93 protein-coding genes, 7 tRNA genes and 1 pseudogene (2 of these 101 cut by a window edge) are annotated in these 115,343 nt (G+C 64.3%); 65 read left to right on the plus strand and 36 right to left on the minus strand.

Going from position 1 to position 115,343, the window contains the following annotated elements:
• On the plus strand, positions 1-237 hold the 3' portion of the coding sequence (locus O0880_RS07635) for an acyl-CoA thioesterase (RefSeq protein ID WP_071326331.1). 222 nt of this gene lie to the left of the window's left edge; the window shows 237 of its 459 coding nt (coding positions 223-459); its start codon lies off the left edge, out of view; the stop codon is at positions 235-237.
• Positions 238-338: 101 nt separating this feature from the next.
• On the opposite strand, the gene O0880_RS07640 is transcribed toward O0880_RS07635, so the two are convergent.
• The 3 genes from O0880_RS07640 to O0880_RS07650 form a co-directional block, all read right to left on the minus strand.
• Positions 339-1,745, minus strand: a complete 1,407-nt coding sequence (locus O0880_RS07640) for a DEAD/DEAH box helicase (protein WP_071322891.1) — start codon at positions 1,743-1,745, stop codon at positions 339-341.
• 497 nt (positions 1,746-2,242) lie between these two features.
• Positions 2,243-3,031 (minus strand): enoyl-ACP reductase FabI, encoded by a 789-nt coding sequence (gene fabI, locus O0880_RS07645; RefSeq protein WP_289885866.1) that lies wholly within the window; start codon positions 3,029-3,031, stop codon positions 2,243-2,245.
• Positions 3,032-3,142: 111 nt separating this feature from the next.
• Entirely contained in the window at positions 3,143-4,555 is a 1,413-nt protein-coding gene (locus tag O0880_RS07650; protein ID WP_071322893.1) for a transglycosylase SLT domain-containing protein, read from the minus strand.
• A gap of 327 nt (positions 4,556-4,882) precedes the next feature.
• Here O0880_RS07650 and O0880_RS07655 point away from each other — a divergent pair, with 327 nt between their 5' ends.
• A complete protein-coding gene (locus tag O0880_RS07655; RefSeq protein WP_071326332.1) occupies positions 4,883-5,455 on the plus strand; it encodes a DUF1415 domain-containing protein in 573 nt (190 codons plus the stop codon).
• Positions 5,455-5,649, plus strand: coding sequence for a DUF1289 domain-containing protein (locus O0880_RS07660; RefSeq protein WP_071322894.1), 195 nt, complete (start codon positions 5,455-5,457; stop codon positions 5,647-5,649). Before O0880_RS07655 ends, O0880_RS07660 begins: the two co-directional genes overlap by 1 nt.
• 82 nt (positions 5,650-5,731) lie before the next feature.
• Here O0880_RS07660 and O0880_RS07665 read toward each other — a convergent pair whose 3' ends face one another.
• Positions 5,732-6,238 carry a DUF1993 domain-containing protein gene (locus tag O0880_RS07665; protein ID WP_071322895.1) on the minus strand — a complete coding sequence of 169 codons (507 nt, stop codon included), beginning with the start codon at positions 6,236-6,238 and terminating at the stop codon, positions 5,732-5,734.
• 261 nt (positions 6,239-6,499) lie between these two features.
• On the opposite strand from O0880_RS07665, the gene O0880_RS07670 reads away from it, so the two are divergent.
• Entirely contained in the window at positions 6,500-9,616 is a 3,117-nt protein-coding gene (locus O0880_RS07670) for an EAL domain-containing protein (protein ID WP_289885867.1), read from the plus strand.
• A gap of 23 nt (positions 9,617-9,639) precedes the next feature.
• Positions 9,640-11,913 carry a xanthine dehydrogenase family protein molybdopterin-binding subunit gene (locus O0880_RS07675; RefSeq protein ID WP_289885868.1) on the plus strand — a complete coding sequence of 758 codons (2,274 nt, stop codon included), beginning with the start codon at positions 9,640-9,642 and terminating at the stop codon, positions 11,911-11,913.
• Positions 11,914-11,919: 6 nt separating this feature from the next.
• Here the strand turns inward: O0880_RS07675 and O0880_RS07680 are convergent, their stop codons facing one another.
• Entirely contained in the window at positions 11,920-12,348 is a 429-nt protein-coding gene (locus O0880_RS07680) for a thioredoxin family protein (protein ID WP_071322898.1), read from the minus strand.
• 272 nt (positions 12,349-12,620) lie between these two features.
• On the opposite strand from O0880_RS07680, the gene rlmJ reads away from it, so the two are divergent.
• Positions 12,621-13,538, plus strand: coding sequence for a 23S rRNA (adenine(2030)-N(6))-methyltransferase RlmJ (rlmJ, locus tag O0880_RS07685; protein ID WP_071322899.1), 918 nt, complete (start codon positions 12,621-12,623; stop codon positions 13,536-13,538).
• A gap of 242 nt (positions 13,539-13,780) precedes the next feature.
• Positions 13,781-15,061 (plus strand): EAL domain-containing protein, encoded by a 1,281-nt coding sequence (locus O0880_RS07690; protein ID WP_289885869.1) that lies wholly within the window; start codon positions 13,781-13,783, stop codon positions 15,059-15,061.
• Positions 15,062-15,070: 9 nt separating this feature from the next.
• Here O0880_RS07690 and O0880_RS07695 read toward each other — a convergent pair whose 3' ends face one another.
• A complete protein-coding gene (locus O0880_RS07695; protein WP_289885870.1) occupies positions 15,071-15,823 on the minus strand; it encodes an SAM-dependent methyltransferase in 753 nt (250 codons plus the stop codon).
• Positions 15,824-15,841: 18 nt separating this feature from the next.
• Complete coding sequence (locus tag O0880_RS07700) at positions 15,842-16,450, minus strand: Maf-like protein (protein ID WP_289887315.1); 609 nt, start codon at positions 16,448-16,450, stop codon at positions 15,842-15,844.
• A gap of 211 nt (positions 16,451-16,661) precedes the next feature.
• On the opposite strand from O0880_RS07700, the gene O0880_RS07705 reads away from it, so the two are divergent.
• The 28 genes from O0880_RS07705 (at position 16,662) to O0880_RS07840 (ending at position 37,740) form a co-directional block, all read left to right on the plus strand.
• Entirely contained in the window at positions 16,662-17,159 is a 498-nt protein-coding gene (locus tag O0880_RS07705; RefSeq protein ID WP_071322902.1) for a DUF177 domain-containing protein, read from the plus strand.
• A gap of 313 nt (positions 17,160-17,472) precedes the next feature.
• Positions 17,473-17,655 (plus strand): 50S ribosomal protein L32, encoded by a 183-nt coding sequence (gene rpmF / locus O0880_RS07710; RefSeq protein WP_034749653.1) that lies wholly within the window; start codon positions 17,473-17,475, stop codon positions 17,653-17,655.
• Between the two features lie 209 nt (positions 17,656-17,864).
• Positions 17,865-18,932 carry a phosphate acyltransferase PlsX gene (gene plsX / locus O0880_RS07715; protein WP_071322903.1) on the plus strand — a complete coding sequence of 356 codons (1,068 nt, stop codon included), beginning with the start codon at positions 17,865-17,867 and terminating at the stop codon, positions 18,930-18,932.
• Positions 18,933-18,947: 15 nt separating this feature from the next.
• Complete coding sequence (locus tag O0880_RS07720; protein ID WP_289885871.1) at positions 18,948-19,946, plus strand: beta-ketoacyl-ACP synthase III; 999 nt, start codon at positions 18,948-18,950, stop codon at positions 19,944-19,946.
• A gap of 32 nt (positions 19,947-19,978) precedes the next feature.
• Complete coding sequence (gene fabD, locus O0880_RS07725) at positions 19,979-20,920, plus strand: ACP S-malonyltransferase (RefSeq protein WP_071322905.1); 942 nt, start codon at positions 19,979-19,981, stop codon at positions 20,918-20,920.
• Between the two features lie 49 nt (positions 20,921-20,969).
• Positions 20,970-21,713, plus strand: coding sequence for a 3-oxoacyl-ACP reductase FabG (fabG, locus tag O0880_RS07730; protein WP_166448064.1), 744 nt, complete (start codon positions 20,970-20,972; stop codon positions 21,711-21,713).
• Between the two features lie 178 nt (positions 21,714-21,891).
• Complete coding sequence (acpP, locus tag O0880_RS07735; protein WP_008449912.1) at positions 21,892-22,131, plus strand: acyl carrier protein; 240 nt, start codon at positions 21,892-21,894, stop codon at positions 22,129-22,131.
• A gap of 29 nt (positions 22,132-22,160) precedes the next feature.
• Complete coding sequence (gene fabF, locus O0880_RS07740) at positions 22,161-23,411, plus strand: beta-ketoacyl-ACP synthase II (RefSeq protein WP_071322906.1); 1,251 nt, start codon at positions 22,161-22,163, stop codon at positions 23,409-23,411.
• Positions 23,412-23,698: 287 nt separating this feature from the next.
• Positions 23,699-24,061, plus strand: a complete 363-nt coding sequence (locus O0880_RS07745) for a hypothetical protein (RefSeq protein WP_289885883.1) — start codon at positions 23,699-23,701, stop codon at positions 24,059-24,061.
• 66 nt (positions 24,062-24,127) lie between these two features.
• Entirely contained in the window at positions 24,128-24,751 is a 624-nt protein-coding gene (gene rpoE, locus O0880_RS07750) for an RNA polymerase sigma factor RpoE (protein ID WP_071322908.1), read from the plus strand.
• Positions 24,752-24,817: 66 nt separating this feature from the next.
• Positions 24,818-25,138 (plus strand): sigma-E factor negative regulatory protein, encoded by a 321-nt coding sequence (locus O0880_RS07755; RefSeq protein WP_289885884.1) that lies wholly within the window; start codon positions 24,818-24,820, stop codon positions 25,136-25,138.
• A gap of 229 nt (positions 25,139-25,367) precedes the next feature.
• Positions 25,368-26,864, plus strand: coding sequence for a DegQ family serine endoprotease (locus O0880_RS07760; RefSeq protein ID WP_071322910.1), 1,497 nt, complete (start codon positions 25,368-25,370; stop codon positions 26,862-26,864).
• Positions 26,865-26,919: 55 nt separating this feature from the next.
• Positions 26,920-27,174, plus strand: a complete 255-nt coding sequence (locus tag O0880_RS07765) for a glutaredoxin family protein (protein WP_289885886.1) — start codon at positions 26,920-26,922, stop codon at positions 27,172-27,174.
• 305 nt (positions 27,175-27,479) lie between these two features.
• Positions 27,480-29,273: a translation elongation factor 4 gene (gene lepA / locus O0880_RS07770; protein ID WP_071322912.1), complete on the plus strand. Its 1,794-nt coding sequence runs from the start codon at positions 27,480-27,482 to the stop codon at positions 29,271-29,273.
• Positions 29,270-30,187, plus strand: coding sequence for a signal peptidase I (lepB, locus tag O0880_RS07775; protein WP_071322913.1), 918 nt, complete (start codon positions 29,270-29,272; stop codon positions 30,185-30,187). Before lepA ends, lepB begins: the two co-directional genes overlap by 4 nt.
• A gap of 100 nt (positions 30,188-30,287) precedes the next feature.
• Positions 30,288-31,103 (plus strand): ribonuclease III, encoded by an 816-nt coding sequence (gene rnc, locus O0880_RS07780; RefSeq protein ID WP_071322914.1) that lies wholly within the window; start codon positions 30,288-30,290, stop codon positions 31,101-31,103.
• Between the two features lies 1 nt (position 31,104).
• Complete coding sequence (era, locus tag O0880_RS07785) at positions 31,105-32,007, plus strand: GTPase Era (RefSeq protein WP_034749612.1); 903 nt, start codon at positions 31,105-31,107, stop codon at positions 32,005-32,007.
• A gap of 28 nt (positions 32,008-32,035) precedes the next feature.
• Positions 32,036-32,875 carry a DNA repair protein RecO gene (gene recO / locus O0880_RS07790; RefSeq protein ID WP_071322915.1) on the plus strand — a complete coding sequence of 280 codons (840 nt, stop codon included), beginning with the start codon at positions 32,036-32,038 and terminating at the stop codon, positions 32,873-32,875.
• Between the two features lie 39 nt (positions 32,876-32,914).
• Entirely contained in the window at positions 32,915-33,676 is a 762-nt protein-coding gene (gene pdxJ, locus O0880_RS07795) for a pyridoxine 5'-phosphate synthase (RefSeq protein ID WP_071322916.1), read from the plus strand.
• A 22-nt stretch (positions 33,677-33,698) separates the two neighbouring features.
• Positions 33,699-34,094 carry a holo-ACP synthase gene (gene acpS, locus O0880_RS07800; protein ID WP_071322917.1) on the plus strand — a complete coding sequence of 132 codons (396 nt, stop codon included), beginning with the start codon at positions 33,699-33,701 and terminating at the stop codon, positions 34,092-34,094.
• A 13-nt stretch (positions 34,095-34,107) separates the two neighbouring features.
• On the plus strand, positions 34,108-36,012 hold the full coding sequence (gene uvrC, locus O0880_RS07805; protein WP_289885892.1) for an excinuclease ABC subunit UvrC: 1,905 nt from the start codon (positions 34,108-34,110) through the stop codon (positions 36,010-36,012).
• Between the two features lie 127 nt (positions 36,013-36,139).
• On the plus strand, positions 36,140-36,724 hold the full coding sequence (gene pgsA, locus O0880_RS07810; protein ID WP_071322919.1) for a CDP-diacylglycerol--glycerol-3-phosphate 3-phosphatidyltransferase: 585 nt from the start codon (positions 36,140-36,142) through the stop codon (positions 36,722-36,724).
• A 225-nt stretch (positions 36,725-36,949) separates the two neighbouring features.
• A tRNA-Gly gene (locus tag O0880_RS07815) sits at positions 36,950-37,025 on the plus strand.
• Between the two features lie 92 nt (positions 37,026-37,117).
• Positions 37,118-37,193: transfer RNA gene (locus O0880_RS07820), tRNA-Gly, on the plus strand.
• Between the two features lie 71 nt (positions 37,194-37,264).
• Positions 37,265-37,340, plus strand: a tRNA-Gly gene (locus tag O0880_RS07825).
• A gap of 49 nt (positions 37,341-37,389) precedes the next feature.
• Positions 37,390-37,465: transfer RNA gene (locus tag O0880_RS07830), tRNA-Gly, on the plus strand.
• 83 nt (positions 37,466-37,548) lie between these two features.
• Positions 37,549-37,624 (plus strand) — tRNA-Gly (locus O0880_RS07835).
• Positions 37,625-37,666: 42 nt separating this feature from the next.
• A tRNA-Cys gene (locus O0880_RS07840) sits at positions 37,667-37,740 on the plus strand.
• Positions 37,741-37,954: 214 nt separating this feature from the next.
• Here the strand turns inward: O0880_RS07840 and O0880_RS07845 are convergent.
• Positions 37,955-38,509 (minus strand): inclusion body family protein, encoded by a 555-nt coding sequence (locus tag O0880_RS07845; protein ID WP_071322920.1) that lies wholly within the window; start codon positions 38,507-38,509, stop codon positions 37,955-37,957.
• A gap of 602 nt (positions 38,510-39,111) precedes the next feature.
• On the opposite strand from O0880_RS07845, the gene O0880_RS07850 reads away from it, so the two are divergent.
• Positions 39,112-40,548 (plus strand): SulP family inorganic anion transporter, encoded by a 1,437-nt coding sequence (locus O0880_RS07850; protein ID WP_289885898.1) that lies wholly within the window; start codon positions 39,112-39,114, stop codon positions 40,546-40,548.
• Positions 40,549-40,598: 50 nt separating this feature from the next.
• Positions 40,599-41,066, plus strand: coding sequence for a hypothetical protein (locus O0880_RS07855; RefSeq protein ID WP_156894733.1), 468 nt, complete (start codon positions 40,599-40,601; stop codon positions 41,064-41,066).
• A 59-nt stretch (positions 41,067-41,125) separates the two neighbouring features.
• Here the strand turns inward: O0880_RS07855 and O0880_RS07860 are convergent, their stop codons facing one another.
• Positions 41,126-42,829 (minus strand): methyl-accepting chemotaxis protein, encoded by a 1,704-nt coding sequence (locus O0880_RS07860; protein ID WP_289885899.1) that lies wholly within the window; start codon positions 42,827-42,829, stop codon positions 41,126-41,128.
• A gap of 381 nt (positions 42,830-43,210) precedes the next feature.
• Between O0880_RS07860 and O0880_RS07865 the strand changes: the two genes are divergently transcribed.
• The 9 genes from O0880_RS07865 (at position 43,211) to O0880_RS07905 (ending at position 55,941) form a co-directional block, all read left to right on the plus strand.
• Positions 43,211-45,361, plus strand: coding sequence for a TonB-dependent siderophore receptor (locus O0880_RS07865; RefSeq protein WP_289885900.1), 2,151 nt, complete (start codon positions 43,211-43,213; stop codon positions 45,359-45,361).
• 383 nt (positions 45,362-45,744) lie between these two features.
• Complete coding sequence (gene fdnG / locus O0880_RS07870; protein ID WP_289885901.1) at positions 45,745-48,816, plus strand: formate dehydrogenase-N subunit alpha; 3,072 nt, start codon at positions 45,745-45,747, stop codon at positions 48,814-48,816.
• A gap of 13 nt (positions 48,817-48,829) precedes the next feature.
• Positions 48,830-49,753 carry a formate dehydrogenase subunit beta gene (gene fdxH, locus O0880_RS07875; protein WP_071322926.1) on the plus strand — a complete coding sequence of 308 codons (924 nt, stop codon included), beginning with the start codon at positions 48,830-48,832 and terminating at the stop codon, positions 49,751-49,753.
• Entirely contained in the window at positions 49,740-50,423 is a 684-nt protein-coding gene (locus O0880_RS07880) for a formate dehydrogenase subunit gamma (RefSeq protein ID WP_289885902.1), read from the plus strand. The genes fdxH and O0880_RS07880 overlap by 14 nt, the downstream gene beginning before the upstream one ends.
• A gap of 140 nt (positions 50,424-50,563) precedes the next feature.
• On the plus strand, positions 50,564-51,601 hold the full coding sequence (gene fdhE, locus O0880_RS07885; RefSeq protein ID WP_071322927.1) for a formate dehydrogenase accessory protein FdhE: 1,038 nt from the start codon (positions 50,564-50,566) through the stop codon (positions 51,599-51,601).
• Positions 51,601-53,010, plus strand: coding sequence for an L-seryl-tRNA(Sec) selenium transferase (gene selA / locus O0880_RS07890; protein ID WP_289885903.1), 1,410 nt, complete (start codon positions 51,601-51,603; stop codon positions 53,008-53,010). Before fdhE ends, selA begins: the two co-directional genes overlap by 1 nt.
• Positions 53,007-54,956 (plus strand): selenocysteine-specific translation elongation factor, encoded by a 1,950-nt coding sequence (gene selB, locus O0880_RS07895; RefSeq protein ID WP_289885904.1) that lies wholly within the window; start codon positions 53,007-53,009, stop codon positions 54,954-54,956. Before selA ends, selB begins: the two co-directional genes overlap by 4 nt.
• Before the next feature lie 12 nt (positions 54,957-54,968).
• Positions 54,969-55,064: transfer RNA gene (locus O0880_RS07900), tRNA-Sec, on the plus strand.
• Between the two features lie 154 nt (positions 55,065-55,218).
• On the plus strand, positions 55,219-55,941 hold the full coding sequence (locus tag O0880_RS07905) for a transporter substrate-binding domain-containing protein (protein ID WP_289885905.1): 723 nt from the start codon (positions 55,219-55,221) through the stop codon (positions 55,939-55,941).
• A gap of 10 nt (positions 55,942-55,951) precedes the next feature.
• Here O0880_RS07905 and O0880_RS07910 read toward each other — a convergent pair whose 3' ends face one another.
• The 7 genes from O0880_RS07910 to fur form a co-directional block, all read right to left on the minus strand.
• Positions 55,952-56,692: a GGDEF domain-containing protein gene (locus O0880_RS07910; protein WP_071322931.1), complete on the minus strand. Its 741-nt coding sequence runs from the start codon at positions 56,690-56,692 to the stop codon at positions 55,952-55,954.
• Positions 56,693-56,695: 3 nt separating this feature from the next.
• Positions 56,696-57,094 (minus strand): DUF1987 domain-containing protein, encoded by a 399-nt coding sequence (locus tag O0880_RS07915; protein WP_071322932.1) that lies wholly within the window; start codon positions 57,092-57,094, stop codon positions 56,696-56,698.
• 22 nt (positions 57,095-57,116) lie between these two features.
• The gene (locus O0880_RS07920; RefSeq protein WP_071322933.1) at positions 57,117-57,674 is read right to left on the minus strand and encodes a SiaB family protein kinase; all 558 of its coding nucleotides are present in this window, start codon (positions 57,672-57,674) and stop codon (positions 57,117-57,119) included.
• A 74-nt stretch (positions 57,675-57,748) separates the two neighbouring features.
• The gene (locus O0880_RS07925) at positions 57,749-58,897 is read right to left on the minus strand and encodes a SpoIIE family protein phosphatase (protein ID WP_289887317.1); all 1,149 of its coding nucleotides are present in this window, start codon (positions 58,895-58,897) and stop codon (positions 57,749-57,751) included.
• Between the two features lie 244 nt (positions 58,898-59,141).
• Positions 59,142-59,732 (minus strand): NAD(P)H-dependent oxidoreductase, encoded by a 591-nt coding sequence (locus O0880_RS07930; protein ID WP_289885906.1) that lies wholly within the window; start codon positions 59,730-59,732, stop codon positions 59,142-59,144.
• Between the two features lie 84 nt (positions 59,733-59,816).
• A complete protein-coding gene (locus O0880_RS07935; protein ID WP_289885907.1) occupies positions 59,817-60,179 on the minus strand; it encodes a MerR family transcriptional regulator in 363 nt (120 codons plus the stop codon).
• Between the two features lie 74 nt (positions 60,180-60,253).
• Positions 60,254-60,694 carry a ferric iron uptake transcriptional regulator gene (gene fur / locus O0880_RS07940; RefSeq protein ID WP_035820181.1) on the minus strand — a complete coding sequence of 147 codons (441 nt, stop codon included), beginning with the start codon at positions 60,692-60,694 and terminating at the stop codon, positions 60,254-60,256.
• 273 nt (positions 60,695-60,967) lie between these two features.
• Here fur and O0880_RS07945 point away from each other — a divergent pair, with 273 nt between their 5' ends.
• Both O0880_RS07945 and O0880_RS07950 read left to right on the plus strand, forming a co-directional pair.
• On the plus strand, positions 60,968-61,864 hold the full coding sequence (locus O0880_RS07945; RefSeq protein WP_289885908.1) for a LysR family transcriptional regulator: 897 nt from the start codon (positions 60,968-60,970) through the stop codon (positions 61,862-61,864).
• A gap of 156 nt (positions 61,865-62,020) precedes the next feature.
• Positions 62,021-62,638, plus strand: coding sequence for an OmpW family outer membrane protein (locus O0880_RS07950; protein WP_071322938.1), 618 nt, complete (start codon positions 62,021-62,023; stop codon positions 62,636-62,638).
• A 213-nt stretch (positions 62,639-62,851) separates the two neighbouring features.
• Here the strand turns inward: O0880_RS07950 and O0880_RS07955 are convergent, their stop codons facing one another.
• From O0880_RS07955 to O0880_RS07995, 9 genes and pseudogenes are all read right to left on the minus strand, one after another.
• The gene (locus tag O0880_RS07955; RefSeq protein ID WP_071322939.1) at positions 62,852-63,679 is read right to left on the minus strand and encodes a MetQ/NlpA family ABC transporter substrate-binding protein; all 828 of its coding nucleotides are present in this window, start codon (positions 63,677-63,679) and stop codon (positions 62,852-62,854) included.
• A 24-nt stretch (positions 63,680-63,703) separates the two neighbouring features.
• Positions 63,704-64,378, minus strand: a complete 675-nt coding sequence (locus O0880_RS07960) for a methionine ABC transporter permease (RefSeq protein ID WP_071322940.1) — start codon at positions 64,376-64,378, stop codon at positions 63,704-63,706.
• On the minus strand, positions 64,371-65,180 hold the full coding sequence (locus O0880_RS07965) for a methionine ABC transporter ATP-binding protein (protein WP_289885909.1): 810 nt from the start codon (positions 65,178-65,180) through the stop codon (positions 64,371-64,373). The genes O0880_RS07960 and O0880_RS07965 overlap by 8 nt, the downstream gene beginning before the upstream one ends.
• A gap of 195 nt (positions 65,181-65,375) precedes the next feature.
• A complete protein-coding gene (locus O0880_RS28100) occupies positions 65,376-66,047 on the minus strand; it encodes a TonB family protein (RefSeq protein ID WP_354669889.1) in 672 nt (223 codons plus the stop codon).
• Between the two features lie 120 nt (positions 66,048-66,167).
• A pseudogene (locus O0880_RS07975) lies at positions 66,168-66,578 on the minus strand (YbaN family protein); the annotation flags it as partial.
• Positions 66,578-67,207, minus strand: coding sequence for a biliverdin-producing heme oxygenase (locus O0880_RS07980; protein WP_198043886.1), 630 nt, complete (start codon positions 67,205-67,207; stop codon positions 66,578-66,580). The gene O0880_RS07980 and the pseudogene O0880_RS07975, both read right to left, overlap by 1 nt.
• Before the next feature lie 35 nt (positions 67,208-67,242).
• Positions 67,243-70,167 carry a TonB-dependent receptor gene (locus O0880_RS07985; RefSeq protein ID WP_289885910.1) on the minus strand — a complete coding sequence of 975 codons (2,925 nt, stop codon included), beginning with the start codon at positions 70,165-70,167 and terminating at the stop codon, positions 67,243-67,245.
• Positions 70,168-70,267: 100 nt separating this feature from the next.
• The gene (locus tag O0880_RS07990; protein ID WP_289885911.1) at positions 70,268-71,272 is read right to left on the minus strand and encodes a FecR domain-containing protein; all 1,005 of its coding nucleotides are present in this window, start codon (positions 71,270-71,272) and stop codon (positions 70,268-70,270) included.
• Positions 71,269-71,796, minus strand: coding sequence for a sigma-70 family RNA polymerase sigma factor (locus O0880_RS07995; protein WP_083412113.1), 528 nt, complete (start codon positions 71,794-71,796; stop codon positions 71,269-71,271). Before O0880_RS07995 ends, O0880_RS07990 begins: the two co-directional genes overlap by 4 nt.
• 321 nt (positions 71,797-72,117) lie before the next feature.
• Between O0880_RS07995 and O0880_RS08000 the strand changes: the two genes are divergently transcribed.
• Positions 72,118-72,684, plus strand: coding sequence for a YceI family protein (locus O0880_RS08000; protein WP_071322945.1), 567 nt, complete (start codon positions 72,118-72,120; stop codon positions 72,682-72,684).
• 427 nt (positions 72,685-73,111) lie between these two features.
• Here the strand turns inward: O0880_RS08000 and O0880_RS08005 are convergent, their stop codons facing one another.
• Positions 73,112-74,920: an NAD(P)/FAD-dependent oxidoreductase gene (locus tag O0880_RS08005; protein WP_289885913.1), complete on the minus strand. Its 1,809-nt coding sequence runs from the start codon at positions 74,918-74,920 to the stop codon at positions 73,112-73,114.
• Between the two features lie 144 nt (positions 74,921-75,064).
• The gene (locus O0880_RS08010; RefSeq protein WP_289885914.1) at positions 75,065-76,207 is read right to left on the minus strand and encodes a GAF domain-containing protein; all 1,143 of its coding nucleotides are present in this window, start codon (positions 76,205-76,207) and stop codon (positions 75,065-75,067) included.
• 214 nt (positions 76,208-76,421) lie between these two features.
• Here O0880_RS08010 and O0880_RS08015 point away from each other — a divergent pair, with 214 nt between their 5' ends.
• The 4 genes from O0880_RS08015 (at position 76,422) to O0880_RS08030 (ending at position 81,438) form a co-directional block, all read left to right on the plus strand.
• Positions 76,422-77,918: an alginate export family protein gene (locus tag O0880_RS08015; protein WP_289885915.1), complete on the plus strand. Its 1,497-nt coding sequence runs from the start codon at positions 76,422-76,424 to the stop codon at positions 77,916-77,918.
• 26 nt (positions 77,919-77,944) lie between these two features.
• Positions 77,945-79,276: a serine hydrolase gene (locus O0880_RS08020; protein ID WP_289885916.1), complete on the plus strand. Its 1,332-nt coding sequence runs from the start codon at positions 77,945-77,947 to the stop codon at positions 79,274-79,276.
• Between the two features lie 157 nt (positions 79,277-79,433).
• Positions 79,434-80,975 (plus strand): CHASE2 domain-containing protein, encoded by a 1,542-nt coding sequence (locus tag O0880_RS08025; RefSeq protein WP_289885917.1) that lies wholly within the window; start codon positions 79,434-79,436, stop codon positions 80,973-80,975.
• 64 nt (positions 80,976-81,039) lie between these two features.
• Positions 81,040-81,438, plus strand: coding sequence for a GFA family protein (locus O0880_RS08030; RefSeq protein WP_289885918.1), 399 nt, complete (start codon positions 81,040-81,042; stop codon positions 81,436-81,438).
• Positions 81,439-81,473: 35 nt separating this feature from the next.
• On the opposite strand, the gene O0880_RS08035 is transcribed toward O0880_RS08030, so the two are convergent.
• From O0880_RS08035 to O0880_RS08045, 3 genes are read right to left on the minus strand one after another with little or no spacing between them, the layout of a single operon-like run.
• Entirely contained in the window at positions 81,474-84,248 is a 2,775-nt protein-coding gene (locus O0880_RS08035) for an Hsp70 family protein (protein ID WP_289885919.1), read from the minus strand.
• Positions 84,249-84,253: 5 nt separating this feature from the next.
• Positions 84,254-86,122, minus strand: a complete 1,869-nt coding sequence (locus O0880_RS08040) for an Hsp70 family protein (RefSeq protein ID WP_289885920.1) — start codon at positions 86,120-86,122, stop codon at positions 84,254-84,256.
• Positions 86,119-86,706: a DUF2760 domain-containing protein gene (locus O0880_RS08045; RefSeq protein WP_289885921.1), complete on the minus strand. Its 588-nt coding sequence runs from the start codon at positions 86,704-86,706 to the stop codon at positions 86,119-86,121. Before O0880_RS08045 ends, O0880_RS08040 begins: the two co-directional genes overlap by 4 nt.
• A gap of 270 nt (positions 86,707-86,976) precedes the next feature.
• Here O0880_RS08045 and O0880_RS08050 point away from each other — a divergent pair, with 270 nt between their 5' ends.
• From O0880_RS08050 to urtE, 7 genes are all read left to right on the plus strand, one after another.
• The gene (locus tag O0880_RS08050; protein WP_289885922.1) at positions 86,977-87,570 is read left to right on the plus strand and encodes a transglutaminase family protein; all 594 of its coding nucleotides are present in this window, start codon (positions 86,977-86,979) and stop codon (positions 87,568-87,570) included.
• 33 nt (positions 87,571-87,603) lie between these two features.
• Positions 87,604-88,392 (plus strand): DUF4349 domain-containing protein, encoded by a 789-nt coding sequence (locus tag O0880_RS08055; RefSeq protein ID WP_289885923.1) that lies wholly within the window; start codon positions 87,604-87,606, stop codon positions 88,390-88,392.
• A 207-nt stretch (positions 88,393-88,599) separates the two neighbouring features.
• Positions 88,600-89,853, plus strand: coding sequence for an urea ABC transporter substrate-binding protein (gene urtA, locus O0880_RS08060; protein WP_289885924.1), 1,254 nt, complete (start codon positions 88,600-88,602; stop codon positions 89,851-89,853).
• Positions 89,854-89,962: 109 nt separating this feature from the next.
• Positions 89,963-91,564, plus strand: coding sequence for an urea ABC transporter permease subunit UrtB (gene urtB / locus O0880_RS08065; RefSeq protein WP_289885925.1), 1,602 nt, complete (start codon positions 89,963-89,965; stop codon positions 91,562-91,564).
• Positions 91,565-91,605: 41 nt separating this feature from the next.
• Positions 91,606-92,682, plus strand: a complete 1,077-nt coding sequence (gene urtC / locus O0880_RS08070) for an urea ABC transporter permease subunit UrtC (RefSeq protein WP_289887319.1) — start codon at positions 91,606-91,608, stop codon at positions 92,680-92,682.
• A gap of 20 nt (positions 92,683-92,702) precedes the next feature.
• Positions 92,703-93,509 carry an urea ABC transporter ATP-binding protein UrtD gene (urtD, locus tag O0880_RS08075; protein ID WP_289887320.1) on the plus strand — a complete coding sequence of 269 codons (807 nt, stop codon included), beginning with the start codon at positions 92,703-92,705 and terminating at the stop codon, positions 93,507-93,509.
• A gap of 3 nt (positions 93,510-93,512) precedes the next feature.
• Positions 93,513-94,211 carry an urea ABC transporter ATP-binding subunit UrtE gene (gene urtE, locus O0880_RS08080; RefSeq protein ID WP_289885926.1) on the plus strand — a complete coding sequence of 233 codons (699 nt, stop codon included), beginning with the start codon at positions 93,513-93,515 and terminating at the stop codon, positions 94,209-94,211.
• 2 nt (positions 94,212-94,213) lie between these two features.
• Here the strand turns inward: urtE and O0880_RS08085 are convergent, their stop codons facing one another.
• Both O0880_RS08085 and O0880_RS08090 read right to left on the minus strand, forming a co-directional pair.
• On the minus strand, positions 94,214-94,798 hold the full coding sequence (locus O0880_RS08085) for a chromate transporter (protein WP_289885927.1): 585 nt from the start codon (positions 94,796-94,798) through the stop codon (positions 94,214-94,216).
• Positions 94,795-95,382: a chromate transporter gene (locus tag O0880_RS08090; RefSeq protein ID WP_289885928.1), complete on the minus strand. Its 588-nt coding sequence runs from the start codon at positions 95,380-95,382 to the stop codon at positions 94,795-94,797. Before O0880_RS08090 ends, O0880_RS08085 begins: the two co-directional genes overlap by 4 nt.
• 223 nt (positions 95,383-95,605) lie before the next feature.
• Between O0880_RS08090 and O0880_RS08095 the strand changes: the two genes are divergently transcribed.
• Positions 95,606-95,827, plus strand: coding sequence for a hypothetical protein (locus O0880_RS08095; protein ID WP_071322961.1), 222 nt, complete (start codon positions 95,606-95,608; stop codon positions 95,825-95,827).
• A 417-nt stretch (positions 95,828-96,244) separates the two neighbouring features.
• Here the strand turns inward: O0880_RS08095 and O0880_RS08100 are convergent, their stop codons facing one another.
• Both O0880_RS08100 and O0880_RS08105 read right to left on the minus strand, forming a co-directional pair.
• Positions 96,245-96,835 (minus strand): response regulator, encoded by a 591-nt coding sequence (locus O0880_RS08100; RefSeq protein WP_232251165.1) that lies wholly within the window; start codon positions 96,833-96,835, stop codon positions 96,245-96,247.
• A 353-nt stretch (positions 96,836-97,188) separates the two neighbouring features.
• Positions 97,189-97,758, minus strand: a complete 570-nt coding sequence (locus O0880_RS08105; RefSeq protein ID WP_289885929.1) for a phosphohydrolase — start codon at positions 97,756-97,758, stop codon at positions 97,189-97,191.
• A gap of 233 nt (positions 97,759-97,991) precedes the next feature.
• Here O0880_RS08105 and O0880_RS08110 point away from each other — a divergent pair, with 233 nt between their 5' ends.
• Both O0880_RS08110 and O0880_RS08115 read left to right on the plus strand, forming a co-directional pair.
• Positions 97,992-101,075: an NAD(P)-binding protein gene (locus tag O0880_RS08110; RefSeq protein WP_289885930.1), complete on the plus strand. Its 3,084-nt coding sequence runs from the start codon at positions 97,992-97,994 to the stop codon at positions 101,073-101,075.
• A 44-nt stretch (positions 101,076-101,119) separates the two neighbouring features.
• Positions 101,120-102,019 (plus strand): alpha/beta hydrolase, encoded by a 900-nt coding sequence (locus tag O0880_RS08115; protein WP_289885931.1) that lies wholly within the window; start codon positions 101,120-101,122, stop codon positions 102,017-102,019.
• On the opposite strand, the gene O0880_RS08120 is transcribed toward O0880_RS08115, so the two are convergent.
• On the minus strand, positions 102,016-104,841 hold the full coding sequence (locus O0880_RS08120) for a hybrid sensor histidine kinase/response regulator (RefSeq protein WP_289885932.1): 2,826 nt from the start codon (positions 104,839-104,841) through the stop codon (positions 102,016-102,018). The genes O0880_RS08115 and O0880_RS08120 overlap by 4 nt on opposite strands.
• A gap of 250 nt (positions 104,842-105,091) precedes the next feature.
• On the opposite strand from O0880_RS08120, the gene O0880_RS08125 reads away from it, so the two are divergent.
• Complete coding sequence (locus O0880_RS08125) at positions 105,092-105,721, plus strand: LysE family translocator (RefSeq protein WP_198043890.1); 630 nt, start codon at positions 105,092-105,094, stop codon at positions 105,719-105,721.
• Here O0880_RS08125 and O0880_RS08130 read toward each other — a convergent pair.
• A complete protein-coding gene (locus tag O0880_RS08130) occupies positions 105,684-106,433 on the minus strand; it encodes a YceI family protein (RefSeq protein ID WP_289885933.1) in 750 nt (249 codons plus the stop codon). The two genes, O0880_RS08125 and O0880_RS08130, sit on opposite strands and share 38 nt — an antisense overlap.
• Before the next feature lie 588 nt (positions 106,434-107,021).
• Between O0880_RS08130 and O0880_RS08135 the strand changes: the two genes are divergently transcribed.
• On the plus strand, positions 107,022-115,343 hold the 5' portion of the coding sequence (locus O0880_RS08135; RefSeq protein ID WP_289885934.1) for a hypothetical protein. It continues 3,327 nt past the right edge of the window; only the first 8,322 of its 11,649 coding nucleotides appear in the window; its start codon is at positions 107,022-107,024; the stop codon falls past the right edge of the window.

Below are 115,343 nucleotides of genomic sequence, written 5' to 3' on the forward strand. Positions count from 1 at the left end.
TCGATCAATTACACGGGCACGACTTCGATGGAAGTGGGTATCCGCGTGGTGACGGAAAATATCCAGCAGCGCCTGGTGCGCCATGCCAACAGCTGCTATTTCACCATGGTGGCCGTGGACGCCAACCGCAAGCCCGTGGCCGTGCCGCCGCTGGCGCTGGAGACGCCGGAGCAGCAGGTGCGCTTCGAGCAGGCCAAGCTGCGCAAGCTGTCGCGCCAGAAGGTGTCGAAGAAATAGGCATCGCAGCATCAAGCTGTTGCAGATGCAAAAACGGCCACCAGAGCGATCTGGTGGCCGTTTTTTATTGCCTGCCGCCGGGTGGCGGCATGGCGCCGTGATTAACGGTCGCCGTAGCTGCGGCGTGCGCCGTCGGTGCTGCGCGGGTTGGAACCCTTGTAGCCGCCGCCGGTGCTCGGTGCGCCGTCTTTACGCGGTGCGCCCGGCTTGCTGAACGTGCGTTGGCCTGGTTTTGCGCCGCCGCGGTTGTCGCCTGGTTTCCAGCCGCCTGGACGGGCGCTCGAACGTGGTGCCGACGCCGTTTTCTTTGGCTCGAAACCTTCGATGACATTGACCGGGATCAATTGCTTGGTGAAGCGTTCGATGCGCTTGACGTTCATGCCTTCAGCGTGGTTCACCAGCGAGATGGCCAGGCCATTGCGGCCAGCGCGGCCGGTACGGCCGATGCGGTGGACGTAGTCTTCCGGGAACTTCGGCAGGTCGTAGTTGAACACGTGGGTGATCGTTGGCACGTCGATACCGCGGGCGGCAACGTCGGTGGCAACCAGCACCTTGACCTGGCCGCGGCGCATGCCGTCCAGGGTGCGGTTGCGCGCGCCCTGATGCATGTCGCCGTGCAAGGCGGCAGCCGAGAAACCGGCGATGTTCAGACGGTCGGCGATGGTGTCGGCGTCACGCTTGGTGGCGGTAAACACAACAGCCTGGTCCAGCGTTTCGTCGCGCAGCAGGTGGTCCAGCAGGCGATTCTTGTGCGACAGGTCGTCGACGAAGTGCACGCGCTGGGTGATGTTTTCATGCTTGTTGCTCGAGCTTGCCACCTGGATGACCAGCGGGTTTTTCGTGATGCGGCGCGCCATGTTGCCGACGACGCCATCGAGCGTGGCCGAGAACAGCATGGTTTGACGGCCTTCCGGCGTCGCTTCGACGATCTTTTCGATGTCGTCGATGAAACCCATGTCCAGCATGCGGTCGGCTTCGTCCAGCACCAGGATTTCCAGTTGCGAGAAGTCGATCTTGCCCGAATCCATGTGGTCGATCAAACGGCCAGGAGTGGCGACCAGAATCTCGGGATTCTTGGCCAGCAATTGCATCTGTTTAGGATAAGGCATGCCGCCCAGGATCGACACAGCCTTGATGCGGCGGATGCCGGTGCTGTACTTGTCGGTATTGGTCGTCACTTGCAGGGCCAGTTCGCGGGTCGGGGTCAGCACCAGCATTTTTGGCTGGGCAGCCTTGAAGCGTGGACGCTCGCCGCGGGCGCGCGATGCTTGCATTTCCTGGTTTGGCGTCTTGCCGGCGGCGCTTTGTTCGGCGCTGGCCAGTTTGTGCAGCGACGGCAGCATGAATGCCGCGGTCTTGCCCGAACCGGTCTGCGACGAGACCAGCAGGTCACGGCCTTCGATCGCGGCTGGAATCGCTTGCGACTGTACCGCGGTTGGCGCGGTGTAGCCCGATTCGGTCAGAGCGGCGAGGATGGACGGATGCAGGCCTAAGGATTCAAATGTCATTCTTTTTCTTTCGTGAAAATCAGCGTTCTTGCAAAAAGCAGAACGCAAAATAGCAACGCCAACCAAAACGAAATGACTCAACTAGAAAGAAATTTCGGCACAAAAGCTTTGCGCCGGGACGGTGTCAGGTGCGACACACAAGGCGGGAGGGCTTTATAAGCGGCATCCTGTGGATGCGCTAAGGCTTGCGAAGCTGCTAAGTTTGTAGTGCATGTAACTGCGGTGTTGCCATCGCTTCAAGGGAACATATTGCAGCGCACAACGACACTATACCGTATTTGCCGCCGTTTTGCACTGCCTAAATGGGAAGAAGCGCGAGTCCTACCACGTTTTTCGCATGTTTCCTATGTGAAATCAGTAGAAATACGTAGTTTTTGGCGGATGGGCGGCGCAGGGCCGCGAAGCTGGCGGGCCCGACCTCGCCATGCCCCGTCCGGTCGGGCCTGATGGGGGGGCGGCTGGCGCCGGGCAGGCCAGGCCCGTCCGCCCCTGCCGCATCACTCCACTTCCGGATTGACCGCCATCACTTGCGAAAAGCCGCCATCAACGTAGGTAATCTCGCCCGTGATGCCCGAGGCCAGGTCGGACAGCAGGAAAGCGGCTGTATTGCCGACTTCCTCGATGGTGACGTTGCGGCGCAGCGGGGCGTGCTCGGCGACAAAGCCCAGCAGCTTGCTGAAGTCCTTGATGCCGGTCGCGGCCAGGGTCTTGATGGGGCCGGCCGAGATGCCGTTGGCGCGGATGCCGCGCGGGCCCAGCGATTCGGCCAGGTAGCGCACGGACGCTTCCAGCGACGCCTTGGCCAGGCCCATGGTGTTGTAGTAGGGCACGGCGCGCACGGCGCCCAGGTAGGTTAAGGTCAATACCGAGGCGCCCGGATGCAGCAGGGGCAGGGCGGCCTTGGCCATGGCGGGGAAGCTGTAGGCGGAAATGTCGTGTGCGATGCGGAAGCTGTCGCGCGACAGGCCGTCGAGGAAGTCGCCGGCGATGGCTTCGCGCGGGGCGAAGCCGATGGCGTGCACCAGGCCGTCCAGCCGCTCCCAGTGACGGGCCAAGTCGTGGAACACGGCGCCGATCTGCTCGTCGCTGGACACGTCGCAGTCGAACACCAGTTCGCTGCCGAATTCCGCGGCAAATTCCGTGATGCGCTCCTTGAAGCGCTCGCCCACATAGGTGAAGGCGAGGGTCGCGCCTTCGCGGTGGCAAGCCTTGGCGATGCCATAGGCAATCGAGCGGTTCGACAGCAGGCCCGTGATGAGAATTTTTTTGCCTTGCAAGAAAGCCATGACGACTCCTGTCTGGGTGGTGGGCCGGTAGGGCGGATGTGCCACCGGCCGCGACAGCTAAGCTGTGGCGGCCGGTGGCGTGTTTCCAGTACCAATCAGGCGTAGCGCTGCTTAGTGGCGCGCTTTTGCGCGGCTATTGCCGCCGCCGCGCTGGATGCGCGGTTTCACCAGAGAAATAGGCGCAGCCTGCACCTTGCCGCCCTTGGCGACGCGGCGCACGGCCTTGGCGGCGCGTTCCGGACGGTCCGCTTCCAGCAGCATGGTGGCGCTGTCGGCGATTTCCTGCGTGATGTCCTTATTCATCGTGGCCGAGGTTTTCGGCACGAGGATGGTGGAGCCGGCGCGCAGGCGGGTGCGCTGGGGAATGTTGTTGGCCTGGCGCAGGACGTCGGCCGTGGTGCCGAATTTCGATGCCAGCGTTTCGATGCGTTCGCGCGCATTGGTGATCTTGTGCGTGGTCCAGCTCGACAAGGCGTGGCCCCATTGCGCCAGGTTGGTGGTGAACTTGGCGGCGTTTTCCTGCGGCAACAGAATCTTGGTCTTTTCGCCGCCGATGATGACGGGGCGGTTAAATTGCGGATTCAAGGCCTTGAATTCATCCATCGACAGCTCGGCCAGCTGGGCGGCCACGGTGATGTCGATGTCGCTGGTCTTGTCGATGGCCGTGAAGTACGGCTGGTTGTCGACGACGGGCAGGGTCAGGCCGAACTGGGCCGGATTGGCGATGATGTTTTTCACCGCCTGCAGCTTGGGCACGTAGTTGCGCGTTTCGGCCGGCATCAGGTCGGCCAGGCTTTCGAAGTCGGTGGGCTTGCCCAGTGCCTGGTTTTTCTTGATGGCACGCTGCACCGAGCCTTCGCCCCAGTTATAGGCGGCCAGGGCCAGCTGCCAGTCGCCAAACATGTCATACAGGCGCTGCAGGTAGGTCAGGGCCGCATCGGTCGAGGCCAGCACGCCGCGGCGCTCGTCCTTGAACATGTTTTGCTTGAGGTTGAAGTCGCGTCCGGTGGCGGGCACGAATTGCCACATGCCGGCCGCATTGGCGCTCGAGAACGCCTGCGGGTTGAAGGCGGATTCGATAAACGGCAGCAAGGCCAGTTCCGTCGGCATGCCGCGCTTTTCCAGTTCCTGCACCACGTGGAAGATGTAGCGCGAGGCGCGCGCCGTCGTGCGGGCGATGTAGTCGGGGCGCGTGGCATACCAGTTGACGTGGTTGGCCACCAGCTGGTTGTTAATGTCGGGAATCGCATAGCCGCTGCGGATGCGGCCCCAGACGTCGGCTTCGCGCAGCGGATCGGAACTGTCGCTGAGGTTTTTCAGCAGGCGGTCGGTCTTTTGCAGGCGGTTGTCGAGGGTGGGGAGTTTCGCCGTGACCTGGGCGGTCATCGGGATCAGGGCGGGTGTGGTGGCGGCGACTGGCGCGTTATCGCTCTCAACACCGGCTTCGTACGCCTGGCTGAGGGCGGGCGCAAGCGCCAGGGCCAACGCCGCCAGGACGGTAGATTTAAAGGAGTTTTCGTGCATAGTGTTCCATTGTTGTCGTCGGAGAAACATCGGACAGACCCATGATTAAGCAGCGAGTGTACGTATATCCCCATGCCGGAGTCAAGAATTATGTCAGCATGATGACAGCACATACGGGGAAATAGCTAAGTTTCCATTCGCTAATAATGCAATTATTGCAAATTTAATTTGCCATTTGCGTGATTCGGCCGCTGTTATAGCATACATGGGCACGGGCGCGGCGCAAGCCTGGACGGCGCCGGGTATGAGGCTGCGCAAAAGTGCGTACAATTTGGCTTTGGCCGGCCATTCAGCCGCCGGCCGCCTTATTGATAGAGAGTCATGCATATGAACACCCCGCCGCGCCACGACGACGACAACGCCGTCATCATCGCCAATACCGTCGCCTGGCTGGAAAAGGCCGTGATCGGCCTGAACCTGTGCCCGTTCGCCAAGGCCGTGCACGTCAAGAAACAGATCCGCTACGTGGTGTGCGAGTCGGAAAATCCGGAAGATTTGCTGGCGCTGCTGATGGACGAGCTGCAAATCCTGGCCGACACGGACCCCGAGCAGATCGACACGACCCTGCTGATCCACCCGTACACGCTCAACGATTTCCTCGACTACAACGAATTCCTCGATGTGGCCGATGCGGCCGTGGAAGACATGCACCTGGCTGGCGAGCTGCAGGTGGCCAGTTTCCACCCGCACTACCAGTTCGCGGAAACGTTCGAGGACGATATCAGCAACTACACCAACCGCTCGCCGTATCCGACCCTGCACCTGCTGCGCGAAGACAGCATCGAGCGGGCCGTCGAGGCCTTCCCGGAAGCGTCCGAGATTTTCGACAAGAATATCGCCACCCTGGAAAAGCTGGGCATCGAAGGCTGGGAGCAACTCGGCTTGCCGAAGGTGTCCTGATGGCCGACAAGGACTTGCCGCTCCGCCCCGACACGCCGTGCGTGGCCGTGTGCTCGACGACGTTCGATGAAATCTGCCGCGGCTGCGGCCGCAGCGTGGTGGAAGTGGCCCACTGGGTGTCGATGACGGATGAAGAGAAGGAAGTGGTGTGGGTGCGCATCCTGGCGCAAGGCTATCCGCGCCGGAATACTTGAACAGCGACGCAACAGGGAAGTATCCCTATTGCGTCGGCGCTTGAGCAAATCGTCGCCGCTCGCGACGATTTGCTTGGGCGTCTCAGAAACTGCCGATGAAGTCTTTCTTGCCGACTTCGATGCCGTTATGGCGCAGGATGTCGTACGCCGTCGTCGCGTGGAAGAAGAAGTGCGGCAGCGCGTAGTGGAACAGATACGTCTGGCCCGTGAAATGCTTGGTCTTTTCGCCGCTGCCGGTGGTGATGGCGCGCGTTTCGCTGCCGTCGATGTCCGCTTGCGGCAGGCTTTCCAGGAAGGCGATGGTTTTCACGATGCGCGCCTTCAGTTCCGCAAAACTCTGTTCGCTGTCTTCATACGGCGGCACGGCCACGCCGGCCAGGCGCGCGCCGCAGCCCTTGGCGAAGTCGGTGGCGATCTGGATCTGGCGCACGAACGGCAGCATGTCCGGGAACAAACGGAATTGCAGCAGGGCGTTCGGGTCGATTTTCTTGTCTTGCGCGTGCGTTTCCGCCTTGTCGAGGATGGCGGCCAGGCTGCCCAGGATCTGTTTGAAGACGGGAATCGATGCGGAATAGATGGAGAAGGTCATGGTGGTTCCTCTAGGTGAAGTGGCGCGATGATAGCAAGCCGCGCGCTTTTCTGCTGGCGCCCGCTCTGCGCGCTGGCCGGCGTGTGGTTTTTCAGTCCTGTCTATATGGCATGACGTCACTGCCTGCGCGTGTTTATTGGTGACTTTTCCCGCTTTTTCCATGCATAATTGCTTCTGAAAAAGTTTCTTCCCGCCCTATCACCCACGCTCCCCTGTAAAGTTCGATGATCGCTCGCCTGATCCCTGTTGCCCTGTTCCTGCATGTCTAATTCTCCCTATCAACGCCTGCGTTCCAGCCTGAGCGCCCTGTACGGCTCGTCGATCTATGGCGCCCTGCTGCTGGTGGTGTTTGGCGGCCTCGTGCTGCCCGCCATCATCGGCAGCTACCTGCTGGTGGGCGTGCACGAGCGCCAGTCGGCGCGCACCAGCCTGAACGAGGCGCTGCAGCGCAATGCCGACATCCTCGCGCTGGGCATGCAGGAGTCCCTGTGGAACATGAACGCGGAATCGGCCCACTCGCTGGTCGAGTCGGTGATGCGCGACCGCGCCGTGCTGCTGGTGAAGGTGGTGGGGCAGGGCGATACGGAATTCATCCGCCTGCAGGCGCCGCAGCGCCCCGTCGGCAATCTGTACCGGGCCGAGCGCGACATCCTCGTGCGCGGCGAGCGCATCGGACACGTGGTGGTCGAGATGGACGATGCGCGCAGCCAGCAGGAACTGCGCGAAAAGCAGATGTCGTATATTTTCGTGCTCGGCGCGCAGCTGGCCATCTCGATGGCGCTGATCGTGCTGTTCCTGAACCGCCGGCTGCTGAAGCCGCTGCGCCGCCTGATGCGTTTTTCCGACCGCCTGTCGCATGGCGATTTCGACACGCGCCTGGCGTCGGGCAGCAATGACGAGCTGGGACGCCTGATGGCCCAGCTCGAGCAGATGCGCGCGGCCATCCGCCAGCTGTTCGAGGACGTGGGCCAGCGCGAAGAGCGTTTCCGCACCATCGTCACGCAGGTGCCGGGCGCCGTCTTCCGCTACCGTCCCGACGGCCCCATCGACTTCGTCAGCGACGCCATCGAGGAAATCGCCGGCTATTCGGCGCGCCAGTTCATGCGCGGCAGCACGCATGCCTGGGCCGACCTGATCTGTCCGGAAGACCGCCGCGAACACCGCCGCGCCGTCAGGCAGGCCATCGCCGAAGGCCAGCCGTATGCGCTCGAATACCGCATCGTCGACGCCTACGGCACCGAGCGCTGGGTGGCCGAGAATGGCCAGCCGCAGGCGGGCGAGCCGGGCGTGACCTGGGTCGACGGCATCATCGCCGACATCAGCCAGCGCAAGCATCACGAGATGCGCATCGAGGCCCTGCTGACGGAGCAGAGCGCCATTCTCGATAACGTGATGTTCGGCGTGATGTTCGTGCGCCACCGCCGCATCATCTCCGTCAACCGCCGCTGCGAGGAGCTGTTTGGCTATGATGCCGGTCAAATGACGGGCAATTCGACGGCCATCGTGTTCGCCACCACCTACGACTTCGAGGAGGCGGGCGAGCGCCAGTACCCGGCGCTGGCGGCCGGCGGCGACTTCAGCGAGGAGCGCCAGTACCAGCGCCGCGACGGCAGCCTGTTCTGGGCGCTGGTGAGCGGCTGCGCGCTCGACCCGCTGCGGCCCACCGAAGGCAGCATCTGGGTGTATGCCGACATCACGGCGCGCAAGGAGGCGGAGGAAAAGCTGCGCCTGTCGGCCACCGTGCTCGAGCACATCGCCGACGGCGTGATGGTGGTCGATGCCAGCGGCATCATCGTCACCGTCAACCCCGCCTTCACGCAGATCACCGGTTACAGCGAAGCCGAGGCGCTGGGCCGGCACTCGTCGCTGAACCGCTCGGCGCGCCACGACGCGGGCTTTTACGAAGCCATGTGGAACGAGCTGAAGGCCAGCGGTTTCTGGCGCGGCGAAATCTGGCACCAGCGCAAGAACGGCGAGGTGTACCTGGAGTGGCTGACCATCAGCGCCGTGCGCGACACGCGCGCGGCCACCACCCATTACGTGGGCGTGTTCAGCGACATCACCCTGATCAAGGAGTCGCAGGAAAAGCTCGACCACATGGCGCACCACGACCCGCTGACGGCGCTGCCGAACCGCCTGCTGTTCCACGACCGCCTGCAGCACGCGCTGCTGCGCGCCGCGCGCGACCAGGAGCAGCTGGCCATCCTGTTCATTGACCTGGACCGCTTCAAGAATGTCAATGACACCCTGGGCCACCATGTGGGCGACGAATTGCTGCAAAAGGTGGCCGGCCAGCTGTCGAAACGCCTGCGCGAAGGCGATACGCTGGCGCGCCTGGGCGGCGACGAATTCATCGTGTTGCTCGAACGCATAGATGGCGAATATGGCGCCACGCAGGTGGCGGAAAAGCTGATGACCATGTTCGAGCAGCCGTTCACGGTGGCCGGCCACGAATTATTCGTCACCTGCAGCGTGGGCATCAGCCTGTATCCGGACGATGCGCTGGACTTGAACATGCTGATCCGTAACGCCGACGTGGCCATGTACCAGGCCAAGGCGCGCGGGCGCAACGGCTACCGCTTCTATGCGCCGTCGATGACGGGCGAGGGCGTCGAGCGCCTGCGCCTGGAAACCTTCTTGCGCCGCTCGCTCGACAAGAACGAGATGTTCCTCAATTACCAGCCGCAGGTGGAAATCGACACGGGCCGCCTGGTCGGCGTCGAAGCGCTGGTGCGCTGGAACCATCCGGAGCTGGGCCTGGTGCCGCCGGCCCGCTTCATTCCGCTGGCCGAGGACAGCGGCTTCATCAACCAGCTGGGCAAATGGGTGCTCGACGAGGCGTGCCGCCAGATGATGCGCTGGCAGGCGCAGGGCTTGCGCGTGCCGAAGATGGCCGTGAACCTGTCGGTAAAACAGTTCGAGCGGGGCAGCATCGCCGGCATGGTCGCCGATATCCTCAAGGAAACGGGCCTCGAGCCGCAGCGGCTGCAGCTGGAAGTGACGGAATCCGTGATCATGAACACGGGCGACGCGCTGGGCTTCATCAACGACTTGCACGCCATCGGCGTGGGCCTGGCCATCGACGATTTCGGCACCGGCTATTCCTCGCTGGCGTACTTGAAACAGCTGCCCGTGCAAACCCTGAAGATCGACCGCTCCTTCATCAAGGATATCTCGACGGACGTGAACGACGAAGCCATCGCCATCGCCATCATCCAGCTGGGCAAGAGCATGCAGTTGTCCGTGATCGCCGAAGGCGTGGAGACGGAAGAGCAGGCGGCGTTCCTGCTGCGCCACGGCTGCAAGCTGGCGCAAGGTTATTTTTATAGCCGCCCGGTGCTGGCACAGGATATGCTGGAGCGCTGGCGTGATGATTAACTAATTCGATAGAGAGAGATCCCATGAGCAGAGAAAAAGCCACGTCGCGCCGCCGTTTTCTGCTTGGCGGCCTGGGATTGGGCGTGGCCGGCGTCGGCGCCCTGGTGCTGGGCTGGGGCGTGCTGCCGCCGCGCCAGCGCCTGAACGGCAGCGCGCCGCTGCCGGTGCAGGATGGCGCCGTGGCCCTGAACGGCTGGCTGGCCATCCAGACGGACGGCACGGTGATCCTGGCCATGCCGCGCAGCGAAATGGGGCAGGGCGTGCACACGGCCCTGCCCATGCTGGTGGCCGAGGAACTCGACGTGCCCTTGTCCAGCATCAGGCTGATCCAGGCGCCTATGGATAAAATCTTCGGCAATGTCGCCATGCTCACGGATGGCTTACCGTTTCACCCGGACGACCGGGGGCGCCTGAAGGCGCTGGCGCAGTGGACGGTGGCCAAGGCCGCGCGCGAACTGGGCGTGATCGTCACGGGCGGCTCGTCGAGCGTGAAGGATGGCTGGGGCCCCATGCGCGAGGCGGGCGCGGCGGCGCGCGCCATGCTAGTTGGCGCTGCCGCGGCGCTGTGGCAGGTGCCGGCCGCGCAATGCCGCACGCAGAACGGTGAAGTGCTGCACCCGGATGGCCGGCGCGCCAGCTACGCCAGCCTGGCGCGGCATGCCGCCAGCATCGATCCGGGCACGCCCGCCTTGAAGCTGCCCGCGGATTTCAAGCTGATCGGCCAGCCCGCGCCGCGCCGCGACACGCCGTCGAAAGTCAATGGCAGCGCGCGTTTCGGCATCGATGCGCGCCCGCCCGGCATGCTGTATGCGGCCCTGCAGCTGCCGCCGCGCCTCGGCGATACGCTCGCATCGTTCGACGCGGCGCCCGTGCTGGCGCTGCCCGGCGTCAGGAAGGTGGCGGACTTGACGGCGGCGCTGGGCCGGCGTGGCGTGTCCTGCGTGGCCGTCGTGGCCGACACCTACTGGCGCGCGAAGACGGCCGCCGCCGCCTTGCCCGTGCGCTGGGCGGCCGGGCCGCAGGCGGGCTTGTCCAGCGAAAGCGTGTTGGCCGACTTTGGCCGCCTGCTCGATAGTGAAGCGGGCTTTGCGTATTACAGCAGCGGCGAGGTCGAGGGCAAGGCCGTGCAGGCCATGCGCCAGGTCAGCGCCGAGTACCGCGCGCCGTTCCTCGCCCACGCGGCCATGGAGCCCGTCAACTGCACCGCCCAGGTGAAAAATGGCAAGGTGACCTTGTGGGTCTCGACGCAGGCGCCCGGCATCGCCGTCGACGTGGCGGCGAAAGTTGCCGGCGTCGACGCAAAAGACGTGGCGATCGAGGTGCTGCTGCTCGGCGGCGGTTTCGGCCGCCGGCTGGAAGTGGACATGGTGGCGCAAGCCGTGGCCATCGCGATGCAGTGCGATGGCGCGCCCGTGCAGCTGGTGTGGACGCGCGAACAGGATACGCAGCACGATATGTACCGTCCCGCCGCGCTGGCGCGCTTTACGGCCCGCCTCGACGAGCACGGCCGCATCGCGTCCTGGGACAACAAATCCGTCAGCGGCTCCATCACGCACCAGTTTTTGCAGCGCAATTTCGGCTTGCCGGGCGCGGGACCGGACAAGACCACGGCCGAAGGCGAATTCGACATGCCGTATGAAATCGCCAACCAGCGCATCGCCCACGTGATTGCCGACAGTCCCGTGCCGATCGGCTACTGGCGCTCGGTCGGGCACTCGCACAACGCCTTCTTCAAGGAAAGTTTTATCGACGAACTGGCCCATGCGGCGGGGCAGGATGGCGTCGCCTTCCGCCGCGCCATGCTGGTCCGGCATCCGCGCCACCTGGCCGTGCTCGATGCCGCCGTGGCGAAGGCGGGCAGTCCGCCACCGGGCCATGCGCATGGCGTGGCCCTGCACCAGTCGTTCGGCAGCATCGTCGCGCAAGTGGCGCAGGTGTCCGTGGAAAATGGCGACATCCGCGTGCAGCGCGTCGTCTGCGCCATCGATTGCGGCATCGCCGTCAATCCGAACATCATCGCCCAGCAGATGGAATCGGCCGTGCTGTTCGGCCTGTCGGCGGCCTTGGGCGGCGAGATCACGTTCAAGGCGGGGACCGTGCAGCAAAGCAATTTCCACGACTATCCCGTGCTGCGCATGGGCCAGACGCCGGAAGTGGAAACCATCATCATCGCCAGCGCCGAGCCGCCCGAAGGCGTGGGCGAGCCGGGCACGCCGCCGATCGCGCCGGCCGTGGCCAACGCCGTGTTCAGCCTGACGGGGAAACGGCTGCGCAGCCTGCCGCTGCGCCTCGCTTGATGGCTGTCAGGCCAGGGTGGCGGCCAGCAGCGTGCGCAGATTGCAGTCGCGCTGCCAGTCGCGCCGCTCCTGCGTGCTGGCCGCCAGCGCCGCCAGCTCGGTAGCGCTGAGCGCCTGCTGCGCCTGCACCATGCGGTGCGCCAGGCCGCCGTCGGGCAGCACGGTGCCGAAGAAGGCCACGTTGTCCTCGTGCTGGATCAGCAGGGTGGGGAAGTTTTCGATGTCGAGATCGCCTACGACGTCGGCCTGGTCTTCGATGTCGATCCAGACGAAGACCTTGTCCGGGTGGCGCGCGGCCAGTTCCTCGAACGTGGCGCGGTAGGTGCCGCACGTCCCGCACCATAGCGCGCACAGGCAGGCCACGGTCCAGCGCGGGCCGGCCAGGGCTGCCGCGACGTCGCCGCGGTTATCGGTAGTGAGGGTCAGGCTGTGCATGGCTTGTCTGCTTAATTAGTGGGGCGGGAGCGAATCCGCGTATTCTACCGCGCCCGGCCACGCCAGTCCCGGGAATGCATGAGCTTGTTTATCGGCGTTTTTTGATGCAAGACACCTTTCTAGTGGATAATGCTGGTAATTGCGCGCTGATTACGCTGGTCCATGCTGTTCCTGGCCCCGCAGCCTGACTCCTCCAGTCTGTTCTCAATGCCCTGCCCGGTGTCAGCGCAGCCCCGCCTTTGTTTATATTTTATTATGGAATTAGCCAGCTTATGTTGAGTTACCGCCACGCCTTTCACGCGGGTAATCACGCCGATGTGTTGAAGCATTATGTGCAGATTCAGTTGTTGCAATACCTGAATCAAAAAGATACCGCCTATAGTTATATCGATACCCACTCCGGCGCGGGCGTGTATGCGCTCGACGGCGGCTATGCCTCGAAAAATGCCGAGTACGAAACGGGCATCGCCCCGCTGTGGGACCGCACGGACTTGCCGGCCTCGCTGGCCGAGTACATGAAGCTGATCAAGGAAATGAATCCGAGCGGCAAGATGCGCTACTACCCGGGGTCGCCGTACTGCGCCGACAAGGTCGGCCGTGAGCAAGACCGTCTGCGCCTGTTCGAACTGCATCCTGCCGATGCGAAAATTCTGGCCGACAACTTCCGCAAGGTCGAGGCGCATGCGCTGGCCCAGGGCGAGCGTCCTACCGTGCGCGGCAAGCGCGTCATCATCACCAAGGCCGACGGCTTCCAGAGCCTGAAGGCGCTGCTGCCGCCGCCATCGCGCCGCGCGCTGGTGCTGATCGACCCGCCGTATGAAGACAAGATGGATTACCGCAAGGTCAAGGATACCCTGGCCGACGCCCTCGTGCGCTTCCCGTCGGGCATCTACGCCGTCTGGTATCCGGTGCTGCAGCGCATGGAATCGCGCCAGTTCGCCGACAAGCTCAAGCAATTGCCATGCTCGGACTGGCTGCATGTGACCCTGACGGTGAACACGCCGTCGCCCGATGGTTTTGGCTTGCACAGCAGCGGCATGTTCATTTTGAACCCGCCGTACACGCTCGAACCGATGTTGCGCGAAGTCATGCCTTACCTGGTCAAGGTGCTGGGCCGCGACGATGGCGCCAAGTTTGTCCTGGAAACGGGCAAGGGCGGCATGAAAAACACGGGCACCCGCCGCGTGTAAACGCGCGTCCTGCCTGTCCATCGGCGCGGCGCCCTGCCGCGCGGTGGTCGTGCCGCCTTTCCTGCGGCACAGCCGGCACCCCGCTTATGGGGGCGCTGGCGCTGGCGCCAGCGGCGCACGCTGCAAAACACGGCCCCAAAAGAGATGGCGTTATACTGCTTGCCAAGTGCCGGATTTACCCGGCGCCAGGCCCGCCGCGGCCCCAGTGCGGCACCGCTGTCTCCTTGAATGTGCTTATTCGTATGAATATGTCGCCGCTATCCCCTGTTTCTCCGCAGCACGATTTTTTCCTGGTCCGCCAGCCCATCCTGAACCGCGAGCAGCGCCTGGTCGCCTATGAGCTATTGCTGCGCGGTACGGCGCAGCAGCAGGCGGCGGCCGACGGCGACGCCGTGGCCGCCACGGCCAGCGTGATCGCCCACGCATCCGATGTGGGTATGGAGCAGGTGGTGGGCTTGCAGCTGGCCTTCATCGGCGTCGATGCGGTGGCGTTGATGAGCGACTTCATCCGTTTCCTGCCGCACCACCGCGTGGTGCTGGAAATCCTCAGCACGGTGCGCGCCACGCCGGCCTTGCTGGCGCGCATCAGCGCGCTGCGTCAGGAAGGTTTTCGTTTTGCCCTCGACAATGTGGCCTGCGACACGCCGGACGTGCAGCCCTTGCTGCCCTTGATCGACGTCATCAAGGTCGATATTTCCCTGCTGGCCGCGGAAGCGTTGCCGGGCCTGGCGCAGATGCTGGCCGTCTCGCGCAAGAAGTTGCTTGCGGGAAAGGTGGAGACGCCGGCCCAGTTCGAGCAATGCCTGGCGCTGGGCTTTGATTTTTTCCAGGGCTATTACTTTGCGCGGCCGATCATCCTCAGTGGCAAGAAAATGTCGGTCTCCGAGCTGGCCATCCTGCATTTGCTCGAGTTGATCCAGGGCGAGGCCGATAACCGCGAGATCGAGCACCGGATCAAGCATGACGCGATGCTGGGCCTGAACCTCTTGCGCTTGGTCAATACACCCGCCATCGGCACCGGCGCGCGCGTGGAAACGCTGGGGCAGGCCCTGCTGGTGCTGGGGCGACGCCAGCTGCGGCGCTGGCTGCAGATCTTGTTGTATGTCAAGCCGGGTGCGGGCGCGCAAGGCACGTCGCCGCTGTTGCAGCTGGCCACCACGCGCGGCAAGCTGCTCGAGCTGATGGTGGAAAGGCTGCGCCCCGGCCAGCAGCACGAGGCCGATATCGGCTTTACGGTCGGCATCATGTCGCTGATGGATGTGCTGTTTTCCATGCGGATGAGCGAAGTCATCAGCAGCGTGCGCGTCAGTAGCAAGGTCGGCGACGCGCTGCTGCTGCGCCATGGCGAACTGGGCCAGATGCTGGCGCTCGTGGAGCGGCTCGAGCAGGCCGACGACGGTCCCGCCACGCATGCCATGCTGGCGCAGCTGCGGCTATCCGATGCCGAGCTGCGCGCGATCCAGCTTGAGGCCTACGAATGGGTCAACGGCTATGTGCAGGGGCTGTCGCACGCCGCCCATTGACGCGCGCGCTTACTGGCCCAGCAGCAGGAAAACGGTCGGCTTCTTGTGGAAGTCCGGTGTCTTGCCTGCCGCCAATTGTTTCTTCCACTGTCCGCCATTCCATGTTTGCACGCTTTCCGTGTCCAGGCTCAGGTCGGTGGCGACGCAGATCAGCGTCGATGGCGCGCATTGGGACACCAGCGCCTCGAGCATGGCGGCGTTGCGGTACGGCGTCTCGATAAACAGCTGGGTTTGCTTTTCATGGCGCGAACGGCTTTCCAGCTCCTTGATGCGCTTGGCGCGCAGGGCGGCGTCGGTGGGCAGGTAGCCATTGAAGGCAAAGCTCTGGCCATTCAGGCCGCTGGCCATCACGGCCAGCAGGATCGACGACGGCCCCACCAGCGGGCGCACCTTGATGCCGTGCTGGTGCGCCAGGCGCACCAGGTCGGCGCCGGGATCGGCCACGGCCGGCACGCCCGCTTCCGACACGAGGCCCGCGTCGCGCCCCGCCAGCAGCGGCGCCAGCAAGCCGGCCAGCGCCTGCGCCGGGGTATTCACGTTGAGCTCGGAAATGGTGATTTCCTGCAGCGGCCTGGCCAGCGGATGCTCGATGCCGATCAGTTTCAGGAAGGCGCGCGCCGTCTTGGCGTTTTCCGCGACGAAATAATCAAGCTGCGAGGTGATCTGGCGCACCTGGCTTGGAATGATGTGGGCCAGCGCATCGGCCGCACTGTTGTCGGACAGGCCGAGGTGGTTGGGGATCAGGTACAGGGTGCCGGTCATATTCTTGTTGTCGATGTATTAAAGGGTGAAGAACGCCACGCCGGCGCGGCGCAGCATGCCCGTCAGGGCGATCAGCGGCAAGCCGGTGAGGGCGGTGGGGTCGGTGCTGTCGATGCGCTCGAGGATGGCGATGCCCAGCCCCTCGTTCTTGGCGCTGCCGGCGCAGTCGTACGGTTGCTCGAGGCGCAGGTAGGCGTCCAGTTCGGCATCGGGCAGGTCGCGCACGGTGACGCGGGTCTGGATGTCTTCCACCTGCGCCACGGCGGGCGTGTGGCGGCCGTCGAGCAGGCACAGGGCCGTGTGGAACACGGTCTGGTGCCCGCGCATGGCTTGCAGTTGCAGCAGGGCGTGGTCATGGTTGCCCGGCTTGCCGATCTGCGCGCCGTCCAGCGTGGCGACCTGGTCGGAGCCGATGACGAGGCTGCCGGGGAAGCGGTCGAGGACGGCTTGCGCCTTGGCCTGCGCCAGGCGCAGGGCCGTGGCGCTGGGGCTTTCGCCGGGCAGGGGGCTTTCATCGAGATCGGGCACGGCCACCTCGAAAGGCAGGCGCAGGCGGCTCAGCAATTCCTTGCGGTAGGTGGAACTCGATGCAAGAATCAAGCGCGATGGGGCGGAAGTTGGTATCATTCGGTAGCGGATGGCGGCCGGCATGGCCGCGATAGTAGGTGTCGTGATATGGGCCATGGCGATTCCAGCGGAATCCCGGGCACGGAGCCCGTCAATGAGGCTCCAGGCGGCATGGCGGTGTTGATAAATGCATCAAAAAAGATGCTTAGCCTTTGACTCGGCGCTCAAAACCCTGTTATTATCGCAGGTTTTCCGGGGAAATTTTCTACCAATGAATGCTTTTGTGATCGACGCCTTTGATTTTTGTCGTATCAGCGGGAGCCGCGAGGGTGTAACTCCTGTCGCTGAAATGACCCGGTTGACCAAGGATTGTGCAGATGCTTCCGGCGAGATCGCCTGGAAGGTCGTCGGCGGCACCAGCAAGCTGGGCTACCCACAACTGACCTTGTCGGTCAACGGCACCGTTCAGCTGGTTTGCCAGCGCTGCCTGACCCCGTATGCATATACGATAGATTCTTCGACTGTTCTGATGCTGGGCAAGGATGACGAGCACGCGGACGAGATCGAAGAAATCATCAACGATGAAACGATCGACGTGATTGTTGGCAGCCGCACCATGGATGCCACGGCCCTGATCGAAGATGAAGCCTTGCTGGCCTTGCCGCAGGTACCCAAACATGACGTCTGCCCCGATACGGCGCAGCTCGATGCTCTCAAGACTGAAAAGAAGTCGCCGTTCGCGGCACTGAAAGACTTGAAGCCAGAATAAGTAGTGCAGGAAAGGAAGCCTTAAAAACCGTAGCGAGCGGCCCGATATCGTCTCGAGTAGCGCAGGCGTACGAAGGTATGCTGAGCAACGCCGAGGCGAGAACGGGAAGCGCAGTAGGTTTTTTATGCTTCCAGTAAAGAACGTGTCAAACGCGTGTAGTAATCGAGTATGGCAAGTGTAGTGAAATGTAATTGTAATAAACGATGTCGGTACGGACTGTTTTCGGGTAGTCTTTGCCGCTGGGATACTCGATTCGCATGTATTTGCTAATCGATTGTGCTAAAATTTTAGAACTTATGTATTAGGAGTCATCATGGCAGTTCAACAGAACAAGAAAACCCCTTCCAAGCGCGGCATGCACCGTTCGCACGACTTCCTGGTCGCGCCGCAATTGAGCGTCGAGCCAGTTACCGGCGAAACCCACATGCGTCACCATATCAGCCCTAACGGCTTCTATCGTGGCCGTAAAGTGCTGAAGACCAAAAACGACGAGTAATCGACGTTTTTGTTGGGTAAGATGAAAGCGGTGTTGCGTGGTTATTCGGCGTGGCGCCGCTTCTTCTTTTTTATCGGCTGCAATTCATCTTGCACACCGTCATTTTGAATCAAGCTGCCCAGGTCTATGCATGATATGCTGCGCCCTGCATATGCTCCAGTCCGATTCACATCTTGCCGCACGCCCGCAGCGGTACTGAATCAACACAAATGACAATCAAAATTTCTATCGACTGCATGGGCGGAGATCACGGTCCCTCAGTCACTATCCCCGCAGCAATTTCCTTCGTAAAACATGAGCCTGAAGCCGAACTGATCCTTGTTGGATTGGAAGACGTGATCCGTGCCGAACTGAAAAAACATAAAGCCGACACGCATCCGCGCCTGTCGGTACTGCATGCCTCCGAACAAGTTACCATGGACGACCCTCTCGAAGTGGCCCTGCGCCGCAAGAAGGATTCCTCCATGCGCGTGGCCATCGAACAGGTCAAGAGCGGCGTGGCGCAAGCCTCCGTCTCCGCCGGTAATACGGCAGCCCTGATGGCCGTGTCGCGCTATGTATTGAAAACCATGTCGGGCGTCGACCGCCCGGCCATCTGCAGCATCTTGCCGAATCAAAAGAATGGTCCCACCTACATGCTGGACCTGGGCGCCAACGTCGATTGCGAGCCGCATCACTTGCACCAGTTCGCCATCATGGGTTCCGTGCTCGTGTCCGCCATGGAAGGCATCGCCCGTCCCACGATCGGCTTGCTGAACGTGGGCACGGAAGATATCAAGGGCAATGAAGTGGTGAAACTCACTTCCAAGCTGCTGCAGGCCGACCACGAGCGTGGCGCGCTGAACTTCTACGGCAACGTGGAAGGCAATGATATCTTCAAGGGCACCACCGACATCGTCGTCTGCGACGGCTTCGTCGGCAATGTCACCTTGAAAGCCATCGAAGGCCTGGCGCGCTTCATGAAAGACGTGCTGACGTCCGAATTCAAGCGCAATCCGATTACCATGCTGGGCGCGCTGATCGCCCGCGGCGCCCTGAAAGCCATCGGTAACCGCCTGAATCCTTCGCGTTACAACGGCGCCAGCCTGCTGGGCTTGCGTGGCCTCGTCTTCAAGAGCCACGGCAGCGCCGATGCCTATTCGTTCGAATGGGCCTTGCGCCGCGCCTTTGATGCGGCAAAAAATGACGTGCAAGCGCACCTGGCCAGCATGATTGCCGAGCTGATGCCGCGCACGCCAGTACCGGACGAACCTACATCAACAAGCTCTACCATTTAGTGGACGGGTACTTGCATGACTGTTTTTAGCAAAATCTACAGCAAAATTATCGGTACCGGCAGCTACCTGCCGGAGAAGCGCGTCACCAACCAGGATTTGACCGAACAGCTCGCCGCCAAGGGCATCGAGACATCGGATGAGTGGATCGTGTCGCGCAGCGGCATCTCGGCGCGCCATTACGCGGCGCCGTCGCAAAATTCCTCGGACCTGGGTGTGGAAGCGGCCAAAAAGGCCCTGGAAATGGCTGGCCTGAACGGCAACGACTTGGACCTGATCATCGTCGCCAGCTCGACTCCCGATTTCTTCGGCAGCTTCCCCAGCACCGCCTGCATCGTGCAAAACAAGCTGGGCATCACCAACAACTGCGCCGCCGTCGACGTGCAAGCCGTCTGCAGCGGCTTCGTGTATGCGGTCGCCACGGCCGACAGCTTCATCCAGTCGGGCATGCACAAGAATGTGCTGGTGATCGGTGCCGAGGTGTTTTCGCGCATCCTCAATTTCGACGACCGCGGCACCTGCGTGCTGTTCGGCGACGGCGCCGGCGCCATCGTCATGACGGCCTCGGCCGAGCCAGGCATCCTCGCCACCAAGCTGCACGCGGACGGCCGCCACTCGGACATCCTCAGCGTGCCGGGCAGCCTGGCCGGCGGCGCGCTGGCCGGCAGCGCCTTCCTGTACATGGATGGCCCGGCCGTGTTCAAGCTGGCCGTCTCCGTGCTGGAAAAAGTCGCGCACGAAGCGCTGGCGCACGCCAACATGACTTCGGACCAGATCGACTGGCTGATCCCGCACCAGGCGAACATCCGCATCATGAACAGCACGGCCAAGAAACTCGGCTTGCCGCTGGAAAAGATGGTCGTCACGGTCGACCAGCATGGCAATACCTCGGCCGCCTCGATCCCGCTGGCGCTCGACATCGCCGTGCGCGATGGCCGCGTCAAGAAGGGCGACAACGTCATGATGGAAGGCGTGGGCGGCGGCTTTACCTGGGGCGCCGTGCTGGCGCGCATGTAATACCGCAACACTATTAAAAAAACGGAGTCGACATGACACAATTTGCATTTGTTTTCCCAGGCCAAGGCTCGCAAGCGATCGCGATGCTCGACGGTTTCGCCGGCAACCCGGTCGTGGCCCAGACCGTGGCCGAAGCGTCGGACGCGCTGCAATTCGACCTGGGCAAGCTGATTGCCGAAGGTCCGAAGGAAGAGCTGGACCTGACGACGAATACCCAGCCCGTGATGCTGACGGCCGCCGTGGCCGTCTACCGCGCCTGGCTGGCGGCGGGCGGCGCCGTGCCGACCGTCGTTGCCGGCCATAGCCTGGGTGAATACTCGGCGCTGGTCGCCGCCGGCGTCATTGCGTTCAAGGATGCCGTGCCGCTGGTGCGCTTCCGCGCGCAGGCCATGCAGGAAGCCGTGCCCGTCGGCCAGGGCACGATGGCTGTCGTGCTGGGCCTGTCGGACGACGACGTGCGCGCCGCCTGCGCGGAAGCGGCGGCGGAAAATCCGGCCCTGGTGGTCGAGCCCGTCAATTTCAATGCGCCAGCGCAAGTCGTCATCGCCGGCCATACGGCCGCTGTTGAGCGCGCCTGCGAACTGGCCAAGGCCAAGGGCGCCAAGCGCGCCATGAAGCTGCCCGTTTCGGCGCCGTTCCACTCGTCGCTGCTGAAGCCGGCGTCGGATCGTTTGCGCGAATACATGGCCGGCCTGACGTTCTCGGCGCCGCAAATCGCCCTGATCAACAACGTCGACGTGGCCATCGTCAATGACCCGGCCGGCATCAAGGAGGCGCTCGTGCGTCAGGCCGCCAGCCCCGTGCGCTGGGTGGAAACCATGCAAAAAGTCGCGCTTGACGGCATCACGCAAGTGATCGAGTGCGGTCCGGGCAAGGTCCTGATGGGCCTGGCCAAGCGCATCGATCCGGTGCTGGTGGGCGATGCGATCGTTGACCAGGCGTCGCTGGAACGCATTTTGACGCAGCTCAAGTAAACAATAGATCGCGGCAGCCTGCCTGCCGCGCTTGCTTTTAAGGATACTCATGAATTTAGCAAATCAAGTCGTGCTGGTCACGGGCGCCTCGCGCGGCATCGGCCGCGCCATCGCCACCGAACTGGGCAAGCAGGGCGCCACCGTCATCGGCACCGCCACCTCGGAAAGCGGCGCACAGGCCATCACCGATTACCTGGCCGCCGAAGGCGTGACGGGCAAGGGCCTGGTCCTGAACGTGACGGATGCGGCGCGCTGTGCCGCTGTCGTCGACGAAGTGCAGAAAACCTATGGCAGCCTGTCGATCCTCGTCAACAATGCGGGCATCACGCAAGACCAGCTGGCCATGCGCATGAAGGATGAAGAGTGGGACAGCGTCATTTCCACCAACCTGTCGGCCGTTGGCCGCCTGTCGCGCGCGGTCCTGCGCGGCATGATGAAAGCCAAAACTGGGCGTATCATTAACATCACGTCGGTGGTGGCCTCGTCGGGCAATCCGGGGCAGATGAATTACGCGGCGGCCAAGGCTGGCGTGGAAGGCATGAGCCGCGCGCTGGCGCGCGAAATCGGCAGCCGCAACATTACCGTGAATTGCATCGCCCCGGGCTTCATCGATACCGACATGACCAAGGCGCTGAGCGAAGAGCAGCACGCGGCACTGCTGACGCAAATTCCGCTGTCGCGCCTGGGCAAGCCGGAAGATGTGGCGGCCGCCGTGGCCTTCCTGGCCTCGCCGCAAGCGGCCTATATCACGGGCACGACCCTGCACGTGAATGGCGGAATGTACATGAATTGATGCGAAAGCAAGGCGGGGCGGCCGTTTGTGGCATGATTCAACGGTCGTTTTTGTCTATAATCGCATCTTTTAGCAGCAGCTTCGGTCGAATTAGCAGCAGACACCGAAATTAGTATTCGGACGCGCAAACCTGATAAAATGCGCGCACTTTCCGTAACACACACTTTGGAGCCATAACATGTCGGATATCGAACAACGCGTTAAGAAAATCGTCGCTGAGCAACTGGGCGTTGCAGAAGCAGACATCAAAATCGAATCCTCCTTCGTCGACGATCTCGGCGCCGATTCCCTGGACACCGTGGAACTGGTCATGGCCCTGGAAGACGAATTCGAAATGGAAATCCCTGACGAACAAGCTGAAAAAATCACCACCGTGCAACAGGCGATCGACTACGCCACCGCACACGTCAAGGCCTAAGCCTGTCTGACCGACTTCAGGAGAATCGCTTGAGCCGTTCTAAAAACCGTCGTGTTGTTGTCACCGGCCTGGGCTGCGTTTCACCTGTCGGCAATACTATTGCCGAGGCGTGGGGCGCAATCATTGAAGGTAAATCCGGCATTGCCACGATTACCAAGTTTGATGCACAGCCATTCACCACGCATTTTGCCGGTGAAGTCAAAGGCTTCAATATCGAAGATTACATCTCCGGTAAGGAAGCCCGCCACATGGATACCTTTATCCATTACGGCATGGCTGCGGGCATCCAGGCGATCCAGGACTCCGGTCTGGAAGTGACCGAGGAAAACGCCGAGCGTATCGGCGTCATCATCGGTTCCGGTATCGGTGGCTTGCCGCTGATCGAGGAAACCAAGTCCGAGTACGAAAAGCGCGGTCCGCGCCGTATCTCGCCATTTTTCGTGCCTGCCTCGATCATTAACATGATCTCTGGCAACCTTTCGATCAAATATGGTCTGAAGGGCCCGAACCTGGCGATCGTTACGGCGTGTACCACCGGTTTGCACAGCATCGGCGCGGCAGCGCGCATGATCGAGTACGGCGATGCCGACGTCATGATCGCCGGCGGTGCCGAGTCGACCGTGTCGCCGCTGGGCCTGGGCGGTTTCGCCTCGGCGCGTGCCTTGTCGACCCGCAACGACGATCCGGCAACGGCATCGCGTCCGTGGGATACCGACCGCGACGGCTTCGTGCTGGGCGAGGGCGCTGGCGTCATGGTGCTGGAAGAGTACGAGCACGCGGTGGCCCGTGGTGCCAAGATCTATGCCGAAGTGCATGGTTTCGGGATGAGCGCAGATGCTTATCACATGACCTCGCCGCTGGAAGATGGCAGCGGCGGCAGCAAATCGGTGATCGCGGCCCTCAACAACGCAGGCTTGAACCCGGATCAGATTCAGTACCTGAACGCGCACGGCACGTCGACCCCGCAAGGCGACGTGGCGGAAGTGATGGGCATCAAACGCACCTTCGGCGAGCATGCCAAGAATCTGGTCGTCAACTCGACAAAGTCGATGACGGGCCATTTGCTGGGCGGCGCGGGCGGTCTGGAAGCGGTGTTTACGGTCCTGGCAGTACACCATCAGGTGTCGCCACCGACCATCAACATCTTCAACCAGGATCCGGCTTGCGATCTCGATTTCTGTGCCAACACGGCGCGTGAAATGAAGATCGATTATGCAGTGAAAAATTCGTTCGGCTTCGGCGGTACGAATGGCACGCTGATTTTCGGTAAAGCGAAATAAGCAGGAACTTTCAAGCGCTCACTGCGGTCAAACCGTAGTGAGCGCTGATTCGGCGCCAACGTTCGTTGGCGCCTGAATTTGCCCGACATGGTGTCGGCGCGCCTGATGTTTTTCCCACGTATATGTCGATCGCGGTAGCGGCTGTCATTCGCACGCCTGTCTGTTTGCGCTGGCTGCAAGCCATGCTTGCCTGCTGCGCGCTGTTGGCTGCCTGGCCGCTTTCGGGCGCTTGGCGGGCCGCGGCCGTGCCCGGCGTGACAGTCGGCGGCCATGCCCTGGGCTGGCCTATGGCAATGCTGAGTGCGCTTGGCGGGGTGGTATTGCTGCTTTTGCTGCGCAGGCGCAGAAAGCCGCAGGCGCTTGATATTTCGCCGGTCGGCCAGTTGCGCCTGGCGGTATATCTGGAGCATGGCGCGGCGCCAGGCGCCTGGGGCGGCGAGACGCAGGCGGGGCAGGGTGCGGAGGCGGCGTCAACGCAGCTGCGCCTGCTGCCCGGCTCCACCCTGTGGCCGGCGCTGCTGGTGCTCTGCCTGGCGGACGGGCAGGGGCGCGGCGTGACCGTGCTGGCGCAGCGCGGACGCGGCTGTCCGGCATTTCGCCAGCTGGCCGTGGCTTGCCGGGCCATCGCGGCACGGGGAAAGGAAGAATAAAAGTGGGGCGAACACTGAACTTCTTGCAGCGGGCCAACTCTATATCCATACAGGCGCCCACGCTGCATGCCAACGGGGACATTGGGCGTGAGGACAGAGCGCGAGTATGATCAGTTGCTGGTCGAGCGGGTACAGGCCGGCGACAAACGGGCATTTGACGTCCTGGTATCGAAATATCAGCGTCGCCTGATGCGTCTGGTGTCGCGCCTCGTGCATGACCCGGCGGAGGCTGAAGATGTGGTGCAGGAAACCTTTATCAAGGCATACCGGGCGCTGCGCCATTTTCGCGGCGACGCCGCCTTCTACACCTGGTTGTACCGCATCGGCATCAATACGGCCAAGAATTATCTCGTCACCCAGGGGCGCCGCGCCGCCACGTCCAGCGACGCCGATGCCGAGCAGGCGGAGTCCTTCGATGACGGCAATAAATTGCGTGACAACAATACGCCAGAATCTGTGCTGGCCAGCAAGCAGATCGCCGCGACCGTCAATGCCGCCATGGATGTGCTGCCCATCGAGTTGCGCACGGCCATCGTGCTGCGCGAGATCGAGGGGCTGAGCTATGAAGAAATATCGGAGATCATGGCCTGTCCCATCGGCACCGTGCGCAGCCGGATTTTCCGCGCACGCGAAGTGATCGCGGAGAAATTGAAGCCATTGTTGGACATGCCGATTGACAAGCGCTGGTAATGTGACGAGGATGGCATGGCTGCGCCCGGTTTTCGCACCGATACTCTTGAAATGGCAGGGCCTATCATGGACACGCACGCACGATTGCACGAGACTATTTCCGCCCTCGCCGATGGCGAACTGGCGGCCAGCGAACTCGAACTGGCCTTTGCCGCCCTCGATACGGAAGAGGGGCGCCAGGCCTGGGAGGCGTATCGCCGCATCGGCGATGTCTTGCGCTCGGACCGGCGCGGCCACGAACTGAGCGCCGATTTCGACGCGCGGCTGGCGGCGTGCCTGGCCGGCGAAGCGGCGTCCGTCCCTGCGCCGCTATCGTCCGTCTCCGCGCCAGGCGTGCCGCCGGGCCTGGCCGAGCCGCTGGAAGCGGGGCCGCTGGTGCAGCGGTAGCGTTCGCCGCGCGTCTTACGCGAGGCTTAATGCCAGCCTCTCCCTCTTGACATTGCCCTTCTGCACGATTGACACTATGAGCAGGCAATATCTTGCTTTTGCGATATATTGTTGCATGGTTTGCCATGCGTGCTGTCAGGTGTGTTTATCCCTGGGATGGCGTCATGACGGCCTATCCCGCACGCAGGCAATCGCCTGATCCGTTTTAATATTCGAAAAGATCCATTCCATGAAAAAAAACATGTGTGCCGCCAGCAAGTCGTTTTCAGTGAAGACGCTTTCCGCCTTATTGTTCGGTACGGCTGGCGTCTTTTTTGCCCCGGCCATGCTGGGCCTGGCGCCGCAAGCGCATGCGGCCGTGTCGGCCGTCAAGCTGCCTGATTTCTCGGACCTGGTCGACGCCGTCGGTCCCGCCGTGGTGAATATCCGCACCACCGAGCGGCTGAAAATGGGCGGCCCGGGCGCGGGTGGCCAGGATGAGCAGGAAATGCAGGAATTCCTACGCCGCTTCTTTGGCGGCGCCATGCCGACGCCGCGCCAGCAGGCACCGCGCGGCGGCCGCCGTGCCGTGCCGCAGGAGCAGGAAGTGCAGCGCGGTGTCGGTTCCGGTTTCATCATCTCGGCCGATGGCTACGTGCTGAGCAACGCGCACGTGGTCGATGGCGCCGACGAGGTGTACGTGACCCTGACGGACAAGCGCGAATTCAAGGCCAAGGTCATCGGCGCCGATGCGCGCACCGACGTGGCCCTGCTGAAAATCGAGGGCGGCAACCTGCCGCGCCTGACCATCGGCGATTCGAACAAGATCCGCGTGGGCGAATGGGTGATCGCCATCGGTTCGCCGTTCAACCTGGAAAACACGGTGACGGCCGGCATCATTTCCGCGAAGTCGCGCGATACGGGCGACTACTTGCCGCTGATCCAGAGCGACGTGGCCGTCAATCCCGGCAACTCCGGCGGCCCGCTGATCAATATGCGCGGCGAGGTGATCGGTATCAATTCGCAGATCGCCACCCTGTCCGGCGCCTATAACGGCATTTCGTTTGCCGTGCCCATCGATGAAGCCATGCGCGTCGGCGAGCAGCTGAAAAAGACGGGCAAGGTCGTGCGCGGCCGCATCGGCGTGCAGATCGGCGAAGTGAGCAAGGAAGTGGCCGAATCGCTGGGCTTGCCGAACGCCAAGGGGGCGCAAGTGTCGATGGTGGAGCCGGGCGGTCCGGCCGACAAGGCGGGCATCAAGCCGGGCGACATCATCCTGAAATTCAATGGCACGCCGATCGAGCGTTCGTCCGACCTGCCGCGCCTGGTCGGTGGCGCTGCCGTCAACGGCAAGTCCAGCATCACCGTCTGGCGCAAGGGCGCGCAGCAGGAGATTCCGGTCACTGTCGTCGAACTCGAAAGCGAGAAGACGGCCAAGAAGGGCGCCAAGGAGCCGGAAGCGCAAGCCGTCAACGCGCTGGGCCTGAAGGTCAGCGACGTGCCGGCCGCCAAGAAGCAGGAGCTGAAGATCGACGCCGGCGTACAGGTTGACGATGCCGATGGCGTGGCGGCCCTGGCCGGCTTGCAGCCTGGCGACGTGATCTTGCAATTGAATAACGTTGCTGTGAAAGACGCCAAGCAATTTAACGCGCTGGTGGCCAAGCTCGATCCGAAGAAGCCCTCGGCCGTGCTGGTGCGCCGTGGCGACGTGGCGCAGTTCGTTTCGCTGCGTCCGTCCGCCAAGTAAGCCTCTGATTCACCGAGCATCCCGGCCGCGGCCGGGATGCCTTCTTGTCTTTTTCATGCACTTCACCCTCTATTCCCGCAGTTATTGCCACCTTTGCCAGGATATGCTGGACGCCTTGCAGCGGCTGCAGACGCCAGAAAGGCCGTTTACCGTCGAGGTCATCGACATCGACGCGTCGCCCGATGCCACCTTGCTGGCGCGTTTCGACGAGCTGGTGCCGGTGTTGTTTGCCGACCTGGCGCAGCCGGAACTGTGCCACTATTTCCTCGACGAAGCTGCCGTGCGTCGCAGGCTGGCATGGCATAAATAACAATATTGACATCGCATTGCACCATTCTGGTGCCAAAAAGCGGCGAAATTGCAGCGTTGCCCTTGCGCCGGCCTCATAAGACGGGCTTTCTACTCTGAAATCCGGTAAAATGGGGAGGTCGAAAAAGCTACTGTCCGAGGCAGCAGCTTCTGTCGCTTCAAAAGCGCTCGCCTGGGCATGCAGATGTCCTGCTCGGAGCGCTTTTTTCATCATGAGTGGGGCGCCCGGTCTGGCCCTGTTTGGCCCGGACATGATCCCCTTGATTCCTGTTAAAGCAGTGTTGTCACTCGCACATATATTAGTTAATGAATAACATACGCAACTTCTCCATCATCGCCCATATTGACCACGGTAAATCGACCCTGGCTGACCGCATCATTCAATTGTGCGGCGGCTTGTCCGACCGCGAGATGGAGGCGCAGGTGCTCGATTCGATGGATCTGGAGCGCGAGCGCGGCATTACCATCAAGGCGCAAACGGCGGCCCTGCACTACAAGGCGCGCGATGGCCAGATCTACAACCTGAACCTGATCGACACGCCGGGCCACGTCGACTTCAGCTATGAAGTGTCGCGCTCGCTGTCGGCGTGCGAAGGCGCATTGCTGGTGGTTGACGCGTCGCAAGGCGTGGAAGCGCAAACCGTGGCCAACTGCTATACGGCGCTGGACCTGGGCGTGGAAGTGGTGCCCGTCCTGAACAAGATCGACTTGCCGAACGCGGACCCGCCGAACGCCATTGCCGAGATCGAGGACGTGATCGGCATCGACGCGGCCGACGCCGTGCACTGTTCGGCCAAGACGGGCCTGGGCGTGCAGGACGTGCTCGAATCCCTGATCGCCAAGGTGCCGCCGCCGAAGGGCGACCCGGATGCGCCGCTGCAGGCGCTGATCGTCGACTCGTGGTACGACTCGTACGTGGGCGTGGTGATGCTCGTGCGCGTGGTCAACGGCACCTTGAAGCCGAAGGACAAGATCCGTCTGATGGCCACCGATTCGGTGCAGCTGGTGGAAGATATCGGCGTGTTTTCGCCCCGTTCGCAATCGTTGCCGCAATTGTCGGCAGGCCAGGTGGGTTTCATCATCGCCGGCATCAAGGAATTGAAGGCGGCGAAAGTGGGCGACACCGTCACCCTGGCCAATCGTCCTGCCGCCGAGCCATTGCCTGGCTTCAAGGAAGTGCAGCCGCAAGTGTTTGCCGGCCTCTTCCCCGTCGAGGCGAACCAGTACGATGCGCTGCGCGACTCGCTGGAAAAACTGAAACTGAACGACGCGGCCCTGATGTACGAGCCGGAAGTGTCGCAGGCGCTGGGCTTCGGCTTCCGCTGCGGCTTCCTGGGCTTGCTGCACATGGAAATCGTGCAGGAGCGCCTCGAGCGCGAATTCGACATGGACCTGATCACGACGGCGCCGACCGTCGTGTATGAAGTGATCCAGCGCGATGGCAGCCTGATCAACGTCGACAATCCGTCGAAAATGCCCGATCCGTCGCGCATCGAGGAAGTGCGCGAGCCTATCGTCACGGTCAACCTGTACATGCCGCAGGAATACGTGGGCTCCGTGATCACCCTGTGTATCGCCAAGCGCGGCATCCAGCTGGACATGAGCTACCACGGCCGCCAGGTCAAGCTCGTGTATGAAATGCCGATGGCCGAGATCGTGCTGGACTTCTTCGATCGCCTGAAATCGACGTCGCGCGGCTATGCCTCGATGGACTACGAGTTCAAGGAATACCGTGCGGCCGACGTGGTCAAGGTCGACATGCTGATCAACAGCGAAAAAGTCGATGCGCTGGCCATCATCGTCCACCGCTCGAACAGCCAGTACCGTGGCCGCCAGGTGGCTGCCAAGATGCGCGAACTGATCCCGCGCCAGATGTTCGACGTGGCCATCCAGGCCACCATCGGCGCCAACATCATTTCGCGCGAGAACGTGAAAGCCCTGCGCAAGAACGTGCTGGCGAAGTGCTATGGCGGCGATATCAGCCGCAAGAAAAAATTGCTGGAAAAACAAAAAGCGGGTAAGAAGCGCATGAAGCAAGTGGGTTCCGTGGAGATCCCGCAAGAAGCATTCCTGGCAATTTTACAAGTGGACGATAAATGAACCTGCAAGTGATCTTAGGAAATTTCGCTTTAATCCTGTTCGTGCTGATGGTGTTGACGGGCTTTGTCTGGTGCCTGGATGTGTTTTACCTGTCCAAGCAGCGGCGCAAGGCGGCCGACCGCGCCCTGGCCGAGTTCGATGCACGCCAGTCCAAGCTGGCCGCCGAAGGCATCAAGTCCGATGCGGGCGGCAGCCGCGCCGCCATCGAGGCGGCCCTGTTGCGCCAGCCGACCTGGGTCGAGTATTCGGGCAGCTTCTTCCCCGTCATCGCCCTCGTGTTCTGCCTGCGTTCCTTCCTGTACGAGCCATTCAAGATCCCGTCGAGCTCGATGGTGCCGACCTTGCTGGTGGGCGACCTGATCCTCGTGAACAAGTTCACCTACGGTATCCGTTTGCCTATCGTCAACAAGCGCATCATCGAAGTGAACGACCCGCAGCGCGGCGACGTGATGGTGTTCAAGTACCCGAAAGACATGTCGCAAGACTACATCAAGCGCGTGATCGGTGTGCCTGGTGATAAAATCACCTATGAAAACAAGCGCTTGACGGTCAACGGCAAGGAAGTGCAGTACACGCCGCTCGATGACTATCTGGACGACGAAAGCACGGTTTACCACAAGCAGCTGGAAGAAAACCTCACGGGCGTCAGCCACCGCATCCTCAATGATGAGCCGGCGCCGACGTTGAACTTGCGCGAAGTCAAGGATTTCCCGCACAAGGAAGCATGCGAGTACAACGACGACGGTTTCACGTGTGTGGTACCGGCGGGCAACTACTTCATGATGGGCGATAACCGCGACAATAGTGCGGACAGCCGCTACTGGGGCTTCGTGCCTAACGAGAACATCGTCGGCAAGGCTTTCCTGGTGTGGATGAACTTCAGCAATCCGAAACGCGTGGGCGGCATACACTAAGCAACAAGCCGGCCTGGCCCTTACAAGGCCAGTCCATGGCTGCCGCGCCGATTCCCCGCGCGGCGGCCAGCCGAATTACTCAGATGACACAGAAACAACAATGAATCTTCAGCTATTGCAAACCCGTTTAGGCTATACGTTCCAGGATGCTGGCCTGTTGCAGCAAGCCTTGACGCATCGTAGCCACAGCAGTTTGCATAATGAGCGGCTGGAATTCCTCGGCGACTCCATCCTCAACTGCGTGGTCGCTTCCATCCTGTACGAACGTTTCAAGGCCATCGACGAGGGCGACCTGTCGCGCCTGCGCGCCAACCTGGTGAAGCAGCAGTCGCTGTATGAAATCGCGCAAAAGCTGGAATTGTCGCAATTCCTGCGCCTGGGCGAAGGCGAGCTGAAGTCGGGCGGTTTCCGCCGTCCGTCCATCCTCGCCGACACCCTGGAAGCCTTGCTGGGCGCCATCTTCCTCGATACGGGCTTCGATGCGGCCAGCACGGTGATCCGCGCCTTCTATATTCCCATCCTCGACTCGGTCGATCCGCAAACGCTGGGCAAGGATGCCAAGACCTTGCTGCAGGAGTTTTTGCAAAGCAAGAAAATTTCGCTGCCACAATATAATGTGGTGGCGACCCACGGCGCCGCCCACAGCCAGGAATTCGAGATCGAATGCCTGGTGCCGAAATTGAATATCCAGGTCTACGGCCGTGGCGGAAGCCGCCGCGCCGGTGAGCAAGCCGCCGCCAAACTGGCGCTGGACGTGGCCGAGCAGGCGCTCGTGAAGTCGCCAGCCGCCAGCCGCAAGCCCAAACCGCGCGCCGCCCAGCTCAAGCTGGCTGGTATTGCCACCATCCAGAGCGACGACGCGGGCGCCCCGGCGGCGCCGGCCATCGCCGCTCACACTAAACAGAATCGACACTAGCATGACAGCCACCAAAATGCCCGACAACTTCCGCTGTGGCTATATCGCCATCGTGGGCCGCCCCAACGTGGGCAAATCGACCCTGATGAACGTGCTGATCGGCGCGAAGGTCAGCATCACTTCGCGCAAGGCGCAAACGACGCGCCACCGCATCACGGGCATCCAGACGGTGCCTGACGCGCAATTCATCTACGTCGACACGCCCGGTTTTCAGACGCGCCATTCGAATGCGCTGAACAAGACGCTGAACAAGACCGTTACCAATACGCTGATTTCCTCGGACGTCATCCTGTACGTGATCGAGGCGGGCACGTTCGGCCCGGCCGACCAGCAAGTGATGGACTTGCTGCCGAAGGAAGTGCCATGCATCCTCGTCATCAATAAATCGGACCGCGTGAAGGACAAGGCCGTCCTGCTGCCATTCGCGCAAAAGATCGCCGCCATGCGCGACTTTGCCGCCATCGTGCCCGTGTCCGCCAAGCTGCATTTCCAGCTGGAAGGCTTGCAGAACGAGATCAAGCGTTTCTTGCCGGAAAACCAGCCGATCTTTGGCCCGGACGACATCACGGACCGCAGCGAGAAATTCCTCGCCTCGGAAATCGTGCGCGAAAAGCTGTTCCGCTTTGTCGGCGACGAACTGCCGTACACGAGCACCGTGCTGATCGAGAAATTCGAGCAGGAAGGCGATCTGCGCCGCGTGTTCGCCGCCATCCTGGTCGAGCGCGATACGCACAAGTCCATGATTATCGGCAACAAGGGCGCGCGCCTGAAGGAAGTCTCCACCCAGGCCCGCCTGGACATGGAAAAACTGTTCGGCGGTCCCGTGTACCTGGAAATCTGGGTCAAGGTCAAATCGGGCTGGGCCGATAACGAGGCGGGCTTGCGCGCCTACGGCTACGAGTAATCCGCAACCCGGGGGCGACGCCACACGCATGAGCACCACCACGCCAGCGCAGCCTGACATCGCGCCAGCTTCACTCGCCGTCCCCGCGCCGGCGGCCATTGCGCCGCCGGCCGCACCTTCCGCACCGCCACCAAGGCGCAGCCGTCCGCCCGCGCGCGACGGCCGCATCACGGGCCAGCCAGCCTTCGTGCTGCACAGCTACCCGCATAAGGAAACCAGCCTCATCGTCGACGTGTTTACGCGCGAATACGGCCGCATCGCGCTCGTCGCCAAGGGCGCCAAGCGGCCCCATTCGCAGTTGCGCGGCGTGCTGCAGACCTTCCAGCCGCTGCAAGCGGGTTGGACCGGTAAATCCGAGCTGCGCATCCTCACGGGCGCCGAATGGGTGGGCGGCATGTTGCCACTGGAAAAGACAGCGCTGCTGTGCGGTTTTTACCTGAACGAATTGCTGGTGAAACTGCTGGCGCGCGACGACCCGCACCCCGTCCTGTTCGACCACTACGTTGCCACCTTGAATCAACTGGCGCACAATGAGCCGGCGCCCATCGTGCTGCGCAAGTTCGAGCGCGCCCTGCTCAAGGAAACGGGCGTGGCGGCCGACCTCACGCGCTGCACGGGCACGCGCCAGGCCGTGCAGGCGGGACAGGTGTACGTGGTGGATCCGGAGCGGGGGCCGCGTCCGGCGCGCGCCGCCGACGCCTGGCCGAAGATCACGGGCAAGACCCTGCTCGACATGGAGCGCGAAGATTATGGCGATGTGGCCACGCAGGCGCAAAGCAAGCTGCTGATGCGCTTCCTGCTGGCCCATCAACTGGGGGGCGCCACCTTGAATACGCGCCAGATACTGATCGATTTAATGCAACTGTAGTGGCTTTGCGGCACGACAGCACTTTACGGATACCATCTTATGAGCTTTTTGCAGCCTTCCGGCCCCGTCATCGACCTGGGCGTCAACATCGACCACGTGGCCACCCTGCGCAATGCGCGCGGCACCGCCTATCCTGACCCGATCCGCGCGGCCCTGCTGGCCGAGCAGGCCGGCGCCGACGCCATCACCCTGCACCTGCGCGAAGACCGCCGCCACATCAAGGATGCGGACGTGATCGCCATCGCGCCGCAATTGCTCACACGCATGAACCTGGAAGCGGCCGTGACCCAGGAAATGCTCGATTTCGCCTGCCGCATCCAGCCGGCGGACGTCTGCCTGGTGCCGGAAAAACGCACGGAAGTGACCACCGAAGGGGGCCTCGACGTGGTGCGCTATTTCAAGGAAGTGCAGGCCGCCGTCAAGCAGCTGCAAGGCGAGGGCATCCGCGTGAGCCTGTTCATCGACGCCGACGAACAGCAGATCGCCGCTGCCGCCGAGCTCGGTGCGCCCGTGATCGAGCTGCACACGGGCCGCTATGCGGATACGGACGGCGCCGAGCAGCTGGCCGAGCTCGAACGCATCAAGGCGGGCGTGCTGTTCGGCGTGGGCCGCGGCTTGAAGGTCAACGCGGGCCACGGCTTGCATTACACCAACGTGCAAGCGATCGCCGCCATTCCCGAGATTGCCGAGCTGAACATTGGCCACGCCATCGTCGCGCACGCCGTGTTTGTCGGCTGGGAAAATGCCGTGCGCGAAATGAAGGCCATCATGGTGGCCACCCGCCTCGGCAGCAAGGCATAAGCGCGCACACAAAGGACGCAGCATGATCTACGGCATCGGCACCGACATCTGCAAGATTCCCCGCATCGAGGCGGCGCTGGCGCGCCATGGCGAGCGTTTCGCGAAAAAGATACTGGGGCCGCAGGAGCTGGAAAAGTTCCGCGCCCGCAGCGCGAAGAACGCCGTGCGCGGCGTGCGTTTCCTGGCCACCCGCTTTGCCGCCAAGGAAGCGTTTTCCAAGGCCATCGGCCTGGGCTTGCGCATGCCGATGACGTGGCCTGCCGCGCAGATGCTGAACCATCCGAGCGGCAAGCCGATGATCGTCTGCAGCGGCGTGCTGGCCGAGTTCATGGAGCAACACCGCCTGAGCGCGCAAGTGACCATCAGCGATGAAGAAGAGTATGCCGTGGCGTTCGTGATTGTCGAGCAAGCCGCGTAACAATGAGCCAGCAATGACCGAAGCAAGCCCCGAACCGATCCCTGAATCGATCCCAGCATCGACCTTGGCGGAAACGCCGCCCGACCCGCGCGCGCACGTGCTGGCGACCGTCGCCAAGCTGCCGAACCTGCCCGGCGTGTACCGTTATTTCGACGCCGCCGACAAGGTGCTGTACGTCGGCAAGGCGCGCGACCTGAAAAAGCGCGTCTCCAGCTATTTCCAGAAGAACCTGGCCAGTCCCCGCATCGCCATGATGGTCGAGCGCATCGCGCGCCTGGAAACCACCGTCACGCACAGCGAAGCCGAAGCGCTGATCCTGGAAAACAACCTGATCAAGGCGCTGCAGCCGCGCTACAACATCCTGTTCCGCGATGACAAGTCGTATCCGTATTTGAAGATCACGGGTGGCGAGGCGCCGCGCATGGTGTATTACCGGGGCGCGGTGGACAAGAAAAACCAGTATTTCGGGCCGTTTCCCAGTTCCTGGGCCGTCAAGGAATCGATGCAGATCCTGCAGAAGGTATTTCTGATCCGCACCTGCGAAGATAGCGTATATGCGAACCGCACGCGGCCCTGCCTGCTGCACCAGATCGGGCGCTGCAGCGCGCCCTGCGTGGACCTGATCAGCAAGGAAGACTATAAGAACGACGTGGAAAACGCGGCGCGCTTCCTGCGCGGGCGCCAGAGCGAAGTGATGGCCGACCTGGAAAAGAAGATGCACGCCTTTGCGGCCGAGCTGAAATTCGAGCAGGCCGTGGTGGTGCGCAATCAGATCGCCTCGCTGTCGCGCGTGCTGCACCAGCAGAGCATGGAAACGACGGGCGACGCCGATGTCGACATCATCGCCGTGCTGGTGCAGGGTGGGCGCGCCTGCGTCAACCTGGCGATGGTGCGCGGCGGGCGCCACCTGGGCGACCGCGCCTATTTTCCCAGCCAGCTCAGCGACGCGGCGGCCATCGCCGAGGAAGCCATCGAGGTGGAAGTGCTCGCCGCTTTCCTGGCCCAGCACTACACGGAGAAATTCATCCCCGGCACCCTGATCCTGAATATCGAATTCGACCAGCCGGCCCTGATGGTGGCCCTGATGGAGCAGTGCGGCCACCGCATCAACCTGATCTTCCAGCCGCAGGGGCAGCGCCGCCAGTGGCTGGAGATGGCGCAGAAGGGCGCCGAGATTTCGCTGGCGCGCCTGCTGTCCGAGCAGGGTTCGCAGCAGTCGCGCACGCTCGCGCTGGCCGAGGCGCTGCGCCTGGAAACGGAAGACCTCGACAGCTTGCGCGTCGAGTGTTTCGACATCAGCCACACGCAGGGCGAGGCGACGCAGGCGTCGTGCGTGGTATTCCACCATCACGCCATGCAGAATGGCGAATACCGGCGCTACAACATCAACGACATCACGCCCGGCGACGATTACGCGGCCATGCGCCAGGTCTTGATGCGCCGCTATGAAAAAGTGGCCAATGGCGATGGCGTGATGCCCGATGTGGTGCTGATCGACGGCGGCAAGGGCCAGATCGAAATGGCGCGCCAGGTGTTCGCCGAGCTGGGACTCGATATCAGCTTGATTGTCGGCGTGGCCAAGGGGGAGGGGCGCAAGGTGGGCCTGGAAACCCTGCTGTTCGTCGATGGCCGCCCGGCGCAGGAACTGGGCAAGGAGTCGGCCGCGCTGATGCTGATCGCGCAGATCCGCGACGAGGCGCACCGCTTCGCCATTACCGGCATGCGCGCCAAGCGCGCCAAGACGCGCCAGACGTCGCGCCTGGAGGAAATCGAAGGCATCGGCGCCAAGCGCCGGCAGAAACTGCTGTCGCGCTTTGGCGGCTTGCGCGGCGTGGTCGACGCCAGCGTCGAGGATCTGATGTCGGTGGAGGGGATTTCGACCCAGCTGGCGGAAGAGATTTACAAGCAGTTGCACTGATGAATCGATGGCCTGGTCCGGCGCTGCCGCAACCGGACTAGGCTAATGTTGCCGGGCCATGTAGACTAGTGGCGCTTTCTTCACGCTTTCTTCATGTTCAATTTACCCGTCGGCCAATTGCTTCCTTATGCCTTTTAATATTCCCATCCTCCTGACCTGGCTGCGCGTGGCCCTGATTCCGCTCGTCGTCGGCGTGTTTTACCTGCCGCCGTCGATGCTGCTGCATGGCGACCAGAACCTGGTTGCCACCCTGGTCTTCATCGTTGCCGCCGTCACCGACTGGTTCGATGGTTTCCTCGCGCGGCGCTGGAACCAGACGTCGGCCTTCGGCGCCTTTCTCGACCCCGTGGCCGACAAGCTGATGGTGGCGGGCGCCTTGCTGGTGCTGGTGCAGCTGGACCGCGTCAATGCCGTGCTGGCCTTCATCATCATCGGCCGCGAAATCACGATTTCCGCGCTGCGCGAATGGATGGCGCAGATCGGCGCATCGAAATCGGTGGCCGTCAGCTCGATCGGCAAGATCAAGACGGCCGCGCAAATGACGGCCATACCCTTGCTGCTGTACCACGAAGTGATCTTCGGCGCGATCGACACCCATGTGTGGGGCGAACGCCTGCTGTGGATCGCCTGTGTGCTGACGGTGTGGTCGATGTTCTATTATTTGCGCCTGGCATGGCCCCTCATCAAGGAAAAAGCGGGAAATCTGCACTGAGGCCACTCCACCTAGCTACTGCGCAGCTCACTCTCGCGTCTCCGTTGCTCGCTGTACCTTCGTACAGCTGCGCTACTCAACACGGTATTGAGCTTGCTCGCTACGCTATTCGGAGGACCGCAAGCCGGTATCGACGGCTTTCTTCGGAATATTTTGCAAAAGACCAGATATTGCCCGTTGACAGCCCCTGTAATCCCTCTATAATGCTGGCCTGTTGTTGATGACGCGGGAGTAGCTCAGTTGGTAGAGCGCAACCTTGCCAAGGTTGAGGTCGAGAGTTCGAGACTCTTCTCCCGCTCCAGTTTTCTGGATCGTGTCATAGGTAAAAACAGCGAATGCAGTAAAAAGTAGTACTGGCGATGTAGTAGAGCTTCTGATACAATGTTGTCCACTGCGGGAGTAGCTCAGTTGGTAGAGCGCAACCTTGCCAAGGTTGAGGTCGAGAGTTCGAGACTCTTCTCCCGCTCCAGTGAAAACTGGATCAGCAGTCAAGCAGCACTAGTAAACGGTAACAAAAGGCAGTAAAATAGCGGTTCGTATGCGGGAGTAGCTCAGTTGGTAGAGCGCAACCTTGCCAAGGTTGAGGTCGAGAGTTCGAGACTCTTCTCCCGCTCCAGCGATAGCTGTAGCAATAAAGTGTAGTGGCAGAAAATAGAAGCTCCAATGCGGGAGTAGCTCAGTTGGTAGAGCGCAACCTTGCCAAGGTTGAGGTCGAGAGTTCGAGACTCTTCTCCCGCTCCAGAATTCTAAGGGGAAGCTAAGCTGGCTTCCTTTTTTTATCCGCCGCCATGCGCGGCGCGATTAGGCGGTAACCAAGCTCCAATGCGGGAGTAGCTCAGTTGGTAGAGCGCAACCTTGCCAAGGTTGAGGTCGAGAGTTCGAGACTCTTCTCCCGCTCCAGTTTTCAAGGTGTGCCGGAAGGCACATCCAAGCAGTTCCTCTGGCGAGGTAGCAAAGAGGTTATGCAGCGGCCTGCAAAGCCGTTTAGACGGGTTCGATTCCCGTCCTCGCCTCCAGATACAGCGCATAAAACCATGCGCAGGTAAAAAAGCCCACTTCGGTGGGCTTTTTTTTTGCCTGCAGCACAGGGCGGTTATCGGCGCCTGTTTCCCGCCTGGCCGCTTTTCGCGGCCAGGTCCATGCAATGCAGGGAATTTCATGTCCCGATTAATTGCAAGGGCAGCCTTAATTAAATAAATGGTTTATGTTTATTTAATTTGCGGGAAATGACTAGCTGACAGTAATCTGTGGATCCCAATAAAAATAACCGTACAGGCTTTGCGTCTGGCCATCGTCATTCAGGCTATATAAGGCAATATAAACGTAGAAATTTTCCGTGCCGGATCTGGATACCTGGGCCGTGAAATTGGAAAAATTGCGCGATTGCTGAATGGCCGGCAAGCCATTCGACGAATCCGTATTCGGCACGGCCGCATTTCTCCGGGTGATGGTGTTGGAGACAAAGTTATTGAAGACCTTGTCGCCATTCCAGTAATTGATGCCATAGACAATGACGGCCGAATCGGCGTTGTCATAGATGGAGGCGCCGGTGAACGAGACGAAATCGCCCACATTGGCCCTGAAACTCAGGTCGGCGGTGCCTTGCCCTTTATTGATGCCGCGCGGATCGGTGGCAATCATGTATTGGCTGGTATGCACCAGGCCCACAGGCTTGGTCTGGTCGGGACTCGTCTGACGTGGATGCTGGGCCATGATCAGATCGGTGTCTATTACAACGAGAATGTTGATTGTAATATTACTGGCATTCAATTGCACGTCGGACATAAATCCTCCTGAGTTTTCCTACTCGTCTGGCTTTTCGGATGCGCCCCGTTTTTTAATGTGGTAAGCAGTCTCCACCGCTGCTGTGTAGAATAGTGGGAAAAAATGTATAAAAACTCTCCAATTGAAACGGCGGAATAATATTTAAAATATTCCATTTATAATATTTTTATTTTGTAAATGCCGTGGCTGGAAACACCATCTGTTACCGCTTCCCGGACGGCGGCGTTCGGTCAGGCGGCCCGCTGGCGCCGGGATGGTGACGGGCGTGTTCGTCCGGGGCGACAAGGTATGGTGCTTCCGGTTGTGGCGGGCAGGGCGGTAGCTGGCGCCACGATACGCCCTGCCGCATCTTGTATAATGCCCGCAGGCTCAGCCGCGTCGCCAGGCGCGCTGATGGATTTTCCCCTTTGCGCCATACCCATGTAGTCACTGACGATTTCCCTTTTCGTTGGACCCCGGCGCGGCTTCCTTGCGCAGTCCGCCAGCATGGCTGCGCCTGCTGACTCCCCTTCAGCAGCGTATTTCTCTGTTCCGACCCTGGATTTGAATCAATGATCAACGCAACTTTTCGGGATGAGTGGTTCTCGAACATACAAAAAAATATGCTGGCGGGTCTGACCACCTCGTTTGCCCTGGTGCCCGAATGCATTGCCTTTGCCCTGGTGGCGCAGCTCAATCCCTTGATGGGCCTGTACGGCGCCTTCATCATCTGCGCGCTGACGGCCATCTTTGGCGGACGCCCTGGCATGATTTCGGGCGCCGCCGGCTCCATGGCCGTCGTCATCGTGGCGCTGGTGGCGCAGCACGGCGTGCAATACCTGCTGGCGACGGTGGTGCTCAGCGGCATCCTGATGGCGCTGTTCGGCATCTTGCGCCTGGGTAAGCTGATCCGCATGGTGCCGCACCCGGTGATGCTGGGCTTTGTGAACGGCCTGGCCATCATCATCGCCATGGCCCAGCTGGAACACTTTCGCCAGGCCACGCCGCAAGGCGAAGAGTGGCTGCACGGCACGCCCTTGCTCGTGATGGGCGCGCTGGTGGCGCTGACCATGGCCATCGTGTACGTGCTGCCGCGCCTGACGCGCGCCGTGCCGCCGGCGCTGGTGGCCATCCTCGGCGTTGGCGTGCTCAGCTATGGTTTGCATCTGCCGACGCGCACCCTGGGCGACCTCGCGCATATCGCCGGCGGCTTGCCGGCCCTGCATTTCCCCACCGTGCCGCTGGACATGGCTGCCTTGCACGTGATCTTCCCGTACGCGGCCCTGATGGCTCTGGTGGGCTTGCTGGAAACCTTGCTCACCTTTAACCTGACCGACGACATCACGCAAACGAAGGGCCAGCCGAACCGCGAATGCATCGCGCTGGGCGCGTCGAACGTCGTCTCGGGCCTGTTTGGCGGCATGGGCGGCTGCGCCATGATCGGGCAGACGATGATCAACCTGAGTTCCGGCGGCCGTTCGCGCCTGTCGGGCGTCACGGCCGGCGTGATGATTTTACTGTTCATCCTGTTCCTGTCGCCGCTGATCGAACGCATTCCGCTGGCCGCCCTGGTCGGCGTGATGTTCGTCGTGGCGCAGCAGACGTTTGCCTGGGGTTCGCTGCGCGTGCTGGGCAAGGTGCCGCGGCACGATGCGCTGGTGATCGTCGCCGTCACCATCATCACGGTGTTGACGGACCTGGCGACGGCCGTGCTGTGCGGCATCGTCATTGCCGCCTTGAGTTTTGCCTGGCAACATGCACGCGAGATGCGCGCCGACATCGATGACAGCACGCCGGGTGTGCGCGTGTACGCACCGCATGGCACCCTGTTCTTTGCCTCGACGACGCATTTCCAGGAGCTGTTCCAGAGTGCGACGGATCCGCTGCGCGTCATCCTCGACTGCCGCCACCTGCACATGGCCGATCATTCGGCCATCGCGGCCATCGAAGCCCTGTACGAGCGCTACGGGAAGGCGGGCAAGCATGTGCAAGTGACGCACTTGTCCGGACGCAACCAGGCCTTGCTGCAGCGCGCGGGCGTCGACATGAGCGTGGCGTAAAATAGTGGATCGCCGTTTCGCGCCATGTCGCGGAAGGCGGGGATTTTTGAATGGATGGAGTATTGATGCTGTCGTACGAACAAGAACAACAGTTGCAACAAAGCCAGGCGGGTTTCGACGCCTATTATGACGCGCTGGGCGCGTCGCTGGTCAATTTCGTCGAGCGCCTGGGCATCCAGCCGGCGCACGAAGTGTTGACGAACGCGGCCGAATACCTGCCGTATATCGACGCGGCCATGCGCAGCATCGTCATCCGCGACGAAAGCTGGCAATGGGTGAAAACCATGCTCGGCTATTTTATCGGCGAATACTTCGTGCAAGGCCATGCCGGCTGCTGGTATGTGGAAACGCGGGCCGAATCGCCGCATTTCTGCCGCTACATGGTGGGCGGCTTCGAGCATGGCTTGCCGCTGGACGCCGCCATCGATCCGGATGCGCTGGCGCTGGCGTTTCTCGAGCAATCCGTGCCGCGTGAGCTGGCCACGCTGATGACGGATGCCCAGGCCCGGTTGAGCTGAGCCAGGCTGGCATCCGGCGTGGCAGCGGCTGCCACGCATCGATCATCACGCCGTCAAATTTAAAACTCTTCCCACTCGCCTTCGGCAGGCGCCGTTGCCTTGGCGCTCTTGCGCAGCACCGGCAGGCGCAGGGCAGGGACCGTGGCCTTGCGGGCGGGCGCCGCTGGCGCCGGGACGCTGCGCTGCGCCGGTTTCGCGCCGAAACGCTCGCTCGTCGCCGCGTTCGCATCGAGGCGGAACACGCTGACCACTTGCGCCAGTTCGCTCGCCTGCTCCTGCATCGCCTCGGCCGCTGCCGACGCTTCTTCCACGAGGGCCGCATTTTGCTGGGTCACCTGGTCCATTTCGGAAATGGCCTGGTTGACTTGCTCGATGCCTGCGCTTTGTTCTTCGCTGGCATTGCTGATCTCGCTCATGATGGAGGTGACGAAGCCGATGCTTTGCACGATCTCTTCCATCGTCTTGCCCGCCTTGTCGACCAGGTCCGTGCCCACGTCGACCTTTTGCACGGAATCGTCGATCAAGCCCTTGATCTCTTTCGCCGCTGCCGCCGAGCGCTGCGCCAGGTTGCGCACCTCGGTGGCGACGACGGCAAAGCCACGGCCCTGCTCGCCGGCGCGCGCCGCTTCGACGGCCGCGTTCAAGGCCAGGATGTTGGTCTGGAAGGCGATGCCGTCAATCACCGAGATAATGTCGACGATTTTCTTCGACGACGTATTGATCTCGCTCATGGTGGCCACCACTTCAGCCACGACGGCGCCGCCACGGCTGGCGATGCCGGCCGCGTCGCCAGCCAGCTTGTTTGCCTGGCGCGCATTGTCGGCGTTTTGCTTCACGGTACTGGTCAGCTCTTCCATCGACGACGCCGTCTCTTCCAGCGAGCTGGCTTGCTGCTCCGTGCGCGACGACAAGTCCTGGTTGCCGGCCGCGATTTCGCTGGATGCCGTGGCGATGGTGTCGGTGCCGCTGCGCACTTGGCCGACGATGCCCACGAGGCTGTCGTTCATGGTTTTCAGGGCGTGCATCAGCTGGCCTGTTTCATCGCGGCCCTGCGCCGTGATGACGCTGCTGAGGTCGCCAGCTGCCACGGTTTCCGCCACTTTCACGGCGGCGCGGATGGGGCCGGTGATCGAACGCGTGATCCACCAGGCGAAGCCGATGCCCATCAGCACGGCCAGCACGCCCATGGTGATCAGGAAGATGCGGGTGCCGCTGTAGGCATCGATGATGCTGGCGCCGACGCCGTCGGCGGCCTTGATCTGCATGTTGGCAAAGCGCTTCACTTCGGCCAGGTAGGCCACGGTGATCGGCGCGACTTCCTTGTCGAACACTTGCTTGGCGCCTGCCACGTCGCCGTCCGCCTTCATCTTGAAGGCGCGTGCGCGCGTCGTCACGTAGTCGGTGCGCACCTTGCGCACGACCTTGAACTGCTCGATCACGCCAGGGTTGAGCAGCGAAGCGACGATGTCGTCCTGCAGCTTGCTGGAACGCTCGGCATCGACCTTCAGGTCTTCCTCGATTTTGGCGCGCACGACGGGATCGGTGATCTCGAACGAGGCCACGCCGCGTACGCTGTTGAGTTCGATGATTTTCGACCATTCGGCCACCATGCGCTGGTTCTTGATGCTGGTATTGATGAGACGGTAGGTCAGGTCGCTGGCCGTTTGCATGCGCACGAGGGCGGTGACGGTCAAGGCGGCCAGCAACAGCAATACGACAGCAAAGCCGACGCCAAGGCGGCTGCCGATGTTCAGGTTTTTCATGTAATTCCTAACAGTTTAATAGTCATGATCGCCGCCGCCAGCAGGGGCGGACAGGCGCCGCAAGGCGCAGGGGATCGGGGTCTTCGGGTGCCGCAGATTGCATCGCGGCGCGCCGCGCTGGGCGCGGCGATGGAGGTAAAGCAGGGGGTGTGGCGGCTTGGGATGCCGCTAACCAGCAAGGCGCAAGTATAGCATTGACGCACGGAAATAGTTTTTCAAAGCAATTTTAATTGTTTTTTGCTATTGATTTCCTGTTGCATTTTTACATCAAGTCGCCTGGCTATAAGTACTATCACTTACAGTAAGCCTTACTTTTCACCGGGCGCACTGATAAAATACTAATGATAATCATTCGTATTAAAACATCGACCAGGGAATTGTATGCAGCAACAGCGCAAGCCAGGATTCAAACCGATCACCATCGCCGTACTGGGCGCCCTGACCTTGGGCGCCACCCCACTGGCCAGCTGGGCGCAGGAAAGCTTGCCCGCCGTGACCGTGACGGCATCGAAGGACAAGGATGGCTATGTCGCCGCCAGCTCCGCCAGCGGCACCAAGACGGAAATGGCCCTGCGCGACGTGCCGCAGACGATCAACGTGGTGCCTGCCGCCGTCATCAAGGACCAGCACGCGATGTCGATCCAGGACATCATGAAAAACATCCCCGGCGTGGGCCTGTCCACGGGCGACGGCCAGCGCGACCAGGTATTCATCCGCGGCTTCACGGCCATCGGCGACCAGTTCGTCGACGGCTTCCGCGACGATGCGCTGTATTTCCGCGACCTGTCGAACGTGGAACGGCTGGAAGTGATCAAGGGACCGGCCGCCGTGCTGTACGGCCGTGGCTCCTCGGGTGGCCTGGTGAACCGCATCACCAAGAAGCCGGGCGTGGATATCACGGACGTGGCGCTGAGCCTGACCAACACGGCGGGCCGTCGCGGCGAGGTCGACGTCGGCCGGGTGGGCGAGACGGTGGACTGGCGTTTCACGGGCGCGCGCGAATTGTCCGACAGTTATCGTGACCAGCAATTCATCAACCGCACGGCGCTGGCGCCATCGGTGGCGATCCGCCTGTCGGGCGCCACCAAATTGCTGCTGCAGGGCGAATACCTGGAAGACCGCCGCCTGACGGACTTCGGCATCCCGTCTTACCAGGGCCGCCCCGTGGCCGTCGATGCGCGCACTTACTACGGCGCCGCCAACGCCCGCGATGCGGATTTCAGCCAGTCGCGCGTGGTGTCCACGGCCGCCACCCTGACGCACAAGTTCAGCGACACCTTGTCGCTGCGCAATGCCTTCCGTTACTACGATTACCACCTGGACCGCAACAACACGAATATTTCCGGCAACGTCAATGAAGTCAGGGGCACGATGAGCCTCGGCCATGCCAAGCTGAACCGTGACGAGAGCGGCTGGTTCAACCAGACGGAACTGACGCAAAAGCTGGTCACGGGCACCTTGCGCCATGAAGTGCTGTACGGCGCCGAATTCGGCAAGCAAAACAAGGATGCGTCGAGCTGGGCCTCGACCGTGGTGGCGACGAATGTGTCGATCTTCCATCCCGTCCTGCCCGTCGTCGACCGCAGCAAGCTGGGCGCGCGCAGTGATACCTTCGGTACCTACGACACGGCCGCCGCCTATGTGCAGGACGCCATCAGCTTCAGCGACGAATGGAAGGCGCTGGCCGGCCTGCGCTACGACAGCTACAAGCAGCAGTCGCGCCTGGCCAATGCGGCCGGCGTGACGACGGCGAACCTGTCGCGCACGGATTCGGCCTACAGCCCCCGCGCCGGCCTCGTCTGGCAACCGAGCGCCGCGCAATCGTATTACGCGTCGTGGAGCCGCTCGTTCCAGCCGAGCGGCGAGAACTTCGCCCTGGCCGCCAACAATGCCGACCTGGCACCGGAAACGACGCGCAATACGGAAGTGGGCGCCAAGTACGACCTGTGGGGCGGCCGCGCCAACGCCACCGTGTCGCTGTTCCGCCTGGAGCGCGACAACATCAAGACCAGCGACCCGATCACGAACCGCATCGTACCTGTCGGCACGCAGCGCACGGACGGCCTGGAGCTGACCTTCAACGCGGATCTGCACGATGGCTGGAAAATGATGGCCGGCTACGCCTATCTTGACGCCACCATCACCGACTCCATCGCCGTCGACCGCAGCGTGAATGCGCCGGGCACGACGACGGCCAGTTCCGTTGCCATCAAGGGCAAGCGCGCCACCTTGACGGCACGCAATACGGCCAACCTGTGGCTGACGAAAGACCTGGGCCACGGCTTCACGGTGGGCGGCGGCGCGAATGCCGTCGGCAGCCGTTTCGCCAATCCGGGCAACACGGTGGTCTTGCCCGGCTACGTGACGGCCGACGCCATGGCCGCGTACCGCACGGGCCGCTATGAAGTACAGCTGAACGTCAACAATATCGGCGACACGCGCTACATCGTTTCCGGCCACGGTTCCAGCCCGAACCTGAGCCTGCCGGGCGCGCCGCGCAACGTGGCGCTGACCTTGCGCTACAGCCTGTAATTCACGCCGCACTTGCCGCTGCACCAAAAAACCCGCTCGCAAGCGGGTTTTTTTATGGCTGCCGTCACCGGGGAAGGTTTCCTGGCCCAGGCTAGCGAGATGCAAGTGGGGGCCATGCTCGCCATGGCCGACGGCGCTGTTGCTTGCCGGCCAATTAGCGCGCACACTGGCCCTGCGGGCTGGCGATGCCATTTAGAAGTACTGTTCGGTACTGATAAATTAATGTTGACTATATGAAACTTTTTCCGGCGAACTCTTCCTTGTCCGTGTTTGAGGGGTAAAATACGCCTCATATGGCACAGGCATGGTGCTTATAGCTTATCGATATGACACCGCCATGACGTTGTATGACTTTTTATTTACTCACATCATAGAGGTCTGATATGGTTCAGATATCCAGGCGCCAGTTCCTTCGGGTGACAGGCGCCACGATTGCTGGCTCCAGCCTCGCCTTGCTCGGTTTCGCACCGGGGCAGGCGTTGGCCGAGGTAAGGCAATACAAGCTGGCTCGCACGACCGAGACCCGCAATACCTGTCCTTACTGTTCCGTAGGCTGCGGCGTGCTGCTGTATGGCCTGGGCGATGGCGCGAAAAACGCCGTTTCCAGCATCATCCACGTGGAAGGCGATGCCGATCACCCGGTGAACCGCGGCACCCTGTGCCCGAAAGGCGCCAGCCTGGTCGACTTCATCCACAGTCCGAACCGCCTGAAAGTGCCGGAATACCGCGCACCCGGTGGCACGGAATGGCAACCGATTTCCTGGGATGTGGCGCTCGACAAGATCGCGCGCCTGATGAAGGACGATCGCGACGCCAACCTGATCGAAAAGAATGCCGACGGCAAGACCGTCAACCGCTGGCTCTCCACCGGCATGCTGGCCGCGTCCGCCGGCAGCAACGAGGTGGGGTATCTGACCCACAAGACAGTGCGCAGCATGGGGATGCTGGCCTTTGATAATCAGGCGCGTGTATGACACGGACCGACGGTGGCAGGTCTTGCCCCGACGTTTGGCCGTGGCGCGATGACGAATCATTGGGTCGATATCAAGAATGCCGATGTGATTTTGGTCATGGGCGGCAATGCAGCAGAAGCACATCCTTGCGGATTCAAATGGGTAACGGAAGCGAAGGCGCATAACAAGGCCAAGCTGATCGTTGTCGATCCGCGTTTTACCCGCACCGCATCCGTGGCAGATTACTACTGCGCCACGCGGACCGGCACGGACATCGTCTTCCTCGGCGCGATCATCAATTATCTGCTGACGAACGACAAGATCCAGCATGAGTACGTGCGCAACTACACGGACATGCCCTTCATCGTGCGCGAAGACTATGCGTTCGAGGACGGCCTGTTCTCGGGTTTCGACAAGGAAAAAGGCAAGTACACCAACAAGAGCACCTGGGATTACGAGATCGGCGACGATGGCTATGCCAAGGTCGACCCGACCATGGAGCACCCGCGCTGCGTCTACCAGATGATGAAGAAGCACTACGCGCGCTACACGACCGAGATGGTCGAGCGTACGTGCGGCGTGTCGCCCGACAAGTTCCACAAGGTGGCCGAGGCGCTGGCCTCGACTGCCGTGCCGGGACGCGCCGGTACCATCCTGTACGCACTGGGCTGGACGCACCACTCGACGGGCGCGCAAACCATCCGCACGGGCGCCATGGTGCAGCTGTTGCTGGGCAATATGGGCATCGCCGGCGGCGGCATGAACGCCTTGCGCGGTCACTCGAACATCCAGGGTCTGACCGACCTGGGCCTGATGTCGAACCTGTTGCCGGGCTACATGACCCTGCCGAACGAGGGCGAACAGGACTTCGACGCCTACATCGCCGCGCGCGCCACCAAGCCGCTGCGGCCGAACCAGCTCAGCTACTGGAGCAACTACCGCAAGTTCCACGTCAGCTTCATGAAGACGTGGTGGGGCGATTTCGCCACGGCCGAAAACAATTACGCGTTCGACTACCTGCCCAAGCTGGACAAGCCGTATGACTTGATGCAAGCGATCGAGAACATGCACCAGGGCAAGATGACGGGCTATATCTGCCAGGGCTTCAACGTCATCGCGTCCGCGCCGAACAAGCAGAAAGTCACGGAAGCGCTGTCGAAGCTGAAGTTCCTCGTCGTGATGGACCCGCTGGCCGTGGAAACGGGCGAATTCTGGCGTCCGCATGGCGAGTTCCACGAAGTCGATCCGACCAAGATCATGACGGAAGTGTTCCGCCTGCCGACCAGCTGCTTCGCCGAAGAGCGCGGTTCGCTGGTCAGTTCCTCGCGCGTGCTGCAGTGGCACTGGCAGGCGGCCGAACCGCCGGGCCAGGCGCGCAGCGACCTCGAGATCATGTCGGGCCTGTTCCTGCGCATGCGTACCATGTACCAGAAAGAGGGCGGCAAGTTCCCCGATCCGATTCTCAACCTGACGTGGAACTATGCGCAGCCGCATAATCCGCAGCCGGAAGAGATCGCCCGTGAATTCAACGGCAAGGCGCTGGCCGACCTGTACGATCCCAAGGATCCGACCAAGCTGCTGGTGAAAAAGGGTGAACAGCTGGCCTCGTTCGCGCAATTGCGCGATGATGGCACGACCACCAGCGGTTGCTGGATCTTCGCCGGCAGCTGGACGCAGGCGGGCAACCAGATGGGCCGCCGCGACAACAGCGACCCGACCGGCATCGGCCAGACCCTGGGCTGGGCCTGGGCATGGCCGGCCAACCGCCGCGTGCTGTACAACCGCGCCTCGTGCGACTTGAAGGGCAAGCCTTTCGATCCGACCCGCAAGCTCATCGAATGGAACGGCACGAACTGGACGGGCGCCGATATTCCCGACTTCAAGGTCGACGAACCGCCGGAAAACGGCATGGGGCCGTTCATCATGCTGGGCGAGGGGGTGGCGCGCTTCTTTGCGCGCGGCGCCATGGCCGAAGGGCCGTTCCCCGAGCATTACGAGCCGTTTGAAAATCCGCTCGGCTACAACCCCATGCATCCGAAAAACCCGCAGGCGATCAGCAATCCGGGTGCGCGCGTGTTTGCCGATGACCGCAAGCTGTTCGGCACGCATGAGGAATACCCGCATGTGGCCACCAGCTACCGCCTGACCGAGCATTTCCATTACTGGACCAAGCATGCACGGTTGAACGCCATCATCCAGCCGGAGCAATTCGTTGAAATCGGCGAAGAGCTGGCGGCCAGCATCGGCGTGGTGGCCGGCGGCAAGGTCAGGGTCAGTTCCAAACGGGGCCACATCATCGCCAAGGCCGTCGTGACCAAGCGCATCAAGGCCTTGAAGATCGAAGGCAAGCAGGTGCATACCGTGGGCCTGCCGCTGCACTGGGGCTTCACGGGGGTGGCCAAGCCGGGGTATCTGATCAACTCCCTGACACCGGGCGTGGGGGATGCGAATTCGCAGACACCGGAATTCAAGTCCTTCCTCGTGAAGGTGGAAAAAGCATGATGGGAGATCGATAATGGCACTGCAATCCTTAGATATCCGGCGCCTGTCCGCCACCACGGTGACGCCGCCGCAAGCGCGCAGCCCGGTGACGGGCACCGTGGCCAAGCTGATCGACGTGTCGAAATGCATCGGCTGCAAGGCTTGCCAGACGGCGTGCATGGAATGGAACGACCTGCGTGACGAGGTCGGCGAAAACCATGGCACCTACGACAACCCGACGGACCTGACGCCGCAATCGTGGACGGTGATGCGTTTTGCCGAACACGAAAGCAATGACGGCAACCTCGAGTGGCTGATCCGCAAGGATGGCTGCATGCACTGCGAGGATCCGGGCTGCCTGAAGGCCTGCCCGGCGCCGGGCGCCATCGTGCAATACACGAACGGCATCGTCGACTTCCATCAGGAAAACTGCATCGGCTGCGGCTACTGCGTGGCCGGCTGTCCTTTCGACGTGCCGCGCATTTCGAAGAAGGACGACCGCGCCTACAAGTGCACGCTCTGTTCGGACCGCGTCGCCGTGGGCCAGGAACCGGCCTGCGTGAAGACCTGTCCGACGGGCGCCATCGTCTTCGGCACCAAGGAAGACATGAAGGTGCATGCGGAAGAGCGCATCGTCGACCTGAAATCGCGCGGTTTCGAGAACGCCGGCCTGTACGATCCGCTGGGCGTGGGCGGTACGCACGTGATGTACGTGCTGCACCATGCCGACAAGCCGCGCCTGTACTCGAACCTGCCCGACAAGCCGAGCATCAGCCTGATGGTGGGCTTCTGGAAGGGCTGGGCCAAGCCATTGGCCGTGGCCGGCATGGCGGCCACGGCGCTGGCCGGCCTGTTCCACTACACGCGTGTCGGTCCGAACGAAGTGAGCAAGGATGAAGAGCGCGAAGCCCTGGACGAGGCCAAGCGCATCAAGGAGGGGCAGCATGAATCATCATGAACAGCACAGTGAACTGCACAATGGCAAGCTGAACGACAAGGATGGCAATCCGCTGATCCAGCGCTACAACCCGAACGAGCGCACGAATCACTGGGTGACCGCCATTACCTTCGTCATGCTGGCCCTGTCCGGCCTGGCCATGTTCCATCCGTCGATGGCGTGGCTGGCCAACCTGTTCGGCGGCGGCCAATGGACGCGCATTTTGCATCCGTTTGCCGGCCTCGTGATGTTTGTCTCGTTCGCGATCCTCGTGGTGCGCTTCTGGCACCACAACAAGTTCGAGGACGGCGACAAACAGTGGCTGAAACAGATGGACGACGTGCTCAACAACCGCGAGGAAAAGCTCCCGAAGATCGGCAAATACAATGCCGGCCAGAAGATGCTGTTCTTCGCGCTGCTGGCATGCATGCTGGGCCTGCTGTTGTCGGGCATCGTGATCTGGCGCGCGTATTTCGCGTTCTATTTCCCGATTCCCGTCATCCGCGCGGCCGCCTTGCTGCATGCCGTGTGCGCGTTCGGCATCATCTGCGCCATCATCGTGCACATTTACGCGGCCCTGTGGGTCAAGGGCTCGATCGGCGCCATGGTGCGCGGCACCGTCACCTACGGCTGGGCGCGCAAGCACCATCCGAAGTGGTTTGAAGCGGTGATCCGCGACAGCAAGGATTAAGCTGTCGTAAGTGCCGCCCAGCTGCAAGAGCCGGGGCCGGTCCCACAGGATCGGCCCCTTTCTCTTTCTGGTTTAAAATACTTTTACAGCATGGCCAACTCCGCTGGCTGTGCTTTGCTTTTTTTGATGGGGAAACTCCATTGGTACAACGCATACTCCAGCCAGGCGAAATCGAAGGCCTGGACCATAACGCGATTCCGCGCCTGCTGCTGCCGCAGCCTGACAGCCTGTTTACGGCGCGCGCCTTGCGCTTGCGCGAACTGGCGCAGGGCAAGATCAAGGGCATCCCCGTCGACGCGGGCATGCAGGGCTACCTGGTGCTGATGGCCGCGCTGGCCGATGCGCAGGCCGCCGTGGTCGCCAAACTGGCGCCCGGCGCCGTGCCCGTGGCCGACGCCGAGGTGCTGCGCCGCGCCATCGCCCACCGCATGCCGGTATTGCCTGTCAACGGCGCCCGCCCACCGGTCTGGCGCGACATCTTCGCCAGCCTGCTCGACGAGCTGGCCGTCACGGCAGCCAGCCAGCCGGCCCTGTCCGGCGGCCTGACCCAGGTGCTGGCGCAGCTGCGCGCGCTCGATGAAGCGGCGCTCGATGCCTGCGCCGACGCCGTGCTCGACGAGAACGGCGATCATCTGAACCCCATGCACGCGCCGTTTGTCGCCGCCGCCCTGCAGGTGCTGTGGTCGACGTCGGCCAGCCAGCTGCGTGCCACGCGCGTGCCGGATCTGGAAACGGGCACCCTGTGCCCCGTCTGCGGTTCTCACCCTGTCGCCAGCGTGATCCGCATCGGCGGCCAGTCGCAAGGCTACCGCTACCTGCACTGCGGCATCTGCGAAAGCGAATGGCATATGGTGCGCGTGAAGTGCTCGACGTGCGAACAGAATGGCAAGATTGCCTACCAGGGCCTGGACGCGGCCGACGCGGCGCCGTTCGACCCGGTGACGGCGAAGGACGACAAATTGCCCAACAAGGCCAACGATCCGAAAAAAGTGGCGCGCGCGGAAACCTGCGAGGATTGCCATACCTACCGCAAGGTCTTCAACCAGGAACACGATTACAACGTCGAGCCCCTGGCCGACGACCTGGCCAGCCTGATGCTCGACCTGCTGGTGGGCGAAGCCGGCTACCAGCGCGCCAGCGGCAATCCGCTGCTGTGGCTTGGCAAAGGCGAAGCTTGATGAAGACGGAGCAGACCGTGCGCCTGCCGTCGGTGGACCGCATCCTCGGCGATGCGGCTTGCCAGGTCCTGATCGCCGAATACGGCCGCGTGCAAACCGTGGCGTGCGCCCGCGGCGTGCTGGCCGAGCTGCGCGCGGCCATGCTGGCTGGCGCAGGTGGCGACGAGGATACCTCGCTGGACGCCATCGTCGCGCTGCTCGGACAGCGCCTGCAGGCGCAATCGCGCCCGCAGCTGCGCGCCGTCTTCAACCTGACGGGCACGGTGCTGCATACCAACCTGGGGCGGGCGCTGTTGCCCGACGCGGCCGTGCAAGCCGTGGTGGAAGCGCTGCAATGGCCGATGAACCTGGAATTCGACCTGGAGACGGGCAAGCGGGGCGACCGCGACGACCTGGTCGAGGAATTGCTGCGCGAACTGACGGGTGCCGAAGCGGCCACCATCGTCAACAACAACGCGGCCGCCGTGCTGTTGATGCTGAATACCGTGGCGCAGGGCAAGGAAGTGGTGGTGTCGCGCGGCGAGCTGGTGGAAATCGGCGGCGCCTTCCGCATTCCCGACGTGATGACGCGCGCCGGCGCCGTGCTGCGCGAAGTGGGCAGCACCAACCGCACCCACCTGGCCGATTACGCGCATGGCGTGAACGAACAGACGGCGCTGCTGATGAAGGTCCATTGCAGCAATTACGCGATCACGGGCTTCACGAAAAGCGTGGAACTCGATGCGCTGGTGCCGCTGGCGGCGCAGCACGCCATTCCCACGGCCGTGGACCTGGGCAGCGGTACGCTGGTCGACCTGGCGCAATACGGCTTGCCGCATGAAACGACGGTGCGCGAAACGATAGAGGCGGGCGCCGACCTGGTGACCTTCAGCGGCGATAAATTGCTGGGTGGCCCGCAGTGCGGCGTGATCGTCGGCCGCGCCGACCTGATCGCGAAAATCAAGCGCAACCCGCTGAAGCGCGCGCTGCGCGTGGGCAAACTGACCCTGGCCGCGCTGGCGCCCGTGCTGCAGCTGTACCGCGCGCCGGACTTGCTGGCAGAACGCCTGACCACCTTGCGCCTGCTGACGCGACCGGCCGCCGCCATGCGCGAGCAGGCCGAGGAAGTGCTGCCGCTGCTGCAGCGCGCCTTGGGCACTTCCTACGCCGTGACGGCCGAAGCGATGAGCAGCCAGATCGGCAGCGGCGCCTTGCCCGTCGACCAGCTGCCCAGCTTTGGCCTGGCCATCCGCAGCGCGCCCGGCTCGCGCCTGAGCAACCCGCTGGGCGTGCTGGAGCAGCGCCTGCGCGCCTTGCCGCGGCCCGTGATCGGCCGCATCGGCCAGGATACCCTGTGGCTCGATTTGCGCTGCCTGGAAGCGGCGCACGAGACGGCATTCATCGCGCAGCTCGACGCGCTGGCCACATGATCGTCGGCACGGCAGGCCATATCGACCATGGCAAGACGACCCTCACGCGCGCGCTCACGGGCGTGCACACGGACCGCCTGAAGGAAGAACAGGCGCGCGGCATCTCGATAGAACTCGGTTACGCCTACCTGTCGCTGGCCGATGGCACGGTGCTGGGCGTGATCGACGTGCCGGGCCACGAAAAATTCATCCGCACCATGGCCTCCGGCGTGACGGGCATCGACTTCGCCCTGCTGGTGGTGGCGGCCGACGATGGCGTCATGCCGCAGACGCACGAGCACCTGGCGATTTTGCGGCTGCTGGGCGTGACGCGCGGCGCCGTGGCGCTGACCAAGATCGACCGCGCCGACGCGGCCCGCGTGGCGCAGGTGGAGGCGGACATCGAGGCGCTGCTGCAAGGCACGCCGCTGGCCGGCAGCCCCATCTTCCCCACCGCCGCCAGCGTGGACAACGATCCGGGCGTGGCCGCCCTGCTGGCGCACCTGGTGCAGGTGGCGCGCAGCCTGCCGCGGCGCGACGAGCGGCGCCTGTTCCGTCTCGGCGTGGACCGCGTGTTTACCCTGTCGGGGCAGGGCACCGTCGTCACTGGCACGGCGCTGGCGGGCATGGCCAGCGTGGGCGATACCTTGCAACTGGCGCCGGGCGGCGTCGAGGCGCGCGTGCGCAGCATCCATGCGCAAAACCGCGCCGCCGAGACGGGCATGGCGGGCCAGCGACTGGCGCTGAACCTGGCCGGCATCGCCCGCGAACGCATCGAACGCGGCAACTGGATCGTCGCGCCCGAGCTGGCGCAGTGTTCCGAACGCCTCGACGTGGAATTGACCCTGCTGCCCGACGCCGGCGTGCACTTGAAAGCCTGGTCGCCGTTGCACGTGCACCTGGGCGCGGCGCACCAGCTGGCGCGCGCCGTCATGCTCGATGGCGAGACCCTGTCGCCAGGGCAGACGGGCAGGGTGCAACTGGTGTTCGACGCGCCGATGCACGGCGTGCCGGGCGACCGTTTCGTCGTGCGCAATGCGCAAGCCACGCAGACGGTGGGCGGCGGCATGGTGCTCGACCCGTTCGGCCCCGCGCGCAAGCGGCGTAGCCCGGCGCGACTGGCCTGGCTCGATGCGCTGGCCGCCTTTGTCGCGCACGGCGATTACGCGGCCTTGCTGGCGCAAAGCCCTGTGGGCTTGCGCGAATCGCTGCTGGTGCGCCTGTCCTTGCTGCCGGCGGCGGCCATCGCGCTGCCGCCCGACACGCGGCGCATCGCCTTGCGCGCCGGCGACGCCTTGCTGCTGGCGCCGGCGGCCTTGGCGGCGCTGGAGCAGCGCGTGCTGGCCGCGTTGGCCACGTTCCATGCGCGCGCCCCCGACGAGGCGGGGCCGGAACTGTGGCGCCTGAAGCGCATCGTCGACGCCGAGATGGAAGATGCGCTGTGGAGCCACCTGGTCGAGGGCTTGCTGGCGCGTGGCGAGGTGCAGGCGCGCGGCGCCAGCCTGCATCTGCCGACGCACAGCGTGGAACTGACGCCGCAGGAGCAGGCGGTGGCCGAGCCGATGCTGGCGGCCCTGCTGCAGGGGCGCTTCGAGCCGCCGTGGACGCGCGACCTGGCGCGCGACTTCAGCCTGGCCGAGGATGAGGCGCGCCGGCTGTTGCGCAAACTGGCCAAGGCAGGGCAGATCAGCCAGGTGGTGCACGACCTGTTCTACCACCCGGCCGCGCTGGCCGAACTTGCGCAGCTGGTAGGGGAACTGGCGCGCAAGGCGGAAGCGGTGGCGGGCTTGCCGCCCGGCTCCGGCGCGGTAGGCGCTGCCGCCTTCCGCGACGCCAGCGGCCTGGGCCGCAAGCGGGCGATCCAGGTCTTGGAATTTTTTGACCGCGTCGGTTATACTCGGCGTGTTGGCAATGGGCATCTATTGCGCCCGCAAGCGCTGTGGTCCTACACCTTGCCCAACGGCTAGCTCAGGCACCGCGGAAAGCACACTCATCCGGTGATGTGGCCGGGCTTCAAACCCGGTGGAGGGCGTCAGACGTTCTCCCGTAGGTTCGACTCCTACTGTTTTCCGCCAGTTATCCCCCATCTATCTCTCCCGCGTTGGCCGCTTGCCACGTTGCGTAAAAATTATGGCGTAAAAGGCAACATTCATCGATGGCTGACGGGGCCGATGGTAACATCGAGCCGAAGGCAGGGATGCGGATACCCTGTGGCAGATGAAGGCAAGCATGAAACAACGAGGGATGGCATGGCTGCTGGCCGCGCTGCAGCTGGCGCCGGCCGCGGCCGGGGCGGTGGATGTGCGCGGCGTGCGCATCGTCGGCGAGCATTTGCCGCCGTCGAGCATGATGGAAGGCAATACCGTGGTGGGACGCGAGACGGTCAAGGTGCGCGAGATCATGGCGCGCGCCGGCATCGCCTACAGCATCGAATTGCTGCCGTGGAAACGCGCGTATGCGCAGGCGCTGCGCGAAACCGATACCTGCATATTTTCCACCACGCGCACGCAGGAGCGCGAAGCGCGGTTTCGCTGGATCGGGCCGCTCAACGAAGCGGAGTGGGTGCTGTATGGCCTGGCCGAGCGGCATTTGACGCTGCGCACGCTCGATGACGCGCGCGGCCTGGTCATCGGCACGGTGCTGGGCGACGCGCGCGACGATTATCTGCGCCAGCGCGGCCTGAGCGTGGCGCCCGTGACGCAGGAGTGGCTCAATCCGCAAAAGCTGCTGCTGGGGCGTATCGACCTGTGGGCCGTCGGCATGGCGGTGGGCAGCAAGCCCTTTCTCGGCAAGGAATGGGAAGGCAAGGTGGTGCCGCTGCTGACGTTCAACCGCGTGCAGACTTACCTGGCCTGCAACAAGCTGCTGCCCGAGGCGCAGGCGGCCGCCATGCAGCGGGCCGCCGCCGCCATGCGCCGCGACGGCAGCATGGCGCGCGAACAAGTCCGTTAAGGTCCCGGCCTCAGCTTTCCAGCCACTGGCGCACGCAGTTGCGCCCTTCGCGCTTGGCCTGGTACAGGGCCTGGTCGGCATGGCTGTAGGCCGTCTCGAACGCCGTGCCGGCGCGGTTCCAGCTCAGGCCCACACTGACGGTGATGGCGCGCGTGATGGGCGCCGCGTGGCGCTGGCGGCCGACCGTGTCGCAGATGCGCTGGGCCACCTTCGCCGCTTCGTCGCGCGAGGTGGTGGGCCAGACGACGGAAAACTCTTCGCCGCCGACGCGGCCGATGGCTGTTTCCTCTCCCAATAGTCCCTTCAGGCAGTCGACCACGGCCTGGATCACGCCATCGCCGGCCGGGTGGCCGAAATCGTCGTTGACCTGCTTGAACAGGTCGATATCGAGCACGATCAGGGCCATGTCGCCCTGCGCCAGGCAGCGCGAAGCGTGGTCGATCACGGCGCCGCGGTTCAGGGCGCCCGTCAGCGGGTCGTGCGTGGCGCGGTATTCGAGCTGGCCGGCCAGGGTTTGCAGCTGGCGGTTCAGCAGGTGCATGTCGCGTTCGGCGCGGTCGCTGCGGCCGATCAGGCGCCGCGTCTCGCGCATCAGCCGTTCGTAGTGGACAATCAGTTCGCCGAGCACGCGCCGCTGTTCCGCGCCCGAAGCACCGGCATCGGCGTGCATGCGGCGCGCGGCGGCCAGCGCTGCCGCCTCCACCGTGAACAGGTCGGGCTCCAGTTCGGCCTCGGACATGGTCGCGCGCATGCCCTAGCTGCCCTGCACGGGATGGTCGCGGAAGTCCAGCGCCGTAAAATCCTGCTGCAGCTCCTGGCCGAATTCCAGGATGGTGTCGTCGTCCTCGTCGTGGTACCAGTTCAGGCGTACTTGGTTGCCGTCCACGGCCGCCTGGTTCAGGGTGTCGAACAGGGTAAACAGCATCTTCGTGCTGGAGCTGTTGAAGTAGGCCAGCGAGACATTCACGGTAATGCTGGCGTCGCGGCAGCCTTCCAGGTAGGCGCGCACGGCGGCGATCAGCGGGCCATAGAAGGCGGCTGCATTTTCCGGATACGACTCGCCCTTGATCGACAGGCTGTGCTGCTCGAAACGGAAGTCGATTTCGGGCGAACTCGGGGTCGCGGCGATGAACAGTGGTGACGGTAATTGCATATGCTTTCCTGAGTCGGCTCTTTCAAATGATGGCTTTGATGCAGAAGATGGTGTGGCCCGGTTCCTGCGGATCCTGGACGAATTCGAATTCCAGCGGCTCGCTGGCGTCGCGCGCCATGGTGAGGAAGCCCAGGCCCGCGCCCTTGCTGTCGGCGGGCGTCTCCTCGCGCAGCGCCTTCTTGTAGGCCAGGCGGATTTCTTCCATCGTCATCGTGTGCAGCGGCTCCAGGCGGGCGCGGATCTGCGCCACGTTGTCCGTCGAGACGGGATTGGCGCACAGGAGGAAGAAGCTGTCGCCGCGCGTGCCGATGCAGAACGAGCCGCGCCGCATCTGCTGGTCCAGCTGCGCATCGGGCGTCAGGCTGTCGGCCGAATAGTGCATGATGTTTTGCGACATCTCGATGAACGAGGAAAAGATGCGCCGCCGCGTGGGACCGGCCGCGCCGGCCGTATCGAGGCGCGCCTTGATGGTCTCGGAAATGGCGCTGACCACGTGCTGCGAGAAATAGCCCACGTAAAAAAAGATGATGTTGCGCTTGCGCGCCACGTCCCAAAACTCGTTGAATTCTTCGTACAGCACGTCAGTGCTCCTGGCTAGCCGGTGACCCGGTTTCTTGTGGATGGGCGGTGGGGGACATCGATGGATAGGTCAAGCTACAGGCGGAAACAGAAAAAGGTCAGGTCGTCGCGGCGCGGCTGCTCTCCCTGCCACGCGGCGCTGTCCTGCAGCAGGGCCGCGGCCACGTCGCCGGCCGGCGCGGCGCCTTGCGCCAGCAGCAGCTCGCGCATGCGCCGCTTGCCGTAGGCGATGTCGCGCGCGCCGCCGATCTGGTCGAGTAAGCCGTCGGTGGTGATGAACAGGAGGCTGCCCGCTGGCGCGTCCAGCGTCTCGTTGTGCCAGCAGTAGCCAGCCGGCGTGTCGACATAGCCGACGCCCATGCGCGCGCCGTCGATGGCGCGCACGCTGTCTTCGCCGGGCGCGACCACGTGCAGCGCCAGTTTCGCGCCCGCGAACCGCAGGCTGGCGCTGGCGTCGTCGTAGCAGAGGAAGGCGCAATCCATGCCGTCGTTCGAGCCGGCGTGATGGCTGGTGCTGGCGCCATCCTGGCCCAGCAGGGTCTTGATGGCGCGGCTGACGGCGCCGATCAGGGCGGCCGGATCGTGCGGCCCCAGCTCGCGCAGGGCCTGGCTCAGGGCGGACGAGGCGATCAGGGTCATGAAGGCGCCGGGCACGCCGTGGCCCGTGCAGTCGGCGATGGCGGCGAACCAGCCGCCCGCATGGCGCTCGAAAAAGTAGAAGTCGCCGCCGACCACGTCGCGCGGCTGCCATTCCAGGTGCGCGTCGGGCAGGGTGGCGCGCAATTCCGCATCGGAGGTGCGCAGCAGCGCGCGCTGGATCACGCTGGCGTAGTCGATGCTGTGCATGATCTGGCGGTTTTTTTCCGCCTGCATGGTGGCCACCACGTTCATCAGCTGCAAGCCGAAGCCCACGCCGGCCAGCGCGCCGTCCGCGGTGATGATGAAACCGTCGGCCAGCGCCTTTTCGCCCGCTTCCACGGCGCGGAAGGTGAGGTCCTCGATGCTCATGGCGCCGTCGACGATCAGCGGCTCCTTGTCCATGAAGGCGATGCAGCTCTTCTTGCCGTACACCTCGTGGTAAAAGGGCTTGGACATCTGCGACATGAAGATATTGCGGCTGATCAAGCCGATGGGGCGCTGCTGTTCCGTGACGGGCAGGCTCATCATGTCGCGCCGCTCCGTGAACAGCTCGAGCACGGCGAAATTGCTGGCGTCGGCCTGCACGGATTCCGTGGGAATGCACAGATCAAACGCCACGGACGTCCGATAACGGGGAAGATGCAATCGAGAAGCGTTGAACTCCACAGGCGGCTACCTTTAGATGACGATCGGACCTGGCTTGTCGCAACGGCAAGGCGACTGACAAACAGGCAATATCATCATGGTAGCCTTCGATTATGACGGCTTGATTACTCGGCTTGTCAAAACCGTATCTAAGATGGCTGCATGGCAAGCGCCGCCCACGGATTCAGGCGCGCCGGGCGAGGCTGCGGGCCTGTTCCAGCCAGCGCTCGCGCTGCGCATCGGTGGAATTCAACACGGGGCCGAAGCTGGCCACCCTGACGGGCTTGATGCCGCAAAACTCCAGCGTCGTCTTGCGCAGCTGGTGGATGCCGGGCATGCGGTAGACCCAGCGGAAATACCAGGGCGGCGTGTCCATCGTCACCAGCAGCTGCGCCGTGCGACCCAGCAGCAGCTGCGCCGGGAAGGCCTTGCCGGGGCGGTACTTGAAGGCGTAGCCGGGCAGGAAGACGCGGTCGATGAAGCCCTTCAGCAGGGCCGGCGCGCCGCCCCACCAGATCGGGTAGGCAAACACCAGGTGTCCGGCCCAGGTGATGGCTTCCTGCGCGGCCAGCAGGTCCGCTTCCAGCGGCTGCACCTGGCGATAGCCTTCATGCAGGACGGGATCGAAGTCCAGCTGGCCCAGGCGCAGTTCGCGCACGGTATGGCCGGCGTCGCGCGCCGTGGCGGCGTAGGCGTCGGCCAAGGCGGCGCAGAAACTGTCGCTGGACGGGTGGCCGAGGATGATTAATATGCGCTTGGGTGCAATCGTGCTCATGCTGCGGGCTTTCTAAACGAGAGGAGCCTGCATGCTAAAGCCTGCCCCTAGTGGCAGAGTCAAGCGGCAGTCATGCTTGAGCGTTCAGGCAGCCTGCTGGCGCTGGCGCACCAGGCAATCGTGGATTTCCGCGTCGATCTCGCCCAGTTGCGCGTCGAGCTGGCGCAGGCGGGCGATATCCTGCCGTACTTGCGCACGCTTGGCGGCGATGTGCTGCGACAGGGCGGCCCAGTCGGTGTCGTCACCGGCCAGGATGGGCAGCAGTTCGGCCAGGCGGAAGCCCAGCGCCTGCGCCTGGCGTATCAGTCTGACTTGCGCCAAGTCCTGCTGCGTGTAGACGCGGTAGGCGCCCGAGCGGCGCACGTCGCCCAGCAAGCCCAGCGCTTCATAGTGGCGCAAGGCCTTGGGCGAGGTGCCCGCCAGGCGGGCGATTTCTCCGATGTACATGTTTGTCCTTTGTCGAGCTGCGGCGCACGCAGTGTAGCGCAGGCGGTGCGCCAGGCGCTACGCCGCGCGTTGCCTCAGGATGGCTTGCGCGGCGGGACTTTCTTCGCCGTGCACTCGGCGCAGGTGCCGTACAGCGACAGCGCGTGTTCATGCAGCACGAAGCCGCGCTCGGCGGCGATCTCGTTCTGGCGCAGTTCGATGCCTTCGTCGACGAATTCATCGACCTTGCCGCAGCCCGTGCAGACCAGGTGGTCGTGGTGCTGGCCTTCGTTCAATTCGAAGACGGCGTGACCCGATTCGAAGTGGCGGCGGAACAAAATGCCCGCTTCGGCAAACTGCATCAGCACGCGGTAGATGGTGGCCAGGCCCACGTCGATTTTTTCGGCCAGCAAGAGTTTGTAGACATCGTCCGCACTCAGGTGCTTGATCGTGCCTTCTTGAAACAGCTGCAGAATCCGCAAGCGGGGGATGGTTACTTTCAAGCCCGATTCACGCAGTTCCCTCAATATATCCATGTCTCCCATTCCTTTTTGTGATCGCCTTGGCGTGCGCCTGGGCGTACGCCTATCTATGATTTTGCATTATATCGCAAATGATAATCATTACTATTCTCATTTGTATTGTGCGAGGTGGAAATATTATGCTGTCTGGCCCGGCGGCAGACCAGTGACGTCGGCGCAAGGCTGGCTTGCGTTCCACGCACCGTGCCGCTCCGCGTCATGGCTTGCGATGGAAAAATGACGCCGATATCGCTACACTGTGCAGCACGAAATAACAATGGAGTGGGCATGGACCGATTTGATGCGATGCGCATTTTCACGCGTATCGTCGAACTGCGCAGTTTTACGCAGGCGGCGCATGACCTCGGCTATCCGAAAGCCACCGTCACGCATGCGATCAAGCAGCTCGAAGCGCGGCTGCGCGTGCGCCTGCTGCAGCGCACCACGCGGCAGGTAACGCCCACGCCCGACGGCGACGCGTATTACCAGCGCTGCGTGCGCCTGCTGGCCGACCTCGAGGAAACGGAAGCCGTCTTTTCCTCGGCGGCGCAGCAGCCGGCCGGCAAGCTGCGCATCGACCTGCACGCAACCCTGGCCCTGCATTTCGTCATGCCCGTGCTCGACCAGTTCTGCGCCCGCTATCCGCTGATCGAACTGGAAATCGGCATGGGCGACCGCCTCGTCGACCTCGTGCGCGAAGGCGTCGATTGCGTGCTGCGCGTGGGCGAACTGAGCGATTCGTCGATGGTGGCGCGCCGCGTGGCGCTGCTCGAGCAAGTGACGTGCGCCAGCCCTGCCTACCTGGCCGCGCACGGCACGCCGCATACCCTGGCGGACCTGGCGCACCACCGCGCCGTGAATTTCTTTTCCGCCCAGACGGGCAAGACCTGGCCCTTCGATTTCCGGGCGGGCGGCCAGGTGCACAGCGTGAGCCTGCCGGGCACGGTGTCCGTCAACAATGCCGACGCCTACCACGCCTGCTGCCGCGCCGGCATGGGCCTGATCCAGGCGCCCCGTTACCACCTGGCGCAGGCGCTGGCGGCGGGAGCGCTGGTGGAAGTGCTGGCGTCCATGCGGCCCGACCCGCTGCCCGTGTCCGTGATGTACCCGCACCACCGCCAGCTGTCGCCGCGCGTGCGCGTGTTCGCCGACTGGGTGGCCGGCCTGTTTGACGGCGTGCGCTAAGGAGCGGTAGCGCGCTGCAATGCCGCAATTTTTGACCTGGGAAAAGGAAAAATTCCGTCTGTTGATGCCATCCAGCACTATTTGATGTGGATCAAAGTTTTTGTTGCACTGCACTCTTAGACTTCGCAGCGTTACTTAACGACAGAGGGAAATACAATGAAAAAGTCCGCAACCGCAGCAGCAATCGTCCTGGCCGCCATCGGCGCAGTCGCCGGCAACGCCATGGCACAGGAAGGCCCTTGGCTGGTCCGTGCGCGCGCCGTGCATATCGACCCGGCCGACAAATCTGCTCCTATCGGCGGCGTCGGCGCATCCGACCGTTTGCATGTCAGCAGCAAGACGATTCCGGAAATCGATATCTCGTATTTCTTCACCCCCAACATCGCTGCCGAGCTGATCCTGACTTACCCGCAAAAGCATGACGTCAAGCTCGACGGCAACAAGATCGGCACCTTCAAGCATCTGCCGCCGACGCTGTCGCTGCAATACCACTTCATGCCGGAAAAACAGTTCAGCCCTTACGTGGGAGCGGGCGTGAACTACACGAATATTTCTGACGTGAAATTGCTGAATGGCGCCGGCCGCCTCGAGCACGACAGCTGGGGCTTCTCGCTGCAAGCGGGCGTCGACTACAAGCTCGATAAAAACTGGTCGCTGAACTTCGACATCAAGAAAGTGCAGATCCGCAGCGACGTCTTCATCGGCGGTGCCAAGGCCAGCGAAGTCAAGGTCGATCCGCTGCTGATCGGCGTCGGCGTCGGCTACCGCTTCTAGGAACACCGAGCAAAACCTGCTGCGCGTCGTCATTTGCGCTCTGCGATGCGCACTGTACCTTCGTACAGTCGCGCTTCTCAAGCACAGTGACTGCCGCTCGCGTCGGTTTTGTCAGGCGTGGCAAGTATTGAAGATGCCCGTGCAGCGCGGGCAAAAAAAGACGGCCAGGTGTGAACCTGGCCGTCTTTTTGCGTGCAGCGCCTTGCTTGCGCTTTATTTTTTCAGCGTCTTTTCCAGCGCCAGCTGGTAATCCGTCTTTTCATAGCCGGCCAGGTATTTGTTGGTGGCGTCGAGGAAGGCGCGCGAGCGGTAGGCCGCTTCCAGGTCCTTGACCCATGGCTTGCCCTTGTCGGCCGTGCGGATCGCCACCAGGTTGATGTAGCTGTCCGAGATCTTTTCCACGGCCAGGGCGGTGGTCAGCTTCATGCCGGCGGCCAGGGCGAAGTTGCCGTTGACGAAGGCGAAATCGGCGTCCGCCAGCGAACGTGGCAGCTGCGCCGCTTCCAGCGGCACCAGTTTCAGCTTCTTCGGGTTTTCCAGCACGTCGCGCTCGGAAGCGCGCAGCGGGTCGACGTTCGGTTTCAGCTTGATCCAGCCCATCTTGGCCAGCACCACCAGCGCGCGCGCCTGGTTGGTCGGGTCGTTCGGCATGGTGATGGTGGCGCCGTTCTTGACTTCCGCCAGCGACTTGTGCTTGCTGCTGTACAGCGCGATCGGCGTCGTCGGCACGGTGATCAATGGGCTCAGCGGCAGCTTGTTATCGGTGGCGAACTTGGTCAGGTAGACGATGTGCTGGAACACGTTGGCGTCCAGCGAGCCTTCGGCCAGCGCGTAGTTCGGCTGCACGTAGTCGTTGAATTCCACGATCTTGACCTTGTAGCCTTGTTTTTCCAGGATCGGCTTGATGCCCAGCTTCAGCTGGTCCGAGTACGGGCCGGAGCTGGTGCCGATGACGAGTTCCTTCGGGTCCTTGGCGTGGGCGGCGGTGGCGAAGGCCAGGCTGGCGGCGGCCAGCAGCAGGTTGCGGCGAAGATGGTTCATGTATGTCCTTGTTCTGAGTATGAATTAACGTTTGTCGAGGCGCTTGGCGATGCGCGTGCCGGCCAGCTGGATGATCTGCACCAGCACGATCAGGATGGCCACGGTGACGACCATGATGTCCGTCTCGAAGCGGTAGTAGCCGTAGCGGATGGCCAGGTCGCCGATGCCGCCGCCGCCCACCACGCCGGCCACGGCCGAATACGACAGGAAGCTGATCGACAGCACGGTCAGGGCCAGCACCAGGCCGGAGCGCGCTTCCACCAGCAGCACGCGGAAGATGATCTGCATTTCCGAGGCGCCCATGGCGTGCGCCGCCTCGATCACGCCGCGCGGCACTTCGCGCAGGTTCTGTTCCACCAGGCGCGCCAGGTAGGGAATGGCGGCGAACGACAGCGGCACGGCGGCGGCCAGCGGGCCGATCGAGGTGCCGGCGATGATGCGCGTAAACGGCGTCAGGGCCACCAGCAAAATGATGAACGGGAAGCTGCGCACGGTATTCACCAGCCAGCCGAGGATCATCGACAGCGGGCGGTTTTCCAGCGACTGGCCTTCCGAGACGAGGAACAGCAAAATGCCCAGCGGGCCGCCGATCAGGATGGCGGCGGTAAGGCCGATGCCCAGCATGGTCATGGTCTGGCCCAGCGCCACCCAGATTTCCGGCAGCAGGTTGATGACGTTATTGATCGATTCTTCAAACATGTGTTGCATCCTTCCATGCGGTGGCTTCAAAGGCCTCGGTGCCGTAGTAAGCCAGCTCGCGTCCCAGCGCCGTCTTGCGCGGCGTGGCCGTGTCGCTCAGGTCGAACTGTTCCGCGATGGCGCCGTTTTCCACGACGGCGACGCGGTTGCAGATGGCGCCCAGCACCGACAGCTCATGGCTGACGATGACGATGGTCACTTTCAAGCGCGCATTGATGTCGCGCAGGGTGTCGAGCAGGGCGCGCGTGGTTTCCGCGTCCAGCGCGGACGTCGGCTCGTCGCACAGCAGCACGTCCGGGTGGCTGGCCAGCGCGCGGGCAATTGCCACGCGCTGTTTCTGCCCGCCCGACAGTTGCGCCGGATAGCTGTGCAGCTTGTCGGACAGGCCCACCAGCGCCAGGCATTCCTCGACCCTGGCGGCGATCTGCTCGCCCTTGGCCGTGCCATGGATTTTCAGGGGGAAGGCGACGTTGTCGAAGACGCTGGCGTTTTGCAGCAGGTTGAACTGCTGGAAGATCATGCCGATGTTCTGGCGCGCGTCGCGCAAGTCGCTCTTGCCAAGGCTCGTCAATTCGCGGCCGGCCACGGTGATCGTGCCGCTGTCGGGACGCTCGAGCAGGTTAATCAGGCGCAGCAGGGTCGATTTGCCGGCGCCGCTCTTGCCGATCAGGCCGAAAATATCACCGGGATAGACTTCCAGCGTGACCGATTTGACCGCGTGGAATTGTTCGCCCTTGGGCAGCGCGAAGGTCTTGTTCGCGCCATCGATGCGAATCACCGGCGTACGGTGTGGTGTGGTCATGCAGTGTTTCCTTTTTTATTGGACCGTGACAGGCGGGTAACGGGGCCGGATCGGGAGTGGATCGGGCCGGCCTGAAACGTCGGTTGCGTAGTATACCTCCGATCGTGTTATTACTCCTACGACAGAATCTTGCTTTGAATATGCAAATAATGTCTATATGAAGGTTTTGCAAGAGCAAAACCGGATTTTTGCCGCTCAGCCGATAGAAAATTCGACGGGAATCGATAATTCGAGCGGATCGGGCCGTTCCTGGGGGATGCGCGGCAGCGGCGCGGCCCGTTGCAAAGTGTCGAGCGCGGCCTGGTCCAGCGCCGCGGAACCGGAACTGCGCTCGATGGCGGCGGCCAGCACCTGGCCCTCGCGGTCGATGCGGCAGCGCAGGTACACCACGCCCTGTTCCTGCTTCGCCCGCGACGCCGTCGGGTAGCGGCGGAAGCGCTCCATGCGCGCCAATACCTTGCCTTCCCAGCTCGATACGCCGCTGCGCTGCTCCTGCGGGGCGGGCGGCAGGGCGGGCGAGGGCGGCGCCGCCGCGATGGACGCCGTGGCCGCCGGCGCCGGCAAAACGGGCGCGTGGCGCACCTCGGCGACGGCGTCCATGGCCTGCGCCTGCAGCGGCAGGGGCGCCGCGTCGGGCTGCGGCAGCACGAACTGGCGGATGGCCGGCGCTGCTTTTTTCGCAACGCTGCGCGACGGCGCGGCGGCCGCGCTGACCTGTTCAGCAAGATTCTGCTCCAACGGCCGCGGCGGGGCCGCCGCCGGCAGGTACAGCAGCATGGCCGGCTGCGCCGCGTCAGGCACGATGGCCAGCACGGGCGCCGCCGGCGCGCGGTGGTACAGCGCCCAGCCGAGCAGGGCGCCATGCATGGCGAAGACGGTGGCGATCGTCAGCGGACGGCGCCAGTCCGTGGAAGGCGCGGTGTTTTGCGCGGCATCCTGCGTGGTTACCTCCCCGGACACGGGCAGCGGGGACGCCGGCGTTTGCACCGGCGCCGGCCCTTCCGGGCGGCGCAGCAGGTAGATGATGACGGCGATTTCCAGCGCGCCCACCAGGGCGATGACCCACCATGGCGGATGGCCGAGGCACATGGCGACAAAGCCGATGGCCATGCCGAGGCAGGCGAGGGCCTTGCCGCGCCGCGATACGGCGCGGTGCTCGCGCCACTGGCGCAGCGGCGCGCCGAAGCGCGGATGGTGCAGCAGCCAGTGCTCGAGGCGCGGCGAGGCGCGGCTGAAGCAGGCCAGCGCCAGGATCAGGAAGATCGTCGTCGGCATGACGGGCAGCAGGGCGCCGATCACCCCCAGCGCCACCATCAGCATGCCGGCCGCCGTCCACGCCCAGCGGCGCAGCCGCGCCGTGTGTGCTTCCGCGCCGGCCCGGGTCACTGGCTCCTCCATCAGGCGCAGGCCTCCACGTGGCCGTGCATGCGCAGGAAGGCGGCGCGCGCGCCGTCGATGACGCGCGCTTCGCCTGCCTCATCGAGGACGGCCGTATCGAGCACGGAGGTAAATTCGCGCCAGTGGCGCGCGCGCCCGTCAGGATGGCCGGCCAGGTGGCGCGCGCCGTGGTGTTCATCGAGGCCGATCTTGCCGGCCAGCTTGTACAGGATGGCCGCGCCCAGTTTAGAGCCTTCGCTCACATACAGCCAGCCCAGCGCCGTGGCCAGGTCCAGCTGCGCGTCGAATGGCGCGCTGGCCGCGTCGGCCGGCAGGGCGGTCTCGAGGTCATCGAGGTCGGCGGCGATGCTGGCATAGCGGCGGCGCTGTTCCAGGTCGGGCAGCAGGGCGGCCAGCTGGGCGTTGTCGTACAGCGCGTCGACGTCGCGCAGGAACGCATATTGCGCCTGCAGGAAGCGCGCGTAGTTCTCGCGGCTGGAGAAGGGCGCGCTGGCCATGATGCGCTGGTCCAGCAAGTCGTGGGTGGCCATGGTGTCGGCTTTCAGGCGCTGGCTGCGGCTAGGCGCCGCGTTAATCGGAACGGCGGTGGCGGTATTCGTGTTGCTCGTGGTGTTGCTTGCTGTCTGCATGGTCTTGCTGCTCTCTATTATAAGGATGAATCGAATCAGAAACGTACGCCGAGGGTGACGCGCGCCGTGCGGCCCGGTCCCGGCATCAGGCTCAGGGTCAGCGGATCGAGGTAGTAACGATCCGTCAGGTTGTCCACCGCCACGTCGACGGTGGCGTTGGGCGTGATCTTGTAGCTGGCAAACAGGTCGGCCAGGGTATAGGCCTGCGTCAGCACCTGCGGCGAGGTGCCCGTCCATGACTGCCACACGGCCTTGTCGTCCTGGCGCGCCAGCGGATGGCCGACGTGCGTCAGGCGCGTGCCCAGCGTGAGCTTTTCCTGCAGCCAGCGCGTGCCCAGGGTCAGGTTGGCGCTCAGCTTGGGCTGGATGTGGTTGCTTACGTAGGAACTGCTAAAGCCGATGGGTGAGCAGTCGGGCGTGTTCCAGATATCGGATTTCCAGCTGCTGGCCTTGCGCAAATAGGCCGCCGTGGCGGCGTCGCAGATCAGCGTCTTGCGGTTCCAGGTGCCGGAAAAATCGGCGAACACGGCGCCGCGGTCGTACGACGACTGCAGTTCGACGCCCGAGACGCTGTACTTGTCCGTGTTCGCCATCGAGAAGTTCTGCGCATAGGCCGGCAGGTCGGGTATCGGGCGGCGCGTGATGTAGCCATGCGTGACGTTGTCGAAGTAGGACAGGCGCAGGCGCAGCTTGTCGGCGGCGCTCCACACGCCATCCTTGACCAGGCTCACGCCGATTTCGCGGTTGTGGCTGCGTTCGGCCCGCAGCGGCGACGAATACGTGGCCGAAAAGCCCATCGTCGATTCGTACAGGCTGGGCATGCGCAAGCCGCGCGCGTCGCGCAGGAACAGGCTGACGCTGTCGGACAGGCGCGCCGTCAGGGCGACAGTGGGCGAAAAGCCGTGATCCTGGCGGCGGATCGGCTTGCTGTACTTGAACAGGCCGGGAATCGCGTCGCGGTAGACATAGCCGTTGCCACTCCATTGATCCACCTGCGAGATGTCCAGCGGGGCCGGCTCGACGCCATAGTTTTCCACCATGCCGCCCACCAGCGCGGGATTGGTGGCGGGCGTGAACTGGCCCTGCGCATCCTGGTACCATTTTGCGGCGCCAATCTGATCGCCTTGCTTGTCCCACATGGTGACCCATTGCCAGCCCTGCGGCTGGTATTGCTGTTCGGCGCGGCGGTTGCGGTCGCGCGTATCGAAGCGCTGGAAGCGTCCGCCCGCGTCGATGGTCAGCCAGTCGCGCGCCTGCCACTGCAGCGAGGCGAACGCGCTTTGCTCGTGGCGCTTGCCGTTGCGCAGCGTGTGATTGGCGTTCAGGTCGCCATCGAGGATGCGCACGCTGTCGGCCGGACCGATATCCTCGTTCTGCAGCGACAGGCCGTAGTCCAGCTTGAGCGCGCCCATGGCGGTGGCGAAGCGCGAGGTATTCGTCAGGTCCGCGCCGACGCGGCGCGCCTGGTTCTTTGCCAGGTACAGCACTTCCACGCATTCCTTGCATTCGTGGTCGCCCGGATTGGGCTTGCCTTCGAGCGGATTGCTGAAGATGTCGCCGTTGCGCGACTTGCTCTGCATGTCCGTCAGCCACAGGTTGGCCTTCAGGTCGATCCACTGCTGGCCCTCGGGTTTCCATTCGTAGCGCGCCGTCAGCGCGTTGGTGCGCACCTGGCTCGGGTCCCACTGCGGGATGCTGCCGGTGCTGTTGCGGTAGATTTGCGAGGGCATGATCTCGCCATAGCTGCTGTCGAAATAGCGGTAGCCCAGCTCCAGTTTCTGTTCATGCGGCAGGCGCAGATTGGCCTTCAGCAGGGCCGAAGTGGTGCGATTGGCCGTATTGAGCACTTCGTCGCCCTTCTTGAAGAACTGCGTCACGCCATCGTCGCCACCCCATGCATTGGGCAGCTGGTAGCGCTTGAAACCGCGCGTGCCGGAAAAATAATTGCCGATGCTGCGGTGGCTGATGGCCGCCACCAGGTCGTAATCGTCCTGGCGCGTGGCCACGGCGATGCTGCCAAAGCCGCTGCGCGGGTCGCCCAGCTTGTTGCGGTGCGTGCGCGGCGCGCTGCCGAAATCCGTGGGCGCCGTGACGCTGTTGTCCTGGATGCCGCCGCGCAGGCGCACGCCCGTGCGCTGGCCCGTCAGCAAGATGTCTTCCGGACGCAGGGTCTGCATGCTGACCATGCCGCCGATGGCGCCCGCGCCCTGCGCCGACAGGTTCGGACCCTTGTCGATGCGGATGGCGCTGATCAGGTCAGGGTCGATGTAGCTGCGGTCGGCGATGCCCGCGTAGCCGCGGTAAACGGTCGACGATTGCAGGCTGCCGTCGATCAGCACGGGCACGCGGCCCTGGCCCTGCATGCCGCGCACGTTGACGTCGACGGCGCCGCTGTTGCGGCTGTCGCCCACCTGCACGCCGGCCACGCCCTTGAAGATGTCGGCCGGCGAAGTGCCGCGGAAGCGCTCGATCTGCTCGCGCCCGATGTACACGGAGGCGGCCGGCGTGGTGTAGGGCAGGTCGGCCGGATCCGTATCGTCCGCCTCGAACATGCCGCTGCCGCCCTGGCCATTCACGCGCAGGGTACCGATCTGCACTGCGCCGGCGGCGATGGGCGCGGGTGCGCTGATGATGATGGTGGTGCCCCCTTGCAGCTGCGCCTGCAGGCCGCTGCCGGCCAGCAGCTGGCGCAGCGCATCGGGCAGCGAATGGCGGCCCTGCAGCGGCGCGCTTTGCCGGCCCTGCGTGAGGCGGGCGTCGGCCAGCAGCACCATGCCGGCCTGGCGCGCCAGTTCATTCAGCGCGCGGCTCAACGGTTGCGCGGGAATCTGCCACTCCACGACCGCGGCGGGGGCCGCCGTGGCGGCGTGGCTGGCGGGCATGGCGAAGGCCAGGCCGATGGCCAGGAACAGGGGGGACAGGCGGGCGTGCAAGGGAGGGCGAGGCATAGTCGTGTGCATGTTTTTCCTATGGTGACGTGGTGAATCATTCATAGTTAAAACGAATGAGTATCATTTACCCTGACGTGCGCCATGCTTTTATTTCGCGGCATATGGAAAATCAGCGGGCGACGATATGCAGCTTGCCGCCGTCACGCCGCAGGCGCACGGGCAGGGCCAGCGGCAGGGCGGCGGCAAATTGCGCCGGCTGCAGCGCGTCGAAGCTGCCATTCAGGCGCAGGTCCGCCAGCGCCGGGTCGTCGAGCACGAGGCCCGAATCGCCATAGCGCTCGAATTCGGCCAGTGCCTCGGCCAGGGTGGCGTCCTCGAAATCGAGGCGCCCTGTACGCCAGTTGCCCACGGCTTGCGCGCTGACCCTGGCCAGCGCTTTCATGCCCTGCGGCGTGACGGTGACCGTGTCGCCCGCCTGCAGCACGGCGGCTGGCGCGCCGCTGTCGCCTTCCACGCGCACGCTGCCCTGCGCCACGCTGACCTGCGTGGCGGCACCCACGTGGCGCACGGAAAAATGCGTGCCCAGTACGGTCGCCGTGGCGGTGCCGGCCAGCACCTGGAACGGGCGCGCCGCATCGGCGTGCACATGGAACATGGCCTGGCCGCGCAGCAGGCGCACGCTGCGCCGGTCGCGGTACAGGGCCACGTCGACGGCGCTGCCGCTATCGAGTTCGATGCGGCTGCCGTCGGGCAGGATTTGCGTGGCGAACTGGCCGCGCGCCGTGCTGTAGTCGTGCTGGAAACCGGGCCGCTGCAAATGGCCGGCCAGCGGCCACGCCAGCAAGCCGCACAGCAGCAGGCAGCCGCCGGCCAGCGCGCCGCGCGGCAGGCTGCTGGCGGCCAGGCGCAAGCCGGCGAGGCGCCGCAGCAGCGATGCCGGCGCCGGCGCGGGCCGGGCGGGCTGGCTGAAGGCGGCCACGCGCTGTGCGGGCAGGCCGGCCAGCAGGGCATCGGTGCGGACCAGGGCGTCCCAGGCCTGCTGGTGGCGCGCGTCGGCCTGCAGCCATTGCCGCAGCGCCGCCAGTTCGTGCGCGGCCAGGCCGTCATCGTGACGCAGCAGCCATTGGGCGGCCTGGAAGTCGATTTCGTCTGCCGTGGGAGTGATCTGTGTCATGCGCTGTCTTTTCCAGTCACGCGGTCGGGCAAGCCTTTTTTACAGGCGAGCATGCCGTTGATAATATGTTTTTCCACCATGTTGACGGAGATGCCCATCTGGGCGGCGATCTCGATCTGGCTCAGGCCATCGAATTTGTACAGCGCGAAGGCCTGGCGGCAGCGCGGCGGCAAGGCATCGATGATGGCCAGCAGACGCTCCATGGTTTGCCGGTCGTGCAGCCGCTGCTCGGGCTCGTCGGCGCGCGGCGCGCGCAGCTGCAAGTGGTCTGCGTCGATATCGTCATGCGGCCGGCGCTGGTGCAGGCGCTGCTCGTCGATGGCGATGTTTTTTGCCGTCACGTAGAGCAGGGCGCGCTGGCCGCTGTCGGGCGCCATGCCGGCGCGCAGCGCCGGTGCGCCCGGGGCCGTCTTGCGCGCCAGGATGCGGGCATAGGCTTCCTGCACCACGTCCTGCGCCTTGTCGCGGCAGCCCGTGGAGCGCGAAATCAGGCGCAGCAATTCCTGGTAATAGCGTTCAAGCACCGCGCGTTTCCCCGTGATCAAAGCGCGCCATGATAGCAAGCCCATCAAATAATAACAAGAATCATTCTCATCTGATGATTTGGATAACGCTGGATATTTTTGCCAATGCGGACAATAATCGGCAGCAGAAGGCGCTGTCGCGGACACAATGGCCGTTATTATCGATTTTTTCGATACTAACTAGGCAAATTTTCCGTTTTACATCGATCTTCATGCCATGCATAATCTGTTGCAACTGAAGCCAGACAACTCGCCGCATGCATCGCCTGCCTGCAGCCGGTTGCGGTTTTGACATCCACCACTCCCTATCAGGAATTCACAATGAAAAAACTGCTCGCTTTTATCGCCGCCGCCGGCTTCTCGCTGTCCGCCTTTGCCGCTCCGGAAGTCTATGTCATCGATGGCAGCCACACCTTCCCCCGTTTCGAGTACACCCACATGGGCTTTTCGACGCAGCAAAGCCGCTTCAATAACACCACCGGCAAGGTCACGCTGGACCGCGACGCCAAGACGGGCGCCGTCGAAGTGCTGATCGACACCAAGTCCGTGGACACGGGTTCGACCTTGTTCAACTCGCACATCCAGGGCGAGGACTTCCTCGATACGGCCAAATACCCCGTCGCCACCTACAAGTCGACCAAGTTCAATTTCGACGGCGACAAGCTGGCCTCCGTCGAAGGGAACCTGACCCTGAAAGGCGTGACCAAGCCAGTGACCCTGACCGTCACCTCGTTCACCTGCGCACCGCACCCGATGCTGAAGAAAGACGCCTGCGGCGCCAACGCCACGGCCAAGATCAAGCGCTCGGAATTCAACGCCGGCAAATACGCGCCAGCCGTCAGCGATGACGTGACCCTGACGTTTGCCATCGAAGCGATCAAACAGTAAGCCGTGTGACAAAATCTGCCGGGCGTCGCGCTTTGCGGCCTGCGATGCTCACCGTGCTTAAGCACGGTTGCGCTTCTCGGCCACAAATCATCGCCGCTCGCTACGATTTTGTCAGACGTTACTCTGGTGGTGATTGATCGCCACTACCGATCAGTAATGGTAAAAGGCGGCGGACTTCGGTCCGCCGCTTTTTTTTTCGATAGCAGGTCAAATCAGCGCGGCAAAGCCACGCGTACTCCGACATGCGCCGCCAACAATGTGTCGGATTACGCGCGTCCCGCGCTAATCCGACCTACGCGGTTTGGTAGGTATCACAAGTGGCGGCGGTCCAGGGCCCGCCGCTTTTTTTGTCCGGGTAGGTCGGATCAGCGCGGCAAGGCCACGCGTGATCCGACATGCGCCGACATGCGCCAGGCATGCAAGATGATCAGGCCAGGTGATGCACCTGCTGCTGCCCGTACACGGGCGTAGCCAGACCTTCCATGCGCGCCTTCAGCTGCAGCGACAGGTATTGCGAATAGTGGCGCGACTGATGCAGGTTGCCACCGTGGAACCACAGCGCCTGCTGCTGCGTGGGTTTCCACATATTGCGCTGCTCGCCCTCCCACGGGCCCGGGTCCTTCGTCGTGGCCGAGCCGAGGCCCCATACCTTGCCCACCTTGTTCGCCACCGCGGGCGAGATCAAGTCGGCCGCCCAGCCATTCATGGAGCCGTAGCCGGTGGCGTACACCACCAGGTCGGCCGGCAGCTCCGTGCCGTCGGACAGCACGATGGAGTGCGCTTTCAGCTCCTGCACGCCGACGCCGCTTTTCAGCTTGATCTTGCCCTCGGCGACCAGTTCCGAGGCACCCACGTCGATGTAGTAGCCGGAGCCGCGCCGCAGGTATTTCATGAACAGGCCCGAATCGTCGTCGCCGAAATCGAGCATGAACCCCCGTTCCGCCAGGCGCGCATAGAAGTCCGCATCGCGCTCGCGGATGGCCTGGAAGACGGGCTTCTGGAAGTCGGCCAGCAGCTTGTACGGGATCGAGGCAAACGTCAGGTCGGCCTTGGCCGTCGTCATGCCGGCCGCCAGCGCGCGTTCCGAATACAGCTCGCCCAGGGCCAGCTCCATCAGCGAGTCGGACTTGACGATGTGCGTCGACGAGCGCTGCACCATGGTCACGTCCACGCCCGCTTCCCACAGGGCGGCGCAGATGTCATGCGCGGAATTGTTCGCGCCGACCACCACCACCTTCTTGCCCACGTACGCGTCCGGCCCCGGATGCTGCGACGAATGCCGCTGCTCGCCCCGGAACACGTCCATGCCCTTGAATGTCGGCATATTCGCCTTGCCCGACATGCCCGTGGCCAGCACCAGCTGCTTCGGCTTCAGGGTGACGGGCTGGCCGTCGCGCAGCACCTGCACCGTCCACTCGCCGGCAGCTTCGTCGAAGCTGGCCGATGCGCATGAAGTCGAGCCCCAGTAATTGAGCTCCATCACCTTGGTGTACATTTCCAGCCAGTCGCCGACCTTGTCCTTCGGCGTGAAGACGGGCCAGTTGTCGGGGAAGGGGATGTAGGGCATGTGGTCGTACCAGACGGGGTCGTGCAGGCACAGTGACTTGTAGCGCTTGCGCCAGCTGTCGCCGGGACGGGCGTTTTTCTCGATGATGATGGTGGGGACATTGAGCTGGCGCAGGCGCGCGCCGAGCGCGATGCCGCCCTGGCCGCCGCCGATGATGACGCAGTAGGGCTGGCGTGCGTAACCGAGTTCCTTCGCCTCCTGCTCGCGGTGCTCCAGCCAGCTGCTGCGGTTCGTGCGCGCGCCATGTTCGGCGCCCATGGGGCGGCGGCCGCCCCTGGCTTCCTCAAAGCCCTTCAATTCGCTCATGGTGGTGAGCAGGGTCCAGACCTTGCCGTCGCGGATGCGGATGAAGCCCGTGCCGCGTCCCACGCCCGTTTCCACCGTGATCCAGCATTGCAGCACGCCGCCGGCCTCCACCGCATGTTCGCCGTCGGCGATGCAGATGGAAACTGGCTGCACCGCGCCCAGCTGGGCGGCCAGCATGGCGGCGATCTGCTCGCGGCCTTCCAGGGTCTTCAGGTTCCAGGTAAATAGCACCAGGTCGCGCCAGTAGCCGTCTTCCTCGAACAGCCGGGCGGCACCCGTGCTGTCGCTGGCGCGCAGCGCGCCTTCGAGCTGTTCCAGGATGCCGGCCACGGCCAGGTCGTGCGGGGTGTTATCGGTATGCATCGTGTCTCCTCCAAGTCTGCTGACTTTATGATGGGATGCGGCTGTGCTGCCGCTGACGATGTTGTAACACTGGCGTTTTGGCACCGCATCCTGCAGCGCAGCATGGCGGCGCCTGAGACGGAAATCTCAGCTTTTATTGAGCTGCTATTGCCGGTGCGGCGGCACGATTTTCAGCTGCTTGATGCGCCGGTACAGCGTGGCGCGCGAGACGCCCAGCATGGCCGCCGCCTGCAGCGGGCGCCATTTGGCAGCGCTCATGGCGTTGACGATGCGCGTGCGCTCGGCCAGTTCCAGCGCCGTGTGCGCCACCACGTCTTGCGTTGCGGGCGCCTCGCGTCTGGCGCGCGTGCGCAGGCTGCCCTGGCGCAGCGGCGCGCGCACGCGCGCATGCAGCCAGGCACTGCCGCCAGCCAGGCGCAGCGACAGCAGGTTGTGTCCCGCGCGCGCGTCGAACAGGCGCTCGGCGCGCACTTCGAGCACCTCGCCGACGGGACGGGGCAGGGTGTCCAGGCCGGCGATGAGGTCGCGCGCGCAGCGGTTGGCGGCAACGATGTCGCCATGTTCGTCGACGGCGATCAGCATCTCGGGCTGCACTTCCACGAAGTGGCGGTTGCGGTGCGCCAGCAGGATGCAGCAATGGGCGTAGGACTTGATGAAAAAACCGTCCTCGATCAGGGTGGCGCTCTGGCGCACCAGCTGCTTGACCAGGCGCTGGCTGTCGCGCGCGTCGGGGGAAGTCAGCGCCGAGGCATCGAGCACGCCGATCAAATCCCCGTGCGGCGAAAAGATCGGCGCGGCGCTGCAGGTCAGTCCAGTGAACGCGGCGCGGAAATGGTCGGTCTTGTGCACGGTGATGGCTTCGCGGTCGAGCAGCACGGACGCGATGCCGCAGGTGCCTTCCTCGTCTTCCGACCAGCATGAGCCGGGATACAGGCCCGCCTTCTTGAAATCCTTGCGCTGGTGCGTGTCGACCACGTAATCGATCGTCACGCCGCGCGCATTGGCCAGGATGACGCAGTAGCCGGCTTCGCGCACCATGGCGTGCAGGCGCGGCAGGCAGTGGCCCGTGGAGCGCAGGAAGCCTTCCTCGGATTGCTGGATGGCGCGCAGTTCGGCGGCCGTCAGGATGCGCGGCCCCGTCGTCGAGGCGGGATCGAGCCGGTACTCGTCGAGCGAACGGCGGTACGAGGAGGCCAGCCTGGCCGTGTCAGCGCCAGGATTGACGATCCGGCCGGCGATCAGGTCGCGCACCCGCTCGATATGGCTGGTCTGGCGGACGTAAGGCATGGCGTTCTCCCGTGTCTCTGCTGCTGTTTTGATGGCGATGGGAGTTTGTAGCACGAAGCGCAGGCGCATGCATGCCGCATTGCAGCATGGGAGCGCCGCGAGACGTTCGTCTCAGCGGCGCCGCGCCGCACGATAGGATGCTTTACAACAATAAAAAAGAGCATCTCTGATAACATCCGCAGCAATAGACAGTCAGCTATCGCAAGGGATCTTTATGGCAACGCAAGCGATGTGCGGGAGGCGGCGTGCTGTCGCCGTGGCCCTGCTGGGATGGAGCGCTGCCTGCGGCGCCGCCGGCCAGCTCGATCCCGATGGCCTGAGCAGCATGGAAAAGGAAGTGGCCCGGCGCGCCGCCGTCGAACCGGCCATCGGCGCCGACTGGCAAGTGACGCGTTCCGTGGAAGCGGGCGTGCAGATCGCTGGCGAAAGCAATTTGTTCTGGAAGCTGTCGAACACGCCGGCGCGCAATCCGGACTTCGATTTCCATCCCTACTGGTACGAGTTCTATGTCAAGCCGGCGCTCGGCTTCAAGCGCAACCTTGGCAACGGCAAGCAGCTGTATGCGCGCGTCTCGGCCGTCGGCTCAGGCACTCTGCGCCACGATCCTTTCGGCGCCGGCGATACGGGCCGCATCTCGATCGAGGAATTCGTCGCCGGCATCCGGATGCCGCTCGGCGGCGCCGGTGCGCTCATCGACCTGTCGGCCGGCGCGCAGAATTTCACGCTCGGCACCGGCATGCTGATCGCCAATGGCGGCTCGAACGGCTTTGACCGCGGTGCGCTGAAACTGGGGCCGCGCAAGGCCTTCCAGAATTCCGTGGTGGCCAAGGTGAGCCGGGATGCCTACGGCGCCCAGGCATTTTATCTCGATCCGAATGAAAACCCCGACAACGATTCGGGCACGCGCGTGGTGGGCGTCGACCTCAGTTACGCCCCCGCGAACGACCGCAAGGCCGGCATCGCGTATGGCAAGGTGCCGCATTCGCGCGCCGCGTATCCGCAGGCGGCGCCGGGCGGCATCGGCGCGCCGCTGGCGGTGCCCGACGGCCGCAAGGACCTGCAATTCGTGTATGGCTACGCGCGCGTTCCCGTGCTGCCCGCCGTGCTGTCGAAAGGCTGGTTCGGCATCGACGCCGCGCGCGAATGGAATACGCGCGAACCGCTGCGGGCCTGGGGCTGGCGCACGGAAGGGGGCTTTTCGCTGCCCGACGTGGCGTGGACGCCGAAGTTCACCCTGGGCTACCAGAGCTTTTCCGGCGACGATCCGCATACGGCGCGCAACGAGCGCTTCGATCCGCTGTTCTTCGAAGGCACGCCTGGCGCCTGGGCCTCGGGCAGCAAGGCGACCTGGGTCTTCGTCAACTCCAACGTGAATGCCTTGCAGGCGACGATCGAGTTGCACCCGACACCGAAGGACACCGTGACCGCTTACCTGGCCCAGGTGCGCGCCAACCGGATGGGCAGTCCGCTGCAGTTCGGCCAGGCCACGCGCCTCGACGTGCCGGGCGATGCGCCGGTGGTGATAGCGGGCGTGCTGCGTCCCATGCTGGCCAACGATGTCTTCGTCAAGTACGTGCGCGTCGTCAATCCGAATACCTACCTGACCCTGGGTTTCAGCGCCTCGTTCGCGCAGTCCGGCGTCAAGCAGCTGGTGAACGGCCAGGCCAGGACCTGGACGGGCTGGCTGGCGAATGTCGTATGGGTGTATTAAGTATTGTCTATCAAGGAGAGCATCACATGAACGATTTTCCCAGCATGAAACGCCTGGCCCTGGCCGCAGCCTGCCTGGCGCTGGCCGCCGGTGTCCAGGCGGCCGAGACGGTGGGAGCGCCGCTGTCGGCCGCCGCCAGCGATCCGGCAGCGTTGAAATGGATGGTGGGTTCGCCGCCGCCGGCCGACAAGATCATCCGCTTCGACGACGGCAGCTATTTCACTTTCCCGCAGCTGCGCTGGAGCGTCTCGCACTTCCGCCAGCTGATGCCGACGGTGGAGGTGTCGCGCGGCCTGGGCGCGCCGCAGCCCCTGCAGCGCGCGTTGCGCAGCGATATCGACAGCCTGCGCTTCACGCCCCTGGGGGCGAAGGACACGATGACGTGGGAGCAGTCGCTGGGCGCCAATTACACGGATGGCATCGTGGTGCTGCACCGCGGCCGCATCGTGTATGAACGCTACCTGGGCGTGCTGAAGGACAGCGGCCAGCATGGCGCCATGTCGGTGACGAAATCCGTGATGGGCACCATGGGCGCCGCGCTGGTGGCCGAAGGCAAGCTCGATCCCGGCAAGAAAGTGGCCGACTACATACCGGAATTGGGCAAGTCGGCGTTTGGCGACGCCACCGTGCGCCAGGTGCTGGACATGACCACGGGCCTGAAATTCAGCGAAGACTATGCCGATCCGAACGCCGAGGTATGGAAGCATGCGGCGGCCGGCAACCCGCTGCCCAAGCCGAAGGACTACACGGGGCCGCGCAGCTATTTCGAGTACCTGCAAACCGTGCAGCACGAGGGCAGGCATGGCGAGGGCTTCGGCTACCGCACCGTCAATTCCGACGTGCTGGGCTGGATCATCGCGCGCGTCACGGGACAGAACGTCAACGACTACCTGTCCGAACATATCTGGAAGAAGCTGGGCGCCGAGCAGGATGCCTACATGTCTGTCGATTCGACCGGTACGCCGTTCGCCGGCGGCGGCTTGAGCGCGGGCTTGCGCGACCTGGCGCGCTTTGGCGAAATGCTGCGCAACGATGGCCGCTACAACGGCCAGCAAATCATCCCGAAGGCGGCGGTTGCCGACATACGCCGTGGCGGCGACAGGCAGCTGTTCGCCAAGGGCGGCTACGACTTGCTGAAAGGCTGGAGCTACCGCGACATGTGGTGGGTCACGCATAATGACCACGGCGCCTACATGGCGCGCGGCGTGTATGGACAGCGCATCTACATCGACCCGAAAGCGGAAATGGTGATCGTGCGTTTCGCCTCCACGCCGACGGCAGCCAACGCGGCCAACGACCCGACCACCACGCCGGCCTTCGAAGCGCTGGGCAGGCTGCTGCTGGCCAAGCCGAAATAGGGTTGGCCGCCATGCCGGGTGGCCCGCGCGCGCGGGCCGCTGCACCGGCAGCGCACCAGCCGTGCGGCAGCCTGGACATAATTGCCATACTATATTCCTTTTGTTATCAATTGTTGCCTGAAATATATGCTGGCGGCGACAGACGGGGGAGCGCATCGTGGAAACCAGCCAGCCAGACCACCCGCGCCCGCCGCTCCGGCGGCGCCTGCTGTGGCCATTTTCCCAGCTCGGTTCGGCGTTCAAGCTGACGGGCACGCACTTGCTGCACCACGTGATCGGCGCCAGCCTGATCGCCTCGCTGATGCTGGCGCTGGAAGGCTTCCACGTGCTCGAATGGCTCGATGCGGCCATGCTGCGCGCCAGCGCGGAACAGGCGCCGCTGCTGCACAAGGGCCGCGATCCCGGCGCCGCCTACCGGCCCGGCATCATCGAAATCGACCAGCCCGCGTTTGAACAGGTATTCGACGAGCGCGAACCGCTGGAACGGACGCGCCTGGAGCAGTTGCTGGCCAGCGTGGCGCAGCGCGGCGCGCGCGTGCTGGCCATCGACCTGGACCTGGCGCCGGCCGTCTACGAGCAGCACAAGGCAGGCGAGCGGCCGCTGGACCGCCTGCTCGACCGGCTGGCCGCCGATGGCCGGCAGCTGGTGCTGATCCTGCCCGAGCAATCGGACCAGAATGCGAACCTGCCGTGGATACGCGCGCGCTGCGCGGCCGGCGTGCATTTCGCCAGCCCGCAGATCCGTGAACGCATGGGCGCCGTCACGCGCATCGAACTGAAAAGTCCCGTGCTGGCGGCCGTGGCCTTCGAACTGGCGCACGGCATGCGCCAGCAGGAGCAGAACCAGCCCATGCCGGCCGCGCTGTCCGAGCAAAAGGAAGGCTACCGCCTGGCCGGCCGCGTGTGCCAGCTGGCGCGGCGCACGGGCAGCGAAAAGGAGTTGGCGCGCTGGGCCTTCGAACCGGTCATCCACGGCGACGCCAAGGATGCGGCCGAACAGAATGCCGTCACCGCGCCATTCCATCCGACCGCCATGGCGCCCGCGTTCCTCGACCCCACGCGCGCCGGCGTGCGGCTCGTCGACGGCAAGGCCGGCGTGGCGCAGGACGCGCCGCGCAAGCAGGTGCTGTTCATCGGCGCCAGCTACGACGTGCGAGACCGCTATACGACGGCCGAAGGCGAGCAGGCCGGCCTGCACCTGCACGCGGCCGCCTACACCTCGCTGGGCATCGGCACGGCCGACGTGAACAAATACGTGGTGTTCGCGGCCGACATCGTCATCGGCGTGCTGCTGGGCTGCCTGTTCGGCGGCTTGTGGACCCTGTATGGCCGGGCCGAACTGGCCATCGACGAGCGCATGGCCGACCACGACTTCAGCCGCCTGCACCGCATGGGCACCTTGCTGGAATTTTATGGCATCCGCCTGATACTGGTGCTGGTGTGGGCCTCGCCGTTTGCCATCGGCGCGCTGGCAATCTATCTGTCGCGCGGCTTGCTCGAGCAGGGCTGGTGGGTCAACCCCGGGCCGCTCATCGCCGGCATGTTCCTGCACGCGATGTCGCTGCGCGACGAAGCGCACCACCCGCACAAGGAAGTGCCGGGCCTGTCCGTTTGGGCCCAGCTGCGCCGCACGCACCCCGGCATCGTGCTGGTGCAGGCGCCGCTGGCGGTGCTGCTGTTGGTGGTGGCCGTGATCTAGCGCAAACCGTGTGGCGTCGCAGCGACGCTAAACTGGATGCTTTTCCAGCTTGCCGGAGGACGCCATGCTGAGCGGAGGATGTTTATGCGGCGACGTGCGCTACGAAGCGGGCACGGGCGCCTTCCATGAAAGCGCCTGCCATTGCTCGATGTGCCGCCGCGCCTCGGGCGCGCCGTTTGTCGCCTGGTTCAGCGTGCCGCGCGCGAACTTGCGCTGGCTGCAGGGGCAGGCCCGCTCCCATGCTTCCAGCGTGCATGGCAAGCGCAGCTTCTGTCCGCGCTGCGGCACGCAGCTGACGTTCGAAGATGAGCGCTACCCGGACGAGGTCGACCTGACCACTTGCAGCCTCGACGAACCGCAGCGGCTGCCGCCGCAAAGCCATATCCATACCGCCTCGCAAGTGGCGTGGCTCAGGCTGGCCGATGGATTGCCGCGCTATCAGGCGTCGCGCGACGCCGGCTAAGCCGTTTTGATCCCGGCACGGTGCATGAAGCGTGTTCAGGCGATCAGCTTCAAGCCCGGCGGCAGCGCCTCGCCCAGCATGCGTTTGGTATTCGCTTCATCGAGCTGCGTGACTTCGCTGACCATCGCCTGCCACAGGGGCGGGGCGCCGACGGCTTTCAGGCGGGCGAGGATGGTGGCGCGCAGCCCGTCGGCGATGTCGCGCGAGCGGTCGCCCGTCATGCGCGCCAGGTGGGTGGCGGCAAAGGCAGCCGGCTCGGTCTTTTTCCAGTCCAGTGCCAGCAGCGCGGCCAGCCAGTCGGCCACGGTGGCGCCGTCGACCACTTCGTGCGCGCTGCCGTGGAAGGGCTGGCGCGCGCCGACCCTGGCCAGCGCCCACAGGGTATTCGTGTCGGCTGTGCCGGCCTTGTCCAGGCGTTTCAGCAGCCAGGCGCCCACTTCCGCCTTGTAGGCGCCGGGGATGCGCTCGAGCGACGCGCCCAGGCGCAGCATGTCGTCATCGCTGCCGTTCACCAGGGTGACGGGGCGGCTGCCGCGCTGGGCCGCATCGGCTTGCAGGTTGAAGGCGAAATCGTCGAGCAGGCGCAGTTGCTGCTCCGTGCTCAAGCCGCCGGCCACGCGGCGCCACAGCGTCCACCATTCGGCGCACACCTGGTTATCCTTGTGGTGCTGCACGCCCGTGTCGAACATGGCCCACAGCTGCTCGATGCGCCATGGGTCGAGCGCATCGCCATAGCCGGGACGCAGGCAGTAACCGGCCAGGTTCAGCCAGACCCGCTCATGTTCGGCGGAGCGCCGCCGGCCACGCGCGCGTTGCAGCAAGGCGTCGAACAGCTGGCGCAGCAGCGGCGTGTCCCAGCTTTCGCGCCCGCCCAGTCCCTGTTCCAGGTGCTGGCGCAGCTGGCGCACTTCCTTGCTCTCGACCTTTTGCGCCTTGCCGCCAAAGATGCGCTCGATCTTTTCGATGGCTTCCTTGATGCGCGGCGAGACCGTGGATGCTTCCGTTTCCGGCTCATCGCCGCCGCGCAACTGGAATTCCAGCAGCCAGCGGTCGCTGGCATCGGCTGCGGCCACGCAATGGACTTCCAGCGTGCCCACTTCCGTCATGACGGTGGCCAGCTGCACGGTGATTTCGCGCTTGTCATTGCTGCCGTCTTTGGCATGCAGCACGCTGGCCAGCGGCGGCAGGCGCAGGTAGTCGCCGTCGGCCAGGTCGACGATGTCGCCCAGCCTGGGCGGCGTACCCGCTTCGGCAATCGAGGACGCCAGGTGGAAGCGCACGGGGCGGCCCAGGCGCAGCGCGAACAGGCGCTGCGTCAGGCGGATTTCCTCGCCGCTGGCACTGCCGCGCGGCAGGATGCAGACGGCGCGGTGGTCCTTGCCCGCCTCGCCCAGCACGAGGAAGTAGCTGCGCGGCGAACCGCCGCCGATGCGCGGCGCCTGGCCGCGGCGGGCCAGCGCGTAGGCGACGGCGCCGCGCGCCACGGCCACGTCGGGGTTGTCGTTGTGCAGCAGGGTGAGGGGGGCGCCGCGCCAGTGCGCCAGCGTCTCGGCCAGGCGGCGCGCCAGCGCATCGGCGCGGAACACGCCGCCGTTCAGCAGCAGGGTATCGGGCAGTGCGCCCGCATGCTGCTGTAAAAAGCTGGCCAGGTGGCGCGTGATGGCCGCATCCTGCGCGTAGGGCAGGCCGAATTCGACGATGCCGGAGCGGCCCTTTTTCGCGACCTCGCCCGCATCGACGAGCGGGAAGAAGCCGTCGACCACCATGGCCGCCACTTCTTCGCGCGTGACGTCGGCGGAGCGGCTGCCGCCGATCAGGCGCGAGCCGGCGCCCAGCAGGGTGACGGTGGCGCTGCCGGGCGCATCGTTCGAGAGCAGCAGCTCCTTGGCGGCGCGGCAGCGCTCCATCAGCTGCGACAGGCGCGCGGCGGACAGCTTCATGCCGCCTTCCATGCCGGCCGCCATGCGCGTTTCCACCAGGTGGGCCAGCGCCAGGTCCATATTGTCGCCGCCGAGGATCAGATGGTTGCCCACGCTGCTGCGCGTGAGCTGCGGCGCGCCATCGTCGTCGAAGGCCACGTCGATCAGGCTGAAATCCGTGGTGCCGCCGCCCACGTCGCAGACTAAAATGCGCCGCGTATCGGCCAGGTCCTCGCGCAGGGTGGCGCGCCGGCGCTGCAGGAAATCATAGAAGGCCGCCTGCGGTTCTTCCACCAGGCGCAGGGTGGGCAAGCCCGCCGTGCGCGCGGCTTCCAGGGTGAGTGCGCGCGCACCCTCGTCGAACGAGGCGGGAATGGTCAGCACCAGTTCCTGCTCTTCCAGCGGAGCGTGCGGGAAGCGGTGATTCCACGCGGCGCGCACGTAGGCCAGGTAGCTGGCGCTGGCGGCCACGGGTGAGATTTTCGGCACATCGGCTTGCGCGCCCCACGGCAGGATGGGCGCCTGGCGGTCGACATTCGCATGCGACAGCCAGCTCTTGGCGCTGGTGACCAGCCGGCCCGGTACCTGCGCGCCGAGCTGGCGCGCCAGGGCGCCCAGCACGGGCTGCACCGCGTCGGCGACATCGTCCTGCGGCCACGGCAGCGGCAAGTCGCCCGCCGCCAGTTCGCCGGCGGCAGGGTGGTAGCGCACGGAGGGCAGCAGGGGGCGTGCGCCCACTTCGCCGGGGGCCAGCAGCTGTTCGATGGCGAACAGGTGGATGCCTGCCTGCGCATCGCCGGCATCGGCCGCAGCGGCATAGGCGACCACCGTATTGGTGGTGCCCAGGTCGATGCCGACCAGGAAGGCCGGCTTGCCCGCAGCGCTGCCCATGGCGCTTATTGCGGCGTGCCGCGCACGTCGAATTCCACCTTCCAGCGCTCGGCGCCGTCAAGGGAGACGGCCAGCAGTTCCAGGGTGCCCGCTTCCGTCACGCGCGCGTGCAGTCTGACCTGCACCACGTCGCCGGCCGACCGGCCTTCGGCGGACAGGGTGGCCTGGATTTCGCTCAGCTCCTGCAATTCATCGGGACCCCAGAAGTCCAGCAAGTCGCCGATCTGGTCGTTGCGCCGCGTGGAGGAGGCGAAGAAGCGGAAGTGCACGGGCTCGCCCACCACCAGGCCGAATTGCTGGCCCGGCAGTTCCAGCTCGCTGCCTTCTTCCATGCCGAACGGCGCCACGCACAGGGCCTGGATCGGCGGTTCCATGCCGGGGATGGCCGGCATGGCCGATTCGATGGCCACGTAGAACGCGCTGGCCGTGCCGCCGCGGATGCGCACGCCATGGCCGCGCCGCACGTAGCTGTAATACGCGGCGCCGCGCGCCACGGCCAGGTCCAGGTCGGCGCCGGCCAGCATGCGTGCCGGTTCCGCGCCTTCCATGTACAGCCAGTCGTTGACGGTGGCCATGATGCGCTGCGCCAGCAGGTCGGACTTGAAGACGCCGCCGTTGAACAGCACGGCCGTCGGGTGCAGGAAGCTGGCGTCCTGCGTCTGGCGGCCGGCGAAGCCTTCCAGCTCGCTGGTGGCCGCCACTTGCCGGCCCAGGAAGGCGGCCAGGTGGCGCGTGATGGCCGCGTCCTGGGCATACGGCAGACCCAGTTGCGTCAGGCCGGCGCGCGTGCGCACGGCAGGGCGGCTCGACGCCTCCACCTGCGGGAAGAAGCCGTCGAGGATGAAGGTGGACACTTCGGCGCGCGTCAGTTCCGTGCGGATGGAGCCGCCGATCAGTTTCGAGCCGCGGCTCGGCACGACGATGGGCGCCGTTTCCATGCCGCTGTCGGCCAGCAGGCTTTCCTTGGCGCTGCGGCAGCCATAGGTCAGCGCGCGCATTTGCCAGGCGTCGAGCTGGGTGCCGTTGGCGGCGAGCTTGCGCGCCACCAGGTGGGCCAGGGCCAGGTCCATATTGTCGCCGCCGAGCAGGATATGCTCGCCGACGGCGACGCGGTGCGGTTCCAGCACGCCGTCGCGCTCCAGCACGGCGATCAGCGAAAAGTCGCTGGTGCCGCCGCCCACGTCGACGACCAGAATGATGTCGCCCGGCTTGACTTCCTTGCGCCAGCGGCCTTCGCTGGTCTGGATCCAGCTGTACAGGGCCGCCTGCGGCTCTTCCAGCAGGGTCAATGCCGTGTAGCCGGCCGCCTGCGCCGCCTCCATCGTCAGCTCGCGCGCGGCCGGATCGAACGATGCCGGAATCGTCACGGTGATTTCCTGCTCGGCGAACGGCGCTTGCGGGTGGGCCGTGTCCCAGGCCTGGCGCAAGTGCGTCAGGTAGCGCGTGGCGGCCGTGATCGGCGAGATGCGCGCCACTTCGGCCGGCGCGTCGTTCGGCAAAATCGCCGCGCGGCGGTCCACGCCCGGGTGGCACAGCCAGCTCTTCGCGCTCGAGACCAGACGGATCGGCGTGGTGGCGCCGCGGCTGCGGGCCATTTCACCGACGACGAACGGCGCTTCCGCCGCCTCGGTGACCCAGGGCAGTGCCAGGTCGCCGGCCGCCACTTCCTCGGCGTGCGGCAGGTAGACGAATGACGGCAGCAGCGACAGCTCTTCGACGGTGCCCGGCGCCGACAATTGCGGCACTTTCAGCACGCCGTGGCTGGACTGCTCGCCGTCGCTTTCATCCAGGTTCACGTACGACAGGGCGCTGTGGGTGGTGCCCAGGTCGATGCCGATGGCGTAGCGCGGGGTGTTGTTGGCTTGATCGCTCACAGTTCCACCTCGGCCGGGGCCAGGATGGCGGCGTCGTGCTGCTCGCTCAGTTTCGGCAGGCGCACGCTCGATGCGCGCCAGCCGCGATGGCTGAGGGTGCCCGTAAACGGCGCCGAACCGACGACATTGCCCGTCAGGCGCACGCTGGCCGAGTCAAAGCCTTCCTGCAGCACGATGCGGCTGCCTTCGGCTTCCTGGCGCACGGCGTCGATGGTGAAATACTCGCGCATGACCTTGGCGCAGCCTTCGTGCACCACGCGCGCGGCCGCGCCGATGTCGGCGTCGGCATGGCTGCCCAGGTTTTCCTGGGTGAAGTCGATCAGGCGCGCTTCGCGTTGCAGCAGGGCCAGCAGCTGCAGGGCGGCGTCCGGCGTCGCTTCTTTTAATATGACGGGGGCGGCCGCTGGCATCGGCACGGGAGCCGGGGCGGGCGCAGGGGGCACCGGCGCGACAGGCGCAGCCTCGGGCAGGGACAGCTTTTCCACGCGGGCCGCATAGGCGGCGTCCGACAGGGTGCTGAAGAAGGCGCCGAAAGCCAGCGGGACTCTGCGCCAGAACGATGGGTGGGACGATGATGCGCTCATAGGAACTCGTTTCTCTGATCTGTAGGGGAGGCGTCGGCGGCGCGGGGCCGCTTCGCAAGGTGTTGCATGCGCCGGCCCATCTTGCGTGTCGGACCGGCTGGCGTTTGCCCGCATGATACCAGCTACGGCGCCGGCGCCAAAGTCGCCGGCCCCCGCAAAGCCGGCCGATGGCGTGCCTTTCCTTTGTTTTTGCGCAAGGAAACGGCAGATTCGGCACGGCTTCGACTAAAATCGCGCATTCTCTCGGCTTACCTTTTATATACGATGGCCATGCATTCCGACTTTTCCCTGTATCTGGCGAGCAGCACGCAGATTGACGGCGACCATCCCGCCGTGCGCGCCAGGGCGGCCGCGCTGGCCGCCGGCGCGACGGGCGATGCCGCCATCGCGCGCCGCTGCTTTGAATTCGTGCGCGACGAGATAGCCCACAGCTGGGATTACCAGCGCAATCCCGTCACCTGCCGCGCTTCCGACGTCTTGCAGCATGGCACCGGCTATTGTTATGCGAAGAGCCACCTGCTGGCCGCGCTGCTGCGCGCCAATGGCATTCCTGCCGGCCTGTGCTACCAGCGCCTGGCCGTCGGCGAGGTGGGGCCGCCGTTTTGCCTGCATGGCTTGAACGCCGTGTATCTGCAGGATTTCGGCTGGTACCGCATCGATGCGCGCGGCAACAAGCCGGGCGTCGACGCGGCCTTCGTGCCGCCGCGCGAGCAGCTGGCTTTTCCCGTGCTGGCGCCCGAGGAACGCGACTTGCCCGAAATCTGGCCGGAACCGTTGCCGCAAGTGGTGGCCGCGCTGACACGGCACGCCACCGTGCACGACGTGGCCGCGCACTTGCCCGATTTGCAGATGCTGCCCAAATAATGCAAAAGTAAAAATAATCCAAAGAAAGCAATAATGAAAATAGTCTATATGAGTCTGATGGGCGTCCTGCTGCTGGCCGGTTGCGGCAGCAAGGGCGAGAGCGGCGGGCAATCGAGCGCCGCGCGCCTCGATGGCAAGGAAAAGGGCAGCGAGTTTCTTGCCTATGAGCACAACGTCAGCGTCGATACGCACGAGGCCCAGGTGCGGCCCCTGTATGAAAAAGTGGTCGCCGCCTGCAAGGCCGATACGGACAATGGCTGCCTGCTGCTCGATTCAAGCATCGACAGCGGCCGTTACGTGCACGCGCGCATCAGCATGCGGGCCAAGCCGGCCGGCATCAGGAAGCTCGTCGCGCTCGTTGCCGCCGAAGGCGACGTCATCAGCCAGGGCACCAAGGTGGAAGACCTGGGCCGCCCCGTGCTCGACAGCAAGAAGCGCCTGGACATGCTCAAGCAATACCAGGCGCAGCTGCAGGACCTGGAAAAGCGTTCGGGCGCGAATGTCGACGCCCTGATCAAGGTGACCAAGGAACTGGCCACCGTGCAGGTGGAACTGGAGCAGGCGACGGCGGCCAACGCGCTGTTGATGCAGCGCATCGACACGGACTTGCTGAACGTGGCCATCAGCGCCGAAGGCCGCCAGTCGTTCTGGACGCCCGTCAAGCGCGCGCTGGGCAATTTCACGGACAACCTGTCGGAAGGCGTGGCCAACGCCATCACGGCCATGGCCTACATCCTGCCATGGCTGCTCGCCTTCGTGCTGCTGTTCCCGCTGGGGCGCAATGGCTGGCGCCGCCTGCGCGGCGCGCCGCGCAAGGCTTGACGCGCCCGGCGCACCGTTTGACGGCAAGTTGAAACCTGGCTGCACAGTCCTTGTGCAGCCAGGTTTTTTTTCGTGCGGGATTGCCTCGGGCGCACCATGGCGTGGCGCGCGCCCCGTGCCGCACGCCTGGCGGCGCTGGCATGCATTCTGCTTTAACAACAGCGTATGCCCCAGTCCGACAACCACGCACCCACCACAGGAGTCTCCATGTCACGACGCATCATCTTGAAAGCGGCAGCAGCAGGCGCACTGGCCCTGGCCGCCTCGGCATTCACGCAGGCGGCGCTGGCCGCCGACACGATCAAGGTGGGCATCTTGCACTCCTTGTCGGGCACCATGGCCATTTCCGAAACGTCGCTGAAAGACGTGGCCTTGATGACGATTGCGGAAATCAATGCCAAGGGCGGCGTGCTGGGCAGGAAGCTGGAAGCCGTCGTCGTCGACCCGGCATCGAACTGGCCGCTGTTCGCGGAACAGGCGCGCCAGCTGGTGGCGCAGGACAAGGTGGCTGTCGTGTTCGGCTGCTGGACGTCCGTGTCGCGCAAGTCGGTCTTGCCGGTGTTCAAGGAACTCAACAGCCTGCTGTTCTATCCCGTGCAATACGAGGGTGAGGAACTGGAAAAGAATGTGTTTTATACGGGCGCCGCTCCGAACCAGCAGGCGATCCCGGCCGTGGAATACCTGATGAGCAAGGATGGTGGCGGCGCCAGGCGCTTCGTGCTGCTGGGCACGGATTATGTGTATCCGCGCACCACCAACAAGATCCTGCGCGCCTTCCTGAAAAGCAAAGGCGTCAAGGACAGCGATATCAGCGAGGTCTACACGCCGTTCGGCCACGCCGACTATCAAACGATCGTCGCCAACATCAAGAAGTTTTCTGCGGGCGGCAAGACGGCCGTCATTTCCACCATCAATGGCGATTCCAACGTGCCGTTCTACAAGGAGCTGGGCAATGCGGGCTTGAAAGCCACCGACGTGCCCGTCGTCGCGTTTTCCGTGGGCGAGGAAGAGCTGCGCGGCATCGATGCCAAGCCGCTGCTGGGGCATCTGGCGGCGTGGAATTATTTCGAATCCGTCAAGAATCCCGTCAACACGGCCTTCATCAAGCAGTGGAAGGCGTATGCCGTGGCGCAAAAGTTGCCGAACGCGGCTTCGGTCGTGACGAACGACCCGATGGAAGCGACCTATGTCGGCATCCACATGTGGGCACAAGCCGTGGAAAAGGCGAAATCGACGGACACGGACAAGGTGATCGCCGCCATGGCGGGCCAGAGCGTGAAAGCACCATCGGGCTTTACCCTGACCATGGATGCGACGAATCACCACTTGCACAAGCCCGTGATGATAGGCGAGATCAAGGCCGATGGGCAATTCAATGTCGTGTGGAAAACCAGGGAGCCGATACGCGCCCAGCCGTGGAGCCCATTTATCAAGGGCAATGAGGGCAAGCAGAAGCTGTAGGCGCTATTCACCCACCAGCAAATGCCGGGGGCGGGCCCTGAGGGGCCGACCCCAGTCCTCGCCTTTGGGGTAAGCGCTCGCCCCGTGCAGTTTTTCCATGGAACTTACAATGAGGTTCATCCCCAAACTGCTGCTCCTTGCCTGTCTATTGATATTCCCGCTCGCGCAGGCCGCCATCCCTCCCGACCTGCTCAAGCCGCTGGCCGGCGGCGACCCCGACGCCCGCGTGGCCGCCGTCGCGCAGATCGCCGCCCTCGCCACGCCCGAGGCGGCCAAGGTCCTGCAAGCCTTGCAGGACGACGCCCTGCATGCGGCGCCCGACGGCCAGGTGTATATCGTCGATGGCGAGCAAGCGTATGACCCGGCAAGCGGCAAGAGCGTGCCGCTGCCCGATGGCATCGATGGCATGATGGTCAACAACCGCTTGCGCGCGGCCGTGGCGGGCGCCCTGTCGGGGCTGAAGCTGCTGGCGCCGGAACGGGCCACGCGCCTGGCTGCCGCGCAGGCGCTGCAACAGTCCGTCGACCCCGCGCAGCTCCCCCTGATCCGCACGGCGCTGGCGCAGGAAAACGATGCTGACATTAAACAGATCTTGCAGGTGCTGATCGCCAGCGCCAACCTGCAGGCGCCGGACGCGGCCACGCGCAGGCAAGCCGTGCAGGCGCTGGCGGGCAGCAGCGATGCGCGCCTGCTGCCCGTGCTGCACGCCATGCTGGAGCGCGGTGCCGATGGCAAGGCCAGCGAGCCCGATGAAGCCGTGCAGCTGGCGGCCATCGACACCATGCGCCAGATCAAGGGACGAGTGTCGCGCATGGAGATCGCCGGCAATGTGTTTTACGGCATCTCGCTGGGCAGCGTGCTGCTGCTGGCGGCGCTGGGCCTGGCCATCACATTCGGCTTGATGGGCATCATCAACATGGCGCATGGCGAACTGCTGATGATAGGCGCTTACACGACGTATCTGTGCCAGCTGTTTTTCCGCACCTACTTGCCCGCCATGCAGGATGCGTATTTGCTGGCCGCCTTGCCGGCCGCCTTTCTCGTGGCCGGCCTGGTCGGCGTGGCGCTCGAGCGCACGGTGATCCGCTGGCTGTACGGGCGGCCGCTGGAAACCCTGCTGGCCACCTCGGGCATCAGCCTGATCCTCATGCAGCTGGTGCGCACGCTCTTTGGCGCGCAAAACGTGGAAGTGGCCAACCCGGCCTGGATGTCGGGCGGCGTCACCGTGCTGGGCGGCCTCGTGCTGCCGTACAACCGCCTGGCCATCATCGGCTTTGCCATCGTCGTCGTGGTGGCCGTGTGGCTGATCCTGAACAGGACGCGGCTGGGCCTGTTCGTACGCGCCGTCACGCAAAACCGCCGCATGGCCGACTGCGTGGGCGTGGCCACGGGCAAGGTCGACATGCTGACCTTTGGCCTCGGTTCCGGCATCGCCGGGCTGGGTGGCGTGGCGCTGTCGCAGCTGGGCAATGTGGGGCCGGACCTGGGGCAAAGCTATATCGTCGATTCCTTCATGGTGGTGGTGCTGGGCGGCGTGGGCCAGCTGGCCGGTACGGTCATCGCCGCGCTGGGCCTGGGCGAAGTGAATAAATTCCTCGAGCCGGTGGCGGGCGCCGTGCTGGCGAAGATCGCCATTTTGATATTCATCATCATTTTTATCCAGCGCCGGCCGCAGGGCCTGTTTGCCATGAAGGGACGTAGCGTCGAATGATTACATCCTATCGAGCCCAGGCTGGCCTGTTCACGCTGCCGATGTGGATGGCGATTGCCGCCTGCACGGTGCTGGCGGCCATGCTGCCAGTTTTCAATCTGCTCTTTCCTGACGGGCATGCGCTGCATGTGTCCGCCTACACGGTGGCGCTGGTGGGCAAGTTCCTGTGCTACGCGCTGGCCGCGCTGGCGCTGGACCTCGTGTGGGGCTACACGGGCATCCTGTCGCTGGGGCACGGCGTGTTCTTTGCGCTGGGCGCGTATGCGCACGGCATGTATCTGATGCGCGCCATCGGCACGCAGGGCCAGTACCGCAGCAGCTTGCCCGACTTCATGGTCTTTCTCGACTGGAAAACCTACCCGTGGTACTGGGCGTTTACCGACCATTTCTGGTACTGCATGGCGCTGGTCGTGCTGGTGCCGGGCGTGCTGGCTTTTGTGTTTGGCTACTTTGCCTTCCGTTCGCGCATCAAGGGCGTGTATTTTTCCATCATCACGCAGGCCATGACGTATGCCTTCATGCTCTTGTTCTTCCGCAATGACACCGGCTTTGGCGGCAACAACGGCTTCACGGACTTCAAGACGATATTGGGCCACAGCGTCACGGCGCCCGCCACCCGCGCCGTGCTGTTCCTGCTGACCCTGGCCTTCCTGCTGGCAGCGCTGGTGGGCGCGCGCGCCATCGTGACATCCAAGCTGGGCAGGGTCTTGCAGGGCGTGCGCGACAGCGAGGCGCGGCTGATGTTCCTCGGCTACAACCCGCTGTGGTTCAAGCTATTTGTCTGGACCCTGTCCGCCATGCTGTGCGGCATCGCCGGCGCCCTGTACGTGCCGCAGGTGGGCATCATCAACCCGTCCGAAATGTCGCCGGCCAATTCCATCGAAATGGTGGTGTGGGTGGCCGTGGGCGGGCGCGGCACCCTGATCGGCCCCATCCTGGGCGCCTTTACCGTGAACGGCTTGAAGAGCTGGTTCACGGCGGCCATGCCGGAACTGTGGCTGTTCGCGCTGGGCTTGCTGTTCATCGTCGTCACCCTGTTCATGCAGCAAGGCATGCTCGGTGTATTGCGCAAGCTCAAGCGCAACAAGGCTGCCGTCGTGGCGGAGGAGGCCGCATGAGCATCCGCATGTTGCCCGGCATGGCCAGCGCCGAAGCTGGCCCGACCTACTCGCGCGTGAAAGGCGAGGGCGTCGACACGACGCATGGCGCCATTCTTTACCTGGAAGACATCACCGTCGCATTCGACGGCTTCAAGGCCATCAACAAGCTGAGCCTCGATATTTCCGTGGGCGAGTTGCGCTGCATTATCGGCCCGAATGGGGCGGGCAAGACCACGATGATGGACGTGATCACCGGCAAGACGCGGCCCACGTCCGGCACGGCCTGGTTCGGCCAGACCATGAACCTGGCCGCCATGACGGAGGTGGAGATCGCCCACGCGGGCATCGGCCGCAAGTTCCAGCGTCCCACCGTGTTCGAGCAGCATACGGTGTTCGACAACCTGGAGCTGGCCATGAAGATGGACAAGCGCGTGGCACCCGCCTTGTTTGCCCGGATCACGTCCGAGCAGGAAGGCAAGATCGCATCCATATTGCGCTTGATCCGCCTCAATGGCCACGAGGCGCGGCTGGCTGGCTTGCTGTCGCATGGGCAAAAGCAGTGGCTGGAAATCGGCATGCTGCTGATGCAGGAGCCGCAGCTGATCCTGCTGGACGAGCCCGTGGCCGGCATGTCGGATGCGGAAACGGCGCGCACGGCCGAGCTGCTCAATGAATTGCGCGGCAAACATTCCATCATGGTGGTCGAGCATGACATGGGTTTCGTCACGGACATCGCGCAGCAGGGCATCGTCACCGTGCTGCACGAAGGGTCCGTGCTGGCGCAGGGCCGCATGGAGCAGGTGCAAGCCGACGAGCGCGTCATCGAAGTCTACTTGGGAAGGTAAGCCATGCTGGAAGTCGAACAACTGAACCAATATTATGGCTCCTCGCACACTTTGCGCGGTGTCAATCTCACGGCGCGCCAGGGCCAATGCCTGGCCTTGCTGGGCAGGAATGGCGTGGGCAAGACGACGCTCCTGAAATGCCTGATGGGCGTGTTGCCCGTGGCGCAGGGCAAGGTGATGTTCAATGGCCGCGACATCACGCGGCTGGCGCCGCATGCGCGCGCCAGGCTGGGCATCGCCTACGTGCCGCAGGGGCGCGACATCTTTGCGCGACTGACCGTCGAGGAAAACCTGCTGATGGGCATGGCGGCCAGGAAGGGCAGGCAGGCTTCGCGCATCGATCCGCACGTGTATGAACTGTTTCCGGTATTAAAAGAGATGCTGCAGCGGCGCGGCGGCGACTTGTCCGGCGGGCAACAGCAGCAATTGGCCATCGCCCGCGCCTTGCTGGCCGAGCCGCAATTGATCATCTTCGACGAGCCGACGGAAGGCATTCAGCCCTCCGTCATCAAGGATATCGGCCGCGTGATCGCGCTGCTGAAACAGCGTGGCGACATGGCCATCGTGCTGTGCGAACAGTATTTCGATTTCGCCCGTGAACTGGCTGACGAGTTTATCGTGCTCTCGCGCGGCAGTGTCGTCGCCAGCGGCACGGCGGCGCAGATGGCGGGCGACGAGGTGAAGCGGCACCTGGCCGTGTGAGGTCAGACGAGCTGGAACCAGCCCAGCACGGCGCCGGCCGCCAGCAGCCACAGCAAATGAATCTTCGTGCGCCAGATGAGGATGCCCGCGACGATGGACAGGCTCCACAGGGGCCAGTCGGTGGCCAGGGTATGGTTGGCGCCGCCCAGTATCATGCCGGTGGAAATGAGCAGGGCGACGACGATGGGCGCCATGCCTTGCTTGAAGGCGCGCACGGGGCGCAGGTCGCGGTTGCGGTAGGCCCAGCGGGCCGCCACGTAGGTGAGGGTGGTGCTGGGCAACATGATGCCGACCATGGTCACGAATACCCCGAAATAGGCGGCCGCGTAGCTGCCCGCGTTCATGCCCACGTTCCAGCCCATCAGGGCGACGAACAGTACGTTGGGGCCCGGTGCGGCCTGGGCGATGGCGATCGACTCATTGAACTGGACCTGCGTCAGCCAGCCGTGCTGTTCGACGAGGAAGCGGTGCATTTCCGCCGTGGTGGAAATGGCGCCGCCGATCGACATCATGGACAGCATCAGATAGTGGCCGAACAGGTTCAGCCAGTCCGCCGTGCTCAACACCAGTTGCACGGGCGGGTTCATGGCGACAGCTTGCGGTAGGTCAAACAGCAGCCGATGCCACCGAGCCCCAGCAGGATGTACAGCAGGGGCCAGCGCAGCACGGCCACCATCAGCACGCCCAGCCCGGCGAGGGGCAAGGTCAGCCACAGGGACAGCGGGTGCTTGCCCAGCGCGGCGGCCAGTTTCACGCCCGTGGCGGCGATCATGCCGGCCGAGACGGCGGCCATGCCGCGCAAGGCGCCCGCCACCTGCGGGTTGGCGCCCAGGCGCGTGTACAGCACGCCGAGCACGAGCACGATGACGAGCGGCACGGCCAGCATGCCGGCCATGGCCGTGAGCGCGCCTTTCAAGCCGAAATAGCGCCCACCCACCATCAATGACAGGTTGATCACGTTCGGGCCGGGCATGATTTGCGCCACCGCCCAGTCCTCGAGGAATTCCTCCTGCGTCAGCCAGCGCTTGCGTTCCACCATCTCGCGCTGGATCACGGCCAGCACGCCGCCGAAACCCTGCAGGGCCAGCCAGGTGAACGAGAAAAACAGGTCGGCAAGCGAGGCGGGCTGCGGGCGGGGGCGGTCGGGCGGGGCGGGGGAGGGCGAGGACATGGCTGATTATCACCGTGGCCGAGCGCGCTTGTCCATCGCTTTCAGGAAGGACTGTGGCGGCAGGAAAAAAACCGTGGCTCATGTTCGCCTGCCATTGACATCGAGAATTTATCGGCAATACTTTATCGGCAATACTGCCGCTGTCCATGTCCGTACGGGCGCAGGGCTTCCACCCGCTGCGCCTTTCCCGCCCCCATGTCCCCCTTCGCAGGAGTTGTCTACCATGCTTAATTCCCAAGAAACGCTGCATATGCCCGACAAGACAGTGGCGCGCCATGCCAGGGTCGACCAGAAGATGTGCGATATCGTCAACCTGGGTATCGCCGTGCAGGCTGCCTTCAGCACCTTGTGCGCGCTGGAATACCTGAAGTCATACAATATCGACCCTGTACTGATCGAGCGCGTGCTGCTGCATCCGGAGCAGCGGCGCCAGACCGTGCATTGAGTATCTGTGCAGCAACTGTGTTGCCGGTAGCGCCGACCCCGGCGTTATCGAATTGATCATTACGGCTCAGTTATGCACAAATGATGGGTTGGCGAAATTGCCGAAATAATTTTCATGTGATTATGTGTGAGTTTCTAAGTGTTTGATTTTATTCTGTTTTATTTTTGCTGTTTGATTGAGCAGTTTATTGAAAGCCGCACTGGCTGCGGCTTTGAGGGCTGTCAATAGGCCCTTATCCACAAAGATATCCACAGTCCGTGTGGATATCTGAAAAAGCGCTTAACAATCCGCCACTTAGGATATTGAGGCAAATCAGCGTGCGCGATTTGCCGCCGCGAGCGGGAAAAAGCGGCCGTGGACAAGGGCTGTATGCCCATCCAGTGCTCTTGTTTTTTGACTAAAAGTAGCGCGCGCCGCCTACGGCTTGCCGCCGGATGGCAAGGCGGCCTGGTCGCCGCGCCGGGCCAGGGCCGCGGCCAGGTCGCTCACCTGCTGCTGCGCTTCGCGCAGCGTGGCGTAGGTGCGCAGCGAAGCGATCACGGTGGTAAACAGCTTGCGCGTCGTCAAGTCGGTCTTGCACCAGAAATCGTTGATGTCGTAGTCGATGATGATGCGGTGTTCGAGTGCCTGGCCGGGCTGGCCCGTGCGCAGGATGATGCGCACGGCGCTGTTGTGCAACTCCTCGCGGATCTGGCGCGCCACTTGCAGGCCGGCATCCTGGGTTTCCATGATGACGTCGAGCAGCACGACGGCGATGTCGGGCGTGCCGCGCAGCACGGTGAGCGCCTCGGCGCCCGAATACGCGTGCAGAAAACTCAGCCTGCGCCCCTGGAAGCTGGCCTGGCTCAGGGCGAACTTGGTCACCACGTGCACGTCGACATCGTCGTCGACGATCAGCACGCGCCAGGGCGGGGCGCTGGCCGCTTCGGGCGCGGTGTCGCTGTGCAGCGGCTCGTCCACCAACCAGTCCGGTTCGCCTGCCGTCTTGCTGTCGCTATCCATATCCATGCATTTATCCAACGTTGATCGTGCCCGCCTACTCCACACTATGCCAGTCCGCGGGGTTTGTCAAAACAATGCTGTTCAGGCAAGCTCGTGCCAGCCGCTGCCCGCCTTCGCGGCAAAAATATATTTTCATGGTGGCAAAGAAACTTTGATCAAGCGCAAAAACCTGACTGCAAGTCATTGATTTCATTGGGGTAAAAAAATGCCTGTGAAATCAGCAAATTGTTGAAACCCGCATCAATACTGGCGTTGCGGCTTGTCAAGAGGGGCTTATCAACAACTTTATCCACAGTTGCTGTGGATATCTAAAAAAGCCGTGCAAAAACCGGGGCTTAGGGGCCGATGGCGAGCCTGCTTCACGCGGCCTGGCCAGGCGCTGTCAGCGCGGCAAACGCATGCAGGAAGCGTTGCTTGGCTTCGGCCGGTCCCATGGCGTCGATTATACCGGGCAAGGGGGCGATGCCGTCAAGGTAGGCCCAGCGTTCGGCCGAGTGGGGCATCAGGTCGCGCTTTTCCGTGGCCAGCGCGATCAGGTCGGCCCGTTTGATGGGCGCGTAATCGGAGAAGTCCAGGCCGTAGGTGGCGGCGATGATGGCGCTGACCTTGTCTTCCAGCGCGGCAAATTCCGGCAGCAGCACCTTCAGCGGTTTGACCATGTCGCCCAGATAGGCTTCGGCCGCGTCGTGCAGCAGGGCGGCCAGGCGCAGCGGTGGCGGCACGAGGCTGGCAACGATCAGGCTGTGCTGGGCCACGGAATAAAACACTTGCGTCTGGCCATTGAAGCGGCACTGGTAGGCGAGGCCGTGGGCGATATCCTCGATGGCAACCTTGTCGATATGCGGGCGCAAGGGATAAAAACGGTTGCCGGAAAAGGTAGAAACGTAGTCGGTGGTAATCATTGCTGGATCGCTTAGCCTGCTGTGCATGGATGATCCATCGTACACCGGATGACGGCGATCCGCCTTCCCGCAGGGCGTCGCCAGCCGCTTCTGCTAAGCCTATGCATGTTGGCATTTCCTTTAATTAATTTCATATCATTCATTGATATTTCTCAAATACACTATGAGAATCTTGTTTGTCTGAAACTTACATTAGGGGCAGAGCAATGGCGGCGATACCTTCGGCAAGACCTTCGTACATCTATCAGGGCGGCTCGGTGATGATGCATTCGCCGCTGCAGTTGAAGCAGTCGGAAATGTTCGGTTATTTCGTCAAGGGCGAGCTGGCGAAGCTGCAGGCCACCGTCAATACCACCTTGAACCAGGTGGCGGGCCAGCGCATGACCCTGAAAGCCCTGTCGCCGTATGTGATGCTGACCTTTACGCGCGTCAACCATGCGGACTCGGCCAACCCCGTCGACCAGGCCAAGGGCTGGATCACGGAAGTCGACATCGTCACCTGGATCATGGTGGGGCAGATGGATGCGGCGGGCAAGCTGGCGCACATCTACTGGTACCCGTGCCATATTTTCGTGGACGATGCCATGGCCCTGATCAACGGGCGCGAACTGTTCGGCTATCCGAAATACCTGTGCGACTACGAGATTCCCGCGGCCGGCAGCGAGCCGCTGCGCTGTTCCGTGGCCGCCAAGGGTTTCCAGCATTTTTCGCCGGAAACGAAACTGGCCCTGCACCCGCTGCTGGAAGTCAACGCCACCGTGCAGACGGGGCCGCACAAGAGCGTCAACAGTTTCCTCGAGCTCATCGAGCAGGCGTTCCAGCTCTTCCTGTCCATTCCCGACTTCTTTGACATGGATCAAGCCGGCTGGGCCGATATTCTGTCGCTGTTGCGCAACCCCCGCATCGACCAGATCTTCCTCAAGCAGTTTCCCGACAGCGCGGGCGTGAAAGCCGTGTACCAGGCCCTGGTGGCCGCGCCGGCCGAGGTCAACCGCCTGCACAGTGCGCGCCTGCTCGGCTATGAATACGAATGCACGGTGCACGCGTTCGACAGCTTCCCGCTGGACCAGACCCTGGGCCTGAAGCTTGGGCCGCAGGCGGCGATCCTGCCGTTCAACGTGAACTTCGACTTCACGGCCATGCCGGGCGAGGAGCTGGTCGACAATTCGAGCATCGCGCCGGAAAAGATCGCCATCCTCGGCGGCGGCGTGGCGGCCATGACCACCGCGTATTATCTGACGAACCAGCCGGGCTGGCAAAACCAGCACGACATCACCGTCTACCAGCTGGGCTGGCGCCTCGGCGGCAAGGGCGCCAGCGGGCGCAATGCGCAAGTGGGCCAGCGCATCGAGGAGCATGGCCTGCACATCTGGTTCGGCTTTTATGCGAACGCCTTCAAGATGATCAAGGAAGCGTATGCCAGCCTGGAGCGCCCGCCCGGCGCGCCGCTGGCCACCTGGCGCGACGCCTTCAGGCAGCATGATTACGTGGCCCTGTCGGAAGACGTCAAGGGGCAGTGGCGCAACTGGTCCATCGTCTTTCCCACCCTGCCGGGCGAGCCGGGCGAGGGCGGCGAGGACATCACCCTGTGGCAGATGGCCATCGCCATGGTGGGCTGGATCGAGCAGTGGATACGCCAGATCCGGCAGGTGGCGGACGCGGATGCGCGCATCGTCCGCGCCAGCGCCTCGCAGGGCGAGGGCGTGTGGCCGGGCTGGCTGCGCCGCCTGGCCGACGAAGTGGTGGGGCAGGCCGACGAGCTGGGGCTGGACGTGGGCCTGTCCGTGGGCGCCCTGGCGGCGCTGGTGGCCGACCTGGCGCCCGATTCCGCGCGCCACGACCAGGCCCGCCACCAGCTGCTGGCCAGCACCCTGAACGGCATCCGCGCCTGGCTGCGCCTGCGCTACCGCGCGCTGATCGACGGCGACGACGAATTGCGCCGCCTGTTCATTTGCCTGGACCTGGGCATCACGGTGATGAAGGGCATGTTCGAGGATGGCGTGTTCAAGCACGGCTTCGACGTCATCAACGACATCGATTTCCGCGACTGGCTGCGCAAGCATGGCGGCGACGAGCAGTTCAGCGTCAATTCGGCGCCCGTGCGCGGCTTCTACGACCTGGTCTTCGCCTACGAGGGCGGCGACTTTGCAAAGCCGAACATCGAGGCGGGCACCTTGCTGCGGGCGATGGCGCGCATCGGCCTGGCCTACAAGGGCGGCATCATGTTCAAGATGCAGGCCGGCATGGGCGACACGATCTTCACGCCGCTGTACGAGGTGCTGGAAAAGCGCGGCGTGAAATTCAAGTTCTTCCAGCGCGTCGAGGAACTGGTGCCGGGCGCGGGCGACATCGACAGCATCCGCATCACCGAGCAGGCGCAGTTGCGCGACCCGGCCGCCGGCTATGCGCCGCTGGTCGACGTGAAAGGCCTGGCCTGCTGGCCCAGCGCGCCCGATTACGCCCAGCTCGACCCGGCGCAGGCGGCCCTGCTGCAGGACCAGGAGGTCAACCTGGAATCGTACTGGAGCGACTGGCCGCAGCAGTACCAGCAGGCGTTCGGCCGCGCGCTGCCCGCCACGGTATTGAAGAAGGGCGTCGATTTCGACAAGGTGGTGTTCGGCATCTCGATCGGCTCGCTGCCGGCCCTGTGCCCGCAGCTGCTGGCGCAAAGCCCGGCCTTGAAGCTGAGCGTCGAGAAGGTGAAGACGGTGGCCACGCAGGCGTACCAGGTATGGCTGAACAAGAACCTGGCGCAGATGGGCTGGACCACGCAGCCGAAGGGCCAGCAGCCGGTGCTGTCGGCCTTTACGGAACCCTACGACACGTGGGCGCCGATGGACCAGTTGCTGGCGCATGAAGACTGGCCGGCGGGCCTGGCGCCGAAGAATGTGTCCTACTTTTGCAGCGCCTTCCCCGTCGACAGCTATCCGCCCGTGACGGATACGGGTTTCCCGGCGCGCTGCGCCGAGCGGGCGAAACAGGGCGCGCTGCACCAGCTGGAGCGCGACATCGGCGCGCTGTGGCCCGAGGCGGGCGGACCCGGCGGCTTTCCCTGGCAGTGGCTGGTCGATGCGAAGGCGGGCACGGGGCCGGCCCGCTTCGACAGCCAGTACTGGCGCGCGAACGTCGATCCGTCCGAGCGCTACGTGATGTCGGTGGTGAACAGCACGCAGTACCGGCTGGCCACCGACCAGTCGGGCTTCAGCAACCTGTTCCTGACGGGCGACTGGATCAGGACCGGCATCAACGCGGGCTGCGTGGAGGCGGCCGTGATGGCGGGCATGCAGACGTCGCGCGCCATGAGCGGGTATCCGGCCGTGATCCAGGGCGAGACGGATTTCTAGGCTTGCTATGATGGCGTTTCATTGTCCCCTGCGCGAGGATATCCATGCGACGCCTGCTATTGCTGTGCCTGATCTGTATCAACCTGCATGCCGGCGCCGCGCCGCCCGGCGCGATCGTGCTGTGGCCGGGCACGCCGCCCGGCGGCGCGGCGGCGGGCCCGCAGCGCGACAGCGCCAGGGGTTCCATCACGCAGGTGAGCCAGCCCTATCTGATCGTGCACCGCCCGGCGCGGCCGAATGGCCTGGCCATCCTGCTGGTCAGCGGCGGCGGCTATGCGCATATCGAGGCGGGCAAGGAAAGCGGCCCGGCCGCCGCCTGGCTGCAGGCGCAGGGCGTCACGGCGTTTGAACTCGTGTACCGGCTGCCGCAGGAGGGCGGCGGGACGGCCGCGCCATTTCAGGATGCGCAGCGCGCCATGCGTTTGATACGCTCGCGCGCCGCCGAGTGGAGCCTCGACCCGGCGCGCATCGGCATCCTCGGCTTTTCCGCCGGCGCGCACCTGGCCGGCATGACGGCGGCCACGCCGGACGCCAGCCTGTATGCGCCCGTCGATGCGCAAGATGCGGCGTCGGCGCGGCCCGCCTTTGCCGTATTGCTGTATCCGGTGCTGAGCATGCAGCCGCCGTTCGACACGACGCACGCGAAGAAGCAGTTGCTGGGCGCCCATCCCGCGCCGGGCGCGCGCGACGCGCTGTCGGTGGAGCGGCAGGTCGATGCGCGCACGCCGCCCGTGTTCCTGGCGCAGGCGCTGGACGACCCCATCGCCGCACCCGACAACAGCCTGCTGATGGCCGCCGCCCTGCGCCGCGCCGGCGTGCCCGTCGAGCTGCACCTGTTCCAGCACGGCGGCCATGGCTGGGGATTGGGCAAGCCGGGCAGCGAGCCGGCCGCCTGGCCGCCCTTGCTGCTGGCGTGGCTGCGGGCGAACGGCTGGCTCGATTAGCCGGCGGCGACCCTGCCCGGCTGGTCGCCCAGGTCGCGCCGCGCCTCGGCCAGCGCCGCCTCGATATGCGGCAGGAATTGCTCCACGTTGTCGAGCTGGCCGTTCGATGCCAGCGTTTCCATCTGGTGGCACAGGCCGTGCAGGGTGGGGCGGCTCAGGTAGCCGGCGCTGCCCTTCAAGGCGTGGAAGGCGGCTGCCGCCGCGCTGGCGTTGCCGTTGCGTACGGCGTGGCAGGCCAGGTCCAGGCGCCGCGGCGCCTCCACCAGGAAGGCTTGCGCGATGCGCTGCAAGTGCTGCGGCGACAGGCCTGCCAGCGGCAGGATATGCACGGGCGCCGTCATGGGATCGGCGGGCGCCGGCGCGTCCGCCTTGGCGCCGGCGTCGGCGCCGTCCAGGCCGAACTGGCGCGCCAGCATGTCGTCGTCGACGGGCAGGGCGGGCGGCAGCGCCTGGCCGCGCGCCAGCAGCAGGTCGATGACGGTGTCGATTTTTTCAAACAGCAGCGCTTCGTCGACCGGCTTGCTGAGGAAGTCGTCCATGCCGGCCTCCAGGTAGCGTTGCCGGTCATGTTCGCTGGCGTTGGCCGTCAGCGCGATGATGGGGATGTGCGCATCGGGAATCGGGAAACTGGTATTGCCGCCGTCGCGGATCAGGCGCGCGGCCTGCTCGCCATCCATCAGCGGCATGCGGCCATCCATCAGCACGCAATCGTAGGCGCCCCTGCCCAGCGCCTGCAGCGCCTGCTCGCCGTTTTCCACGATGGTCACGGCATGTCCCATGGCCTCGAGCAAGGTACCGATGATGATCTGGTTGGTGCGCACATCCTCGGCGCACAGGATGCGCAGGCGGCAGGCGTGGTGCGCATGGCGCGGCGCCAGGCGGGCGTCGGCCGCCGGCGCGCTGCCCTCCTGCAGCGGCAGCGTGAAATGGAAGCGCGAGCCGATGCCGACGCGGCTTTCCACGCCGATGCTGCCCTGCATCAGTTCGACCAGCTCCTTGCAGATGGCCAGGCCGAGGCCCGTGCCGCCGTAGCGGCGCGTGGTGGAGTGGTCGGCTTGCTCGAATTTCTGGAACAGGCGCGGCAAGGTGTCTGCGTCGATGCCGGGGCCCGTGTCGCTGATGATGAATTCGATCTCGCTGCGGCCGTCGCGGCGCGGCGGCGTGCGGGCGCGCCGCACTTCCAGCAGCACTTCGCCATTCGCCGTGAACTTCAGCGCATTGCCCAGCAGGTTGATGAGGATCTGGCGCAAACGGGTGGGGTCGGCGCGCACATAGCGGGGCAGGTCCAGCGCCAGTTCGCGGCGCAGCAGCAGGCTCTTGGCGTCGGCCTGGCCCTGCACGATGCCGGCCGCGTCGCCGATCAGTGCCAGCAAGTCGAAGTCCAGCGTTTCCAGGGTCAGCTTGCCGGCGTCGATCTTCGAGAAATCGAGGATGTCATTGAGGATGGTCAGCAGCGACTCGCCATTGTGCAGGCCGATGCGCAGGTATTCCTGCGTGCGCCCGCGGATGGACTGGTCGCGCAGGGCGAATTTCAGCATGCCGATGACGCCGGCCAGCGGCGTGCGGATGTCGTGGCTCATGGCCGACAGGAAATCGATGCGGTGGCGGCTGACCACTTCCGCATGTTCCTTGGCCGTCAGCAGGGCGTCGTTGCTGAGGGTGAGCGCCAGCGTGCGTTCGCGCACGCGCTGCTCGAGGTTGTTGCGCAGCAGGCGGATCTGGTCGGCCAGGGCAAAGGCCAGCAGCAGGCCGTCGAGGGTGCCGCCGAGCAGGGTCACCAGCTGGGCGTTGGCCACCATGGCCGGCATCAGGCCCAGGTTGGCCGGCAGGATCAGAAAGCCGGGCAGCATCAGGGCGACGAAGGCCAGCACGAAGAAGCGCGCCGGCTGGTAGCCGCGGCACCAGACGACGATGCCGCAGGTGAGCGCCAGCAGCATCCAGATGGTGATGACGATGGTGGCCAGCGTGTGCGCATATTGCAGGGCGAAGAAACAGCTGGGCAGCAGCAGCAGGGGCAGCACCAGGTTGACCTTGCTGATGCGGTCGAGCAGCGGCGAGTATTCGCGCAGGCGCAGGAAATGCGTGTAGAACAGGGTGCTGAAGACGGGCAGCAGGAAGAAGGGCACGTAATGCAGCTGCAGCATGTGCCAGTCGAACAGGTCGGCGAAGACGTGGAAGGTCATGGCCCAGGCCAGGCCATACGTGAGCACGTACAGCGCGTAGTATGCCGAGGCCTTTTCCAGCGTGATGGAAAAGATGAAGAAATTGAACAGGCCCAGCGCCAGCAGGGCGCCGATCGAGGCGACCATCAGGAAGTTTTCCTTGCCCACCAGCTTGCGGTAATCCGCTTGCGTCCGCACGCCGAACATGGGCGCGCGCGCATAGTAGGGACTGGAAAAATGGATCAGGACGGCGTAGGTGGCGCCCGGTTCCAGCTGCACGTTCTTGCCGTAGTGCAGCAAATATTCGTGCGGGCGCTGGTAGCCCGTCAGCAGGGTCTGCGGCGGGCTGTGCGGATCCGGGCCATACACATGGATGTCGACCAGGTCGATCAGGGTGTCGTTCGGATCGATGACCCAGGCGCTCTGGGCGCTGTCGTTGCGCACCTGTGCGACTAGCCAGTAGGCGCCGCCGAACAGGTCGACGCCGGTGGCCGGACGCTGGCGCGCCAGCCAGGCGGGCAGGGCGGCCGCATCGGCGGGCGCCGCATCGTCGCTGGCGAGAAACAGCTGGCCGCCGCTGCCCAGGTGATGGATGCCGTGCGGCGTCAGGGCCAGCGGCGCGGCCTGGCCGGCGCCGCCCAGGATCAGCAGGCCCAGCATGAGCAGCCAGCGCCATAGCCAGGCGCTGATGCGGGAATGGGAAGCGCTGTGGCTGGATGGTGGCGGGTGGGCTGGCATCGGTCGGTGTGGTGATGGTCGCGCGGGATAGGCGGCAAAGCCCTGTGCTCATGGAGTGCCCATTTTAATCGACTCTCGGTGATGCACGCGCAATTTCATGTCGTGCAAGCATCTTTCCGATGGCTGCGGCGGCGGGCTCCGGTATCATGTCGCCTTTTGCCTGCGAGTCATTATGCTCAGTCCCGACCAGTTCCTGGCCTTCCTGGCCGCCGCCGTCCTCATCACCGCCAGTCCCGGCCCCGACAACCTGATGGTGCTGGGCGTGGGCATGTCGCGCGGGCGGCGTCAGGGCATGGCGTTCGGCCTCGGCTGCGCCCTCGGTTGCCTTACGCATACCGTGCTGGCGACCATCGGCGTGTCGGCCCTGCTGGCCGCTTCGCCCACGGCGTTTACGGCGCTGAAAGTGGCTGGCGGCCTGTACCTGGTGTGGCTCGGTATCGGCGCCCTGCGCAGCCGTGGCGGCGCGCACGTCGATGGCGCGGCCGCGCTGCCGGACGAGTCGCTGCTGCGCCTGTTCGGCAAGGGCCTGTTCGCCAACAGTATCAATCCGAAAGTCGTGCTGTTCTTCCTGTCGTTCCTGCCGCAATTCATCGTCACGGGGCAGGGCAGCGCCAGCTGGCAGACGGCGCAGCTGGGCCTCGTGTTTACGGCCCAGGCTTGCGTGCTGTTCGGTTTGCTCGGCTATTTCTCCGGCGCCGTCGGCACGTGGCTGAACCGCCGCCCGCGCGCCGGCCTGTGGCTCGACCGCGTTGCCGGCACCATCTTCATCGCCCTGGGCCTGCGCCTGATCCTGGCCCGCTAGGGCCGGCGGCGGCCGCATCGTCCGTGGCAGTGATGCGGAACGCCAGTTCCATCTGGTCCTGCACGGCCATGGCGCCGCCCAGGATGGCGAACGGCACGATGCCGAAATCGCTCTGTTTCAACAGCAGGCTGCCGCTGGCCTGCAGCCGGCGTCCGTCGGCCGCCTCCGTGATTTGCACCGGCACCCGCACGCTGCGCGTCACGCCATGCAGGGTGATGTCGGCGTCGAGCACCTCGCTGCCGCTCTCGCGCCGCGCCGCGACACGCACCCATGGATAGCGCTCGGCGTCGAGCACGCGCGCCAGCATGTTGTGCCGCGTGCCGGCGATGGCATCGGCCGACGGCGTCGTCGTCAAGCCTGCCGCCTGGCGCAATCCCTCTTCATCCACGCTCATCTCGTCCAGCCTGAACTGGAATTGCACGCGTCCCAGCGCGGGCGCCACCGTGCCCTGCAAGGTGCGGCTGGCCACCACGTGGTCGTGCCCGAGCCGCGCCAGCGCGCCGCCGCGCCGCACGGTGATGGTCAGCAGCGACTCTTGCGGCGCGAGGTACAGCATGCGCACGCCCGATTGCTGCCAGGAAGGGAGGGGCGCGGCCGGCGCGGGCGGGCCGGGGAGCTGGGCGGCGGGCGGCGGCGCAAATGGCGAACAGGCTGCCAGCAGCAAGGCGCAGGCGCCGGCCAGCAGCGCGCTGCGGCGAATCGGGGGCGGCAATGGAAATTCCTGGCAAGGCATGGGCAGAGACCGGTATTGGCGCTAGGTTGGCGCAAGGCGCGATGAGGCGATAGTAAGCGATCCGGCCCGCCACGGGAAAGTCCTGCGTGCATGCGTGCACTGCCGCGTGGCGCTGCGGCAAGCGCAATGCGCCGCGCGGCATGGGCAGTTCATGCGGCGTGGGCATGGCCGCCATGGCGAAAATGAAACGGCATGACGGATTAACTGCTGGCCATGCCTGAATTGAAATGGAGATTATTGAAAATAATTATTATTAATTAACAATAATAATTTCTTTGAAAAAACAAGCTATGTATTTGATAGTTTCTCATCATTAGGTAAATGATAAGTTAAATATTATGTCGAGCTGGCCAGTATGAAGTAGAAAAAGAATGGCGTCAGCACTACACGGTTAATTCGATCAATGTGTTGTGAAATATCAACGAAATAATTTAATTTCTTTATTGAAAACAAAAAAATCACTGTTGACGTACGCTTGAACTGTTACTTGGTCATATGATCATGACAATTAAATGTCATTTTTATATGCATCTTTGTCTTGCAGAGATAGATTTTTTAGCGAACAACATGATAAAAACACCACAGGAAACGGCAGGCCATTCCGGCCGCCATGCAGTCTCTTCATCGGCCGCGCGCATCGCCCGGGCGTTCGCCACGATTGGGCGCCGCGCGCGCCGTTCGCCGTTTCCTGCGTCTCCTGTTGCGCCGCTGCTGGCGCTGGCCGCCGCGCTGCTGGGCGCCGCCGCGCCCGCCACTGCGCAGGTGCTGTGGGAAGATTACCGCGGCATCGAGCGGGTGCCGGCCAATCCGGCCACGCCCAATTACAACAACGGTTTCAACGCGGGCAGCACGGGCCGCCTGGCCAGCCTGATGGCGCTGGCCGCCAATCCTGGCGTCAACGCGGCCCGCACGGGGTCTTCGCCGCAGCTGGACTGGGCCAACGGCACGGCCGCCAATCCAGCGCAGTTGTGCAACCTCGACACGCAGCAGACGTCGGCTTCCTGCCGGGCCTGGATCATGGGCCGCGCCATGTACACCCTGGTGGTGTTTCCGCAGGCGGGCAATTACAAATTCAGCGTCGCGCACGACGATGACGTGAAAGTCGATTTTTCGACCCAGTATTCGACCAATTACCGCAATACCGTGTACAACGTGGCCGTGGGCAGCGTGGCCGAATATTCGAATAATGAAACGGATTTCCAGAATCTGGCCGGTAATTTCAATAGCGCCACGCCGGGCGGCTGTTATCTGGCCCGCGTGCTGTGGAATAACGTGGGCGGCATCAATTACCTGCACATGCGCTGGACGCGTCCCGACAATGTGACGGAAATTATTCCCGCGGCGCAATTGCGCGATCCCAGCCTGGCCAGTTCGTATGCCAGCTGCACCAACAGCAAGACCGACCTGGCCGTCGGCAAGGTGGGCCCGGCGCAGTTCTCCGTCGGCAAGCCATTGAGCTATACCATGAAGGTGTGGAACCGCGGCCCGGCCCTCAGCACGGGCGCCACTTTCAGCGACGTGCTGCCCGCCAGCTTGAGCAACGTCAGCTGGACGTGCGCCGCCAGCGGCAGCGCTTCCTGCGGCACGAAAACGTCGGGCTCGGGCAGCAACAACGTCAGCATCACCATGGGCAACCTGCCCCTGAATGCGGCCGTCAGCGATCCCACCACGGGTTCCTACCTGACAGTGACGATCACGGCCACGCCGGGCGACGCCGCCAGCATCGTGAATACGGCCAATGTGACCGTCTCGCCCAACGAAACGGACACGGACCTGAGCAACAACAGCAGCAGCACCACGGCCACGGTCAAAACGAATACCTTGACGGTGGTCAAGGCGCTGGCGCCCACCGGCGACAGCGGCCTGTTCATCATGAATGCCAACGGCACGGCCGGCGTGCAGGGCGGCAATGGCGCCACGGCCAGCGCCGTCGTGCGCGTGGGCAATCTCGTGACGTTCGCGGAAAGCGCGGGCACGGCCACCATCCTGGCGCAGTACCAGAGCAGCTACAGCTGCGTGCGCACGGATACGGCCGCCGTCATCGGCGCCGGCGCGGCCACCACGGGCAACTTCACCATGCCCGAAGCGCCCGTCACCTGCACCATCAGCAACCGGCGCCTGCAGGCGGACATGCAAGCCGTCACCACGGTGCCCGCCGGCCCCTACAATGCCGGGTCCCCCGTGACGGTCACGGGCGTGTGCACGAATAACGGTCCCGACAACCCGGCCGCGCCCACCTGCGTGATGAGCGGCTTGCCGGCCGGCGCCACCGCCACCTGCAGCGCGCCCGTGTCGCCGTTCATTCCAGGTTCGCGCATCAATTGCAGCGCGACCTTCAATCTGCCCGCCAGCGGCAGCCTGACGATCACGACGACGGCCGGTTCGACGACGCTCGATCCGATTCCCGCGAATAACGTCGACAGCGACACGCTGGGCATCGTCAGCCCGCTCGTGCGCGTGCAAAAGAGCGTCGACAAGACCAGCGCCTACGTGGGCGAGACCGTGCAGTGGACTGTGACGGCCAACAATACCGGCACGGGCGCCACGACGGCCGCGCTGATCCTGACCGACACCCTGCCGGCCAACCTGGCCAGCATCGTCGTCACGCCCACGGCGCCCGTCACCTGCGCGCCGCTGGCCGGCAACACCCTCGTTTGCAGCGTGCCGGCCGGCCTGGCGCCTGGCGCCAGCGCCCAGGTCGGCATCAGCGCCGCGCCGACGGTCGCCGGCAGTTTCGTCAACAGCGTGACGCCGTCGGGCGGCAATGGCGCCAGCTGCGCCACGCCCGGCGCCTGCCAGACCACCACCACCGTGCAAAAGCCGCTGGTCGACGTGACCACCACCTTGAACGGCTTTCCCGGTTCGACGAATGCGGGCGACGCCATCAACGGCAGCGTCACCTTCCGCAACGTGGGGCCGGGCACGGCCGAGAACCTGACGTACACGCTGCAATTGCCGCCAGGGTTGACGGGCGTCTCCGTCGGCGGCGTGACGGGCGTGTACAACGCGGGCACGGGCTTCATCGTCCTCTCGGGCCTGCCCCCGAACCTGGCGGCAGGGCAGGGCGTGACCTTTAGCCTCAGCTACACGCAACCGGCCTCGAACAGCTCCTTCGTCACCAGCGTGATCGCCACCACCTCGGTCGAGGTGGCCAACGACTTGCCGAACACGGCCACCGTGATGGTGCCGGGGCCGAACGTGCGCGTCACCAAGGTGGCCGACAAGCTGACGGCCAACGTGGGCGAGAACATCACGTGGACGATCACGGCCAGCAATACGGGCAATATCGCCAACCAGGGCGTGGTTGCCCTGGCCGACCTGTTGCCGCCCAACCTGGTGGTGACGAACGTGGTGGCCGCGCCGGGCGTGACGTGCCCGCCGCTGGCCAGCTGGGTGGCGTCGAGCACCCAGACCTGCACCGTGGCCGCCGGCCAGCTGGCGGCCATCAACGGCAGCCGCAGCGTCACCATCACGGCGCATGCGACGGCGGGCGGCAGCCTGGCCAACCGCATCATGCCGAGCGGGACAGACAATCCGGCCTGCGCCACGGCCGAAAATTGCAGCACGGTGACCAGCATCACCAGCCCGAAAGTGGCCGTGCAGAAGAGCGTCGACCATGCCACGATCAATATCGGCGCCACCCTGACCTGGAGCGTCACGGCGACCAATAGCGGCGACGGCGTCAGCACGGCGCCCATCACCCTGACCGATACGCTGCCGGCCAACCTGACGGGCATAAACGTGGCGCTGGTCGGCAGCGCCACCTGCGCCGCACCGGTGGGCAACATCCTCACGTGCACGGTGCCGGCCGGCCTGGCCGCGAACGGCGGCGTCGCCGGTTTCACCGTCACGGGCCAGCCTGCCGTGGCGGGCACCTACGCCAACAGCGTCGTGCCTTCGGGCGCCGACAACCCTGCCTGCGCCACGCCAGCCGCCTGCGCCACCACCAGCACGGTGACCAGCCCCAGCGTGGCCGTGACGAAAGGCGTCGACAGGACCACCGTCAACCTGGGCGACACCATCACCTGGACCCTGAAAGCCATCAACAGCGGCAGCGGCCCGACGAATGGCCCGATCACGCTGACCGATACCTTGCCGGCGAACGTGGGCGCGCTGCAGATCCTGCCCGTGGCGCCCGCCAGTTGCGGCGTGCCCGCCGGCACCACGCTGACCTGCACCGTGCCCCCCGGCCTGGCCAGCGGCATGCAGGCGACGGTGATCATCAAGGCCGTGGCGAATGCGTCCGGCACGGTGGCCAACAGCCTCGTGCCGGGCGGCGTCGACAATCCTGCCTGCGCCACGCCGGGCGATTGCCAGACGACGACCACCGTCACCAGCCCGAACGTGACGGTGAAGAAGACCGTCGACAAGGCCAGCGTCAACGTGGGCGACACGATCACGTGGACCTTGACGGTGAGTAATAGCGGCACGGGCGCCAGCACGGGCCTCGTCACGCTGGCCGACACCTTGCCGGCCGGACTGGCGAATGTCGTCGTCAGCCCGCAGGCGCCCGCCGCCTGCGCGCCAGTGGCGGGCCAGAACCTGACCTGCAGCGTGCCGGCCGGCCTGGCTCCCGGCGCCTCGGCGAAGGTCATCGTCAGCGCCACGGCCACGCTGGCCGGCTCGGCCGTCAACAGCGTGCTGCCGTCCGGTCCCGACAATCCCGCCTGCGTGCTGCCCGGCGATTGCGGCACCACCACGACGGTGGTCAAGCTGCTCGTCGACGTCACCACCACCCTGAACAATTTCCCGCCGAATACCCTGGCGGGCGACACGATCTCCGGCACCGTCACCTACGCCAACGTGGGACCGGGCCCGGCCGAAGGCGTGAGCTACACCCTGCAGCTGACGCCGGGCCTGAGCAACGTCACCCTGACGGGCGCCGTCGGCAGCTACAATCCCGCCACGGGCGTCGTCACCCTCAGCGGCTTGCCCGTGACCCTGGCGAATGGCCAGAGCACCAGCTTTAACGTCAGCTACACGCAGCCGGCCGACAACCTGTCGATGGTGACGTCGACCATCGCCACCACGTCCGTGGAAGTGGCGAACCACTTGCCGAACACGGCCACGGCAACCGTGCCCGGCCCCATCATCCGCGTGACGAAACTGGCCGACAAGTCCACGGCCAACGTGGGCGAGACGATCACGTGGACCATCACGGCGACGAATACGGGCAGCCTGGCCAACCTGGGCGTGGTGACCCTGACCGACATCCTGCCCGCCAACGTGGCAGTGCTGTCCGTCGCGCCGGGCGCGGGCGTGAGCTGTCCGCCGCTGGCCAGCTGGCTGGCCAACAGCGCCCAGGCATGTACCGTCGCGGCAGGCCAGCTGGCTGCCGTGAATGGCAGCCGCAGCATCGTCATCACGGCCAGGGGCACGGCCGGTGGCAGCCTGGGCAACAAGGTCTTGCCGAGCGGGCCAGACAATCCCGCCTGCGCCCAGGCCGCTTCCTGCCAGACCGCCACCACCATCCTCAGCCCGCAGGTGGCCGTGCATAAGACTGTCGACAAGAGCAATATCAATGTCGGCGACGCGCTGACGTGGACGATCGCCGTGGCCAATACGGGCACGGGCGCGACCATGGGCGTACTCACCCTGACCGATACCTTGCCGGCCAACCTGACCCTGTGGCAAGTGTTGCCCGCGTCGCCCGCCACGTGCGCGGTGCCCAGCGGCAATCAGCTCGTCTGTTCCATTCCTGCCGGCATGGCGGCGGGCGCCACGCTGAATATCGTCGTCAAGGGCGTGGCCAATGCGGCCGGCGCCTACGTCAATACCGTCGTGCCGAGCGGCCCCGACAATCCCGTCTGCCCGCAACCCGGCGATTGCAGCACGACCAGCACGGCCGTGAAGCTGCTGGTCGACGTTACCACCACCCTGAACGGCTTCCCCGGCAGCACGCATGCGGGCGACACGATTACCGGCACGGTCAATTTCAGCAATATCGGCCCCGGGCCGGCCGAAGGCGTGACGTACAGCCTGCAGCTGGCGCCCGGCCTGACCGGCGTCAACATCAGCGGCGTGGCGGGCAGCTATAACGCGGGTTCCGGCCTGGTGACCTTCAGCGGCGTGCCGGCCACCCTGGCGCTGGGGCAGGGCTTCAGCTTCCAGCTCAGCTATATCCAGCCGGCCAGCAACCTGTCGACCGTGGTCAGCCGCATCGCCACGACGTCGACGGAAGTGCCGAACGACCAGCCCAACGTGGCCACCGTCACCATGCCGGGCTCCATCATCCGCGTCAGCAAGACGGCCAACAAGGCCGTGGCCAATGTTGGCGAGGAAATTATCTGGACGATTACGGCCAGCAACACGGGCAGCCTGGCCAACCAGGGCGCCGTCATCTTGACGGACTTGCTGCCAGCCCATATCGTCGTGACGAATGTGGCGCCCGACAGCGGTGTCACGTGTCCGCCGCTGGCCAGCTGGGTGGCCAACAGCAGCCAGAGCTGCAGCGTGGCCATCGGCCAGCTGGCGGCCGGCAATGGCCAGCGCCAGATCGTGCTGACCGGAAAAGCCAGTGCGGGCGGCACCCTGGCCAACCAGGTCATGCCGAGCGGCCCGGACAATCCAGCCTGCTTCCAGGCCAACAGCTGCCAGACGCAGACCACCATCACCAGCCCCAGCCTGGCGCTGAGCAAGAGCGTCGACAAGCTGGCCTTGAACATCGGCGACAGCCTGACGTGGACGGTCACCCTGGCCAACAGCGGCACGGGCGCCAGCACGGCCGTCGCCACCATCACCGACACCTTGCCGGCCGGCCTGGCGAATATCGTCGTCACGCCCGCCGCGCCCGTCACCTGCGCGCCGCTGGCTGGCAATGTGCTCACGTGCAGCGTGCCGGCCGGCCTGGCCGGCGGCGCCAATGCCACGCTGCAAGTGACGGCGCGCGCCGTCGTCGCAGGCAGCCTCGTCAATGGCGTCAGCGCCAGCGGCACGGATAACCCGGCCTGCCTGCAGGCGGGCGACTGCAGCACCACCAGCACCGTCAGTTCGCCCTTGCTGAACGCCAGCAAGAGCGTCGACAAGACGGCGGCCAACGTGGGTGATACCCTGACGTGGACCTTGACCTTGCGCAATACCGGCACGGGACCGAGCACGGCCATCGCCACCCTGAGCGATACCCTGCCTGCGGGCCTGGCGAATGTGCTGGTCACGCCGACGGCGCCCGTCACCTGCGCCGCGCCGGCGGGCAGTGTCGTCAGCTGCAGCGTGCCGGCCGGCCTGGCCGCCGGCGCCAGCGCCACCGTCAAGCTGAGCGCCACGGCCACCGTGTCGGGCAGCCTCGCCAATGCGCTCGTGCCGGGCGGACCGGACAACCCCGTCTGCGCCGTCCCCGGCGATTGCCAGACCACCACGGTGGTGTCGAAACTGCTGGTCGATGTGACCACCACCCTGAACGGGTTCCCTGCCAGCAGCAATGCGGGCGACGCCATCCGTGGCGTGGTGACGTTTGCCAACGTGGGGCCGGGCGTGGCGGAAACGGTGACGTACAGCCTGCAACTGGAAGCGGGCTTGAGCGGCGTCTCCGTCAGCCCCGTCAGCGGCGCGCCCGGCATCAGCGGCGTCTACAACAGCGGCACGGGCCTGTATGTGCTGAGCGGCTTGCCGGCCACCCTGATCAGCGGGCAAAGCGCCAGCTTCAACCTGTTCTACACCCAGCCGGCCAGCAACAGTTCGCGCATCACCAGCGTGGTGGGCACCAGTTCCACGGAAATCGCCAACGACTTGCCGAACACGGCGACGACGAACTTGCCTGGCCCCGTGATCCGCGCCAGCAAGACGGTCGACAAGGTGAACGCGGCCGTGGGCGATACCCTGACCTGGACCATCACGGCGACGAATACGGGCAACTTGCCGAATCAAAATCCGGTCGTCGTCAGCGATGTGCTGCCGGCCAACATCGTCGTGCTCAGCGTGACGCCCGATGCGGGCGTGAGCTGCCCGCCGGCCGCCAGCTGGACGGCGGGCAGCGTGCAGGCCTGCACGGTTGCGGTAGGTCAATTAGCGGCCACGAATGGCAGCCGCAAGGTCGTCATCACGGGCCGGGGCTCGCTGGGCGGCAACCTGTCGAACCGTGTCGTGCCCAGCGGTGGCGACAATCCCGCCTGCGAACAGGCCAGCGCCTGCCAGGCCACGACGACCCTGGTGGCGCCGCAGGTGACGGTGCGCAAGAGCGTCGACAAGAGCAATGTCAGCGTGGGCGACTTGCTGACCTGGACCATTACCGCCAGCAATGGCGGCACGGGCGCGACCAAGTCCGCCATCGTGCTGACCGACAACTTGCCAGCCGGCGTCAGCGGCGTGCAAGTGCTGTCGACGCAACTGGCCACTTGCGCGCCCGTGGCCGGCAATATCGTCACGTGCAGCGTGACGGCCGGCCTGGCGCCGGGCGGACAGGCGCAGGTGGTGCTGCGCGCCACGGCCAGCGTGGCCGGCGTGCTGCAGAACACGGTGTTGCCAAGCGGCCCGGACAATCCTGTCTGCGTGCAGGCGGCGGACTGCACCACCAGCACCACGGCCATCAAGCTGCTGGTCGACGTGACGACCACCCTGAATGGCTTCCCCGGCGTCACCAGCGCCGGCGACCAGATCAACGGCATCGTCAGCTACAGCAATGCCGGTCCCGGCACGGCCGAGAACGTGACATACAGCCTGAAACTGGCGCAAGGTTTGATGGGCGTGACCCTGAGCGGCGCGGCCGGCAGCTATGACGCCGTCAGCGGCATGCTGACGGTGACGGGCTTGCCAACGACGCTGGCGCCCGGCGAGCTGCACAGCTTTGGCCTGTCGTATATCCAGCCGGCCAGCAATGTCTCGACCATCGTCAGCATCATCGCCACCAGCTCGACGGAAGTGCAGTACGACTTGCCGAACACGGCCACGGTGACC

Source organism: Janthinobacterium sp. SUN118 (assembly GCF_030397695.1).
Lineage (GTDB): Bacteria > Pseudomonadota > Gammaproteobacteria > Burkholderiales > Burkholderiaceae_D > Janthinobacterium.

Excerpts from the sequence above, each read along its gene's own strand:
- O0880_RS07640 (WP_071322891.1), bottom strand. The coding sequence starts at position 1,745 with ATGACATTTGAATCCTTAGGCCTGCATCCGTCCATCCTCGCCGCTCTG.
- fabI (WP_289885866.1), bottom strand. The coding sequence starts at position 3,031 with ATGGCTTTCTTGCAAGGCAAAAAAATTCTCATCACGGGCCTGCTGTCG.
- O0880_RS07650 (WP_071322893.1), bottom strand. The coding sequence starts at position 4,555 with ATGCACGAAAACTCCTTTAAATCTACCGTCCTGGCGGCGTTGGCCCTG.
- O0880_RS07655 (WP_071326332.1), top strand. The coding sequence starts at position 4,883 with ATGAACACCCCGCCGCGCCACGACGACGACAACGCCGTCATCATCGCC.
- O0880_RS07660 (WP_071322894.1), top strand. The coding sequence starts at position 5,455 with ATGGCCGACAAGGACTTGCCGCTCCGCCCCGACACGCCGTGCGTGGCC.
- O0880_RS07665 (WP_071322895.1), bottom strand. The coding sequence starts at position 6,238 with ATGACCTTCTCCATCTATTCCGCATCGATTCCCGTCTTCAAACAGATC.
- O0880_RS07670 (WP_289885867.1), top strand. The coding sequence starts at position 6,500 with ATGTCTAATTCTCCCTATCAACGCCTGCGTTCCAGCCTGAGCGCCCTG.
- O0880_RS07675 (WP_289885868.1), top strand. The coding sequence starts at position 9,640 with ATGAGCAGAGAAAAAGCCACGTCGCGCCGCCGTTTTCTGCTTGGCGGC.
- O0880_RS07680 (WP_071322898.1), bottom strand. The coding sequence starts at position 12,348 with ATGCACAGCCTGACCCTCACTACCGATAACCGCGGCGACGTCGCGGCA.
- rlmJ (WP_071322899.1), top strand. The coding sequence starts at position 12,621 with ATGTTGAGTTACCGCCACGCCTTTCACGCGGGTAATCACGCCGATGTG.
- O0880_RS07690 (WP_289885869.1), top strand. The coding sequence starts at position 13,781 with ATGAATATGTCGCCGCTATCCCCTGTTTCTCCGCAGCACGATTTTTTC.
- O0880_RS07695 (WP_289885870.1), bottom strand. The coding sequence starts at position 15,823 with ATGACCGGCACCCTGTACCTGATCCCCAACCACCTCGGCCTGTCCGAC.
- O0880_RS07700 (WP_289887315.1), bottom strand. The coding sequence starts at position 16,450 with ATGATACCAACTTCCGCCCCATCGCGCTTGATTCTTGCATCGAGTTCC.
- O0880_RS07705 (WP_071322902.1), top strand. The coding sequence starts at position 16,662 with ATGAATGCTTTTGTGATCGACGCCTTTGATTTTTGTCGTATCAGCGGG.
- rpmF (WP_034749653.1), top strand. The coding sequence starts at position 17,473 with ATGGCAGTTCAACAGAACAAGAAAACCCCTTCCAAGCGCGGCATGCAC.
- plsX (WP_071322903.1), top strand. The coding sequence starts at position 17,865 with ATGACAATCAAAATTTCTATCGACTGCATGGGCGGAGATCACGGTCCC.
- O0880_RS07720 (WP_289885871.1), top strand. The coding sequence starts at position 18,948 with ATGACTGTTTTTAGCAAAATCTACAGCAAAATTATCGGTACCGGCAGC.
- fabD (WP_071322905.1), top strand. The coding sequence starts at position 19,979 with ATGACACAATTTGCATTTGTTTTCCCAGGCCAAGGCTCGCAAGCGATC.
- fabG (WP_166448064.1), top strand. The coding sequence starts at position 20,970 with ATGAATTTAGCAAATCAAGTCGTGCTGGTCACGGGCGCCTCGCGCGGC.
- acpP (WP_008449912.1), top strand. The coding sequence starts at position 21,892 with ATGTCGGATATCGAACAACGCGTTAAGAAAATCGTCGCTGAGCAACTG.
- O0880_RS07745 (WP_289885883.1), top strand. The coding sequence starts at position 23,699 with ATGGCAATGCTGAGTGCGCTTGGCGGGGTGGTATTGCTGCTTTTGCTG.
- rpoE (WP_071322908.1), top strand. The coding sequence starts at position 24,128 with ATGCCAACGGGGACATTGGGCGTGAGGACAGAGCGCGAGTATGATCAG.
- O0880_RS07755 (WP_289885884.1), top strand. The coding sequence starts at position 24,818 with ATGGACACGCACGCACGATTGCACGAGACTATTTCCGCCCTCGCCGAT.
- O0880_RS07760 (WP_071322910.1), top strand. The coding sequence starts at position 25,368 with ATGAAAAAAAACATGTGTGCCGCCAGCAAGTCGTTTTCAGTGAAGACG.
- O0880_RS07765 (WP_289885886.1), top strand. The coding sequence starts at position 26,920 with ATGCACTTCACCCTCTATTCCCGCAGTTATTGCCACCTTTGCCAGGAT.
- lepA (WP_071322912.1), top strand. The coding sequence starts at position 27,480 with ATGAATAACATACGCAACTTCTCCATCATCGCCCATATTGACCACGGT.
- lepB (WP_071322913.1), top strand. The coding sequence starts at position 29,270 with ATGAACCTGCAAGTGATCTTAGGAAATTTCGCTTTAATCCTGTTCGTG.
- rnc (WP_071322914.1), top strand. The coding sequence starts at position 30,288 with ATGAATCTTCAGCTATTGCAAACCCGTTTAGGCTATACGTTCCAGGAT.
- era (WP_034749612.1), top strand. The coding sequence starts at position 31,105 with ATGACAGCCACCAAAATGCCCGACAACTTCCGCTGTGGCTATATCGCC.
- recO (WP_071322915.1), top strand. The coding sequence starts at position 32,036 with ATGAGCACCACCACGCCAGCGCAGCCTGACATCGCGCCAGCTTCACTC.
- pdxJ (WP_071322916.1), top strand. The coding sequence starts at position 32,915 with ATGAGCTTTTTGCAGCCTTCCGGCCCCGTCATCGACCTGGGCGTCAAC.
- acpS (WP_071322917.1), top strand. The coding sequence starts at position 33,699 with ATGATCTACGGCATCGGCACCGACATCTGCAAGATTCCCCGCATCGAG.
- uvrC (WP_289885892.1), top strand. The coding sequence starts at position 34,108 with ATGACCGAAGCAAGCCCCGAACCGATCCCTGAATCGATCCCAGCATCG.
- pgsA (WP_071322919.1), top strand. The coding sequence starts at position 36,140 with ATGCCTTTTAATATTCCCATCCTCCTGACCTGGCTGCGCGTGGCCCTG.
- O0880_RS07845 (WP_071322920.1), bottom strand. The coding sequence starts at position 38,509 with ATGTCCGACGTGCAATTGAATGCCAGTAATATTACAATCAACATTCTC.
- O0880_RS07850 (WP_289885898.1), top strand. The coding sequence starts at position 39,112 with ATGCTGGCGGGTCTGACCACCTCGTTTGCCCTGGTGCCCGAATGCATT.
- O0880_RS07855 (WP_156894733.1), top strand. The coding sequence starts at position 40,599 with ATGGATGGAGTATTGATGCTGTCGTACGAACAAGAACAACAGTTGCAA.
- O0880_RS07860 (WP_289885899.1), bottom strand. The coding sequence starts at position 42,829 with ATGAAAAACCTGAACATCGGCAGCCGCCTTGGCGTCGGCTTTGCTGTC.
- O0880_RS07865 (WP_289885900.1), top strand. The coding sequence starts at position 43,211 with ATGCAGCAACAGCGCAAGCCAGGATTCAAACCGATCACCATCGCCGTA.
- fdxH (WP_071322926.1), top strand. The coding sequence starts at position 48,830 with ATGGCACTGCAATCCTTAGATATCCGGCGCCTGTCCGCCACCACGGTG.
- O0880_RS07880 (WP_289885902.1), top strand. The coding sequence starts at position 49,740 with ATGAATCATCATGAACAGCACAGTGAACTGCACAATGGCAAGCTGAAC.
- selA (WP_289885903.1), top strand. The coding sequence starts at position 51,601 with ATGAAGACGGAGCAGACCGTGCGCCTGCCGTCGGTGGACCGCATCCTC.
- selB (WP_289885904.1), top strand. The coding sequence starts at position 53,007 with ATGATCGTCGGCACGGCAGGCCATATCGACCATGGCAAGACGACCCTC.
- O0880_RS07905 (WP_289885905.1), top strand. The coding sequence starts at position 55,219 with ATGAAACAACGAGGGATGGCATGGCTGCTGGCCGCGCTGCAGCTGGCG.
- O0880_RS07910 (WP_071322931.1), bottom strand. The coding sequence starts at position 56,692 with ATGCGCGCGACCATGTCCGAGGCCGAACTGGAGCCCGACCTGTTCACG.
- O0880_RS07915 (WP_071322932.1), bottom strand. The coding sequence starts at position 57,094 with ATGCAATTACCGTCACCACTGTTCATCGCCGCGACCCCGAGTTCGCCC.
- O0880_RS07930 (WP_289885906.1), bottom strand. The coding sequence starts at position 59,732 with ATGAGCACGATTGCACCCAAGCGCATATTAATCATCCTCGGCCACCCG.
- O0880_RS07935 (WP_289885907.1), bottom strand. The coding sequence starts at position 60,179 with ATGTACATCGGAGAAATCGCCCGCCTGGCGGGCACCTCGCCCAAGGCC.
- fur (WP_035820181.1), bottom strand. The coding sequence starts at position 60,694 with ATGGATATATTGAGGGAACTGCGTGAATCGGGCTTGAAAGTAACCATC.
- O0880_RS07945 (WP_289885908.1), top strand. The coding sequence starts at position 60,968 with ATGGACCGATTTGATGCGATGCGCATTTTCACGCGTATCGTCGAACTG.
- O0880_RS07950 (WP_071322938.1), top strand. The coding sequence starts at position 62,021 with ATGAAAAAGTCCGCAACCGCAGCAGCAATCGTCCTGGCCGCCATCGGC.
- O0880_RS07955 (WP_071322939.1), bottom strand. The coding sequence starts at position 63,679 with ATGAACCATCTTCGCCGCAACCTGCTGCTGGCCGCCGCCAGCCTGGCC.
- O0880_RS07960 (WP_071322940.1), bottom strand. The coding sequence starts at position 64,378 with ATGTTTGAAGAATCGATCAATAACGTCATCAACCTGCTGCCGGAAATC.
- O0880_RS07965 (WP_289885909.1), bottom strand. The coding sequence starts at position 65,180 with ATGACCACACCACACCGTACGCCGGTGATTCGCATCGATGGCGCGAAC.
- O0880_RS28100 (WP_354669889.1), bottom strand. The coding sequence starts at position 66,047 with ATGCATGGCGCCCTGCTCGGCTGGGCGCTGTACCACCGCGCGCCGGCG.
- O0880_RS07980 (WP_198043886.1), bottom strand. The coding sequence starts at position 67,207 with ATGCAGACAGCAAGCAACACCACGAGCAACACGAATACCGCCACCGCC.
- O0880_RS07985 (WP_289885910.1), bottom strand. The coding sequence starts at position 70,167 with ATGCACACGACTATGCCTCGCCCTCCCTTGCACGCCCGCCTGTCCCCC.
- O0880_RS07990 (WP_289885911.1), bottom strand. The coding sequence starts at position 71,272 with ATGACACAGATCACTCCCACGGCAGACGAAATCGACTTCCAGGCCGCC.
- O0880_RS08000 (WP_071322945.1), top strand. The coding sequence starts at position 72,118 with ATGAAAAAACTGCTCGCTTTTATCGCCGCCGCCGGCTTCTCGCTGTCC.
- O0880_RS08005 (WP_289885913.1), bottom strand. The coding sequence starts at position 74,920 with ATGCATACCGATAACACCCCGCACGACCTGGCCGTGGCCGGCATCCTG.
- O0880_RS08010 (WP_289885914.1), bottom strand. The coding sequence starts at position 76,207 with ATGCCTTACGTCCGCCAGACCAGCCATATCGAGCGGGTGCGCGACCTG.
- O0880_RS08015 (WP_289885915.1), top strand. The coding sequence starts at position 76,422 with ATGGCAACGCAAGCGATGTGCGGGAGGCGGCGTGCTGTCGCCGTGGCC.
- O0880_RS08020 (WP_289885916.1), top strand. The coding sequence starts at position 77,945 with ATGAACGATTTTCCCAGCATGAAACGCCTGGCCCTGGCCGCAGCCTGC.
- O0880_RS08030 (WP_289885918.1), top strand. The coding sequence starts at position 81,040 with ATGCTGAGCGGAGGATGTTTATGCGGCGACGTGCGCTACGAAGCGGGC.
- O0880_RS08035 (WP_289885919.1), bottom strand. The coding sequence starts at position 84,248 with ATGGGCAGCGCTGCGGGCAAGCCGGCCTTCCTGGTCGGCATCGACCTG.
- O0880_RS08045 (WP_289885921.1), bottom strand. The coding sequence starts at position 86,706 with ATGAGCGCATCATCGTCCCACCCATCGTTCTGGCGCAGAGTCCCGCTG.
- O0880_RS08050 (WP_289885922.1), top strand. The coding sequence starts at position 86,977 with ATGCATTCCGACTTTTCCCTGTATCTGGCGAGCAGCACGCAGATTGAC.
- O0880_RS08055 (WP_289885923.1), top strand. The coding sequence starts at position 87,604 with ATGAAAATAGTCTATATGAGTCTGATGGGCGTCCTGCTGCTGGCCGGT.
- urtA (WP_289885924.1), top strand. The coding sequence starts at position 88,600 with ATGTCACGACGCATCATCTTGAAAGCGGCAGCAGCAGGCGCACTGGCC.
- urtB (WP_289885925.1), top strand. The coding sequence starts at position 89,963 with ATGAGGTTCATCCCCAAACTGCTGCTCCTTGCCTGTCTATTGATATTC.
- urtC (WP_289887319.1), top strand. The coding sequence starts at position 91,606 with ATGTGGATGGCGATTGCCGCCTGCACGGTGCTGGCGGCCATGCTGCCA.
- urtD (WP_289887320.1), top strand. The coding sequence starts at position 92,703 with ATGGCCAGCGCCGAAGCTGGCCCGACCTACTCGCGCGTGAAAGGCGAG.
- urtE (WP_289885926.1), top strand. The coding sequence starts at position 93,513 with ATGCTGGAAGTCGAACAACTGAACCAATATTATGGCTCCTCGCACACT.
- O0880_RS08085 (WP_289885927.1), bottom strand. The coding sequence starts at position 94,798 with ATGAACCCGCCCGTGCAACTGGTGTTGAGCACGGCGGACTGGCTGAAC.
- O0880_RS08090 (WP_289885928.1), bottom strand. The coding sequence starts at position 95,382 with ATGTCCTCGCCCTCCCCCGCCCCGCCCGACCGCCCCCGCCCGCAGCCC.
- O0880_RS08095 (WP_071322961.1), top strand. The coding sequence starts at position 95,606 with ATGCTTAATTCCCAAGAAACGCTGCATATGCCCGACAAGACAGTGGCG.
- O0880_RS08100 (WP_232251165.1), bottom strand. The coding sequence starts at position 96,835 with ATGGATATGGATAGCGACAGCAAGACGGCAGGCGAACCGGACTGGTTG.
- O0880_RS08105 (WP_289885929.1), bottom strand. The coding sequence starts at position 97,758 with ATGCACAGCAGGCTAAGCGATCCAGCAATGATTACCACCGACTACGTT.
- O0880_RS08110 (WP_289885930.1), top strand. The coding sequence starts at position 97,992 with ATGATGCATTCGCCGCTGCAGTTGAAGCAGTCGGAAATGTTCGGTTAT.
- O0880_RS08115 (WP_289885931.1), top strand. The coding sequence starts at position 101,120 with ATGCGACGCCTGCTATTGCTGTGCCTGATCTGTATCAACCTGCATGCC.
- O0880_RS08120 (WP_289885932.1), bottom strand. The coding sequence starts at position 104,841 with ATGCTGGGCCTGCTGATCCTGGGCGGCGCCGGCCAGGCCGCGCCGCTG.
- O0880_RS08125 (WP_198043890.1), top strand. The coding sequence starts at position 105,092 with ATGCTCAGTCCCGACCAGTTCCTGGCCTTCCTGGCCGCCGCCGTCCTC.